Origin of the sequence: Micromonospora sp. NPDC005174 (assembly GCF_040608495.1) — a bacterium.
GTDB lineage: Bacteria > Actinomycetota > Actinomycetes > Mycobacteriales > Micromonosporaceae > Micromonospora.
In genome coordinates, this window is sequence record NZ_JBEXIJ010000016.1 from 1 (window position 1) to 113251 (window position 113251).

The window sequence follows — 113251 nt, forward strand, 5'->3', positions numbered from 1 at the left end:
CCCACCAAAAGCAGGCTGCCAGTCCGGGGTATAAATCATAATTGGCACTGGCTTTACAAGCACCCTGTTGAGTTCTCAAAGAACAACCACACACCGATCAGAAGCTCCACATCCGTGGAACCCCGTTTCGGGGCAACCGCTCAAACCTACTTGGTTGAACCTTCGTTGTCAACCTCGTATTTGAGGCGATCAACTTGGTTCGTCCGGACCCACGACGACGCACGCCGTATCCGGCGGTCGTTACTGTCGTGGGAAGCCGCAGACCGGCCGATCGCCGCTTCGCGGCTCTCCGCCCGGCTCCTGCCGGCCTCAAAACTCTACCCGGTCGGCTTCGCGTCCGCAACCCCGTCTCCGAGGTGTTTCGCACCGCCCGCTCCCGGCCTCGCTCGGCGTTGCCGCCACGAGCCCGGAGCCCGTTCTCAGCCGGTTTGTCCGGCCTCCCCCGTGCAGAGAGAAAGTTACGCGGACGGCCGGGAGAAGGCAAATCAGGGTTCATCACTGGTTTGACCGAGCCGATCGGCGCGGTCTCCATCGTGGTCGGCGACGCGGCGCGCGTCGGCGTGCCAGAGTGTCAGTCATGGATGAGTCCGGGCTGGATACCGCGGTGTTCGCCGAGGAAGCACTGCTCGGCGTTCTCCTGCCGTTCTGGCAGCTGGTGATCGGCGCGGTCGTACTGGTGGTCCTGGTCTTCTCGGTGGGACGGCTGGCCCGCCGCGGCAGGTCCCGGATGACCACCGCCCTGCTGGTCACCGCCGCAGTCATCGCCGGCCTTGCCACGATCGGCGTGCTCCTGGAGGGCTGAGCTCAGAGCCGACGGTTGGCGAGGCTCGGCAGCTCGGCCCGGACGACGGCGAGCCGGTCGAGGTCCAGGTCGGCCACCGCCACCCCTGGTCCGTCGGGCAGTTGGGTCAGGACCGTGCCCCACGGGTCGACCACCATGCTGCGCCCGAAGCAGGTGCGGCCCGGCTCGTGGTCACCGGTCTGACCGGCCGCCGCCACGAAGCACTGGTTCTCGATGGCCCGGGCCCGCAGGAGAACCTCCCAGTGGTCCCGCCCGGTGTGCATCATGAACGCCGCCGGCACCACCAGGAGTTGGGCGCCGCCCTCGGTGGCGAGGCGACGGTACAACTCGGGAAAGCGCAGGTCGTAGCAGATCGACAACCCGACCCGGAGACCCTCCACGCTCACCACGACGGGTTGGACACCGGGCGCGACCGTCTCGGACTCCCGGTAGGACACGCGGCCGGGGATCTCCACGTCGTACAGGTGGATTTTGCGATAGCTCGCGGCCAGGTTGCCGGCGCGGTCGAAGACCAGCGACGTGTTCCAGGTGTGCGCCGGGTCCGGGCCGGCCTCGTGGAACGACCCCGCCAGCACCCACATGCCCAGCCGCTGTGCGACGCCCGCGAAGAAGCTGCCCACCTCGCCGTCGACCGGCTCCGGGTCGGGCAGACCGTCCGCAGGGCCGAGATAGTCGACGTACTCGGGAAGGATGGCAAGGTCCGCGCCGCCGTCGGCGGCGCGTTCCAGCAGCACCTCCGCGGCGGCCAGGTTGGCCTTGCGGTCGTCTCGGGCGTTCAGCTGGCAGACGGCGACGCGCATGAGCCCAGAGTACGACCGGACGGGCCGGTGTGGACAGCGTCAGATGCTGGCCAGTACGAGAGCACCCGCCGCGAACCCGAGGCCGGCGACCTGGACCGGGCGCAGTCGTTCGCGGTCGACGGCCAGGGCGAGCAGTACCGTACTGGCGGGGTAGAGCGCGGCGATCGCCGCGACGATGCTGAGGTGGCCCCGGGCAGCGGCGGCCATGAAGAGGGCGTTGGCGGTGCTGTCGAGCAGCCCGGCGGCGGCCGCCCAGCCCAGCACCCGCCGTCCGAGCCGCAGTCGCACACCGGTGCGGGCGGCGAGGAGCAGGCCGAAGGCGATCGAGCTGGCCCGTACCGCCGCCACGGGCCACATGCCCGCGCCCTCGCTGGCCTGACCGAGCAGTGTGAAGAACACGCCGAAGAGCGCGCCGGCCGCGAGAGCGAGCCCCACCGTCCGAGCGGGAACCGTGGGTCGGCCGCCCCCCTCGCCGAGGCTGACCAGAGCGATCGCGACCACCGCGAGACCGGCGCCGGTGAGCGCCAGAGCGCCGGGGAACGTGGAGGTGAACAGGCCCGCGACGATCGGAACCACCGCTGCGGTGATCGCGGTGACCGGTGCCACCACTGCCATCATCCCGCCGGCGAGCGCCCGGTAGAGCAGGACGATCCCGCCCGCTCCCGCCACCCCCGCGAGCAACCCCCAGGCGATGTCGGTACCCGTCGGTGACCCGGGCACCACCAGCACGAGTACGACCAGCAGCGGGACGCTCAACAGTTGGGAGACCACGGTCACCGCGATCGGGTCGGCGCGCCGGGACGCCTTGCCGCCGGAGAAGTCGGCCGTGCCGAACGCGACTGCGGACAGCGCTGCGAGGAGAATGGAGAACATCCAACTGTCGTATCACAATAGTGACCGTGAAGGATAGTCTGATGACCGACGCAGGTGGCCGGGTGGGCGCGGTGACGGCCGCGGTGGCCCGGCAGGTACGCGAGCTACGCGCCGCCCGGGGCTGGTCCTTCGAGGAGTTGGCCGGTCGTTCCGGGGTGAGCAAGGGGATGCTCGTGCAGATCGAGGGCGCACGCACCAACCCCAGCGTCGGCACACTGTGCCGGGTCGCCGACGCGTTCGGTGTCAACATCGCCCGGCTGGTCGAGCCCGACGAGGAGCAGACGGTCAGGATCAGCCCCACGGCCGAGGCGCCCGTGCTGTGGCAGGGCGAGCACGGCGGCCGTGCCCGCCTACTCAGCGGGCTGGGCGAACCCGACCTCGTCGAGCTGTGGGACTGGCGGATGGAACCCGGAGACGGACACCGCTCCTCCGACCACCCCCGCGGCACCCGCGAGGTCCTGCACGTCCTCAGCGGGACCGTGATCGTCCGGGTCGACGGGCAGGACCACACCGTAAGGGCCGGTGACACGATCGAGTTCCACGCCGACCGGGAACACGGCTACCGCAACGACGCCGAGGAACCAGCTCGACTGATGATGATGACGGTCACCCCGTCGGGCGAGTGGGACCGCCGAACACGGTCACGCCGGCCGCGTCAGTGACGAACGGCCGGCGTGACGCGGGGAGGATCAGGCCGACTTCTCCTCGCGGTCCCGCCGGGCCCGACGCCCGGTGAACTCGCGCGGAACGATTGTCGGGTTGACGTTCTCCAGGACGACCTCGCGGGTGATCAGCACCCGAGCGGCGTCGGGGTTGCTCGGCACCTCGTACATCGCGGAGAGCAGGACCTCCTCGATGATGGCGCGCAGGCCTCGGGCACCCGTGCCCCGCAGCATCGCCTGGTCGGCGATGGCCTCCAGTGCCGGCTCGTCGAACTCCAGCTCGACACCGTCCAACTCGAACAGACGCTGGTACTGCCGGACCAGGGCGTTGCGCGGCTCGGTGAGGATGCGCACCAGGGCGCTGCGGTCCAGGCTGCGCACGTTGGTGATGACCGGCAGCCGGCCGACGAACTCGGGGATGAGCCCGAACTTGAGCATGTCCTCCGGCATGACCTGACTGAAGATGTCGTCGGTCGACCGCTCGGAGACCGACCGCAGCCGGGCGCCGAAGCCCGTGCCGCCCTGCCCGGTGCGGGACTCGATGATCTGGTCGAGGCCGGCGAACGCGCCACCGCAGATGAACAGCACGTTCGTGGTGTCGATCTGGATGAACTCCTGGTGCGGGTGCTTGCGACCGCCCTGGGGCGGCACGTTGGCGACCGTGCCCTCGAGCATCTTGAGCAGAGCCTGCTGCACACCCTCGCCGGAGACGTCGCGGGTGATCGACGGGTTCTCCGACTTACGGGCGATCTTGTCGACCTCGTCGATGTAGATGATGCCGGTCTCGGCGCGCTTGATGTCGTAGTCGGCGGCCTGGATCAGCTTGAGGAGGATGTTCTCCACGTCCTCGCCCACGTAGCCCGCCTCGGTCAGCGCCGTGGCGTCGGCGATGGCGAACGGGACGTTCAACATCCGGGCGAGCGTCTGCGCCAGGTGGGTCTTGCCGCACCCTGTCGGGCCGAGCAGCAGGATGTTGGACTTCGCCAGCTCGACGGCATCACTGCCGGAGCCGGGCGCGTTGGCCGCTTCGGCCTGGATCCGCTTGTAGTGGTTGTAGACCGCTACGGCGAGCGCCTTCTTGGCCTGATCCTGGCCGACGACGTAGTTGTCGAGGAACTGGCAGATCTCCATCGGCTTGGGAAGCTCTTCCCACTTCACCTCGCCGGACTCGGCCAACTCCTCTTCGATGATCTCGTTACAGAGATCGATGCACTCGTCGCAGATGTAGACCCCAGGGCCCGCGATGAGCTTTTTCACCTGCTTCTGCGACTTACCGCAGAAGGAGCATTTCAGTAGGTCGCCGCCGTCACCGATCCGTGCCACCTACGTTCTCCCTGCACTCGTCGGCCGGAGACCCGGCCCTGACCTGCGGACGCTGCGCGCCGCCCGGTTTGGTTCGCCCCACCGGCCCGACCGGCGAAGCGGTACGGACCCGACGTTACCCGCTGGCGGGGCATTCTCCGACCCCCAAAACGGGTGTGTCAGAGGTCGGCCGGGAACCAAGGCCCCGGCCAACCTCTGACCCGGTACTGACTCAGCTGGCCGCGTTGGCAGCCAGCAGACCCTTCTTGCGGCTGGTCAGAATGGTGTCCACCAGCCCGTACTCCTTGGACTCCGCGGCCGTCATGATCTTGTCGCGGTCGATGTCCTTGCGAACCTGATCGATCGGGCGGTTGCAGTGGCGGGACAGCATGTCCTCCAACTGCGTACGCATCCGCAGGATCTCCCGGGCCTGGATCTCGATGTCCGAGCCCTGCCCGTAGCCGCCCTCGGTGGCCGGCTGGTGGATGATGATCCGCGAGTTCGGCAGGGCCATCCGCTTACCCGGAGTACCCGCCGACAGCAGCACCGCCGCCGCGCTGGCGGCCTGCCCGAGGCAGACCGTCGAGATGTCCGGACGGACGTACTGCATCGTGTCGTAGATCGCCGTCATGGCCGTGAACGAGCCACCAGGCGAGTTGATGTACATGATGATGTCGCGGTCCGGGTCGGTGCCCTCCAGCGTGAGCAGCTGGGCCATCACGTCGTTGGCCGACGCGTCGTCCACCTGCACACCGAGGAAGATGATCCGGTCCTCGAAGAGCTTGTTGTACGGGTTCGACTCCTTGACCCCGTACGACGTGCGCTCGACGAACGACGGCAGAACGTAGCGGTTGTGCACGGCCGCGAACTGGGGCGGCAGGCTCAGATCGGTCATCGTCAGCTCCTCAGCTCAGGGTCCCGGCGCCATCCGGAACCTGAGCGGCCCCGATGATCACCTTGTCGATGAAGCCGTAGTCCATGGCCTCCTGGGCGGTGAACCAACGGTCCCGGTCCGAGTCGGCCTCGATCTGCGACTGGCTCTGGCCGGTGTGGTGCGCGACCCGCTCCTGGAACATCCGCTTCGTGTAGAGCATCTGCTCCGCCTGGATGGCGATGTCGGACGCCGTGCCGCCCAGACCACCGGACGGCTGGTGCATCATGATCCGGGCGTGCGGCAGCGCGTAACGCTTGCCCTTCGTGCCCGCGCAGAGCAGCAGCTGACCCATCGAGGCAGCCATGCCCATCGCCACGGTCGACACGTCGTTGTCGATGAACTGCATGGTGTCGTAGATCGCCATGCCCGAGTAGACCGAGCCACCCGGCGAGTTGATCCACAGGTTGATGTCGCGGTCCGGGTCCTCCGCGGCGAGCAGCAGCAGCTGCGCGCAGATGCGGTTGGCGACCTGGTCGGTCACCTCACTGCCCAGGAAGATGATGCGTTCCTTGAGCAACCGGTTGTAGACCGAGTCGTCGAGGTTGCCAATGGAGTCACCACCGCGCGCGTCAATCGCCCGGAGCGACTTCTTGGGGATGTGCATGTCGGTCATGGCAGCCCTTCGCTCTCCGTACCGTCTTTCCCGACACTAACCGCTGTGCGGGGCGGCAGAGTCCCGGTCGGGGCACTGTTCGCTCTCAGCGCAGTCGCGTCGGGCGCACCCGCGGCGCGGGCTTCCGGGCGTACCCGGGAACGGGTGTGGCCGCCGTGCACCGCGCAGCGGCGGACGGCGGCCGCACCCGACGATCAGTGCTCGTGGTTGTGCTCGGCCTCGTTGGCGGCGCGCAACGCGTCCAGGGTGACCGGGTTACCGGCCGCGTCCTTGATCGAGATGCGCTCCATGACTGCCGCGAGCGCCTTACCGCGCCGCACGTCACCGAAGACCGCGGCGGCGGCGCCGGAGCGCACCAGCTGGTCGTAGTACTGCTGCGGGGCCATCCCGGCGCGCTGCGCCCGGTGCACGATCTCGTGCCCGAACTCGTCGTCGGAGACCTGCACGTCCTCCGCGTCGGCCAGCGTGTCGAGCAGGAGCTGGACCTTGACGCCCTCGGTGGCCGCCTCGGTCAGCTCGGCGTCGATCTGCTCCTCGGTCTTCTCCTCGGCCGCGAGGTATTCCTCCAGGGAGGCGCCGATCCGCTCGAGCTGGTCGACCATGGCCTGCTTGCGGCTGGCGACCTCCTCGCGCACGACACCCTCCGGCGCGGGCACCTCGGCGGTCTCGACCAGCTGCGCGAGCGCCTTGTCCCGGGCGGCGTAGATCTGCTCGACCTGCTTGCCCTGGGTGACCCGGCCGCGCAGGTCGTCGCGCAGCTCGTCGATCGTGTCGAACTCGCTGGCCATCTGGGCGAACTCGTCGTTCAGCTCCGGCAGCTCCTTCTCCTTGACCGTGCGCACGGTCACCGCCACCTCGGCGTCCTGGCCGGCGAAGTCGCCGCCCACGAGCTGGGTGGTGAAGGTGGTGCTGTCGCCGGCGGCGAGACCGACGACGGCCTCGTCCAGACCCGGCAGGAGCTGCTTGCTGCCCACCTCGTGGGAGATGTTGCTCGCCTGGCCGCCCGGCACGTCCACGCCGTCGACGGTGGCGTTGAGGTCGATCTGCACGTAGTCGCCCTCGGCGGCGGCGCGCTCGACGGTCTTGAGGGTGGCGAACCGCTCGCGCAGGTTCTTGACCTGCTCGTCGATCTCGCTCTCGTCGATCTGCAGCTCGTCGACGGTCACCTCGATGGTGCTGGCGTCGGGCAGCGTGATCTCCGGGCGGACGTCGACCTCGGCGGTGAAGTTCAGCGAGTCACCGTCGTTGAACTCGGTGATCTCGACCTCGGGACGCCCCAGCGTCTTCAGGTCGTGCTCGCGTACCGCGGCCATGATGTTCTCCGGGATGGCCTCCTGGACCGCCTCGTTGAGGACGGTGCCCCGGCCCACCCGCTGGTCGATCACCGCGGTCGGCACCTTGCCCCGGCGGAAGCCCGGGACCTGGACCTGCGAACCGATCTCCCGGTACGCCTTCTTGAGGCTCGGCTCGAGCTCGACGAACGGCACCTCGATGGCGAGCCGCACGCGCGTCGGGCTCAGAGTCTCGACGGTGCTCTTCACAGGCGTACTCCTTGACGGATCTGGGTTTTGATTCTGGGCCTTCGATTGGCCCATCGAGTGTAGGCGAGCCGGCGGGTCCGGCTCGCAGCGCCCGGGGCGACCCGGACGCGAACGACAGTCGGGGTGGCGGGATTTGAACCCACGGCCCCTCGCTCCCAAAGCGAGTGCGCTACCAAGCTGCGCCACACCCCGTGGCGACGTGCAGTCTATGCCGTCGCCGCGCCCCAGGCAGTGCCGGGGCGTCCCCCACCCGGACAGATTTCCCCCAAAGCACCCATCTCCCCCACCTTTCGCGGCCCGCCGCCCGCTGGCCTTTGACCTTGGCCGTTGGCCGTTGGCCGCAAGATCCGCGCAACATCGGGGAAATTGCGGCTTCCCGGCGCGCGGATGCCACAACTTCGGTGTTGTTGTGCGGATCTTGAGGGTGCCGCGCGGCGACACGACGCCGCGGGGGCGGTGGCGCGGTCGCGCGCCCACCACCGCCATTGGGTACGCTGTCGGCGCGCCCCGTTTCGGCGGGGCCGAGCGCGGGCGTAGCTCAATGGCAGAGCTTCAGTCTTCCAAACTGACGGTGCGGGTTCGATTCCCGTCGCCCGCTCTTTCAGACCGGCGGTGCGGTTCGATCCCGCCGGCCGGCCACGAGGCGTCGTCGTTCAGTCTTCGACGCGTTCCAGGACGACCACGGGAATCTCCCGGGTGATCCGCTGCTGGTAGGCGGCGTACTCCGACCTGGCCGACACCATCAGACGCCACAGGCGCGGACGTTCCTGCACCGTGGCGGTGCGCGCCCGGGCGGTGAAGGTCTCCGTACCGACCTGCACGGTGACGTACGGGTCGGCGAGCAGGTTGAGATACCACGCGGGGTGGTGCTCCGCGCCGCGGTTCGAGGCGGCCAGCACGTAGCGGTCGCCATCGCGTTCGTACACGAGCGCGGTGCGGCGCAGTTCGCCGGTTCTTCGGCCTCGGGTCGTGAGGAGCAGGTCGTGCACGCCTGGCCGTGGTCTGCCTCCGGTCTCCTCGAAACGGCGGATGTGCGCGGCGACCCAGGTGTTCGGGCTGTCGTGGACCTCGGGCATCACACCTCCCGAACGCTCAGGGCGGACCGGTGGTGGCGGGGCGCCTGGATTTCGTCGACCAGCGCGATCGCGAAGTCCGCGTAGCTGATCCGGCTGGTCGGGTCGCCGTGCTCGGCGAGCCGGTAGTGGCCGGTCCGCGTGCCGTCGTGGTCGAAGTCGCCGGCTGGGGCCACGTACGCCCAGTCGAGATCGCAGGTCCGAAGCTCGTCGAGGCCCGCTGCGTGGCCCAGGTAGAAGGAGCGGTACCCGTCGGGGTAGCCGGGCTCGTCCATCAGGGCCCTGCCGGACGCTCCGGGCATGATCGACGCGAGGCCCACCACCACCAGGCGACGTACGCCCGCCTCGGCCAGGCCGGCGGCCAGGGCGCGGGACGACGTCGTGAAGAAGTCGCGCGGTGGCTGGGACAGGTCCACGGCGGCGCTGAGTGCGGCGTCCTGCCCGGCGGCGGCGCGCGCGACGCTCGCGGCGTCCGTCACGTCGCCCGCTGTCACGTGCGCGTCGCCCAGGTCGCCGTGGGCCGCCGGGTCACGCACCACGGCGGTGACCCGATGGCCGCGTCGACGCGCCTCGGCGGCGGCCTGCCGCCCGGCACGGCCACCCGCACCGAAGATCACGATGTTCATGGCGGACGCCTCTCACCAGGGGCCGGAGCCGGTGCGCCCGGCCGGTTCGCCGACGCTATCGCCGGGCCTGGTTACCGCTGGGATACCAGCTATCGTCAGGCCATGAGGCAACCCCTGCCCGCCGACATGTTCGACGAGCTGTGCCCCTCCTCGCTCAATCCGATCCGGTTCGGTGACAAGTGGGCGGCGCTCGTCATCCGCTGCCTGGAAGACGGGCCTCGCCGGTTCTCCGAGCTGCGCGTGCCGCTGCGCCGGGTCACACCCAAGGTCCTCACCCAGTCGCTGCGCTCCCTCGAACGGGACGGGCTGGTCGCCCGCACCGTCCACGCCGGAGCGAGCGCGCACGTCGAGTACGAGCTGACGCCGGTGGGCCGCAGCATGCTCGAACCGATCGCGGTCGCCTGCGCCTGGGTGGCGCAGCACTGGGACGAGCTGCTCGACGCCCGCGAGTCGTACGACAACGGGACAGCGACGCGGTGACCGGCGCCCGTCCCGCACGGGCACGACAGGCGCCGGTCGCCCCTGTCGCGGGTCAGCTCGTCGGCACCAGCAGGTAGGCCCGACGGGCCCGGTCGCCGCCTTCGGCACAGTCGATCGGGCAGGCGAGGCCCACGATGACGCCGTCGTCGTTGACGTCCTCGGCGGAGCGCAGCGTCACCGTCGGTGGCAGGTTCCGGACCCGCGTGTTCAGGTCGACCATCCGGCCGCCCTGCCAGAGGAACGCCCGCTCGTTGTAGAAGTCGGGGCTGCTGGTCCGGGCGATGCCGACCACCCGGCCGGCCTCGTTCACGGCGCGCGCCTCGGAGTAGTTGCCGCCGAGGGACCCGAGGTCGCGGATGGTGCCGTTGCGCCAGAGCGTCGCGTGCATCTGGCCGGCGGTGTTCTGCGAGACACCGACGACGTGGCCCCGGTCGTTGATGTCCCGGGCGTACGTGGACTCCGTGACGCCGCCCAGCGTGCCGAGATCCCTCAGTGCGCCACCGCTGTAGACGAAGGCGTGCAGGCCACCACTCGGCACGGCGGCGCCGCCCACGACCTGCCCGGACGAGTTCACGCCGTAGGCGATGCCGTCGGTGCCCCAGGGACCCGCCTGTCCGCCGAGCGTGCCCAGGTCGACGACCCTGCCGTCCCGCCAGACGACCGCCCGGGTCGGCGCGCCCTGCTTCTCGAACCGGCTGCCGACCACCACGCCGTCGGAGTTGACGTCGTTCGCCGCGCTTCCGCTGCCCGCGCCGTACCCGGTGCCGAGGTCGGTCATGACGCCGCCGTCGTACCGGAAGGCGTGCGGAGGGTCGGTGGCGTTGACGTGGGTGGCCCCGACGACGACCCCTCGCTCGTTGATGCCCGCCGCGGAACTCGCGCTGTACGTGTCGACGTAGAGGGTGCCCAGGTCGCTCATCGTCCCGTTCGTCCAGGCGAACCCGTGGAAGTTGTAGATGCCGTCGATCGTGGAGACGCCCACCACGGTACGGGCGTTGTTCAGGGCGTAACCGTCGCTGCTGGGCGGCTCACCCGTACTCGGCACGCCGAGCGTGCCGAGGTCGACGAAGGCGTACGTGGGCAGCGCCGCGGCTGCCGTGGCGACACCCGGCGCGGTCGTCAGACCGGTGGTCAGCACGATCAGGAAGGCGAGACTTCTCCGTAGTCGACTCATCGACGGTCCCCTCGTTGGCTACGCGATGGGGGAATGATGTCGGTCGACGTCGCCAGACGACCTTACGCCGCCCTTACCGATCAGTTTCCTTGACACACGTCGATCCGTGCACTGGTGTAAGGACCACACGCATCGACGTCCGTCACAGGAGGGCACATGATCGTCCGACGACGGTGGACGGCAGCCGCCACCACAGCGATCCTGATCAGCGCGGCGCTGTCCCATCCCGGCCCCGTCACGGCGGCACCCGCCGCAGTGGCCACACCGATCACCCTGGCCGCCACCGAGACCGCTCTGGTCCGCGTGCAGTTGCGCGATCAGGCCCAGCTCGACAGGTTGGTCGCCGTCGGCGCCGACCTGGCCAACCGCCCCCGGGCGCGGGACGGTCGGCTCCTCGCCGACATGGTGCTGACCGGCGCGCAGCTCGCCGACCTCACCGCTCAGGGCGCCACCGCCACCCAGATCGTGCAGCGGGCCGGCGATGGCAGCCGGCACTTCGCCGACAGCGTCCGCGCGGCGCGGGCGCGCACCGCCGCCGGACTGGGCGCCCCGGCCACCGGGCACCGGACCAGCGCGGCAGCGGCCGTCGACACCCTCCAGGTGCAGCAGGCGTACTGGTGGACCACCGGGGGCCAGACGTTCCTGCAGGCGCAGGTGGCCACCACCGCCACCGACGACCCGGACGTGGAGATCACCGTCAGCTGGCGGACCGCGGGCGGCGCGACAGGATCGTTCCCGCTCTACCGGTTCGAGGACTCGGGCGAGTATCAGTACCACTACGCGCTCCCCCAGCCGGTGCCGAGCCGGCCGGTCCAGCTGACCGCCACCTCCAGCCTCGGCGGGGTCAGTCGGGCGGTCACGCCGGCGCTCTGGCCCAACGCCGCCCCGCCGCCGCTGCCGGCCGGCTACCAGAAGGACTTCATCGACGCGTACCTGACGCCTGTCGACATCCAGGCGCGGATCAAGCGGCTCGCCCGCCAGTACCGCGACCTGGTCGACGTCATCGACCTGCCGAACAGGACCCAGGGGTACCGCCGGAACGCCGTCGCCTACCTGGGTGACCCGGCGGTCTCCGCCGTGGTGGTGGAGTCGGTCCGCTTCGGCGACCAGGGCATGAACGGCGTGCAGGTGCGCACGGTCGACCCGGGCCGGGCCAACCGACCGCTGACCGTCGGCTACCGCGACCGCGTCCTCACGGTCACGCTCGCCACCGACGCCGCCGGCACGACGGTGAGCACCACCGACGAGGTCGCGGCGGCCATCAACGCCCGGCAGGCGAACCGGTTCCGGGCCACCGTCGAGGACGGCTCGACGGGTCTGCCGATGCCGGTCGCCGGACCGTCCCGCCTCGACGACGGGCTCCAGGGCACCGAGGTGCCGGCCAAGCCGTGGACGGTGCAGGCGCTGCGCCTCGGCGTGCACCGCGACGGCTCCCGGGTCGGCGTGCTGGCGTACTCCCAGGAACACGCCCGGGAGTGGGCAACGCCGCTGGTGACGCTGGAGTTCGCCGAGCGGATGCTGGCGAATGCCCGCACCGACCCGGCCACCCGTGAGCTGCTGGAACAGGTCGACGTGTTCGTCATCCCGACGGTCAACCCGGACGGGGCGAACTACTCGTTCAACGACTACAACTTCCAGCGCAAGAACCTGGTCAACCACTGCGCCGGGCCGGCCCGGGACCCGAAGTACCGCACCTCGTGGGGCGTCGACGTCAACCGCAACTACACCGTCGGGTCGTACTTCGACGGCTATGTCGGGGCCAGCGCGAACTGCCTCTCGGGCAACTACGCGGGTACGGCCGAGCTGTCCGAGTCCGAGAGTGGCAACGTCATCGCACTGGCCAAGGCCCACCCGAACATCAGGTTCGCGATGAACGTGCACTCCTACGGCGGGTACTTCATGTGGCCGCCGGGGGCGTACCGGGCCGACGGGCGGATCACGCTGCCTCGGCCGTCGATCGACGAGTCGACGATGTTCCTCGACAGCGCCCGGCGGATCGTCGGCGCCATCGCCCAGGAGCGCGGCACGGTCACCTGGCCGTCGCAGACCGGCCCGGTCGCCGACGTGCTCTACTCCGCGGCCGGCAACTCGGCCGACCAGCTCTACTACGAGCTGGGCATCTTCGCCTGGGACTTCGAAGTCGGCAACGACCGCTGGAACCCGACCACCGGCGAGTGGGAGGGCGTCGGCTTCCAGCCGCCGTTCGACGAGGCGCACGGCGAGGCCCAGGAGTACGCGGGCGGGCTTGTGGAACTGGTACGGGTGGCCCGGGACCACGCCGCCGCCGAGGCGGCCACCGGCTGACCCACCCAAGACCACCAAGCAGCATGACGACGGTGGCCCGCTCGACAACTACGACGGGATGGTCGCCCCGGACGGCGGCGAGCCCGGCGTCGAGGACCCGGCGGCCCGCGTCACGTCTCCCCGGGCCGACGCCGAGGGGCCACGGCGGCAGCCACTGACACCCCGGAACCTTCCCGTACGCACCCGCAACGGCCGGCGACGGATGAACCGTGGCCGGCCGGGTAAGCAGCGACACTGCCTGGTGGGGAGACGACCGGGTGCACGGGCGGGCGGCGTCAGGCCGACCCGCCCGTGCACGCCTTCAGGACACGTTCGAGGTGATCCAGTTCCAGGCCGAGACGACCCACTCGGTCTGCTGGAGCCAGGCCACGCCGAGACCGACGAGGAAGACCGCGGTGGCCAGGTGGGCGCCCCGCGCGCCGCGCCGGACGCGCCCGAGCTGCCGCTCCAGCACCAGGCGGCCGACTGCCCGGGCCAGCGCGAACAGGCCGACCGCCACCAGCAGGCTCAACACGAGCACCAGCAACGGGCCGGACAGGTTGCCACCCCCGGAGAGCGCCCAGATCCCCCAGCACACGAAGGCGAACAGGCCGGCTGCCGCACTCCACTCGCCGCCGCGACGCAACTGCGCCAGGCGCCAGCTCAGCGGACGGCGCGGCGCGGGCTCGCCCGGCCAACCCGTACCGGTCGGCTCCTCGATCACGGGAAACGGTTCGGTCCGCGGAGTACGCGGTTGACCCACCGGCGCCACACCGCGGCGGAAGCCGTCCCGCTGCGCCGGCACATCGACGCCTGCCTGCGGTGGGACCTCCACGGTGCGCTCCGCCCACGGCTGCGTCTGGTCTGCCATCTCGTCCTCCCCCTGACGGGCGGCGCCACCACCGCCCGGGTCCGAGGGTAGCCAGCCGGCACATCGTCGGTCCGCCTGCGGTCGGGCGGTCAAGATCCGCACAACTACCCAGATATTGCTGCCTCCGACGCTCGGGAGGCAGCAGCATCCCTGATCTTGCGCGGATCTTGATGGTGTGGGGAGGTACGGTCGGCGGATGGGCGACCCGGACCGACGCAGGCGACGGCTGCGCCACCACTCCGACTCCGACGCGACGGCGCGAAGTGCCGACGGCTCGGCGGTCAGCACCGCCGACGTCCACGACGGCGGGGATTCGCCGCCGCCGCCGCGACGTCGAGGGGCCGGCGGCGACGACCGCGACGGCGAGCGAGGCCTACGCGGACTGGTCGGCTCCGGCTCGTCCCAGGTGGGGCTGAGCGCGGCGCTGCGGGCCCGTGACGCCGCCCGGCCGAGCGACGACGACCTCGCCGAGGCCGAGGCAAGGGTGGTGGTCGTCCGTCGCAACTGGGTACCCCGCGAGGACCTGCCCCGCCCGCCGCGCTGACGGCGAGCGGACCAAGGATGAGCGGACCAGCAGCGAGCGGGCCGCCGGCACGGTCAGGGCAGGTCGGGCAGCTCCCGGGTCAGCTCGTACTCGGCGACCTGGATGATCCGGCGGGCATGCCGCTCGTTTCCGGAGAACGGCGTGTTCAGGAACGCCTCGACGATGCCCGTGGCTTCGTCTAACGTGTGCTGACGGGCGCCCACCGCCACGACGTTCGCGTCGTTGTGCTGGCGCGCGAGCTGAGCCGTCTCGACGCTCCAGGCCAGAGCAGCACGGACCCCGGCGACCTTGTTCGCGGCGATCTGCTCGCCGTTGCCGGACCCGCCGATGACCACCCCGAGCGAGGTCTCGTCGGCGACCACCCGGTCACCGGTGTGCAGGCAGAACGTCGGGTAGTCGTCGTCCGGGTCGTAGCTGTGCGGGCCGACGTCGACCACGTCGTACCCCTGCTTGGCCAGGTGGTTGGCCAGGTGCACCTTCAACTCGAAACCGGCGTGGTCGGATCCCAGGTAGACGCGCATACCGCGCAGTCTGTCAGGCCGCGCTCTCCGATGCCGCAGGGGCGGCATCGGAGAGGCGGGTTCGTCACACGGTCGGGCGGGTGCGCGGTCAGCGCGGCAGCTCGGCGACCACCAGGCCGCCGCGCGCCTTCGGGGTGAACCAGGTGCTCTTGCGGGGCATCTTCTCCCGTGCCAGGTTCACCGCGACGAAGTCCGCCACGGTCACCGGCGCGATGAGGATGGCCAGCTCGGCACGCCCGGCGTCGACCTCGGCGGTCAGCCAGCTCGCCGGGTAGTCCCCACCCACGTACGTGATCCGCTTGTCGCCCGGGTCCAGACCCAGGGCGTCGCGCAACAGCAGCCGCTCGACCAGGGCGTGGTCCAGGTTCTCCAGGCGGGCGTCGGCGGTGGCGGGCAGGCGCACCGCGTACCCCTGGTCGGCCAACCGCAGGTGGACGGTGCCGCCGGCCGTCGGGACCTCGACCGGGCCGTCGATCGGCTCGACCTCGGCCCCCGCCGCGCGCAACCGGTCGAGCAGCTCGGCCGGCGTGGTGGTCAGCTCGCTGACCAGCCGGTTGTACGGCTGGATGGCCACCGACGCGGGGGTCGTCACCACGGCCAGGAAGCGCGACAACCCGCCGGTCTGGGCGGCCAGGCTGCGGTGGTTGCCGTCGGCGACGACCAGCTCGCCGCCACCCGCCAGCGCGGTCAGCGCGTCCTGCTCGGCGCCCGGACCGAGCAGCCAGATGGCGTGGGTGCGGCCCGCCTGGTCGGTGTCGGTCGCGGCGGGCGCCCCGGCCGCGTCGGTCGCCGCCGCGAGCGCGGCGTGCAGCTCGTCGCCACTTCCGGTCTGCAACAGGAGTACGGGGGAGAGCAGGTGGCCCAGCGCCTCGGCCAGTGCGACGCGCTCACGCACCTTGGCGATGAACACGTCCTCGTTGCGGATGACGAGGCCCGGCTCGTCGGCGCTGGTGGAGATCTGGTCGGTGTCCACCAGCGCGAACAGTCCGTACGCCGTCTCCTCGCCCGGGGCGCTGATCCGGTACAGCACGACCACCTGCTCGGCGGGGGTGTAGCTGCCGTCGGCCTTGGCCTCGGCGAGTCGGGCCACCGAGGCCGGCAGCGCGTCGAGGAACGACGTCCCCAGGCTGTCCGGTGCACGATGCGGCATCTCGATGCCGAGGGCACTGTGCGGGTTCGCCTCGATGATCGCGGTGATCTCCGCGTCGTCGGCGAACTCGTCGTAGTTCTGCGCGCCGGTGCCGCCAGTGGTGATCCAGGCCCGGGCGATCGGATGTACGACCGTCATGCCCAGTGACGCTACCGGCGGCGACGTCACGGACGACGGGGACCCGCGCGGCGTCCACCAGATGAAAGTGCCGGGACGTCGACGTGTGGTCAGCCGGCGCGGCCGGACGCGCCGTTGTGCCGGCGGTGTCGACCGGCGACGACCGGTCCGGCGTTGCCGCGCCGGCCGTTCCCGACGGGACCGGCGATCGTGTTGCGGCGGGGTGTGGCGGGCGGCCCCGGCACGGGACGCTCCGGCGGCGGCGCCGGGACGGGCCGCGGGTTCAGCGGCGGGGTCGGCACGGGACGCGGCGCGGTCGGCGCCGGCGGGGGCGGGGCGGGCTCGGCCGGCGCGGCGGCCGACACCCCGACCAGCTCCGGAGCCGCCGCGACAGGAGCGGGCGTCACCGGCGCGGGTGCGGGTGTCACCGGCGTGACCCGCGCGGGTGTCAGGCGCGAGGTCACCGGCACCCGGGCCACGCCGACCACGATGGGCGGCGCGAGCAGATCCGCCACGTCGGCCGGAAGGTCGGGTCGGATTGTCGGCCAGCGGGAGCCGTCGACCGACCAGTACGCCGCGCCGGGAGTCTCGATCACCCCCTGTCGGGTCAACTGATCGTCACCGGACGCACGGTGCTTGGCCATCGGGACTGCCTCCACGAGCTGCGGTGTGCGGCCCTGCGGGTCGCTGCGGCGGACACCGAGGGAAACGACGCCGCCCGCCCACCGGTGACGCCACGACCGCGAGGCGTACCCGCCACCGGCGCGCCGCGCCCCCGCCCGGTCCCACGAACGAGTGGCCGGACGGGGGCGCGTGTGCCGGGACTCAGTCGAAGATCGGGTCCTGCTCACGGGTGCGCTTGAGCTCGTAGAACCCGGGGATGCCGGCGACCAGCAGCACCCCGTCCCACAGGCGGCCGGCCGCCTCGCCCTTGGGTGCGGGCGTGATCACCGGGCCGAAGAAGGCGACAGGCGCGCCGTCCGGACCGGGCGCGTGGATCACCGGAGTGCCCACGTCCTGGCCGACCGGCCGCATGCCGGCCTCGTGGCTGGCGCGCAGCGCCTCGTCGTACTCGGTGCTGTCGGCGGCGGCGGCCAGCGCCGGGTCGAGACCGGCCTCGGTCAACGCGGCCACGTACAGCTCCGGGCCACGCTCCTGCTTGGCGAGGTGGATCCGGGTGCCGAGCGCCGTGTAGAGCTTGCGCAGGACCTCGTTGCCGTACCGCTGCTCGGCGGCGATGCAGATCCGCACCGGGCCCCAGGCGGTGCTCAGGAATTTCTTGTAGTCCTCGGACAGGTGGTCCCGGCCGTCGTTGAGCACGGCCAGGCTCATCACGTGGAAGCGGATGTCCACGTCCCGGATCTGCTCGACCTCGAGCAGCCAACGGGACGTGATCCACGCCCACGGACAGGCCGGGTCGAACCACATGTCTGCGGTGACACGTTCGGACACGGTGCGGTCCCTTCGCGACAGGAGCGGCGCCGGAGATCCGGCGTCTCACGAGAATCCTCTCTCCGTGCCTCGCCGACCGGCACCCGAAGGAGAGCGTGACCTCGACCACCGATGGCTGGCCTTACGTGGAAGACTCGGACCGGGCCGGACGTCACGAGCGGTCGGCAGACGGGCGCCGCCGGGCGTACGGCGAGACGTGGGATGGAGACGAACAGTGCCGGGAGTGCGTAACCTGACGCAGGTCGAGGCGACGGAGCGGGCACGCCTGCTCGAGGTGACCGGGTACGACATCAGTCTGGATCTGTCGACCGCCGTGCTGGCGGCCGACGGCCGCACCTTCCGGTCGACGACCGAGGTCCGGTTCCGCTGCGGCGAAGCGGGGGCGAGCACGTTCATCGAGGTGGCCGCCGAGTCGGTGCGGTCCGCCACGTTGAACGGCGACTCGGTGGACCTGTCCGACTGGTCGGCCGAGAAGGGCCTGACCCTGTCCGGGCTGGCCAGCGAGAACACCCTGGTCGTCGACGCGGACTTCGCCTTCTCCAACAGCGGGCAGGGTTTGCACCGCACTGTCGACCCGGTCGACGGCGAGACGTACCTCTACAGCCAGTTCGAGACGGCCGACGCGCAGCGGGTGTTCGCCTGCTTCGACCAGCCCGACCTCAAGAGCGTCTACACCTGGCACGCGACGGTGCCCGCGCACTGGCGGGTCGTGTCCAACATGCCGGTGGAGCGCGAGGAGCCGGCCGGCGAGGACCTCAAGACGATCCACTTCACCGAGTCGCCCCGGATGAGCACGTACATCACCGCGCTGTGCGCCGGCCCGTACCACGAGGTGCGCGACACCCACGACGGCATCGACCTGGGCGTGTTCTGCCGGGCGTCCATGTCGCGCTACCTGGACTCCGACGACCTGTTCCTGATCACCAAGCAGGGCTTCGACTTCTTCCACGAGAAGTTCGGGGTGCGGTACCCGCTGCCGAAGTACGACCAGCTCTGGGTGCCCGACTTCAACGCCGGCGCGATGGAGAACTTCGGCTGCGTGACGCACGCCGAGTCGCACTACCTGTACCGCTCGCAGGTCACCGACTACGAGTACGAGCAGCGGGCCAACACGATCCTGCACGAGCTGGCGCACATGTGGTTCGGTGACCTGGTCACCATGCGCTGGTGGAACGACCTGTGGCTGAACGAGTCGTTCGCCGAGTGGGCCAGCCACTGGTGCAACACCAACGCCACCCGGTTCACCGAGGCGTGGACGACGTTCCTGTCGATCCGCAAGAACTGGGGCTACCGGCAGGACCAGCTCTCCTCCACCCACCCGGTCTACACCGAGATGCCGGACATGGAGGCCGTCGAGGTCAACTTCGACGGCATCACCTACGCCAAGGGCGCGAGCGTGCTCAAGCAGCTCGTCGCGTACGTGGGTGAGGAGCCGTTCGTGGCCGGGCTGCGGGCGTACTTCGGCAAGCACGCGTGGGGCAACGCCACCTTCGACGACCTGCTCACCGAGCTGGAGGCCGCTTCGGGCCGGGAGCTGCGCAAGTTCGCGGCACAGTGGCTGGAGACCGCGCAGGTCAACACGCTGCGTCCGGAGGTGACGATCGCCGCCGACGGCACGTACGAGCAGGTGATCGTCCGGCAGGAGGCGCCGACGGCGTACCCGACGCTGCGCACGCACCGGATCGGCGTGGGCCTGTACGACCTGGCCGACGGCCAGTTGGTCCGCCGCGAGCGGTACGAGGTGGACGTGACCGGCGAGCGGACCGACCTCGCCGAGCTGCGTGGCGTCCGGGCGGCGGACGTGTTGCTGCTCAACGACGACGACCTGAGCTACACCAAGCTGCGCCTCGACGACCGGTCGATGGCGACCGTGGTGCAGCACATCGGCGGCTTCGACTCGTCGCTGGCCCGCGCGCTGTGCTGGACGGCCGCGTGGGACATGACCCGCGACGCCGAGCTGGCGACGCGCGACTACGTGGCGCTGGTGCTGGCCGGGCTGCCCGCCGAGACCGACATCAACCTGGTCACCGCCACCCTGCGCCAGGCCACCACCGCGCTCACTCTCTACGCCGACCCGGCGTGGGCGGCCACCGGCTGGGCGGGGCTGGCCCGTGCGGCGAAGGACGCGCTCGCCGCCGCCGAGCCGGGCAGCGGCTTCCAGCTCGCCTGGGCCCGGGCGTTCACCTCGGCCGCCCGTTCCGACGAGGACCTGGCCACGTTGCGCGGCTGGCTGGACGGCACCGGCGCTCCGGAGGGGCTGACCGTGGACACCGAGCTGCGCTGGACGGTGCTCGGCGCGCTGGTGGCCAACGGCGCGGCCGGCGCGGCAGAGGTCGAGGCGGAGCTGGCCGGCGACCGGACGGCCAGCGGCGAGCGGGAGGCCGCGTACGCGCACGCGCTGGTGCCGACGGCGGAGAACAAGGCCGCCGTGTGGGCGCTGCTGACCGGCCCGGACGCGCTGCCGAACTGGCGGCACCGGGCGCTGTTGCAGGGCCTGGCCCACCCGGCGCAGGTGGAGCTGGTCGCCCCGTACCGGGAGCGGTACTTCGCGGCGGTCGGCCAGGTGTGGGCCACCCGGGACAGCGAGCCGGCGCAGGAGTTCGCCCAGCTGGCGTACCCGACGTACCTGGTGGACGACGACACGGTGGCGGCCACCGACGCGTGGCTGGCCGAGGACGGCAACCCGAGTCCGCTGCGTCGCCTGGTCGCCGAGGGCCGCGACGGCGTGGCGCGGGCGATCAAGGCCCGCGCCAAGGACGCCCAGCAGAGCTGACACCAGGAGTACGCGGCCCGGGCCGGCGTGGGTGGGAACCGACGCTGGCCGCGCTGAGACAGAAAGGCCCTGACACGTCGAAGCCCGACCTGCCGTGCGGCGGGTCGGGCTTCTTCGACGTACGAGGAGGGGCTCAGCCCTTGCCGGCGTGGCTGGCGAGCTGGTCGAGGCCGTTGATGATGCCGCCGGCCAGGTCGCCACCGCTGAACGCGCCGACCATGGAGAGCGCGGCCAGCTTGGCGTACGTGTCGGGGATGCGCTTGCGGGCGTGCCGCCCGGTGACGATCTCCAACTGGCGCTGGTTGGGCGACACGGCGATCAGCACCGACTTGTCCGGGTCGGCGAGCTGGCGGTGCAGCCGCTGGGCGTGCTCACGGATCGGCTCGTCGAGGCCGCCGACGAACACCGAGAAGACCAGCCCGGTGCCCTGGTCGGCCAGGCGCAGGGCCTCGTCGATGCGCAGCAGTTGGCGGGTCGAGAACGGCCCGTCCAGCACCTCGGGCGGATTTTCCGTCCCGGCCTGCTTCTCACCAACGGTCACTTGCGCCTCCGGTTCCACCGGCCGGCGCCTCGACGCTGGCCTGCTCTAGCTTGTGGCTGGTCAGCGCGGGCGCCTGAGCGCCCGCCGTCAGCGCGGTGCCGGCCGAGTCGGCCAGCTGCTCCGGGCGGCCCAGGAACCAGACCGGAGTGAACTCGAAGGGTCGGCCCGGCCGGTAGCGCTTGGTGCCACCACCACCGCCGTTGGCACCCCCACGGCTGCCGGCGTACGTCAGGCCGGCGATCACCAGCACTGCCGCCAACGGGATGCCGACGAAGACCAGCACCGTCTCGGTAACAGACAATCCCAACGCCCCCAGGCGGAAGAAGGACCTCGAACAAGCGGGTCGGATGGACGATCATGATGGCGACCGGCCAACTCCGTCGCCATTCACGTTAGCGGAGTCGACGGCTCGCCAGATTGCGGGGTGCCGATCCCATCCGTCACTGGCGTGCTCCAGTTGCGCAGCGGTAGCGATGAGCCGCGCGTCGTCGCCGTACCGGGCGCTGAGCAGCACCCCGACGGGCAGCCCGTCGGTGGTCGTGGTGGCCAGCGGCAGGGAGACCGAGGGGTCGCCCGTGACGTTGAAGATGGCGCTGTAGGGCGAGAATCGGCGCTGCCGGTCGAAATCGGCCGCCGGGTCGCCGTCGGCGGTGAACCAGCCGACGGGCGCCTGTGGCGCGGCCAGGGTGGGGCAGAGCAGGAGATCGCAGCCGGCGGTGCGGGCCGCGCCGAGACGTACCTGCGCCTGAAGCTCGCCGAGGGTCGCGGACAGCGCCCCGGCGGACACCTCGGCGCCCCGGGCGCGCAGCAGTCGGGTCAGCGGCAACAGCTCCGGCTCGCGGTGCGCCGGCACCGGGGCGAGCGCCAGGACGTACCAGATGATCTCGAACAGCGGCCACGCCGCCGGCGTGAGTGGCGGCGGTACCTCGACCACCTCGTGGCCGAGGGCGGTGAGCAGTGCGGCGGCGGTGTCGACGGCGGCCACACAGTCGGGGTGCACCGGCTCGTCGGCGAGCATCGGCGTGGTGAACCGGCCGATCCGCACGCGGCCCGGATCGGCCCGGCGCGCGGCGGCCAGGTATCCCCCGGGCGGCGCGGGCGGGGGCAGGTAGGGCTCGCCGGGCACCGGGACGGCCATGACGTCGAGCAGCGCGGCGACGTCAGCCATCGTCCGCCCGAGCGGCCCGCTGGTGGGCAGGCCGAACGCACCGGAGCCGAGCGGCCCGCCGGAGACCAGGCCGCGACTGGGCTTGTAGCCGATCAGGCCGCAGAGCGACGCCGGGATGCGCAGCGAGCCGCCGCCGTCGGACCCCTGGGCGACCGGGACCAGGCCGGCCGCGACCGCAGCCGCCGCGCCGCCGCTGGAACCACCGGCGGTGTACGCCAACTGCCACGGATTGCGGGCCGGCGGCGCGACGCGGCCCTCCGAGTAGAGCGAGCAGCCCAGCTCCGAGGTGGTCGTCTTGCCGAGGCTGACGAGGCCGGCGGCCTTGATGAACCGGACCACGTCGGCGTCGACGGGCGGGACGAAGTCGGCGAAGGCGGCCGAGCCGAAGGTGGTGCGTACCCCGGCGGTGAGGGTGAGGTCCTTGATGGCGGTCGGTACGCCGTGCAGCGGGCCGCGCCCCTGCGCCGGCGCGGCGTCGGCGGCGCGGGCGGCGGCATGGGCCAACTCGGGTGTGACGGTGACGAACGCGCCCACGGTGTCGCCGAGCGCCGCGACCCGGCGCAGGTGATGCTCGACCAGCTCGACGCTGGACACCTCGCCGCGGGCGATCGCGGCGGCCTGCTCCAACGCGGTCAGGTCGTGCGGCTCGGCCATGTCCTCATCCTGCCCGCTGGGAGCGGCCGTCAGCGGGCCGACACGGCGTGGGCCTCGGCGGCAGCTCCGGAATCCGATCGACATCCCGCCCGGTCCGCCCGCTGGGTCGGGCCCGCCGGGTCGGGCCCGCTGGGTCGGGCTGCGCCGCCGACCGCCGCACCCTTCCTGTCGGTCCTTTGCTCTGCTTCAACAGAGGCAACAGCAGATGTCCGATTACCGGACACGCGGTGTTGCGTGGGGTGAAGCAGAGCAAAGGAAGCAGAACAGGTGCACGCCCCGCCGCCGACCGAACGCAGGGACGCCGCCCCGGCGACCACCCGCCAGGACGCCGCGCCGCCGACCGCCCGCCGGGACGCTGCGCCGGCGACCGAACGCAGGGACGCCACCCCGGCGACCGCCCGCAGGGACAGGCCCGAGTCGCGTCAGCGCCGCCCGTGCAGGAAGCGCAGGGCGTTGGTGGATCGCAGCTTGACGCGCTGGGCGTCGGTGAGGAAGTCGGCCGCGTCGACCACCGCGCCGACGGGCCGCTCCCCCAGCGGGTACGGGTAGTCGCTGCCGACCAGCACCCGATCCTCCCCCAGCGTGTCGACAAGGAGCCGCAGCGCCGGCGGCGTGAAGACCACGGAGTCGACGCTGAACCGGTCGACGTAACTGCTGGGCGGCGCGACGGACGCCCCACGGACCAGGTCACCCCGGCGGTGCCAGGCGTTGTCGGCGCGACCGAGCCAGAACGGAAAGCTGCCCCCTCCGTGCGCGAAGCAGATCCGCAGCGTGTCGGGCACGCGGTCGAAGACACCGCCCAGGATCATCGCCAGCACCGACAGGTGCGTCTCGGCGGGCATGCCGGTGAGCCAGCGGGCCATCCAGCGGTCCAGGCGTGGGCCGCCCGGCATGTCCCACGGGTGGACGAAGACAGGTGCGCCCACCTCGGCACAGTGCTGGAGGAAGGTCACCACGCCGGCGTCGTCCAGGTCCCGGTCGCCGACGTGGTTGCCGATCTCCACGCCTACGTGCCCGGCGGCGAGACTGCGATCCAGTTCGGCGCAAGCGGCGTCCGGGTCCTGCAGGGGCACCTGACAGAACGGCACCAGCCGGTCGCCACCGGCCGCGGTGACCTCCAGGGTCAGGTCGTTGAAGATCCGGGCGACCTTGACCGCCTGCTCGGCCGGGCGGTCGTAGCTGAAGAAGACCGGCGTCGGCGACACCACCTGCACGGCCACGCCGTCGGCGTCCATGTCGGCCAGGCGGCGGGACGCGTCCCAACACTCCGCGCCGACCGGGCGGAACTCCGTCTCCCCCACCATGATCATGGCGGCGCGCTCGGAGTCCATCCGCAACCACGGCCAACCGGACCCACCGCACGCCGCGCCGAGGTCCGGCCACCCCTTCGGTACGACGTGTGTGTGCACGTCGACCACACCAGCGGGCATCAGCCCTTGCCCGGGTGCAGGGTGCCGCAGTTGGCGCAGGTACGGGCCGACTCGTCGGCGTAGAACGCCTGGAACACCGGTGGCAGGTCGGCCGCGATGTCGCGGACCTGCAACTCCACCTCGTGCACCTTGTGGCCGCACTCCGGGCAGTACCACTGGAACGTCTCCAGCGTGCCCTCCTCGCGGACCCGCTCGACGACCACACCGATCGAGCCGGCCTCGGGCCGCTGCGGCGAGTGCGGGGTGTTGCGCGGCAGCATCCACATCTGACCCTCGCGCACGTGCACCGTAAGCGGCCCCTCCGGGGTCATCAGGTTGATGTGCATGTTGCCCTTGACCTGGTAGAAGAACTCCTCGTACGGGTCCACGTGGAAGTCGGTGCGCTGGTTGGGGCCACCCACCACCATGACGATGAAGTCGTCCCCGCCCGGGAACATCTCCTTGTTGCCCACGGGTGGCTTCAGCAGGTGCTGGTTGTCGGCGATCCAGCCCGGAAAGCTGAACGGCTCGGCGATCTCACTCACGACTGACCTCCCGAGGGAAGAAGGGCCACGGCCTGAATCTCGATGAGCAGGTGCGGGTGCGGCAACTGGTGCACCGCCACCGTCGTGCGGGTCGGCCCGGAGGCGTCGAAGAACTCCGCCCACACCTCGTTGTAACCGCCGAAGTCGTTCATGTTGACCAGGTACGACGTCACCTGGACGAGGTCGGTGAGGTCCGCGCCGACCGAGCGCAGCAGATCCCGCACGTTCTGGATGACCGCCCGCGTCTGCGCCCGGATGTCCAGGTTGGTGGTGCCGAACTCGTCGACCTCGACACCGGCGAAGCTGTTGTCCGGGCGCCGGGACGACGTACCGGAGACGAAGACGAACCCGCCCGCCACCTTGACGTGCGGGAAGGCCCCGCGCGGCGTGGCCTTGCCGGCGACCACCCGGGCGGTCACGACGAGGCCCGCAGCGACGCCGTGCCGAGCTTCTCGACGACCGCGCGGACATGCGCGCCGGGGCGCAGCGGGACGGCAGCGGTGGCCGCGCCGGCCAGGAACACCCAACCGGACTCCAGGCGCACTCCGTGCCGGCCGGCCAGCCGGATGCCCTCGTCGAGCGCGCGGCGCGGATCACCGAGGATCGCCGCCGTCGAGCCGACCTGCGCCACCCGACCGTCGACCTCCAGCAGCACGCCCAGGTTGTCAAGCCCCGCCGGCACCGGCGACCACGGGCCGATCACGAACGCGGCGGCCGAGGTGTTGTCGGCGATCACGTCCGGCAGCGAGAAGCGGAAGTCCGCGTACCGGGAGTCGATCAACTCGATGGCCGGTGCGACCGCACGGACCGCCGTGGCGAAGTCGCCGACCGGTTCGCCCGGCTCGGGCAGCCGGTCCAGCAGGAACGCCACTTCCGGTTCGACCCGGGGATGGATGTACGCGGACCTGTCGACCACGCCACCGTCGGGCACCCGCATCGCGTCGGTGAGCCGCCCCCAGATCACCTCGTCCACACCGACCTGGGCCATCTTCGCCTTGCTGGTCAGCCCCATCTTCAGCCCGACCAGCCGCGCACCGGCGTCGACCCGGCGCTGCACCAGCGCCGCCTGGACGGCGTACGCGGCGTCCACGTCGAGACCGGTCTCGGCGGCGAGCTGCGGGATCGGGGTGGCCGTGTCGGCCGCCGCGCCCAGCTTCTCGGCGATCCCGGCGACGTCCGGTCCGATCATGACTGCTCCTTCTGCCCGGCGAGGTCGAGTGCCACGTCCACGATCATGTCCTCCTGACCGCCGACCATCCGGCGGCGGCCCAGCTCGACGAGGATCGACCGGACGTCCACCCCGTACTTCGCCGAGGCCCGCTCGGCGTGCCGCAGGAAGCTGGAGTAGACCCCGGCGTACCCCAGCGAGAGCGTCTCCCGGTCGACCTGGACCGGCCGGTCCTGCAACGGGCGGACGAGGTCGTCGGCGGCGTCCATCAGCGCGAACACGTCGCAGCCGTGCTTCCAACCGTGCAGCTCGGCGACCGCCACGAAGACCTCCAGCGGCGCGTTTCCGGCGCCCGCGCCCATGCCGGCGAGGGAGGCGTCGACGCGGACGGTCCGGCCCGACGGCGACCCGACCGGACCGTCACCGAGGACCCGGCCGTGCTCGACGGCGAGCACACTGTTGGCCACCCCGAGCGACAGGTTGTGGTGCGCGTGGATGCCGATCTGCGTCTGGGGTTCGAGGACCTGCCGGTACGCGTCGACCCGCTGCGCCACGTCGGACATCAGCAGCCGGCCACCGGAGTCGGTGACGTAGACGCAGTGCGCCCCGTACGACTCCATGAGCTTGGCCTGAGCGGCCAACCCGGCCGGATCGTTCATGTGCGACATCATCAGGAACCCGGCGACGTCCATGCCGTTGTCCCGGGCCCAGGAGATGTGCTGGGCGGAGATGTCCGCCTCGGTGCAGTGGGTGGCGATCCGGACGCTCGTCACGCCGAGCGCCTTCGCCGCCTTCAGGTCGGCGATGGTGCCGATGCCGGGCAACAGCAGGGTGGTCAGCTTCGCGTTCGTCAGCACCTCGGCGGCGGCGGAGATCCACTCGGCGTCGCTGGCCGCGCCGTGGCCGTAGTTGACGCTGGAACCGGCGAGCCCGTCGCCGTGCGCGACCTCGATGGCGGCCACTCCGGCGGCGTCCAGCGCGGCGGCGATCGTCCGCACCTGGTCGACGGTGTACCGGTGGGCGATGGCGTGCATGCCGTCGCGCAGCGTCACGTCCTGGATGTACAGGTCCGTCATGCCACCGCTCCCGTCGCGCGCAGGGCCACCAGCCGCTCGGCGGTGCGCAGCGCGGCCGACGTCATGATGTCCAGGTTGCCGGCGTACGCCGGGAGGTAGTGGCCGGCGCCGGAGACCTCCAGGAAGACCGACACCTGGAGGGCGGTGAGCTGACGCCCGAGCGATGGCAGGTACGCCTGCACCCGGTCGAACTGCACGTCCTGCTTGAGCCGGTAGCCGGGCACGTACTCCTGGACCCTCGTCACCATGTCGCCGATCGAGGCGGCGATGGCGGCGGTGTCGGCGTCGGCGTCCGGGCAGAGGCAGTAGACGGTGTCGCGCATGAGCAGCGGCGGGTCCGCCGGGTTCAGCACGATGATCGCCTTGCCCCGTTCGGCCCCACCGACCACCTCGATGGCCCGGGCCGTGGTCTCGGTGAACTCGTCGATGTTGGCCCGGGTGCCCGGACCGGCCGACTTCGACGCGATCGAGGCGACGATCTCGCCGTACGCCACCGGAGTGACCCGACCGACCGCGGCGACGATCGGCACGGTGGCCTGTCCGCCGCAGGTCACCATGTTGACGTTCGGCTCGTGCAGGTGCTCGTCGAGGTTGACCGGCGGCACCACGTACGGGCCGATCGCGGCCGGGGTCAGGTCGACCACGGTGCGGCCGTGCGCCCGCAGCACCTCGTGGTGTCGGCGGTGCGCGCCGGCCGAGGTGGCGTCGAAGACCAGCTCGACGTCGGCGAACTCGGGCAGCGCGACGAGGCCGTCCACGCCGTCGGCGGTGGTGACGACGCCCAGGCGGCGAGCCCGCGCCAGGCCGTCCGAGGCCGGGTCGATACCGGCCATCGCCACCATCCGCAGGCTGTCACTCAGGCGGAGAACCTTGATCATCAGGTCGGTGCCGATGTTTCCCGATCCCAGCACCGCCACGCCGACGCTCATGCCGAACCCTCCTTGCCGAAACAGGTCCGCACCGAGCCGAGCCCGGAGATCCGCGCCTCGTACGCAGCCCCGGGGGTGACCGGCACCATCGGGCCGAGTGCCCCGGAGAGCACCACGTCCCCGGCGCGCAGCGGATCACCGGCGCGGGCGAGGGTACTGGCCAACCAGTGCAGGGCGTGCAGTGGGTTGCCCAGGCAGGCGGCGCCCGCGCCCACCGAGACCGGCTCGCCGGCGTGCTCCAGCACCATCCCGCACAGCCGCAGGTCGACGTCGGCGAGCCGACGCGGCGTGGTGCCCAGCACGAAAAGCCCACTGGACGCGTTGTCGGCGACCGTGTCCACGATGGAGATGTCCCAGCCGGCGACCCGCGAATCGACGATCTCGATGGCGGGCAGCACGTGGTCGACCGCGCGGATCAGGTCGACGGTGGTCATCCGCTCCTCGGTGAGGTCGCCGCCCAGCACGAACGCGATCTCCGCCTCGACCCGAGGCTGGAGCAGCCGGTCGATCGGCACCTCGACCCCGTCGCCGACGGCCATCTCGTCGGTCAGCATCCCGAAGTCCGGTTGGAAGACCCCGAAGGTTTCCTGCACCGCCCGGGACGTCAGGCCGATCTTCGCGCCGACGCGGCGTTCGCCCCGGCCCTGCCAGGCCCGCGTCTGCAACTGCTGCACGCGGTACGCGGACTCGACGTCCCCCTCCGGCAGCAGCCGACCACGCAGTGGCGGGCACGGCTTGCCGGTGCTGCGGGCCTCGGCCAGCTCCCGGTTGGCGGCCTCGATGTCGGCTTCCATGCCCGCTCCCTCGCTTCGGCTCACGACAGGTCCACGCAGACGTTTGTGAGTTCGGAGTAGAAGTCCAGCGAGTGCAGGCCGCCCTCGCGGCCGATGCCGGACGCCTTCACCCCACCGAACGGGGTCCGCAGGTCACGCAGGAACCAGGTGTTGACCCAGACGATGCCCGCGTCCAGCCGCATCCCGGCCCGGTGCGCGACACCCACGTCCCGGGTCCACACCGTCGCCGCGAGGCCGTACTCGGTGCCGTTGGCCAGGGCGTACGCCTCGTCCTCGGTGTCGAACGGCGCGACGTGCACGACCGGGCCGAAGATCTCCTCCCGGTTGGTGCGGGCGCCCGCGCCGAGGCCGGCGAGCACCGTCGGCTGCACGTACGAGCCGCCGTCGCGGGCGTCGCCGAAGGTGGGCGTACCGCCGCCGGTCAGCACCTCGGCGCCCTCGGCGCGGGCCAGCTCGTACGCGCCGAGCACCTTCGACCGGTGCTGCGGCGAGATCAGCGGCATGGTGGCGGTGGCCTCGTCGGTGGGCCAGCCGTACGCCAGCTCGCCGGCCCGCTTCGCCAGCCGGGCGGTGAACTCCTCGAAGACCGGGCGCTGCACGTAGATGCGCTCGGTGCACAGGCACACCTGACCGCCGTTGGTGAAGCTGGACCGCACCGAACCGGCGACCGCGGTGTCCAGGTCGGCGTCGGCGAAGACCAGTCCGGCGTTCTTGCCGCCCAGCTCGAAGCTGACCGCCTTCACCCCGTCGGCGGCGGCCCGCATGATCGCGCCGCCGGTGGCCGACTCGCCCGTGAAGGTGATCGCGTCCACGCCCGGGTGGCGGGTCAGGAACTCGCCCGCCGAATCCGGACCGAAGCCGTGCACGAGGTTGAAGACACCCTCGGGTACGCCGGCCGCCGCCATCACCTCGGCGAGCAGCGTCGCCGACGCGGGAGTCTCCTCGCTGGGCTTGACCACCACGGCGTTGCCGCAGGCCAGGGCCGGGGCGACCTTCCAGGTGAGCAGCAGCAGCGGAAGGTTCCACGGCACGATGACCGCGACCACGCCGACCGGTTTGCGGACCGCGTAGTTGAGGGCACGGCCGCCGGTCGGGGTGACCGTGGTGAACGACTCGGTGGGCGCGGTCGCCGCGATCTCGGCGAACGCCCGGAAGTTCGCCGCGCCGCGCGGGATGTCCAGCGTGCGGGCCTGGGCGATGGACTTGCCCGTGTCGGCGACCTCGGCGGTCACCAGGTCGTCGAAGCGGCGTTCCAGCTCGTCGGCCACCCGACGCAGCACCTCGGCGCGCTCACGCTCCCCCATCCGGCCCCACGGCCCGCGCAGCGCCGCGCGGGCGGCGGCCACCGCGTCGTCCACGGTGGACCGCGACGCCTCGACCACCTCGAAGACCGGCTCGCCGGTCACCGGGCTGACCTTGGTGAACGTCGGGCCGCCGTCGACGAACTCGCCGCCCACGAAGTTACGCAGGCGTGGCGGCCCGGCCGGCGCGTGACCGGTCATCAGTGTGGGGTCCCAGAGTGTCGTCACGCGCGCCTCCCTCGGCTGAGCGCCGCCGCGAGCGCGCCGGCCAGCAGCAGCGCCGCCCCACCGACGACCGCGCCGAGCACGCGGTGCTGCCGGCGGACCCGGCGGCGCACCTCGGCGTACGGGGTGGTGGAGAAGGACACCAGCTCGTATTGCGAAATGTACCGGCCGGGCAGGGCCCGTTCCAGTGCGTGCTCCACCCGCCTGCGGGTCTGGAAGACCGGCGAGGCGACCCTGTCGCGCATCTCCACGAAGTTGGTCAACGCCATCTGGGCGATGGCCTCGGCGTTCTCCTGCCGCCGACGTTGGAACAGCGGCAGCGCCGCGGACCACTCGTCGGCGCACTCGTCCAGGCAGCGGTCCAACTCGACGACGTCCTCGAAGGCGCAGTTCGCGCCCTGACCGTAGAACGGCACGATGGCGTGGGCGGCGTCGCCGAGCAGGCCGACGGTGCCGTTGACCTGCCAGGGCGTACTGCGGACCGTGCCGAGCACCCCCACCGGGTTGTGCTGGTAGTCGTCGACGAGGGTCGGAGCCAGCGGGATCACGTCCGGGTACTGCTCGGCGAAGTACGTCCTGATGGCGGCCGGGTTGTCCAGGGCGGCGAAGCTGCCGACGCCCTCGTTGGGCCAGAAGAGCGTGCAGGTGAAGGAGCGGTCCGGGTTCGGCAGCGCGATCATCATCGAGGTGCCGCGCGGCCAGATGTGCAGCGCGTCCTCTTCGAGCGCGAAGTCCCCGCCCAGCGGCGGGATCGTCAGCTCCTTGTAGCCGTAGTCGAGGAAGTCCACGCTCTCACGCAGCAACCCGTACGCCAGGAGTTGCCCACGCACGGCGGAGCCCGCGCCGTCGGCGCCCAGCACGACCGACGCCTTGGCGGCGACCGTGCCGTGCGGGGTGTCGAAGCTGAGCGAGCCGTCGGTCGCGTCGAGGCCGACCAGGCGATGGTCGAAGACGACACGTACCCCGGGTAGCGCGGCTGCGGCGTCGAGCAGAGCGTTGTTCAACGCGCCCCGGCTGATCGAGTTGATGGCCCGGTCGCCGGCCGCGCTGTACGACTGGAACTGCGGCTCGCCCTCCACCGGGTGGATCATCCGGCCGCGCATCGGCAGCGCGTCGGCCATCACCTGCTCGGCCAGGCCGATCCGCCGCAACGCGTCCAGCCCGCGCTCGGAGAGCGCCAGGTTGATCGAACGTCCCCGCTCGGCCGTGCCGGTACGCGGGTCCGACCTCCGCTCGTAGAGGGCCACCGGGTAGCCCCGCCGGGCCAGGAAGCAGGCGGCGAGGCAACCGGCCAGCCCGGCGCCGATGATCGCGACCTCGTCGCGCCGGGCCGTCACGGGTTGACCCGTCCCACCGTGGCCTCCAGCGCGGCGGCGGCACGCCAACAGTCGAGGTACGTCGAGTACAGCGGCACCGGGGCGAAGCGGACGACATCCGGCTCCCGGGCATCGGCGATGACGCCGTGTTCGTACCGTAGGCGTTTGGTCAGCTCGGCGGCGTTGCCGGCGCCGACGCGGACCGATAGCTGGCAGCCCCGGCGGGCCTCCTCGCGCGGGGTGACCACCCGCAGCGGCCGGTCGGCGGTGACCTCGTCGAGCAGCGACTCCAGCCAGCCGGTGAGGCGCAGGCTGCGGGCGCGCAACGACTCCATGCCGACCGCGTCGAACAGTTCCAGCGAGGTACGCACCGGACCCATCGCGAAGATCGGCGGGTTGGAGATCTGCCACGCCTCCACGGTGGCCGGTGGCCGGGACACCGGCGTCATCTCGAACCGGGTCGCCGCCGCGGTGCTCCACCAGCCCTCGAAGCGCGGCAGGTCGGGATCGCCGAGGTGCCGCTCGTGCACGAAGACGCCGGCCAGGGCGCCCGGCCCCGAGTTCAGGTACTTGTAGGAGCACCAGGCCGCGAAGTCGACATCCCAGTCGTGCAGGGACAGCGGCACGTTGCCGACCGCGTGGGCGAGGTCCCAGCCGACCACCGCGCCGGCCGCCCGACCGGCGGCCGTGATCGCCGGGATGTCCAGCAGCTCGCCGGTGAGGTAGTTGACGCCGCCGAGCAGCACCAGCGCCACCCGGTCGCCCTCGGCGGCCAGGTAGTCGGTGACGTCCTCGGTGCGCAGCGCGTCCTCGCCGGGGCGGGGGCGCAACCGGACCACCGTGTCGTCCGGGTCCAGGCCGTGGAACCGGGCCTGGCTGCGTACCGCGTAGCTGTCCGAGGGGAAGGCCGCGTCCTCGATGACGATGCGGGTGCGGGCGCCGGCCGGGCGGTAGAAGCTGACCATCAGCAGGTGCAGGTTGACGGTGAGGGAGTTCATCACCACGGCCTCCGCGGGCCGGGCGCCGACCAGTCGGGCGGCCGGCCCGGTCAACAGCTCGTGGTACGGCAGCCAGGCGCGCTCGGCCTCCAGGTGCCCCTCGACGCCGAGGCGCCCCCAGGCGTCCAGGTCGGCGAGGAGCTCGTCGCGGGTAGCCCGGGGTTGCAGGCCGAGCGAGTTGCCGGCGAGGTACGCCGACTCGGCGTGGTCGCCGCCGTCGGCGGGCGGCACGTGGAAGAGGTGCCGGTGACCCGGGTCGGCCTCGTCCCGCCGACGTGCTTCGTTTTCAGGGGTGTCCACAGGGGTGTCTCGCTCTCCGGTCACATCGCGGTGCGGGCCGACCACAGCTCCGGGAAGACCACCCGGGCCATGCTGCGCTGCAACCACGCCAGCCCGGCGGAGCCGCCACTGCCGACCTTGGCGCCCATTGTGCGCTGGACCGCCTTGACGTGGTTCCACCGCCAGTCGCCGAACTCCTCCGCGACGCCGCTGAGCGCCTCGGCGAGCAGCAGCAGGTGGTTGTCCGGGCCGCCGTCGGCGTAGACCCGCACCCAAGCGGCCTCGACCTCCGGCTGCGGTTCGTGCTCGACCGCCACATCCCGGTTCAGCAGGTCGGCGGGAATGTCGAAGCCACGGCGAGCCAGCAGCGCGACCACGTCGTCCCAGAGGCTCGGGACGGCCAGCGCGGCGCTGAGGGCGGCGTGCACCTCGGTCTGCCGGCGGAACGGGCGGATCAGCGCCGGGTCGCGCAGCCCGAGCAGGAACTCGAGATGCCGGTACATGGCCGACTGGAAACCACTTCCCTCACCGAGCAGGTTGCGGAACCGGTTGAAGTCGGCCGGGGTCATCCAGCGCAGGCCCTGCCAGGCGGCGTTCAGCCCTTCCAGGTGCAGCTTCGCGCGGCGCAACGGGGCCAGCGCGTCCCAGATCCGGTCGGCGCGCAGGAGGCGCTGGGTCTCGCGCAGTTCGTGGCAGGTCAGCCCGAAGTACAGCTCCATGATCTGGCTGACCATGAGGAACGACATCTCGCCCGGATCGTCGCTCAGCGGTTGCTGCAACTGGTGCAGGGCGCTGGCCCGCACGTACGCGTCGTACGGCACCAGGTCGGCGAACTCCAGGGTCGGCTCACCACCGTTGCGGGCGGCGCGGGCCGCCCGTTGTCGCGGGGTCACCGGTCGTACCGTGGCGACACGGTTCGACGCCCGCCGCTCCGTCGATTCCACCAGTCGTCTCCCTCTGCCCGAAGCTACCGACGTCATGATCTCGCGGTGGGATCGGCCTGCGGAATGCCGGATCAACGGGACTTGCTGGTCTGACCTGACGAACAAAAGGCAGCTAGGCGAATTCGGTTCACGAAAGTAAGGTTCGAGCGTGGACGACATGGACTGGGCGCTGCTGCGCGAGTTGCAGGCCGACGCCCGGCTCTCCTTCAGCGAGTTGTCCCGCCGCGTACACCTGTCCCCACCAGCGGTCGCCGAGCGGGTCCGCCGGCTCGAGGAGACCGGAGTGATCACCGGCTACCACGCCCACGTCGACCTGACCCGGGCCGGTCGCACGGTGGTCGCCCTGATCCGGATGTCCTGTTACGGGGCGCGCTGCATCCTGCACAACCCCGAGGTGTCCGGCTGGCCCGAGATCCTGGAGATCCACCGGATCACCGGTGACGCGTGCAGCATGCTCAAGGTGGCCGCCGGCTCGATCGGAGACTTCGAGGCGGTCATCGACCGTCTCGCCCCGTACGGCCAGCCCTCGAGCACGATGGTCCTGTCCTCCCCCCTGGCCTGGCACCCCATAACCCCCCACCCCTAGCCCACCCCCACCCCTCCCCCACACCCCCGCGCCCCGCCCCCTCCTGCGCCGATCTTGCACTTTCTGTTGCCGAAAAGCCCCTTACGCCCTGGTTTGTCGCCGCAGAAAGTGCAAGATCGCGGGAGCCCGGGCTGGGCGGGGGTGGGGCGCGGGGGTGTGGGGCGGGGGGGCGGGGGGGGCGGGGGTTTGCCGTTGGGGTGGGGGGAAAGCAGCGCGCGTGCCCAGGGGAGGGTTCCGGCGGTCGTCGCCGGTTGGGGGGAAATCATGCAGGGTCTTCGCACGATCAACCGCGCGCTCTCGTCCGTTCTGACACTGGTGGGGCTCATCGGGGCGTTCGTCCTGCTGTCGGTCGCGCCAGCCCGGGCCGGTGAGAACACCTTCGTCGAGGTGACACCGAACAGCGTCCCGGCCGGCAGCCGGGTCACGATCCGCGCGAGCTGCGACAACAACAACAATCGGCAGGCCAACGTGCGCTCCGACGCGTTCGGGCACGTCATGCTCAGGCCGGACAACGGCTTCCTCAAGGGGGAGGTCACCGTTCCGGGCAACAAGGAACCCGGTGACTACCAGGTCGACCTGCGCTGCCAGAACAACCAGACGGCCCAGACGATGCTGACCGTGCTCAACATGGCCTCGCCCAGCAAGGGACCGGCGACCGGAGGCGGCGGCACCGCGGGCGGTCGGGGTACCGGCTCGGTCCTCGTCCTCGGCGGCGTGGCCCTGGTGGCAGCCGTGATCGCGCTCGGCATGGCGGGCGGTCGGCGTCGGCCCGGAGCCGGCGCCTGACCCGGACCTGCCATGACTCGCAGATCCGCGCGTACGCGGCTGGACCGCCCTGCCCGCTCCGCGTGGCTGGACCGACCTGCCCGCTCCGCGTGGCTGGACCGTCGTGCCCGCTCCGCGCGGCCGGATCGTCCTGCCCGCGTCCCGGCCGGGGCCGCTCTGCGCGCCTCCGGACGGCTGGTGGCCCGCGTCTCGGGCCGGCTCGGACGAGTTGCCGGACAGGCGGTGTCCGCCAGCGTGGCCACCACCGACCCGGACGCCCGCCCGCTGCCGCCGCGCCGTCCCGGCGGGCCACCCCTGGCCCGGCGTCGGCTCGGTGACCGGCCGGGGCTGCCGGTCCTGATCATCGCCACGCTGATGGTGCTGATCGTGGCGATGCTCGGCGTCGAACAGGTGACCGGGGTGAGCCTGCTGCCGGAGCGGATCAGCGCGGGCCTGCGGCCGCCGCCGAAGAAGTTCCCGGTACTGCCGGCCAGCCGCCCGACCGCCCTCGCCATCGACACGATCGACCTGCGGGCTCCGCTGCACGACGTGGGCATCGCCCCGGACGGGACCATCGCCGTGCCCGACGTGGGCCGCGCCCAGGAGGCCGGCTGGTACGACCAGGGCCCCACCCCGGGGCAGTACGGACCGGCGGTGATCGTGGGACACGTGGACACCACCACCGGGCCGGCCGTCTTCCACCGACTACGGGAACTGCGCTCCGGTGACCAGGTCGACATCACCCGCGCCGACGGCCAGGTGGCGGTCTTCGAGGTGGACTCGGTGCAGAAGTTCGACAAGGAACGGCTGCCGGTGGACGAGGTGTACGGCGACTTCAGCCGCCCCAGCCTGCGGCTGATCACCTGCGGCGGCCGGTGGGTGGGTGGTGAGACCGGCTACTCGGACAACCTGGTGGTCTTCGCCTCGCTGGTCAAGGCCCGGGGCGGTTGACCTCCCCCGTCGGCGTCGAGGTACTCGGCGAGCCGGGCCGCCCCGGTGAGCATGGCCCGGCCGCGCTCGGTGAGCCGCACGCGCCACTGGGCGAGCGACGCGGCGAGCGGCTCGGCGCCGCCGGCGTCCCGTACCCGACGCAGCACGTCGGCGATGTGGCTCAGCCGGTATCCGCCCCGGCGCAGCAGGTGGGCGAGTTGGGCGTCCCGGACGTCGTCGGGTGAGTAGACGCGGTGACGGGTGACCCGGTCGCGCTCCGGCCGCAGGATCCCGGCCGACTCCCACTTGCGCAGGGTCGCGGGTCGTACGCCGAGCCGGTGCGCGAGCACGCTGATCGGCACGGCCCGCCGACTCTGCGGCGCGGGTCTTTCGGTGGTGAGCGTGGTGACCGCCGCCTCGACGGCATCCAGCGTCTCCCGGTCGCGTCGCAGCAGGTCATGACCGTGGTCGATCGCCCGCAGCGCCGTGTCGACCTCGCCGCGGTTGACGGCGCGCATGATGTCGCCGCTGGCCGCGTGACCGTGGCCCGCGATGAGCGCGAGGTAGGCGCTCAACGCCCGAGCGTGCACCTCGGTGAACCGGCGGTACCCGGTCGCGGCGCGCTCGGCCGGTGGCAGCACGCCGTCGCGTTCGTAGTTGCGGACGGCCTGCGCCGACAGCCCGTGCCGCCGCGCGAGGTCGATCGGTCGGCGTACCCCTGGGTTTGAAGGTTTTGTGGTTGCCACCGCACTCCGTTGCTCCGAAGTCTCAACCGCCGGTTCAACGATACGGTCGATGCAATGACCACTCTTCTCGACCTGCTCGCCGGCTCGCCGGACCTGCTCGCGCTCGGCGAGCCGACGCATGGTGAGTCCGCCTTCCTCCAGGTCCGCAACGACACCCTTCTGACGCTCGCCGAGCACGGCTACCGCTCCGTCGCCCTGGAGAGCGACCGGGCCGCCGGACTGCTCGCCGACGAGTTCGTGCAGGGCGCGGCCGTGCCGCTCGACCGCGCGCTCGCCGAGGGGTTCAGTCACGACTTCGGCAGCGCGCCGGCCAACCGCGACCTGTTGCTGCGCATGCGCGAGTGGAACACCGGACGCCCCGCCGACCAACGACTGCGGTTCCACGGTTTCGACGCCCCGCTGGAGATCGAGGGGGCACCGAGCCCGCGCCGGCACCTGACGCGGGTGTGTGACTTCCTCGACCTCGACCGGTCGGCCGAGATCGACGAACTGGTCGGGGACGAGGCCCGGTGGAGCGACTCCGCCGCCGTCTGGGAGCCGGGCCGCTCGGTCGGACGCTCGGCGGACGCCCAGCGGCTGCGGGTCCTCGCCGACGACCTGCTGACCGAGCTGTACCTCCAGGCGCACCGGCGGCCCGCGGGCTGGCAGGCGGCACACGTCCACGCCACGTCGGCGGTCGCCCTGCTGCGCTACCACGCCGCGGCCGCGGCCCCGCTGGAAGACCAGGAACGGTTCGCGCGCCTGGCCGGCGTCCGGGACGCGCTGATGGCCGAGAACCTGCTCGCGATCCGGGCGGTCGAGGCACACCGTGGACCGACGCTGGTCTTCGCGCACAACACGCACCTCCAGCGGCATCCGAGCACCATGACGATGGGCACGACGACGGTGTCGTGGGCGGGCGCCGGCGCGATCGTCGGGGCGCTGCTGGGCGAGCGGTACGCGGTGGTCGCCGGCAGCCTCGGCGTGAGCCCGGCGCTCGGCATCGGCGCGCCCGCCCCGTCGACGTACGAGGGCCGGCTCCAGCGCAAGGGCGACCTCCCCGGGTACGTCCCGGCGGCCGACATCGCACCGGCCGAGCGCCGTACGCATGACTACCGCTACTTCCCGCTGGACCAGGCCACCATCGACAACGCCGACGCGGTGCTGCACATCCCCAGCGGCGTCCACGCGACAGTGCTCGCCGACCGGATCGCCGCGCTGCCCGACGTCGAGCAGGTGGTGGCGAGCGCGGAGGACGGATCACCCGAGGGCGCGTGGGGTGACCGCTTCTTCTACGTCGGCGCGGACCGCCGCCAACCGTTCGCCACCATCGTCGAGCACGACGTGCCGGGCTTCGACGAGGCCGGGCAGCTCGACCGCCCCGGCGTCTTCCGCCTCAACCTGGACCTGGGCCGGGCCGAGTTCGAGAAGGTGTTCGGCTTCGCGCCGAAGGCGTTCGAGAAGCACCGGGACGCCTTCGACTTCGCGCGGCTGGACACGCTCACACCGCACCCGGGCTACGCGCTGTACGGCTTCGCCAGCATCGTGATGCCGGGTCCACAGCTGCTGCCCGAGGTCGATCGGCTGCTCGCGGTCGCGCACGGACGGGCGGTCGACCGCCACGAGCGCGCGACGCGTCGGGCGTCCGACGAGCGGAGCTGAACCCGGGCGGCCCTGCCGCGGACCGGGCTCGCGCAGGTCGTGGGGACCGGTCCGGCGCGGGCCCGGGTCAGGCGACAGCTTCGGGCTCGCGCAGGTCGAGCCAGTCGGCCCAGCGCGGGTCCGGAGCGCGGTGCCCGAGGACCCGCCACGCGGTGCCCTTCGGCGCGGTCGGCAGGGCGTGCAGCCGCCAGCCCAGCTCGGCAGGGGTCTTGTCACCCTTGGTGTGGTTGCACCGTGCGCACGCGGCGACCACGTTCTCCCAGGCGTGCCGGCCACCCCGGCTGCGCGGGAAGACGTGGTCGATGGTCTCGGCCGGCCCCCGGCAGTAGGCGCACCGCCAGCCGTCCCGGGCGAAGATCGCGCGGCGGGACAGCCCGACGTGGGTGCGGTAGGGCACCCGGACGAAGCGGGTCAGCCGCACGACCGACGGCACCGGCAGGGCGTCCCTGGCGCTGTGCAGGATGCCGTCGCCGTCGGCGACACAGACAGCCTTGGCGGAGAGGACGAGGATCGCGGCGCGACGCACGGACACGACGCACAGGGGCTCGTAGGTGGCGTTGAGAACCAGCGCGCCGGAGCCCACCGTGGGTCGTATGTCAGGCATCGCGTCACCCTCCCGGTTCAGCGGCTGCTGCGAACCTGCCGCCGACCGGAGTTGGGCACGAGGGCCCGCACCGTCGACGCCCGTTCGATCACCGACGTCCGTTGCGCCAATAGTCCCTGATCGGACCCCGGATTGCACGTACTAATCCGGGGTCGGATATGAAGCTCTTTCCCGCACCTGTCACGATGGCCGGTTCGCCCCGGTCCGACCCGGCGCTCGGACGCATCTCACCCGGCTGGTGGGTCGGCGGCGGCCGGTCCGAGGTCTTGCGGTACGAAGGCAGGGTGAGTGCCGCCAGCGTGACGCCCCTTGCCCTGTCCGACGCCGTATCGGTGAACTGTCAGGGAAGTACCTCCTGCGAGTTCCTCTACCGCATGACCAGGTCCGAATGGTTCGCCGAGGGCAGCTACTGGATCCTGCTCAAGCCACTGCGGGTGCTGCTGATCCTGGCGCTGGCGATGGTGGCCCGCTGGGCGCTGCACCGGACGATCGACCGGCTGGTCCGGACGACCACCGACGGCGCGGTGCCGACGATGCTGCGACCGCTGCGCGAGCGGGTGCCCACCTCCGCGGTCAACCCGGCCGAGTTCGTGCCGGAGCGGCGACGACAGCGGGCCGAGGCGATCGGTTCGGTGCTGCGCAGCCTGACCACGGCGTTCGTCTTCGGCATCGCGCTGTTGATGATCCTGCGCGAGTTCAGCTTCGACCTGGCACCGCTGCTGGCCAGCGCCGGCATCGCCGGTGTCGCGTTGGGCTTCGGCGCGCAGAGTCTGGTCAAGGACCTGATCGCCGGGCTCTTCATGCTCATCGAGGACCAGTACGGCGTGGGCGACAACGTCGACCTGGGCGAGGCGACGGGCGTCGTGGAGTCGGTCGGACTCCGGGTCACCACGGTCCGGGACGGACGCGGCGTGCTCTGGTACATCCGCAACGGCGAGATCATCCGGGTGGGCAACAAGAGCCAGGGTTGGGCCCTGGTGGTGGTGGACCTGCCGATCGGCTTCAGCGGTACGGAGGAGGCCAACGCGGTGCTGCGGACGGCCGCCGCGTCGGTGGCGGTGGACCCGGAACTGTCGCCGGAGATCGTGGAGGCGCCGGAGGTGCTGGGAGTCGAGCAGATGACGGTGGACGGCGCCGTGATCCGCACGGTGGTCAAGACGACCGCCGACGGCCAGTTCGCGGTGGGCCGGGAACTGCGTCGCAGGCTGGCGGAGGCGCTGGAGAACTCGGGCATCACCGCGCAGATCGCCGCTGCCCGCATCTATCCCGGTGTCCCGAGCCGGCCCCTGCCCGACGGCGAGACCGGTCAGGGTGGAGCCACCTGACCTGGCACCCTGGCCGGCAGGACACGGGCCACGGTCCGCGCGGACCCTGGAGTATCGTCCGTTCGTTCGGTCGGGGATGCGACGAACGATCCGTTCGCCCTAGCCAGTTGTCCGACGATCGGGCAGAATCCCGAAGCACGCGTTCCCGCTGGAGCGCGGTCACATCCTCGCTGATCCGCAGATCTGACGAGCGTTCCCGGCCCGGCGGCCACAAGCAGCCGCACCCGGGGGCCGATGGAGGCGACGGTGCCCGACGAGCGACCTTCCACGGAAGGTCCGGCCACTTTTCGCGAAGTACTTGCCCAACGTGAATTTCGGGCTGTCTTCACGGCCGGGTCCTTGTCCTGGGTCGGTGACTACGTCGCCAAGGCCGCCGTGACGCTCCTCGTCTACCAGCAGACCAGGTCCGTCGCGCTCTCCGCCGCCGCGTTCGCGGTGAGCTACCTGCCGTGGCTGCTCGGTGGTCCGCTGCTCGCCACGCTTGCCGAGCGGTACCCGTTCCGGCGGGTGATGGTGGCGTGTGACGTCATCCGGATGGCGCTGATGGTGCTCATCGCCCTCCCGGGGCTGCCGATCCCGGTGGTGCTGGTGCTCCTCTTCACCACCACGCTTGCCAACCCGCCGAGCCAGGCGGCGAAGTCCGCGCTGATGCCGCAGATCCTCGCCGGAGACCGGCTGGTGGTCGGCCTGTCGTTGAACAGCAGTATCGCGCAGGCCGCGCAGGTCCTCGGCTACCTGTTCGGCGCCGCCGTCGCCTCGATCGACCCGACCGTCGCGCTGCTGTTCAACGCCGCGACCTTCGGCTTCTCGGCGCTGCTGCTGCGCTTCGGCGTCCGGGATCACGCGGTCGCGATGACCACCGCCCACCGCAGCCACCTGCTGCGGGAGACCGCCCAGGGCTTCGGCGTCGTCTTCCGTACGCCGGTGCTGCGGGCCATCGCGGTGCTGGTGTTCAGCGCGATGCTCTTCTCGATCGTCCCGGAGGGGCTGGCCGCCGCCTGGGCCAACGAGGGTGCCCAGAGCCACATGGCCGCCGGTACGGCACAGGCGGTGATCATGATGGCCAGTCCGGTGGGCTTCATCCTCGGCGGACTGCTGGTGAGCCGGCTGTGCGGCCCGGCCCGCCGGCTGTCCCTGATGCGACCGCTCGCGGTGTGCGCCCCGCTGGTGCTGGTGCCGGCGGTGCTCGATCCGCCCCCAGCGGTGGTGGCGCTCCTGGCCGCCCTGTGCGGGTTCGCGGTCGCCGGCATGCTCCCGATGGCCAACGGGCTGTTCGTCCAGGCATTGCCGAACGGGTTCCGGGCTCGTGGGTTCGGCGTGATGGCCACCGGGGTGCAGGTCATCCAGGGGCTCGCGGTGCTGATCACCGGACTGCTCGCCGAACGGTTTCCCCTTCCGCTGGTGGTCGGCCTCTGGAGCGCGGCCGGAGTGCTGCTGATGACCGTCGCCGCCCTGCGTTGGCCGGACAATCAGACGGTGGACGCGGCGGTAGCGGCCGCCTCGGCGGCCAACCTCGCGCCGACCCGTGCGGCGGGTGGCATCGCCGTCAGCGACAAGGGCGCCGAGCCGCGACCCGCCGAGGGCCGCCACCGGCACGCGGTGACCTGATCCGCGGCGTGAGCCGGCGCACGGCCTCCGGGTCGGGTCGACGGCCGACGCGCCTGGCAGGATGGAACGGTGAACCCCGCAGGTGAATCCGGCCGTGCCGATGCGTCGATGACCCTCTTCGAAGCGGTCGGCGGCGAACCCACCTTCCGCAGGCTGGTGGACGAGTTCTACGTCGGCGTCGCCAGCGATCCCCTGTTGCGACCGATGTATCCGGAGGAAGACCTGGGACCGGCGGCCGACCGGTTGACCCTGTTCCTCATGCAGTACTGGGGTGGGCCCAACACGTACTCCGCGCAGCGCGGGCACCCGCGGCTGCGGATGAGGCACGCCCCGTTCCGGATCGGCGGGGCCGAGCGCGACGCCTGGCTGCGGCACATGCGCCAGGCGGTGGACCGGCTCGACCTGGAACCGCAGCTCGCCGTCGCCCTCTGGGACTACCTGGAGCGGGCCGCGTACTTCATGGTCAACGCCATGGAGGACCCGGCCGAGCGCGCCTGACCGCGCGCGCCCGACGCTTCGGCCATGGCCTCAGAGCAGCGCGCCCTCGTCGTGCAGCCAGTCCACGAAGCTGGTGGCCACCGCCGCGCCGCAGTCGAGCATCTCGACCAACAGAGCGTCGTGGGTGCCGGCACCCAGGGGCACCTGCAACTCGGCGTAGATCGGCAGCTGCCCGCGTTCGGTCGGGTCGCCGATGTACGCCTTGCAGAAGCGGCGGGTGTGGTTCCACTCGTTGACCACCCGGTAGGCCCGGTCGGCCCAGTCCGGCGGGACGGTGGCGTGCGGGCGGGCCCGCATCACCAGGATCTCGTCCTCCGGACCCTCAAGGGTCACCAGCACGGCGTGCCGCTCCCACATGGCCAGCAGGTTGCCGTCGCCGTCGGCCAGGTAACGCACGTCGAGCAGGTCGAGTGCGTCACAGACCCGGCGCAGGCTCACCGGCTCGATGGTGGCCGCCATCTCGGTCAATGTAGGTCTGTCGCTGCCCGGGCAGTCGTCTCCCGGCTGGCGAGGACTCGGCGGCCCGACCCGGACCGCGCTCTCCACTGTGATCCCGCTTCGGGTTTCCGGATCACCGCCGTCGGCGGGACCGGGGCGCCATGACCACCACGGCATCGCTCGTCGCACCTCACTCCCCAGCGGATCCAGCCGCCTACGGTGCGTTGGATCCGAGGATGGACGGTACCCGGACAGCCGGGTTGAAGCACCCCCCCAACGGGCCCACCGGCCCAGAAGAATGAGTGGGGGTCATCCGTTCGGACGAGTAGTGAGGGGAGTCACGGCGAGGTCCGTGGCCTTCTGCAACCAGGCCGCTCCGTATGATCCCACCAGGCCCACCCAGCGACCGGCGACACGTACCCGCACTCCCGCATGCCCAGAAGGGCCGGCTGGGTCGTCGACGGCGCCGAGGAAGCCCATCCGGACCAGACCCTGCACCAGCCGCTGCGGCACCTCGACCGCCGGGCCCGGCGGATCGTCCGGTGTGACGACAACGGCCACGTGGTCGAGAAGCGCGTCGCGCAGGGCCCGCTGACCCACCGCGCGGCCCGCCACCCCCTGGGCGCTCGCCGTGCGCAGGGTGCCGGCCGCCGCGTCGGCGATCCGGCGCACCTCGACGCTGGGCAGCACCTCGACGGGCTGGCTGCGCGACGGCGGCAGCGGCCAACGCCACTGCGCGTCCCGGCGCTCCGGCAGCGCCGCACCGCCGCGTCCCAGCTCGGCCAGCAGGTCGGCCGCGCCCACGGTGACGTCTCCGGCGGCGTCGCCGGCCACCGTCGAGGCGACCAGCACCTGCCACGGCAGCCGGGCCCACAGGACGACCCGGCCGGGGGCGCCGGCCGGCCGCAGCCGTACCGGCGCCCCCGCGTCCAGCCGCACCAACCGGGCCAGGAAGGCGCCCGCGTCGGCCACGCCGGTCAGACCGTGGCCGGACGGCGACGCCGCCACCCGGTCCGCGCCCGGCCGCGTCACGCCCCACCACCCTCCGGCGCGTACGTGAGCAGGAAGTCCCGCTCCTCGACGGTGATCCGCCGGGGCACCTGACGGGTCAGGTCGAACGGCACCAGCACCGAGCGGGCGCGACTGGCCAGCACATCACCGTCGTACAGCTCGTAGGCGACGGTGAACCGGGACGCCTTGATCTCCTCCACCCACAGCTCGATGCGGACCGTGGGAGCGGACTCCGCGGTGGCCCGGCCCAGCGCGTAGTCGACCGGGCGCAGGTAGTCGACCTCGTGTCGGCGGATCACCACCCCGTCGGCGAACGAGCCCACTCCCCAGGCCCGGCCGCCGGCGAACATCAAGGCCACCCGCGCCTCCTCGTACAGCGTGAGGAAGCGCGAGTTGTTGACGTGGCCGTACGCGTCCAGGTCGGACCAGCGCAGCGTGCAGTGGTAGATGAAGCGGTCAGTCACGGGTCAGCTTGCGGTAGGTCACCCGGTGCGGTCGGGCGGCCTCCGCGCCGAGGCGGTCGATCTTGTTCTTCTCGTACGCCTCGAAGTTGCCCTCGAACCAGAACCACTTGGACGGGTCCTGGTCGTCGCCCTCCCAGGCCAGGATGTGCGTGGCGACCCGGTCCAGGAACATCCGGTCGTGGGAGATCACCACGGCGCAGCCGGGGAACTCCAGCAGCGCGTTCTCCAGGCTGGACAGGGTCTCGACGTCCAGGTCGTTCGTCGGCTCGTCGAGCAGGATGACGTTGCCGCCGATCTTCAGGGTCAGCGCCAGGTTGAGCCGGTTGCGCTCCCCGCCGGAGAGCACCTTGGTCGGCTTCTGCTGGTCCGGGCCCTTGAAGCCGAATGCGGCGATGTACGCCCGCGACGGCATCTCGACCTTGCCCACCATCAGGTAGTCCAGCCCGTCGGAGACGACCTCCCAGACGGTCTTGTCGCCGTTGAGGCCCTCGCGGTTCTGGTCGACGTACGACAACGAGACCGTCTCGCCGACCCGGACCGACCCACTGGTCGGCTCCTCCAGCCCGACGATGGTCTTGAACAGCGTGGTCTTGCCGACGCCGTTGGGGCCGATGATGCCGACGATGCCGTTACGCGGCAGCGAGAACGACAGGTCGTCGATGAGCACCCGGTCGCCGAAGCCCTTGGTGAGGTGGTTGGCCTCGATCACCGTACTGCCCAGGCGGGGGCCCGGCGGGATCTGGATCTCCTCGAAGTCCAGCTTGCGGGTCTTCTCCGCCTCGGTGGCCATCTCGTCGTACCGGTCGAGGCGTGCCTTCGACTTGGTCTGCCGGGCCTTGGCGTTGGAGCGGACCCACTCCAGTTCCTCGGTGAGGCGCTTCTTCATCTTGGCGTCGCGGCGGCCCTCGACGGCCAGCCGGGCGGCCTTCTTCTCCAGGTAGGTGGAGTAGTTGCCCTCGTACGGGTACGTCCGGCCACGGTCCAGCTCGAGGATCCAGTTGGCCACGTTGTCGAGGAAGTACCGGTCGTGGGTGATCGCCATGACGGTGCCGGCGTACTTGGCCAGGTGCTGCTCCAACCAGGAGACGCTCTCCGCGTCCAGGTGGTTGGTGGGCTCGTCGAGCAGCAGCAGGTCGGGTGCCTCCAGGAGCAGCTTGCAGAGCGCGACCCGGCGACGCTCACCACCGGAGAGCTGGGTCACGTCGGCGTCCGGCGGCGGGCAGCGCAGCGCGTCCATGGCCAGTTCGAGCTTGGAGTCGACGTCCCAGGCGTCGAGGTGGTCGAGCTCCTCCTGGAGCTTGCCCATCTCCTCCATCAGCTCGTCGGAGTAGTCGGTGGCCATCTGCTCGGCGATCTTGTTGAACCGCTCCAGCTTGGCCTTGGTCTCGGCGACCGCCTCCTCGACGTTGCCGAGCACGGTCTTGGCCTCGTTGAGCGGGGGCTCCTGGGCGAGCATGCCGACGGTGTAGCCGGGCATGAGCCGGGCCTCGCCGTTGCTCGGCTTGTCCAGCCCTGCCATGATCTTGAGAAGGCTGGACTTACCGGCGCCGTTCGGGCCGAGCACACCGATCTTGGCCCCCGGCAGGAAGCTCAACGTGACGTTGTCGAGCACGACCTTGTCGCCGTGCGCCTTGCGCGCCTTTTCCAGAACGTAGATGTACTGGGCCACGGTGCGGGCTACCTCCGTCGGTTTGCTGTCGCCTGAGTGGGCGGCGCGGCGCGGGCTGAGACTCCGCCCGCCGCCGCCGGCGGGGAGCCGGCCACGCGCACGCCATCGTCAATCCTGACAGGTACGGCGCGCTTCGCCCACATCACCCCGCCCGAGGAGTACGCGGCGAGCCGCCCACCCCTCCGACCGTCGGGCTGTCGACAAGATCACCCTGAGGATTCGCCGACTGCGGGGCGGGTAGGAGACTCCGGCACGGGGGCCCAGACACCGCAGCTACGCTCAGTACGCTCATCGCGGTGGACCCGTCAGTACCCGGAGGTGCCCGATCGTGACCGTCCGTAGCTCCTTTGTCGTAGTGGCGAACCGTCTGCCGGTCGACGAGGTGAGCACACCCGAGGGACGGCAGTGGCGACGCAGCCCCGGCGGGCTCGTCACCGCGCTGCATCCCGTACTCGCCGAGCACCAGGGCACCTGGGTCGGCTGGGCCGGTGGCACCGGCGCGGCGCCCGAGCCGTTCGACCTGGAGGGCATCCGGCTGCACCCGGTCCCACTGAGCGCCGAGGAGTTGGAGCGCTACTACGAGGGCCAGTCCAACGCGACGATCTGGCCCCTCTACCACGACGCGGTGGAGACACCTGCGTACAAGCGTCGCTGGCGCGAGGCGTACCGCCTGGTCAACGCCCGGTTCGCGGAGGCCGCGGCCGACGTGGCGGCCGAGGGCGCGACGGTCTGGGTGCAGGACTACCAGCTCCAGTTGGTACCGGCGATGCTCCGCGAGCTGCGCCCGGACCTGCGGATCGGGTTCTTCTTGCACATCCCGTTCCCGCCGATCGAGCTGTTCATGCAGATGCCGTTCCGCACCGAGCTGCTGCGCGGTCTGCTCGGGGCGGACCTGGTGGGCTTCCAGCAGCGGCTGGCCGCGCAGAACTTCGTCCGGCTGGCCCGGCACCTGCTCGGGCTGCGCTACGAGGGTCAGATGATCCAGGTCGACGGTCGGCAGGTGAAGGCGGGCGCCTTCCCCATCTCCATCGACACGCAGGAGATGGAGCGGATGGCCGCCGACCCGGCGATCCAGGCCCGGGCCAAGCAGATCCGCGCCGAACTGGGCGACCCGAAGACGATCATCCTGGGCGTGGACCGGCTCGACTACACCAAGGGCATCGAATTGCGCCTGAAGGCGTTCCGCGAGTTGCTCGCTGACGGAAAGTTGACAGTTCCGGACGCCGTTATGGTGCAGGTCGCCACGCCGAGCCGCGAGCGCGTCGAGCACTACCAGGCACTTCGCGTCAAGGTCGAGCGCGAGGTTGGTCGGATTAATGGCGAATTCGGCCGAGTCGGCGTGCCTGCCGTGCATTACCTCCATCAGTCGTACAGTCGCAGTGAACTGGCCGCGATGTACGTTGCTGCGGACGTGATGATGGTGACCCCGCTGCGAGACGGCATGAATCTCGTGGCCAAGGAGTACGTCGCATCCCGTGCCGACCAGGGCGGTGCGCTCGTGCTGAGCGAGTTCGCTGGCGCCGCAACGGAGCTGCGCCAGGCATTCCTGTGTAACCCGCACGACCCGGACGCGGTCAAGGACGCCCTGCTCCGGGCCGTGCACGTGGAAAAAAGCGAGGCGCGCCGCCGGATGCGGACAATGCAACGTCACCTACGTACCCACGACGTGGGGCACTGGGCCAAGTCTTTCCTCTCCGAACTGGGAGTTTCCGAGGCGGAGGCCGCGTGAACACGTCCGTCAACGACGGAACGGCGATCGCCACCGGGGTCATGGACCCGGAGCTGCGATCCGCCATCGGCCGGATCGCCCGGGTGCCACAGCTCCTGATCGCCTGCGACTACGACGGCACACTCGCGCCGATCGTGGAGGACCCCAGCACCGCCGTACCGCTGCCCGAGTCGGTGGCCGCGATCCGCGCGCTCGCCGCCCTACCGCAGACGAGCGTGGCCGTGGTCTCCGGTCGCGCTCTGCGGGACCTGGCCGCGCTCTCGCGGCTGCCCAGCGAGGTACACCTCGTCGGCAGCCACGGCTCCGAGTTCGACATCGGCTTCGTCGAGCGCCTCTCCCCCGAGCTGGTCGCCGTACGCACCCAGGTGCGCAACGCGCTGCGCGAGATCGCCGCCGAGCACCCGGGCATCCGGCTCGAACGCAAGCCGGCCAGCGTCGCGGTACACACCCGGGGCGTCGACCCGCAGGTCGCCGCCTCGGCCATCGAGGCCGTCCGTAACGGCCCGGCCAGCTTCGACGGCGTGACGGTGACCCAGGGCAAGGAGGTCATCGAGCTGTCCGTGGTGGCCACCCACAAGGGCACGGCCGTCGACCAGCTACGGACCCAGCTCTCGGCCAGCGCGGTGCTCTTCATCGGCGACGACGTCACCGACGAGAACGCCTTCGGCAACCTGCACGGGCCGGACCTCGGCATCAAGATCGGCCCCGGCGAGACCCAGGCCAGCTTCCGGGTGGCCGAGCCCATCGAGGCCGCCCGCGCGCTCGGGCTGCTGCTGGAAACCCGCCGGCACTGGCTGTTCGGCGAGCGGGCGGTGCCCATCGAGCGGCACTCCATGCTGGCCAACGGTCGTACCGTCGCGCTTCTCACTCCCGACGCGAAGGTCAGCTGGCTCTGCCACCCCAAGCCGGACTCGGCGGCGATCTTCGCCGACCTGGTCGGCGGCAGCCCGGCCGGGCACTTCAGCATCACCCCGGAGCGGGGGGGCATTCCGCTGGGCCAGCGCTACCGCTCCGGCACCATGACCGTCGAGACCCGGTGGTCCGGGCTCACCGTCACCGACTGGCTGGACAAGCCGGCGCGCGAGACGACGCCGGACGGCCCGGCGGTGGTGACCGGCGACTCGACCCTGGTCCGGGTACTCAGCGGCAACGGCCGGGTCCGGGTGGAGTTCGCTCCGCGCCCCGAGTTCGGCCAGGTGGCCGTGCAGTTGCAGCCGGTCGGCGACGGCCTGCTGGTGCTCGGCTCCAACGAACCGATCGCTCTCTACTCCCCCGGGGTGGAGTGGCAGGTCAACAACGACGGCGGGTACGAGACCGCCAAGGCGGTCGTCGACCTCTCCGCCGCGGGTGGGCAGGTCGTGCTGGAGCTGCGCTTCGGTACGCACAGCCTGGAGCACCACCGGGTGCCGATCCACGAGCGGCAGGCCGCGGCCGAGCAGCCGTGGAAGGACTGGGTGGCCTCGCTGCGGCTGCCGTCCACCTCCCGTGAGCTGGTCGCGCGCAGCGCCCTCACCCTGCGCGGGCTCTGCCACGAGACCACCGGCTCGATCCTCGCCGCGGCCACCACCTCCCTGCCGGAGGAGCTGGGCGGCGTCCGCAACTGGGACTACCGCTACTGCTGGCTGCGCGACGCGGCGCTGACCGCCCGCTCGCTCGTCGACCTCGGTTCCATCGAGGAGGCCGAGGCGTTCCTTCGCTGGGTGGACGGCTGCATCGAGCGCACCGGCGGCCACCCGGAGCGGCTGCACCCGCTCTACACCATCGACGGGTACGAGCTGGGCGCCGAGGCGGTCATCGACACGCTGCCCGGGTACGCCGGCTCCCGGCCGGTCCGGGTCGGCAACCTGGCCAACCACCAGCTCCAGCTCGACGTGTTCGGCCCCATCGCGGATCTGATCGCGGCGGTCGCCGACGCGCGCGGCTCGGTCCGCGACGACGAGTGGCGGGTCCTGGAGAACATGGTCGAGGCGGTCCGCCGCCGTTGGCACGAGCCCGACCACGGCATCTGGGAGGCGCGGCTGCCTCCCCGGCACCACGTCTTCTCCAAGGTGATGTGCTGGATGACCGTCGACCGGGCGCTGCACGTGGTGCGTCAGCACGGTGGCGAGGACCGGCCCGAGTGGAAGGACCTGCGCGACCGCATCGGCGCCAACGTGCTGGAGCACGGCTGGCACGACGACGTCGAGGCGTACAGCGTCGCGTACGGGGACGAGGACATGGACGCCTCGTCGCTCTGGATCGGCCTCTCCGGCCTGCTCCCGGGTGACGACCCGCGCTTCCTGTCGACGGTCCTGAAGATCGAGGCGGACCTGCGCAGCGGCCCGGTCGTCTACCGGTACCACTGGGACGACGGCCTGCCGGGCCGCGAGGGCGGTTTCCACATCTGCACGGCGTGGCTGATCGAGGCGTACCTGCGCACCGGTCGCCGCACCGACGCCGAGGAGCTGTTCGCGCAGATGGTGCTGACCGCCGGCCCGACCGGGCTGCTCCCGGAGCAGTACGACCCGCTGGCCGAGCGCGGCCTGGGCAACCACCCGCAGGCGTACAGCCACCTCGGTCTGATCCGCTGTGCCCTGCTGCTGGACAACATGCTCAAGCAGTAGGTCGACTCGCACGACGATCGGGGCCGGAGGCGCGTACACCTCCGGCCCCGATTCCGTTGTGGTTGCCCGGCCTCAGGTCGCTCAGCGTGACACCGGCCGGGTGGCAGGGGTGTGGTGGTGGTCCTTTGCTCTGCTTCAACCCAGGAAACATGCGCCGTCCGATATCCGGACACCGGGTGTTGCCTCCGTTGAAGCAGAGCAAAGGACGGACACGCAGTCATCGGGCCCCGGACCGATGAGGGGAATTGTCGCAATCCGGCCCAGCGCGCACCGCAGCGCCGCGCACCCGCACCGCACCGCACCGCACCGCACCGAAGCGCACCGCGATGCAGCGCCGCGCCACGGCAGCCAGGCTGTCGTCACCCGTCGAGCGCGCCCACCACGTCACCCAGCACGACTACGGCGGGCGGGCGCAGGTCGGCGGCGAGCACCTCCGCGGCCACCGCGTCGAGCGTGGACCGCAGCGTCCGTTGGGCGCCCGTGGTGCCCTCCTGAACGACTGCGGCCGGCGTCTGCGGCGGTCGACCGTGCGCGATCAGGGTGGCCGTGATGGCGGCGAGGTTCTTGAGCCCCATCAGGATCACCAGGGTGCCACGCAGGCCCGCCAGGGCGTCCCAGCGCACCAGCGAGGCCGGCGAGTCGGGCGCCACGTGCCCCGAAACCACGGTGAACTCGTGCGCCACCCCCCGGTGCGTCACCGGGATGCCGGCCGCCGCGGGCGCGGCGATCGAGCTGGTCACCCCGGGCACGACGGTCACCGGCACACCGGCTGCCGCGCACGCCAGCAACTCCTCGCCACCCCGCCCGAAGACATACGGGTCGCCGCCCTTGAGCCGCACGACGCGAGCACCGGCCAGCGCTCGGTCGACAAGGATCTGGTTGATCTCCTCCTGTGCCCGGGACGGGCCGTAGGGGATCTTCGAGGCGTCCACCAGCTCGACGTCGGGGCGCAGCTCGTCCAGGAGCAGACCGGGTACCAGCCGGTCGGCGACCACCACGTCCGCCTCGGTGAGCAGTCGCCAACCTCGCACGGTGATCAGCTCCGGGTCGCCCGGTCCCGCCCCGACGAGAGCCACCCGCCCGCCGGTCGCCCCCGTGTCGGGGTGCGCCTCGGTCGGCCCGGCGTCGCGCACGGCGAGCAGGTCGCGGATGGCGTCGCGGACGGTCATCGCCCGGCGGGGGTCGCCGCCGCCCAGCACCGCCACGGTGACCGGGCCCTGCCGGGTCACCGCCGGCGTCCAGGCCGTGGCAGCGGTCCGGTCGTCGGCCCGGACGCAGAAGATCCGTCGTTCGGCGGCGACGGCGCTCACCGACGCCGCCGCGAGCGGGTCGTCGATCGCCACCTGGACCAGCCACGCCCCGTCCAGGTCCTCGGGCAGGAACCGACGCGCCACCCACCGCAGCCGACCCGCGTCGACCCGGGCCTGCAACGCCGGGGTCAGCTCCGGTGCCACCAGCAGGACGTCCGCGCCGGCGTCCAGCAGCGCCGGCACCCGCCGGGTGGCGACCGCTCCGCCGCCCACCACGACCACGCGCCGTCCGTCGAGCCGCAGACCAAGGGGGTACGGGCTGGCGCTCACCCTGCACCACCGGACCGTTCGCCAGGCGCGGTCACTTCTCGGCCACGCCTGCGGAGTCGAAGGTGGCCACCTCGTGCAGCACCCGGACGGCGCCGGTGACCACGGGCAGCGCCAGCAGGGCGCCGGTGCCCTCGCCGAGGCGCAACCCCAGGTCGATCAGCGGGTCGAGGCCGAGGTGTCGCAGCGCCACCGTCGCGCCGGGCTCGGCCGAGCGGTGCCCGGCGATCATGGCAGCGACCGCGTCCGGCGCGAAAGCGGCGGCGGCGAGCGCGGCGGACACGGCGATCACGCCGTCCAGCAGGACCGGCGTACGGCGGGCGGCGGCACCGAGGATCAGGCCGGCCAGCGCGGCGTGCTCCAGGCCGCCGACGGCGGCGAGGACACCCAGCGGGTCGGCCGGGTCGGGCGTGTGCCGGGCGAGCGCGGCCCGCACCACGGCCACCTTGTGGGCGTACGTCGCATCGTCCACCCCGGTGCCCCGGCCGGTGCTGTCGAGCGGGTCGACGCCGGTGAACGCGGCGATCAGCGCCGCCGCCGGAGTGGTGTTGCCGATGCCCATGTCCCCGGTGAGCAGGATGCCGGCCCCGGCGTCGATCAGCTCGTCGGCGATCCGGATGCCGGTCCGCACTGCCGCCAGCGCCTCGTCCCGGGTGAGCGCGGCGGTCACCGCGAGGTCCCGGGTGCCCCGGCGCACGGAGGCGTTGACCAGCCGGGGCGCGGACGGGTCGCTCGGGGCGGCGGGCTCGGGGACGGGCAGCGGGTGGGCCACCCCGACGTCGACGACGGTGACCGACGCGCCGGCCTGCCGGGCGAACGCGTTGACGACCGCGCCGCCGGCCAGGAAGTTGCCGATCATCTGCGCGGTGACCTCCTGCGGCCACGGGGTGACCCGCTGGGCGTGCACACCGTGGTCGCCCGCGAAGATCGCCACGGCGGCGGGCTCGGGCACCGGCGGCGGGCAGACCCCGGCCAGCCCGGCGAGGCGTACCGACAGGTCCTCCAGCAGGCCCAGCGAGCCCGCCGGCTTGGTCAGTCGGCCGTGCAGCTCGCGGGCAGCGGCCATCGCCGCCTCGTCCGGTGGCCGGATCGCGGACGTCGTGGTCTCCAGCATCATGCCTCCATGATCTCGCGTAGCACCGCGATGAACGCATCGGTGGTGTTTCGGTCGCGTACCGCCACCCGCAGCCAGTCCGGGCCGAGCCCGGGGAAGGTGTCGCCCCGGCGGACGGCCCAGCCCCGGTCACGCAGGGCCTGCCGCACCCGCGTCGCGTCGGGCAGACACAGCAGGACGAACGCGCTGGCGGGACGGCCCGCGACGCGTACACCGGGCAGTTCGGCGAGGCGGGCGACCAGGTGGTCGCGGTCGGCGGCGAGTTCGGCGGCGATCGCGCGTTCGGCCTCGACCGCGACTCCGGTGGCGCAGGCCGCGGCGGCGGCCAGCGCGGGCGTGGAGACCACCCAGAGCGGTTGGACGGCGGCCAGGCGGGACAGCAGGGCCTCAGCACCGAGCAGGTAGCCGATCCGCAGCCCGGCAAGGCCCCAGGTCTTGGTGAGGCTGCGCAGGACGAGCAGGCCGGGCAGATCCCGCCGTTCGGCGAGCGACTCGGGTTCGCCGGTGTACGCGCCGCCGGTGGTGTCGGCGAACGCCTCGTCGACCACCAGCACCCGGCCGGGACGGGCGAGCGCGGCGATGGTCCGGGCGGGGTGCAGCACCGACGTGGGGTTCGTCGGGTTGCCGATCATCACGAGGTCCGCGTCGGCGGGCACCAGGGACCCGTCGAGGCGGAAGCCGTCGGCCGGGTCGAGCAGCACCCGCTCGACCGTGTGCCCGGCGGCCCGCAACGCCGCCTCCGGCTCGGTGAACTGCGGGTGCACCACCACGGGCCGGTGGATGCCGCGCAGCGCCTGGGCGATGAGCACGAATCCCTCGGCGGCGCCGGCGGTGAGCAGTACCTCGTCCGGGTGACGCCGGTGCCGGGCGGCGACGGCGGCGCGGGCCCGCGTCGGGTCCGGATAGCGGGCCAGATCGGTGAGCGTGGCGGCGATCGGATCGGCCAGCCAGGCCGGCAGTGGTGCCCGGCGGACGTTGACGGCGAGGTCGACCAACCCCGTGCCGACCTCGGCGTCGCCGTGGTGTGCCAGGTCCGGCTCCGCCCCGGCGTACGACGGCACCCCGCACGGCTGATCACGCATGTCCGCGATCCTGCCGGGAAGGTGGCCGGCGGGACAGTCGATGTCGGCGTAAGCCATGTCACCACCTCGCGGGTTTATGAGTTCTTCTCATGTACGAATCGGAAATGTCATAACTTGGCGACGTGAGCAACCGACCCCTTGCTGCCGCTGGTCGACTCGTCCCTCTTCTCCGCGCCGGGCTCATCGCCGGCATCGTGATCGCCGCCGCCGCGTACCCGCTGGTCGCCTTCACCGGGCTCGGCGCGAAGGCGACCGCCCACGCCACGGAGCAGAAGACCAGGCTGCTGACCAAAGCTCTGCCCGCCGAGACCTCCTACCTGTACGCCCCGGACGGCAAGACCGTGCTGACCATGTTCTACGAGGAGTACCGGCAGTACACGAAGCTGTCGGACATGTCGCCGAACATCCAGCAGGCGATCGTCGCCGCCGAGGACAACCGCTTCTACCAGCACCACGGCGTCGACCCGAAGGGCGTGGCCCGCGCCTTCGTGTCCAACGCCCGCTCTGGCGGCTCCCAGGGTGCCTCGACGTTGACCATGCAGTACGTCCGGATGGCCCTACGGGACAGCGCCACCACCCCCAAGGAGGTCCAGGAGGCCACCCAGCAGACCAGCCTGCGCAAGGTCAAGGAGATGCGCATGGCGCTGGACCTGGAGAAGGAGATGAGCAAGGAAGACATCATGGAGCGCTACCTGAACTCGGCGTACTTCGGTCACCGGGCGTACGGCATCTACGCCGCCAGCGAGATCTTCTTCTCCAAGACCCCGAAGGACCTCACCCCGGTCGAGGCAGCCACCCTCGCCGGGCTGGTCAAGTCCCCCTCCGAGTACGACCCGGCCGACACCGACCAGAAGGACGCCACCGGGCGGCGCAACTACGTGCTGGACCGGATGAGTCAGCTCGGCTACCTCTCCCCCGACTCGGCCGCCGCCGCCAAGACCGAGCCGATCCGGCTGAAGCTCACCACCCCGCCGAGCGACTGCGCCTCGCTCATCGAGAAGTACCGGAGCTGGGGCTTCGCCTGCGACTACCTGAAGAACTGGTGGAGTTCGCAGCCCGCGTTCGGGGCCAACCGGCTGGAGCGGATGGACAAGCTGCGTCGGGGCGGCTACCGCATCGTGCTCAGCCTCGACCCCAAGATCCAGGAGGCGGCGGAGAAGAACGTCGGCGCCAAGGAGGGCACCGGCAGCCCGTTCGCCAACGGGATCGTGGTCTCCGAGCCGGGCACCGGGCGCGTGAAGGCGATGGCGGTGAACCGGAACTACTCCCTGGACCTGGCCGACAACCCACCCAGCTCCAATCCCGAGGCCGGGCCGAAGGTGAAGGCCAACTATCCGAACACGGTGGCGCCGCTGCTCGGCGGCGGCGACCTGCCGGGCTACCAGGCCGGATCGACGTTCAAGATGTTCCCGATGCTGGCCGCCCTGGACTCCGGGATGACGCTGTCCACCTCGTTCAACGCCCCGTACCGCTACAAGTCGTCCGTCTACGACGGCTGGGCGCCCTCCAACGCCAGCGGCGCGATGACCGGCCAGCAGACCATGTGGTCCGGCTTCGGCAAGTCCGTCAACACGTACTTCGTGTGGCTGGAGGAGAAGGTGGGCGCGGAACGGGCGGTCCGGCTCGCCGAACAGCTCGGCCTGCGCTGGCGCACCGACGTCGACCGGGAGCAGGCGTCGCCCGGCAAGGCCAACAAGTGGGGCGCGTTCACGCTCGGCGTCTCCGACGCGACCCCGCTGGAGATGGCGAACGCCTACGCGGCCATCGCGGCCGACGGCCGCTACTGCGAGGCCATCCCCGTGCAGGCGATCATGAACCGGGACGGCACCCCGGCCACGTACACCACCCCCGGCGGCATCCAGCGCGAGGTGGCGAAGCCACGCTGCCGCCAGGTGGTCAGCGCCGACGCCGCCCGCGCGGCGACCGACGCCGCCCGCTGCCCGACCGGGGACACCCCGGCACGCGGGGGCTGCGGCGGCTGGTCGACCGCCGACAGCGTCCGGGGGACGGTCGGCCGCCCGGTCGCCGGCAAGACGGGCACCACCGACAGCACCCGGTCGGCATGGTTCGTCGGGTACACACCGGAACTGGCCGCGGCGAGCTTCATCTCCGACCCGGACAATCCGTTCAACGCGGTCGGCGACGGGCAGTCCCAGATCCCCATCGCGGCGGTGGCGCAGACACTGCGCGACGGCCTGAAGGGCACGCCGACCCGCCAGTTCACGCCACCGTCGGACGCCATCGTCGAGTGACGGCGACAGCAGCGCAGGGCCGTCCGGCGGCGTGGATCAGCGCAGGTCCGCCGCCACGAACGACCACACTTCGAGGTCGACCCGGCCGCCGCCGACATAGCCGGCGTTGCGGAGCAGCCCCTCGTAGGTGAAGCCGGCCTTCTCGGCGACCCGCCGGGACGCCAGGTTGCCGGGCGCGACACGCAGCTCGACCCGCTGGAAGCCGTGCTCCAGGATCAGCGCGATGGCCACCGCGTCCACCGCCTCGGCGGCCAGGCCGAAGCCCCGGGCGTGGGGAGCCATCGCGTAGGAGACCTCGGTGAGGCGGGCGCCCCAGTCGGTACGCCGGGTCCAGAGGGAGCCGACCACCTCGTGGTCCTCCCGGCGGACCACCGCGTAGTGGTCGCCCTCGCCGCTGTCGCGTCGCTGCCGGGCCAGGTCGGTGCACCAGGCGTGCCCGTCGATCGGGCCGGAGTCGCCGGGCAGCGGCAGCCAGCGCCGGGTCAGCTTGTCGGCGAAGATCTCACCGGCCGCCGACGCGTCGGCCGCGGTGAGCCGGCGCACCTCCGTACGCGGAGTGGAGACGGTCAACGCCGGAAACCGGCGGACCGCCACCTGACCGATCACGCGGGCACCACCGGCGGTGACACCACCTCGGCTGCCGGCTCACTCACGGCCGCGGCCACCACCCGGGCGGCCGTCGCCGGATGCCCGGCCCAGTGCAGGGCGAGCTGCGAGGCGTGCACGTTGCGCCAGACGAAGCCCTCCGGGGTGCCGCCGTCCCAGCTCCACGCCGGCCGCTGACCGGCGCGCGGGGTGAGCACCGCCCGGTGCTCCTTGTGCCCGACGATCACCGTGCCGTCCGCGGCGACCACGCTGTCGGTCTGGGCGGTCGCCTCCCGGTAGCCCACCACGAGACCGTCGCGGCTCGCCCCGACCGCGTCCAACACACCGCACATCGGCAGCCCGTCCAGCTCCCGGGCAAGCCAGAGCAGGCCGGCACCCTCCGCGACCACGGGCCGGCCGGTGCGGGCCAGTTCGGCCACCGCGATGCAGAGCCGGCGGTTGGCCGACAACTGCTCGGCGTACGTCTCCGGCAGCGCACCGCCGACGACCAGCGCACGGGTGCCGACGGGCAGCGCCTCGTCGCGCAGCGGATCGACAGTGACCACCTCGGCGCCGGCCGCCGACAGCAACTCCGCGGTCTCCGGGTGGCTGAAGCTGCCACCCGGCCCGCCCGCCACCGCGACCAGCGGACGCTGAGCCGGCACGACCAGCTCGCCGAGCACGTCCCGTGGCGACCAGGCCGCCGCCGGCAGGGGCGGAGCGGAACGGGCCAGCCCGAGCAGGCGTTCCAGGTCGACGGTGGCGGCGACGGCCTCGCCGAGGCGGCGCACGGCACGGACCGCGTCGGCCGAGGAGTCGACCACCGGCGCCACCCCGTGCCGGCGGGACGGCAGCACCGCCGGCAGGTCCTGGCGGCGCAGCGCGCCGTAGACGGGCACGCCCACGTCGTCCAGCGCCTCGCGCAGCATCCCCTCGTGCCGCGACGACGCCACCCGGTTGAGGATCACCCCGCCCAGCCACAACTGCTCGTCGTACGAGCGGAAACCGTGCACCAGGGCGGCGACCGACTGGCCCATCGCGGCCACGTCGACCACCAGCACCACCGGACTGCGCAGCGCGGCGGCCGCGGCGGCCGTGGACTCCTGCTCGGGACGGCCACCGACCGAGTCGTACAGGCCCATGCTGCCCTGCACGACGGCGAGCCCGGCGCCGGCGGCGCCGTGCGCGACCAGCGGGGCGAGCCGGTCGACGCCGACCAGCCGGGGGTCGATCACCCGGCCGGGCCGACCGGCGGCGAGACCGAGGTACGCGGCGTCGACGTGGTCCGGGCCGAGCTTGAACCCGGCGACGTCGACACCTCGCTCGGCCAGGGCGGCGAGCAGCCCGATCGCCAGCGCGTTCTTCCCGTGCCCGGAGGACGGCGCGCTGAGCACCAGGCGCGGCACGACGGTCATCATCGACTCCTCGCGGGCGGTGGCGGGTACACGACGGACAACCGAGGGGGTCGATCCGTCGGCGTGACGATACCCGTCCGATCCGACGGGCGAGCACCGCCAACCGGGGGTCGGCGGACCGTCCCGGCCCGGTCGCGGTGAGTGGTCCCGGTCATACGGGTAGCCTCGGTCCCGTGTACCGGTTCCTGCTGAGCCCACGCTGGTTGGGCGCCCTCGCGCTGACCCTGGTCGCCGCCGCCGTGATGGTGTGGCTCGGCAACTGGCAGCTGGACCGCTACCGAGGTCGTACCGAGATCAACGAGCGGATCGACGCGGGCGAGCGGATGTCTGCGGCGCCCCTGGCCGAGGCGTTCCGCCCGCCGACCGGCGGCCCCGGCACCGCCGGTCCGGCCCCCGCGAAGGACCGGGTCTGGACCCGGATCACCGCCACCGGCCGGTACGACACGTCGAACACCGTCCTCGTCCGTGGCCGGACGGTCGACAGCCGGGTCGGCTTCGAGGTGCTCACCCCCCTCGTGCTCGCCGACGGCACCGCGCTGCTGGTGGACCGCGGCTGGATTCCGCCCGCCCCGGGGGGCGCGACCGCCCAGCCGTCGGTGCCCACCCCGCCGGGTGGCGACGTCACGGTCAACGGCCGGGTGCACGAGACCGAGAGCGGCGCCGGCGCGGTGGACCGCCGCGACGGGCGGCTGGAGACGCGGCGGATCGCCGTACCGCGTCTGGCCCGCGAGCTGCCCTACCCGGTCTACGGCGGCTATCTGCTGCTGGACGAGCAGACCCCGGCCGCCGACCCGGTCTTCAAGGCCGTTCCGGTGGGGCACACCAACAACTGGCAGAACTTCGGCTACGTGGTGCAGTGGTGGCTCTTCGCCGCGATGGCGATCTTCGGCTACGGCTGGGTGGCCCGCCGTGAGGCACGCCGGGCCGCAGGCCTGGATGGCACGACCGCCCCGCTGGACCGGGCGGCCGACCCCACGCCGAGCACGTCCGCCTGAACCGTCCGGCCTGCGCCCCGGCGTCAGCCGGTGGGCCGTCCGGCGTGGATCGCGCGGACAGCGTCGATGGTGTCCGCTTCGGCGGCGGACTTGTCCTCCCGGTAGCGCACCACCCGGGCGAACCGCAGCGCCATCCCACCCGGGTAGCGGGTGCTCGTCTGCACGCCGTCGAACGCGATCTCCACGACCTGCTCGGGGCGGACCCGGACCACCCAGTCACCACGCTCGACGGCGAGGCCGAGGAAGCGGTCGGTCTGCCAGCGCAGCAGCTCGTCGGTGAGCCCCTTGAACGTCTTGCCGAGCATGACGAAGTCGCCGGTGCGCGGATCACGGGCACCGAGGTGCAGGTTGGAGAGCCAGCCCTTGCGCCGGCCGCTGCCCCACTCGACGGCGAGCACCACCAGGTCGAGGGTGTGGCGCGGTTTGACCTTGACCCAGGCCGCGCCTCGACGGCCGGCGTCGTAGGGTGCGTCCGGCGCCTTGACCACCACACCCTCCTGCCCCGCGTCGAGGGCGGCGGCGAATGCCGCAGCGGCCTGCTCCGGACCGTCGACCTCCATGCGCCCGACCAGCAGCGAGGCGTCCACCGCGCCGGCCAGAGCTGCCCACCGCTCGCGGCCGGGCAGGTCGATCAGATCCTCACCGTCGAGGTGCAGCAGGTCGAAGAAGTACGGCGTGAGCACTGTCGTGCCGGTGGTGGCGGCAGCCGCGAGCACCGCCGGGGCGACCGGCGTACGGCCGGTGGTGCTCGGCGTGGTGCGCCGGGCGGCCCGACTGGAGGTCTGCTGGAACGGCAGCGGGCGGCCCGTCTCGTCCAGGCCGATCGCCTCGCCGTCGAGCACCAACTCCCGGCCAGGCAGGGCGCGAACCGCCGCGACGACCTCGGGCACCCGGCTGGTGATCTCGTCGAGGCTGCGGGTGAACACGGCGATGTCGGCGCCGGAGCGGTGCACCTGGATGCGGATGCCGTCGAGCTTGACGTCGACCACGGCGGGCGTGCCGGTCGCGGCCAGCGCCTCGTCGACCGAGGGGGCGCTCTGCGCGAGCATCGGCGCCAACGGCCGGCCGACCCGCAGGCCGAACCCGGCCAGCTCGGCCTCGCCCCCGGCCAGCGCGGCCACCGCCACGGCGCGCAGGTCACCGGCGAGCAGCAGAGCCCGACGGACGGTGGCGACCGGCACCTCGGCGGCCCGCGCCACGGCGTCGGCGAGCAGCCCGGCCTGGGCACCCTGGCGCAGCTCGCCGCCGAACAGGCCGGTGAGCAGCCGTTGCTCGTCGGTGGTGGCCGCCGCGTAGAGGGCGCCGAGCAGAGCCCGGCGGCGAGCCTGCGAACCGGTGCCCTGCACGGCGGCGATCTGCTCGATGGCCGCGTCGACGGCGGCCACGGTCAGCGTCGGCTCGGCGGCCGGCGGTGGCAGGTCACGCAGGCTCGCGTAGCCCACGCCGGTCTGGCGTTGCCGCAGCTCACCGGCGAGATAGCCGGCGCCGGGCTCCACCTCGGGCGGGTCGAGCCGGCGCAGCGCGTCGGCGAGCAGCTGCACCTTGGCCCGCCGGCCACTGGTGGCGCCCACGGCGGCGGAGGTGGCCGCCAGGTCGATGAACCGCACGATGCCCATCCTGCCAGTCACCTCCGACACCGCCCGGGCATTGCCGTGCCCGGGCGGTGTCGGCGCGGTGCCGCAGCCCGCCGGACCCTGGTCCACGGAGGCGGGCTGCCCCTGTGGAACAGGCACTGACGGACGGCAGGAATCAGGCGGAGACGGGCTCCTCGATGCGCAACCCTCGGGCGCGGACCTCGCCGGCCACCCGGGAGAGCACCGAGTCGAGGGCGACCAGGGCGGCGGAAAGCTCACCGAGCTGCTCATTGAGCGTGTCCTCGGACCACGCGGAGACGTCGACGTCCCCCAGTGCGCTGACGGCGGCCCCCAGGCGGGCCATCACCTCGTTCGTACTCATGTTCGAAAGCCTATAGCAATCCCATCCGCGACACGCCGTAAACGCGCAGATCAGACGCAAACTTGCCGTTATCACTCAGCCGCTGCGGCCACCTTGCCCAGCAGCAGCGCCTCGGCGAGGCAGACCTTGGCGAACTCGCCGAGGTGCAGGCTCTCGTTCGGACCGTGCGCGCGGGCGTGCGGGTCCTCCACGCCGGTCACCAGGATCGCCGCCTGCGGGAACATCTCCTGGAACGTGGCGATGAACGGGATCGAGCCGCCGACGCCGATGTCCACCGGGTCGGTGCCGTCCCAGGCGGTGCGGAACGCCGAGCGGGCGGCGTCGAACATCGGCCCGGACGCGTCGATCACGCACGGGTCGCCGTCGTGCTCGAAGGTGACCGTCACCTGAGCGCCCCACGGCGCGTGCTTCTCCAGGTGGGCGCGCACCGCCGCGTACGCCCGCTTGGGGTCGTCGCCCGGTGCGAGACGGACGCTGAGCTTCGCCTTCGCGGCCGGCACCAGGGCGTTCGGGGCCTCACCGGTGGCCGGCGCGTCGATGCCGAGCACGGCCAGCGCCGGCTTGGTCCAGAGCCGGTCGGTGAGCCGGCCAGTGCCGATGAACTGCACACCCTCGGCCAGCCCGGCCTCGACGCGTACCCGGTCCTCCGGGTAGTCGACGGCGGCGCCCACCCGGCCGACCAGCCCGTCCACCGCCACGTCGCCGGCGTCGTCGTGCAGGCTCGCCAGCAGCCGGACCAGCGCGGTCAGCGCGTCCGGCACGGCACCGCCGAACATGCCGCTGTGCACGGCGTGGTCCAGCGTGCGCACCTCGACGAAGCAGTTGACGATGCCGCGCAGCGAGGTGGTCAGCGCCGGTACGCCGATGTCCCAGTTGCCCGAGTCGGCGATCACGATGACGTCCGAGGCGATCTCGTCGCGGTGCTCGTCGAGCAGCCGCTCCAACGAGTCGGAGCCGAACTCCTCCTCGCCCTCGATGAACAGCACCACACCGACCGGCAGCGCGTCCCCGTACGCCCGCAGGGCCGCCACGTGCGCCATGATGCCGGCCTTGTCGTCGGCCGCACCCCGGCCGTACAGGCGGCCGTCGCGCTCCACCGGCTCGAACGGGTCGGACTCCCACAGCGACCGGTCACCGATCGGCTGCACGTCGTGGTGGGCGTAGAGCAGCACGGTTGGCGCGCCGGGCGGGGCCGCGCGACGGCCGATCACGGCGGGCTGGCCGCCGGAACGCACGATGTCGACGTCCAGGCCGCAGCCGCGCAGCAGCTCGGCGACCGCCTCGGCGGAACGCTCGACGTGCGAGTGGTCGAAGCCGTCGAAGGCGATGCCGGGGATGCGGACGAGGCGTTCCAGGTCGGCCCGTACCCCGGGCATCTCCCGCTCGACGGCGGCCCGTACCTCGGACTCGGACATGATCGGTGAGGTCATGACCGGCATCGTATGCCGGCCTTACCCCGGCGTGCCGGCGGAGCCCGTGCCCACCCCGCCGACCCGCACCAGGTAGCGGGAGGTGTCGAGCGGCAGCGCCGGCGCGCCGTCGACCACCAGGTCGGCGTGGGCTGCGGTGTCGTCGGCGGCGAAGTGCGCGCGCTCCCCCGCATGCCAGCGGCGCAGCTCGGGCAGGACTTCCGGCCCGTCCCGCTCGATGGCACGGGCGAGCCGCAGCGGCGCCGGCGCGGTCACGAAGACGGCGAGCGTCAGCTCCGGCCGGATCACCGCACGGGCGGCGCTGACCCCCTCCACGATCAGCACCGGCGTCGCCGGCACCGCCATCGGGCGCGGCAGGAAGGACCGCCGCACCCAGCTGTACCGCCGGTACGCGCCCGGCTCCCCCCGCCGCAGCGGGACCAGCACCTCGTCGTCGAACCGGGGCCAGAAGGTCAACTGGTCGTCCCAGCCGTCGAGCAGGTCGTCGGTGTGCACCACCGGTGGTCGCCCGCCGGGCAGCGCCGCCAGGGCATCCGCGAGGTGCGCGGCGAACCGGCTCTTGCCCGCGCCGCTCGGCCCGTCGACGGCGACCAGCCGGGTCCGCCCCAACCGCGCCGGGCCCGCGAGCACCCGCCGCGCCACCTCGGCGTACGCCTCGACGACCACCACCCGTGCCACCTGCCCGACGGCACGCCCCGTCGGCCCGCCGGCGTGGCCGCCCTCGCCCTGGTGCGGACCCGGGTCGCGCCGCCGCGGACCGCCGCGGTCGAGCGGTTCCCTGCCGACGACTCCACGCACGACCGCAGTATGCCCCCCCGGTCCGAGCCCGCCGGACGGGGTGATCGACTCGGGTTCACGGATGTCGGGGTGTCCCGCCGGCCAGGACGGCCCGACATCACGGAAACCGAGTCGATCATGCTGGTCCCGACGGCTGTGACACGTCCGGCTGAGCCGGCTCGGGCGGCCACTCTCACGTCCGGGGGAATTGGCGTGGCGACGGGTGACGGGCGGACCGTTCGGCGCGCGGGCCGGTACCCGAGTCGGCATGATCGGGTGGTGCTCCGAGACGTGATGAGCCCCGGCATCGACGCCCTGCTCGAACAGGCCCGCGCCGGGCTGCACCGACTTACTCCACAGCAGACCGTCGAGGCGGTCCGCGGTGGCGCTCTGCTTGTCGACACCCGTACCGACACACAGCGCCGCGAACAGGGTGATCTTCCCGGGGCGGTCGTCATCGACCGCACGGTGCTGGAGTGGCGGCTCGACCCGGCCAGCGCCTGGCGCATTCCGGAGGCCACCGCGTACGACCGGGAGATCATCGTGGTGTGCCGCCAGGGTTACAGCTCCAGCCTGGCCGCCGCCAGCCTCCAGACCCTCGGCCTGCGCCGGGCCACCGACATGATCGGTGGCGTCGACGCGTGGCTGGCCGCCGGACTGCCCACCACGGACCGCCCCGCCGACATCCGCCTCTGACCCGCCCGCTACCCCAGACCGCTCTACGAGCCACCGGAGAGCCCGCCTACCTGGCCGATCATGCGCTGTCGGCGGGCGGCCCGTCGCGGGGGTGGACGCTCGGGCGGTCCCTTGCAGGGGTGGCGCGCTCAGGTGGGCGGGGCGCCGGGCGGGATGAAGGGGAGGTCCGTGGGCGCGCCGGTCTCGATGAGACGCCAGAGGGCGTCGGTGTCGAGGTGCTCCTCGACGAGGTCGCCGAGCAGGTCGAGCGAGCGTTCCCGGGCGGCGGCGAAGCTGGTGGTCGGCGCGACCCGGAATCCCCTGCGTCCGGCCAGCCGGGCCGCCTCGGTGAGGAACCAGCGGCGGAATCCGTCGGACTCGAACGCCCCGTGCCAGTGCGTGCCGTGCACAGCGCCGAGCACCGCCCCCTCGCCCGCGCCGTCGGCCCCGGTCAGCAGCGGGGTCAGTGCCGGGTCGGCCTGCGAGACGTACCCGTGGTGGATCTCGTAGCCGCGGACCGTCACGTCGCCGGGGCCGGCGCCCACCGACTGCCGGACGGTCTTGCGGGGATCGAAGGTGATCTCGATGGGCAGCAGCCCGAGCCCGGGCACACTGCCCCGCCGGCTCTCGACCGGGTCGTGGATGGCCCGGCCGAGCATCTGGAAGCCACCGCAGAGGCCGAGCAACGGCTTACCGGCTGCCGCGTGGGCGGCGACCGCGTCGGCGAGGCCCGTCTCGCGGAGCCAGGCGAGGTCCGCGACCGTCGACTTCGAGCCGGGCAGGACGATCAAATCGGCAGAGGCCAGTTCGGCAGGCTCGACGGTGAGGCGTACGCGGACACCCGGCTCGGTGGCGAGCGCCTCCACGTCGGTGGCGTTGCTGATGCGGGGCAGTCGGACGACGGCCACGTCCAGCCACTCGGTGCCGTGCGGGGCGGCGGGCCGACCGAGCACCCGCCCGTAGGCGAGCGAGTCCTCCGCGTCCAGCCACAGGTCGAGCGACCAGGGCAGCACCCCGTACGTGGGCCGGCCGGTCACGTGCCGCAGCATCTCCAGCCCGGGCTGGAGCAGACCGAGGTCCCCCCGGAACTTGTTGATCACGAAGCCCGCGACGAGCGCCTGGTCGGCCGGATCGAGCAGGGCCACCGTGCCGAACATCGACGCGAAGACGCCGCCCCGATCGATGTCGCCGACCACGATGGCGGGCAGGTTGGCGTGCCGGGCGAGCCCCATGTTGACGTAGTCCCCGGCCCGCAGGTTGATCTCCGCCGGGCTGCCCGCGCCCTCACAGATCACCACGTCGTACGCGGCGCGCAGCTCGGCCAACGCCGCGTACGCGGTCTCGGCGAGCCGGGGCCGCAACTGCCGGAAGGTGCCGGCGGTGATCGTGTCGACCGCCTCGCCGAGGAGGACGACCTGGCTGGCGAGGTCACTGCCCGGTTTGAGCAGCACCGGATTGAAGCGCAGGTCCGGTGCGAGCCCGCACGCGGCGGCCTGCATGGCCTGGGCGCGGCCGATCTCCCCACCACGCCCCTCCGGCCCGACGACGACGGCCGAGTTGTTCGACATGTTCTGCGCCTTGAACGGCGCCACCTTCACGCCACGCCGGTGCAGCCAGCGGCAGATGCCGGCGGTGAGCACGCTCTTGCCGGCGTCCGAGGTGGTGCCGGCGACCAACAGCCCACCGCTCATCGCCCGCTCCCCCGCCCCACGACGCCCCCGACCCGGCCATGCTCCGGCCCGACGGGCAGCAGGCCGCCCGCCGACCAGCCACGTCGAAACGCCTCCCGGGTCGCTGGACGACCGGTGCGCCGTTCCGTCACGGCTCGCAAGCTGCGGCGCGCCACTGCGTCGGTCAGGCGGCCGACGGTCACCGGGTAGGCAGCGGCCACTCCGAGGGCGGCCAGGCCGACAGCGCCGGAGATGCGCGCGGCCCGCTTGAGGTGTCGCGCCTCGGGACGGGGGCCGTCGCCCAGGAACGGGCGGACCTCGGAGCGCCCGAAGTACATGTTGCGGCCACCGAGGCGGACGCCGAGCGCCCCGGCCATCGCCGCTTCGCACTGGCCGGCGTTGGGGCTGGGGTGGTCGTTGCGGTCCCGCCGCCACACCCGCCAGGCCCGGTCCCGGTCGCCGTTGGCAACCGGTGCGACGGCGATGGTGAGGAGCCCGGTCAGCCGGGACGGCACGAGGTTGAGCAGGTCGTCCAGCCGAGCGGCCGGGGTGCCGAACCGCGCGTAGCGCTCCGATCGGTGCCCGACCATCGCGTCGAGGGTGTTGGCGGCGCGGTAGCCCAGCAGCCCGGGCAGGCCGGCGACCGCACCCCAGAGCAGCGGGGCGACCACCGCGTCGGAGGTGTTCTCCGCGACCGATTCGACGGTGGCGCGGGCCAACTCCGACTCGTCCAGGGTCGACGGGTCCCGCCCGCAGAGGTTGCCGAGGCGCTTCCGGGCGGCGGGCAGGTCGCCGTCGCGGAGCGTACGACCCATGATCGCGGCCTCGCGCCGCAGCGTACGACCGCCCAACACGGTCCAGGTGCCGACGGCGACGAGGACCGCGCGGCTCACCGGCCGGTGCCGGGTGGCCACCGCGGCGACCGCCCCGAGCGCCACGGGCCCGCCGACCGCCAGCGCCGTGAACACCGCGCCGGCTGTCCGGTCCGGCCGGTGCAGGCGACGCTCCAGAGCGCCGGCCACCTGGCCGAAACCGGCTACCGGGTGCCACCGACGGGGGTCGCCGAGCAGCCTGTCCAGCGCGTAACCGGCCACCAGGCCCACCGCGTTCGCCACCGGCGCTGTCTGCCGCACGCGTACCACCCCCCGGCCGGCCAGCCTAGACGAGCGCCGCATGAGCCAGCCGCGCCTGCCGTACTCCATCGGAACCTCCTCTGGCCGTTCCGCTCACGCGGGGTGACGACGCCGACCACGCCGCCACCCCGCCCCCGTCGTGCCGTCGGTGCGAACGTCGCCGGCACCGACCTCAGGCAGCGGTGCTGCTGTCGCCCCGGGACCGGACGGTCACGCCGGCTGCGGAACCCGACCTCGGCCCCGCCGGCCCCGACCGGACGGCGGACCATCCGGCCGACCCTCGTCGGGAACCGGTCCCAACTCGTCGTCGGGGTCGTCCTCCGGGTCGACGTCGTCCGCCGCCGCACGGGTCAGCTCGTCGTCGTCCAGGGCCGCGGGAACGCCACCGATGTCACCGAGGGAGACCTCGTCGAGCGGGCCGTGGCCGAGGGGACTGGTGCGCGGCGAGGCGTACTCGGGCAGTTCGAAGTCGTCGTCGAGCGGCCCGTCGTCGGGCAGCGCCGGCGCCTCCTCGGCGGGTACCGGCTCGGTGGGCTCGCCGTGCACGCGACCCTCGGTGGCCGCGTCCTCGACGGCGCTGGTGCTCATGGTGGGTCGGTTGCGAAGGAAACGGGCCCGCCCTCGGGACAGGTCGTGGCCGACGGCGACCGCCTCCAGCTCGTAGAGGGTGCGGTGGTTGCCGGCCTCGTCGGTCCAGTCGCGGGTGTAGAGACGCCCGCAGACCACCACCGGGTCGCCGACCATCACCGACGCGGCGACGCCCTCGGCGAGCTTGCGCCAGCAGTTGACGCGGACGCGCAGCGAGTTGCCGTCGACCCAGCGGCCGCTGTCGCGGTCGAGTCGGCGGGCGGTGGAGGCGACCTTGAAGTTGGCCACCAGGGTGTTGCTCTCCTTCGTCCGCCGCCACTCGGGCGCCGTCAGAATGTTGCCGACGATCGTGACGTACGTGTCGAACATCGTCCCTCCAGGGGATCGGGGTCTGCCAGCGCGAGTCGACTCGGCATCGAGCCTGTGCGATGTCGACGGCCACCGCCAGCGCCGCCACCCGAACCTGTGGACAACGGGCCACCTGTGGACAACGCCCTGATCAAGCCCCTGTTGTGGTACGGCCGACCCACCCGAGCGGCCGATGGCGGTTCCGGAACCGCCCGAACTGGGTATGGATTTGATCAACGCACCACCGACAAGCTCCACGTCGACGAGAGGTCAGCACCATGATGATCACTACTTTCGGCTCCGCGACCACTTCCGAGGTGCGGCGATGAGCGCCGTGGCGAACCCGGCAACCGTGGGCGAGTGCCTGCGGGTGGGCGCGGGCTTCTCCCAGGGCGACCGCAACTGGATCGCCGAGCAGTTCGCCACCCTCGACGCCCGGCTGGCCGGTTTCCACGCCGACGCCACCGAGCTGGAGGTGTCGGTGAAGGACCGGGAGGCCCGGGGTCAGAAGGTCACCCTGGAGTGCTGGATCGCCGGCCGGCAGAAGATCGTCACCACCTCCACCGAGGAGGACCTGCACGCCGCCCTCAACGACGTTCGCGACGACCTGCGTCGGAAGCTCAACGACGCCAAGACCAAGCAGGAGCCGCGCAACAACAAGCACCTGCGGGACATCCCGCAGCCGCAGGGCGAGCCCGACCCGATCGACCAGGACCCGGCCCGCGTCGACGCGGAAACGGCCTGACCCACCCACGACCGACCCGCGATCTTGCACTTTCGGATGCCGATATGAGTATTCCCAAGGCTTATGTCGCAACAGAAAGTGCAAGATCGCGGGGGCGGGAGCGGGCGCGCGGGGGCGCGGGAGCGCGGGGGCGGGGGGCGGGGCTACCGCTCGGTAGTGGTGCGGGCGTAGCGTCGTCGTTGTGGAACCGGACGTGTTGGGGTTGCCGTACGAGCGGCAGACGATCGACCTGGGCACCGACGACGAAGGCCCCGTTGTCGCGACACTGGTCCGGCGGCGGGCCGAGCGCCCCACCGGGCGGGCGGTGCTCTACGTGCACGGCTTCGTCGACTACTTCTTCCAGACCCACCTGGCCGACTTCTTCGCCGAGCGCGGTTGGGACTTCTACGCGCTCGACCTGCGCAAGTACGGTCGCAGCCTGCTCGGGCACCAGACGCCGAACTTCTGCCGCGACCTCAGCGACTACTTCCCCGAGCTGGACGCCGCCGCCGAGATCATCCGCACCGAGGACGGGCACGACACCCTGCTGGTGATGGGCCACTCCACCGGCGGCCTCATCATCTCGCTCTGGGCGGACGCCCGCCGCGACGCCGGCATCGTCGACGGACTGGTCCTCAACAGCCCCTTCTTCGACCTGAACGCCCCCTGGGCGGTCCGTCGACCCCTCGCGGCCGCCGTCGCGCGGCTGGGCCGCAGGGCGCCGCACCGCGTCCTGCCCTTCAGCCTCGGCACGGTGTACGGCGAGAGCCTGCACGCCGACCACCGCGGCGAGTGGGCCTATGACCTGGCGTGGAAGCCGTTGGCCGGGTTCCCGGTGCGGGCCGGCTGGCTGAATGCGATCCGCACCGGTCAGCGTCGGCTGCGCGCCGGCCTGGACATCCCGGTGCCGGTGCTGCTGGCCTGCTCGACCCGTTCCTTTCGGGGCACGAAGTGGCACGACAACGCCACCCTTGCCGACGCGGTGCTGGACGTCGAGCACATGGTCCGGTACGCGCCCCGCCTCGGCCAGCACGTCACGCTGGCCCGCTTCGACGGCGGGTTGCACGACCTCACGCTCTCCGGACCGACCGTACGCGCGAAGGTCCTGGACGAGGTCGGCCGCTGGGCCGAGGCGTTCCTGGCCGCCGGCCCCACCGCTCCGGCCGACGACGATGCCGACACCGACGCGCCCACGCTGCCGCAGAGCCGCCGCCCGTCGACCGACGCCGCCGAGGCAACAGCGGTCGGCGACTGATCAGCCGCGCCAGACGAGCGGGACGCTCCGGGGCGACGGCGTCGGGACTGATCAGCCCCGAAAGCGACGGCGCGCTGATGCGACTGATCCGTCACCATCGGTCGACCGGCAGCGTAGTAGCGGCGGCGGTCAGCGGCTGAGCGGTCGAGCCGGGTTCAGGCGTCGCCGTGCGCGGCCGACAGGACGGCGCCGATCCGGTCGAAGGTCGCCACCGGGTGCCCGTCGACGCCGGGCAGCACCAGGCCGAGGCAGTACAGCGACACGTCGCCGGCCGCGTCAGCCTGGACGACGAAGACGGGCGCGCCGACGTACCCCGGGGGTAGTTCCGTGGTGATCCGCACGTCGTCCCCGTCGCGGACGACGCGCTCGATCGCCACCTCCAGGGGGCGGGAGCCGTCGTCGCGTACTCCGTGGGCCAGCACGAAAGCGGAACTGCCGTCGGCGCCGAGGTCGGCGACGGCCTCGGGCCCGGCGGCGATCCCCGCCGGTACCGGCTGCACGCGCCACCGCCAGCCACCGTCGCCGGCGTAGCGGTGCAGGCCGGCGGTCGGCAGCACCGCGACCCCGTCGCCCGGAAAGCGGGCCCAACCGGGCACGATCTCGGCCGCCGCGACGGCGTCCGGCGCGACACCGGCCGGCTCGGTGACGCTCGCCCGCAGGCCCAGCTCACCGCCCGCCGCGCCGACGAGGTCGGCCGCCGTCAGCAACGCCTCCCCCACCGGGTCGTCGCCACCCTGGAAGAAGAAGGCGGTGCCGTGGGCGTCGGCCGTCCGGTAGGGCAGGATCGCCCGACCGACGACCTGGCACAGCTCGTAGGCGACGCTGCTCTCGGCGTCGGGGTCCAGCAACACCAGCCGAGGGTACGGGCCGACGGCCGGCCTCCTCGCGGGAACCCGAATGCCGACCGGAGCCGCCTCGTGAGACTCTGCTCGCCAACGTGGACGCGGCACCCATCGACCCGACGCGCCGTGGGTCGGCGGTACCCTTCTGGCGCGACTTCCACGCCGCGCGCCCGTAGCTCAGCGGATAGAGCAGGGGACTTCTAATCCCAAGGCCGCAGGTTCGAATCCTGCCGGGCGCACTCTCACGCAGTAGGCTTGACCTGCCGCTTCTTGCTCTTCTTGCGATCTTTCTTACTGGCAGCCTTCGATGCCTTGTCCCCATGTGAGCCCGAGGTGAGCCCGGGAGTGCGCTTGGTGCCCCGACCAGAGATCAGGCGGGCCGTCGCTTCGGCGGCTTCCAAGGCCAGTTCGGGCAGGACAGCCGTATACGTGTCCGCAGTGAGTGCGTACGAGGAGTGCCCAAGCATCTCCTGTACCACCTTCAGCTTGGTTCCGGCCTTGAGCGCCATCGTGGCCGCGCCGTGGCGAAGGTCGTGCAGGCGGATCGGCGGAAGGCCCAAGCGCTTAACGAGCCGGTCGAAGTAGTCAGACAGCCACGTCGGCTCTACCCACTCGCCATTGGCCCGCGTGAAGAGACGGCCACTTTCCACCCAAGCCGTACCGGCGTCTTCACGCGCCTGTCGCTGCCGCTTGTTGTGGCGCTTCACCACCTTCACGGTGCCAACGTCGAGCGCCACCATGCGGTTACCAGCGTCACTCTTGGGCGCGTTCTCTTCGATCTCGCCGTTGATGTCTACAAGCTGCGTCGCGACGGTCAACGTCTGACCCTTGAGGTCCAGGTCTTCGGGCCGCAGCCCGCACGCCTCACCACGCCGCAGGCCACGAAGTGCGACGAGGTGGAACAGTGCGTACAGCTCGTCCTCCGCGATGCCGTCAAGGAAGGCGATCGTCTGCTCAGTCGTCCACACCATGACTGGCGACGGCCTTTCGCCGGTAGCCCGCCATCGCGCGACTCGTTCGTCAGTCCACACGAGCCCCTTGGGTCGGTTCACCGGGTCGAGTTCGACGTGGGCGGCCGGGTTGAAGGTGATCAGCTCTTGCGTAATCGCATCGTTCAAGGCAGCGCGGAGCGTCGCTCTGATGTGCCGCCGGGTCGTCGGGCCAACCGAGCGGCGGAAGGGCGGCATTGCGGCGATGGCGGTACGCGCGACCTGGCGGCGCTCACGACCCCGAAGCGTCTTGAGTTCTTCGATGGCGGCACGCCGAAGCGCGTTAGCTTCCTCAATCTCAATGTTGCGTTCAACAATTGCATTGAACATCTCCGACAGGTGCGAAACGCGAAGCCGATCTAGGCGAACTTCGCCGATACGCGGCTTGAGATGAAGGCGGATGTCCCGCCCATAGCGGTTGATCGTGCTGGCGCGGATCTTGCGGCCAGCAAGCCAGGTGTCGAGGAATTCCCCGACTGTGATGCGCGCGGTCAAAGACTGGCCGCTACGGAACTTCCGCCGAGTCTCTTCTAAGTCTGGCAGCGGTTCCCGGTTGGCCGCAACGCGCTCCAACAAGTCGCCCATGCGTTGCCGGCCGTCTTCGTCATCGATCTCGGGCAACGCCAGCAGCGCGCGGACCGCATCCAGGTCCCCCTGAGCTTCCGTGGCCGCTGTGTAGCCAGACCGACGGAAGGTGCGACGCTCGCCCCCAGCATTCGGCGGAAGCTCCTGACGAACGCCCCAGGTGCGGTGACGGCGCTGATTGAGCTTCGGGCAGGATTGCCCGTACTGCTTGCCAGTCTCCGGATCGCGGCAAGCGCAGCGACGGAATACTGATCCTCTCAAGGCTCCTCCTTGGGAGAGGGGAAGTGGTACCTATTATGGTACCACTTCCCCGACGATTGATTGAAGGTGAGTCATGCGACGACGCCGGGTGGTCGAGGCCGCTCAGGGATTGCCGGCGCTCCCCGGCGAGGAGAAGCGCGACCAGCAGGTCAAGATTCGGCTCACGGTGAGCGAAGTGGAAAAGCTGATGAGTTTCCGGCCAGACCTCACCGCCGCCGGCATCGTCGCGCTCCTTGTCGATGACGTGCTGACCGGTCGCGTCGTTCCTCAATGGTCCGTGAGGTCAAGTGACGGCTCGAACGCCGAGTAGTTCCAGGATTTCCGGGACGGGAACGACGTAGCTTCGCCCGACACGGAGCACCCGCACCGGGAATTGCCCACGCTTGGCAAGGGCGTACGCCTTGCTCCGGCCGATGCCGAGAATGGCTCCGGCAGTCTCTACATCCGTTGTCACGCCGAGAGCGCGAACGGCGTCGATGGTCCAGGGGTTGTCAGTCGTGGTGCTCATTGCGTGTCTCCTTGAGGGGTGTGGACGCTCAACCGAGCGTCGTGGGCGGCATCGCGGGCGGCTTGGAGGTCGTCGGCGATGGCGTCGGCGAACATGGCTTGTCCGGCGGTGTGGCCGGTTCCGGCGTAGGTCCAGTGCTTGTCGGTGATGGCGTCGGTGGTGTCGTCGTGAATGTCCTCCTGGTTGTGGTCGCGGCGGTGTTGTTCGCGGGCGGCGCGTAGCGCGGTGTAGGTGGTGGAGTAGGCGCGGCTCTTGCTGACGATGTGGCCTCGGTAGCCGAGTTGGTGCGCCCACCGCCGCAGGTTCAGCGCCTTGTACTCTGCGCGGCTGCCGAGGGTCCAGCAGGTGCGGATGAGGGTGCGAGCGTGCTCGGTGATGGGGAGCACGGAGATCGTGATGGCGTCACGGATAGGCCGATCCACGGTGATGCCGGCGACATCAGGCTTGGTGACGTACTTAGCGATGTACGAGGCCACCGCTCGCTCGGTCAAGTCGTCGTCGCTGCGGCCGGGCAGGATGGGCCGGATATCGAGCTGAGCCCCAAACCGCAAGATCGAATCGAGGCCGGGCACGGCCAGGTGCACCCGCCGCGTCGCCGTACGGACCGTCTGCACCAGGAGCGCCAAAGTGGCCCAGGCCGGAGGCGGGGCATCGGGGGTGGGACCGTCAAAGCGCATGACGGCGTGGAAGTGCACCGAGCCGCGCCGCTGGTACTCGGCAACCTTGGCGTACGCGACGCGGACCGTCTTGCGGGCGGCGGTGCGGGAGATCCCGCGTGCGGTGGCAAGGGCTTCGTAGAGGTTGCGGTGCAGCCGTTGCCACAGGTCGCGGGTGTGGGCGTTCCACAGCACCGCGGCCGGGTAGTCGTAGCACTCCGGGCAGAGCGGGGAGCCGGTGAGCGGGTCGCCGGAGGCGTGCCGGTCGAGGCACCACAACGGCCGGCCGTGGCGGCAGACGAGGCCCCGACGACCGCGTGACGGCCGGCAAGGTTCGTCGGTGGTGTGCCGGTGGACCGGGCCGAAGCTCGGCGCGGTGAAGGTCACGAACACGCGTGGATGCGCTCGCACGGTGTCGGGGATGCCCTTGCCGCCGGCGAGCCCGGACACGACGAGTTGATAGGTGTCGCCCTGGTGCAGCCGGGCGCACGGTTCGCAGCGGGACTGGCGACGATTGCCGCAGGCGATGGTGAGCCGCCCGTGCGGCTGCTCCGCCGAGGTGAACGCCTGCACCAGGCGGCCGGTGGCGGCGTCCACCGTCATCGTGTGGCCGACCAGGTGCACCGGATGTTGGCAGCCGCCGATGTGACGCACGCGGGCCAGCCACGCCCGGAAGTCAGGGTGCGTCGCGGTGGACACGATCTCACGATCGGTGAATGACAGGCCCTCGTCAGGCCCGCCAGGGGCGGGGGTAGGCATGGTGGTCCTCTGCTCCTCGCGTAGGGATGCCCGGCGCTGCGTTGCCGGTCCGGTGGTGGTCCGCCGTCACCGGCCGGTGGTGCGGCGGGGCTGGTTGGTCGTGGTCGCATCCGTTGCCTCCATTCGTGTCGCGTGTCCGCAGGTGGTTAGGCGGCCGGCGGAGTGAGGTCGGGCAGGACCGGCGCCAGGTGTGCCGTAGCGGCGATGACGGCCGTCAACTGCTCCGGCGACAGGTGCACCGAGCGGGCGCGTATCCAGCCCGCTTCGTCGGCGGTGGTGACCGCGATGCCCTTCACCGCCGGGTCGATCTGCTGGGCGGCTTCCACCGCATCGGGGTAGAGGTCACCGAGGGTCATCTTCACGGTTTCCTCGTCGTTGACCCGCAAGCAGATCCGCCCGGCGAGCTGGGCACGCAGCGCGGTCACGCCAGGGCCGAAGTCCGAGCCGACCCGTTGCCCAGCCACGATCACATGCACGCCGAGAGCCGCGCCGAGCTGCGCCAGCCGCAACAGGTGCGTGGTCGCCCGAAGGGCTTCGTCCTTGTCCGCGCGGGAGGCGACCAGGTACAGCTCTGCCAGCTCGTCGACGATCACGACCACCGGCACCGGCCGCACCAGGGGTGGGAGCTGCCAGATGTTGCGTGCCCCGTGGTGGCGGCACAACGCCATGCGCCGCTGTGTCTCCACGACGAGCGCGGCCAGGATGTCCGCCGCTTGCGCCCGGTCGGTGGCCAGGGCGGACAGCCGGGGCGCGTGCGGGGCCAGCTCCATGCCGCCCTTGCAGTCGATCCCCACCAAAGCGACCGGCCGCCCTGCCCACCGCGCTACAGCCGCGTTGATGAGCGTGGACTTCCCGGACTGCGTGGCCCCGGTGATCAGCCAGTGCGGAAAGGTCACCAGGTCGATCAACCAACGGTGCCCGTCTTCCCGATCACCGACATCGGCCACCAGGTCCGCCGGCACCGCTACCGCCGCCTCTGGGACCGATGTCTTACCCACGAAAGCCCGCTGTTGGTTGGCCAACACGACGTCCCCCGCCGCGCCCGAACCCAACAGCGACCCAACAGGCCGCCGCCGTTGGGTTGAACTCGCCACACTGATCCCCGGTTGGGCGACAGCGACGCCCGGCTTCGGTGGCGGATCGGTCGTCCAGGTCGCTTCCCCCGTCCGCTGCGAGGTGAGGGGGTCGGAGGTGAGGATGGTCAACCGGACCCGGCCGCGTAGCCGCGCGTCGACCCGCACCGCGTGCACACCCCAGGCATGCGCCATCGCTTCCGCCGCGTTCACGAACGGCTCCGGAACCTGCCCGGGGTGCAGCAGGATCACCGCCGTTGCCCCGAACGAGCGGGGACGGATACGACGCAGCAGCGGCAGGACCGGCATGATCGGCTGTCCCTTCACCAGCAGCGGCCCGAGTTGCCCCGTGGTCGGCCGGTCAGTGCCGGTCAAACTGGCGTTCAGGCACAGGTGCCGCCAGGAATGACGCATTCGCAGGCGCAGCAGCGGGAAACCGAACAGGTACCAGTGCGCCCGAGGTGCCTTCCAGCGCAGCAGCCGCGACACCACGCCCAGCGCCACGACAACGGCCACCAGGACCACGACGGCGGTAATGATCGCCGGTAGCCACGCCTGAAGCCGGTCGAGGGTGACCCCCGGGAACCTCGGCGCGAAGCCAGGGAACCCGGGGGTCATCGACGGTGACGGCGCAGGCGGCGGCGGCGGGGCCGATGCCGGCGGCATCACTGCAACGGCGGTCATGACGGGTTGGCCTTACCGCCGCGCTCCCGACCGGCGGGACCCGGCACCGGAGCCGACGCAGGCCCGCCGCCGTTACCAGGCTGCTTCGGGTAGATCGACGCCGCCTTGTAGGACAGGCCATGCCGGCCCTCGATCTCCCACAGCGACACGTCAAGCTCGGTCACACCGACCGGGTTGCCCTCCATGACGCCTTCCGGCTGGGCGGAGGTGCTGACGTCGATCACCGACGCTTTGCGCGTGCCTGCGCGTCGCACCGCGATACCAGTCACCCAGACGCGGTTACCGTCACGGTCCTTGCGCTGCTCGCCGTCGAGATCGGTCTTGGGCTCCGGCGCAGCCACGCACAGCAGGCCGGTCAGACGAGAAAGATCAACAGGAATGCTGTTCACAACGAACTCCAAAAGTTGGATGAGTGGTGCTCTGAGGTGGTGCCGTACAGGTGGTGCTGCATACAGTGCGGTAGTCGGAACAGGGGCAGGACGGGAGTCAGGCAGCCGGGGCGGGCCTCGACTCCGAGCCAGCGGGACGCGACATGGCCAAAGCGACCCGGCGGTTGGGCGAAAGACGTAGCAGGACATAGCGGGCCTCCATAAAGACGGACGACGGTGGCAGCGCCGCCCAGGACCAGGACGACGAGCAGGACGGGACCGATCCGGGCCGAGACGACCCAGGGCCGACGAGCCGGGAACCGGACGGACGGACCCAGCTCGACGCGACGCGAGCGGACACACAGACGATTCGCAGCCGGACGCCCACGACAGGACGGCGGCACGGAGAGCGCCGCAGGCACCCGCGCACCGGGCAAACCGGCGAGCACGGCCAGGACGCCAGAAGGTGGGACGAGCGCGGTCAACACCCCGGAGAACCGGGAGTGCGTACGAGTTTCCCTACTTGGTCAAGAAGCGGAATCGGCATGGCCGATCCCGCGAGAGAAGGGAAAGGGGAGAGGAGCGGTGGGCGGGGTCGGGGGCTGCGGCCTGGCGGCCGGTCCCCCGCCCCGCCCCAGAGAGAAACAGAGCGCACACGAACCCGAAGGGCGACCAGCAGTCAACAACCAGGCGTCAGGCCCTCACGTCGAACCCCGACCACGGGCACAGGCCACACCGCACACCGGACGACAGCACGAGCGGATAGCGACCCATCCGTCCGCGAACTGGCCACGGGCCGGACCACGAATCGCCGCCAGGACGCCAGCCGACACGCCCGAACCGTGACCAATTCTCACGGATGTGACCAACGTCGGCCGAAACCGCAGGCCACAACACCGACAGCGCCGCCTACGCCGGCCCGGTCGATTCATGGTCAGGCTTTGAGGTGCTGCCGCGCCGGCAAGCCGGCTTGCCCTCGAACACCGAGGCTGAGCAGCACGAACGTGACTTCAGTAAGCACGACGGCACCGCCGGTCACTCACCGCTCGACACCTCCGATCGCCACGCCCCTTGATGCCGGTGCGCCACGTGCACGTTTCCTTCTACCTATAAAAGGGGACCGCCAATGGCCCGAATGTTCCAAGATCGACAACTTCGTCGGCGCAACTCGAAGAATCTTTCTGGCCCGCGCGTACGCTCGAAGAGATCAAGGTCAGGCCGGAACGGGGACCGGTCCGACTGTCGGTAGTGGAGCCGAGCAACAACGAGCGCTCGCAGCGGGGGCCGCGCAACACCATGGCACCCTGACGCGATCTCTCAGACGCTTGTGCGATTCCCGGCGGTGTCCGCCGCACGCCGGACCGCACCAGGGGTCAGCGTCGACCCGGCTCATCACCGCCGACAGGCGGCCCGGTGTGTCCCCACCCAGCCCGAGGCGACGTTGGGAGGACACGAACCCGTGCCCGAACACCGAGTGCCCACAAGGCACCCCCACGGCATAGCCCTGCCTGGCCAACTCACCTTCTCCGCACCACCCACCGCCGACACAGACGCCTCGTCCGACCCGGTAGCCGCCCTCGTTGAGCAGAAGGCGATGCCCGCCGGCCAAGTCCTGTCCGCCGCCATCACCCTGTGCCGCGTCGGCGTGCCGAAAGGGTGGATCACCGGCGCCGACGACCCCCGCCCCGCCCGCGCCGATGAGGTCGTGCGCCACCTGCTGGCCGACGACGCCACCCGCGAGATCAAAGACCAGGTATGGCGGCACATCGTCGGACAAGTCCGCGACGACACCGAAAACCGCGAAGACTGGAACCTCTACGCCCTCGGCGTCGCCGCCCAAGGACTTCTCTCCCGCGCCGCCCGACTCGCCATGCCCGACGATCCCGCCAAGCGTGCGATCGCCGCTCAGTACACGCTGATACACGCCTTCCTCGAACGGATGCAGGCCACCGTAACCACCGCGGCCGGCACCCGCTGGCGACTGGATATCGACCGGCCCAACGTCTACTCACGGCTACTCGGCGGCGCGTATGACCACGCCAGCGGACGCACTGAACACCGCCGCAAACAGCTCACCCGCCGGCCCGACGAGACCGCTACCGAACACCAAGCCCGCATCGCCAGACTCCGCGAGGAGGAACCCCGAGAGATACCCATGGGCGGCGTCGCCGAACTCAACGCCTACCACGGCAAGCACCACAACGAACCCAACCCCGGCGGCATGGATGCCGCCATCGCCCGCCTACAAGAGTTCGTCGCCCAGTCCGCCCGGATGCCGCCCGCCGACCGCATCGACCCCACCAGCGCCGAACTCCTGCGACGCACCTACCTCAATGGTGAACCCCTCGGCCAGGTCGCCGCCGATCTGAACATGTCGCCCAGCAACGCATCCAAGCGCCGCGCCACCGCCGTACGGCAACTCCGCCGGCTCATCGCCCGACAGATCCCAAACGAGCGACCGCCCAGCTAGATCAAAATCTTCGAGCAGACATAAGACGCTATACCGGGCCAACGCACCGGACGATGGATGGCGTTCAGTTCAATCTACTGGCTTTCCAAAGCCGCGATCCAAGCGTTCTCCGCTATTTGCAGGTCGATAAAACGCTCCGAACAGATGTGCTCATTCAGGAAATCCCACGCACGCAATTTCCGCAGGCGCATCTATTCGCATCTACATTTAGGAGCGCAAGTCATTGACATCTTTTCCGGTGGTCGGCAGGGTAGGAGGGGCCTCGGGGTTTCGCATTCCATCCACCGGAAGGAAGCGCTAGTGATCGCACTTAAGCGAGGCGCAGTAGTGGCCGTGGTCGCAGTCCTCGGACTGTTCATTGGAGCTGCGCCAGCGTACGCCTACGTCAACTACACCTCCAATGGCTGCGTTTTGAGCATGGGCATCACCAGTCCGCAGGCCATCGGCACAATTCGGGCCGCGTCCGGCACCTGCGACGGCGACAACGTCTACCGGGCCACGGTTTACGACGACATCGCCACCAGTGACGGTTACTGCGTCGTCGCGAAGCTGCAAGGGATCACAATGGCGACTTCGTGCAACTCGTCCGGAACGTCGTTCACGTTCACCGACCCGGACGGGAACTCGAACGCAAGCATCCAAGTCTGCTACTCCGGCACTTCAACTTGCGCCGGCCCAGCGGGCGGCAACAAGAATTTCTAGCGCGGCCAGCAACAAGTCGGGCGTGCCCTGAGCTCCTGCCGGTCGACCATCGCGTCGACCGGCAGGAAGCCTACTCTGGACCGCAGTCGTAGCGCGTCGGCTTGGAAGGCATCGCACTGACTAGTGGTCCGGACAGGGCAGCAATCCATTGACCGGAGCCTTCACCCGCCGGGGCGTAGATAGGCGGGATCGTCACAGCAACTGGAACCTTGCGGTCCAACGTCGCCCACGTTGTCGATGCCTCGCCCGCCTCCGCATACCAACAAACACCGGAGATGATCCAGATCTTCGCTGTTGGCTCCGGCTTCGCCTCTTGAGCACCGCACTGGATCATCAAGGCAGGATCTCCGTAGGCCGCATTTTGCTCAGGGCCGTCGCTCACCCGCCTGGCCGGTAGCTCGCGCAACTGAGGGGGCAACTGGGAAATTAAAGCCAGGCAAGCGCGTGCTTGGTCGGCGGAAAGCTGAGGCATGGCCATAGGAACCGGAGTCGTCGCCCCAAGTCGAACATCAGTCCGGCTGGGTCGAGGAGAAGAAACAGGATTTGCGACATCAGGACTCAAGGTGCTGAACGTGGTGATGCCAGCAAGAAGCGCGAACGGTGCCGCGACGACGGACGCGATGATCGTATTTCGTCGACCGGTCTTCGCCACCATAGCTACCAAACCATTTCTTTGCGAGTGCACATCCGTCAATGATTTTATCAGGCGACCGGCGTCACGGGCCGCGCGTACTTGTCCCCGCCCCAACCGTAACGGACCGCCTCCGCAACCACCCGCGTCACCGCTTCTTGAATCAGCCCCCGGGACTCCGTGTCATCCTCCACTCGCCAGCCATAACGAGACGTCGAGTCAAGAAACACCACGATGGCGTTGACGATCGGACTGACCCGGAACACCAGCGACCACGACGGGCCGTGCACGCGCAGCGTCACCCCGCCCTGCCCAGGAACGACGCGCAGCACACCCGGCCCGCCCCGCTCCACCACGGCCGCAGCGTCAACGAACGGTTGCCGCATTGCCGGGTCATCGCCCAACCGAGCCGGCAACACCTGTTCTACGAGCACGTTCCCCCCACTGCGCCACGGGTCGATCGTCGGCTGATCCGCAAGAGCGTTCGCAACCTGATCAGCCAGCGCCCGGCGACGACGCGCTGGCTCCGATAACCCCCGAGGCTCCGCAGCACGCTTGCCCCACGGCACCGCCGGATCACCCACCGGCAGCACCCTCATCGAGGTGTTCCCACCGGCGGCCTGATCGCGCCACACCTGATCGTGCGCGACCTCGGACCGCAAGTTGTACAGATCATCAACCCAGGCCGCCCAAGCCGCCCGCGTACGCGGCTTCGGCAACATCCCCGGCAGTGAACGCAAGCGCCGACGCGTCGACCGCCGAGCACACAAGCTCCGACGACCGGCAGGCGAATTGCGGTACATAAAACACAGCTTGGCATAGTGCCAGTAGCGCTAGCGACAGTTGGCCTTCCGCCAGTTGAGCTTTTGCCAGTAGCTGACGGCGGACAAGCGTCCATGATCCGGCTACAACCCTCGATCCGCTGACCTCACACGGTAGGTTCATCCCGTGCTTGCGATGACTTTGCAGGAGATCACGGCCGTTGTCGGCGGAGCCGTCCACGACGCTGCTCAGGACGTCACCGTAACCGCCCCGGTGATGTTCGACAGCCGGCGCGTCGAGCCCGGCGGGATGTATGTGGCGCTTGCCGGTGAGCGCGTCGACGGGCACGACTACGCCGCCCAGGCGATCGAGGCCGGCGCGGCAGCGGTGCTGGCGTCACGGCCGGTTGGCGTACCGGCGGTGGTCGTCGAGGACGTACCCGCCGCTTACGGCCGCCTCGCTCGCGCGGTCGTGGACCGGCTACCGCAGACGACCGTGATCGGGGTGACCGGCTCAGTCGGCAAGACCTCGACCAAGGACATCCTTGCCCAGGTGCTCCCCAGGTGGGGTGAGACGGTGGCCAACCGCGCGTCGAATAACAACGAGCTTGGGTTGCCGTACACGGTCACCCGCGCCACCGTCGACACCCGCTATCTCGTCTTGGAGATGGGCGCACGTGGGATCGGGCACGTGGCTTACCTGACTGGGATCGCCCCGCCCGCCGTCAGCATCGTTACCCGCGTCGGGCACGCGCACCTGGGCGAGTTCGGATCGGTGGCAAACATCGCTCAGGCCAAGGGCGAGATCGTGGAAGCGCTGCCCGCCGCACAGGACGGCGGTCTAGCGGTGCTCAACGCCGACGATGAGTTGGTGGCCGCGATGGCGAGCCGCACAAACGCCCGCGTGCTGACCTACGGAGTCGAGAACCCGGCGGACGTGCGGGCCGAGAACGTGACATTGGACGAGCTGGGCCGCGCCGGCTTCCGGCTCGTGCACGACGGCCAGGCTGCCGAAGTGCGGTTGCGCCTGTACGGGTTACACCAGGCGTCCAACGCGCTCGCCGCCGCGACCGTCGCTCTCGGGCTGGGCCACCCGATCGAGGCCGTAGCCGAAGCCGTGTCGCAAGCCGAGGCCGTGTCACCGGGCAGGATGCAGGTCACCACCCGCGCGGACGGGGTGACGATCATCAACGACGCCTACAACGCCGCGCCCGATGCCATGCGCGCCGCAATACGTGCCCTTCACACAATGAGCGGAGACAACAAACGCGCGGTCGCGGTGTTGGGCGAGATGGCCGAGTTGGGCGAACACGCCACAGAGGTGCACCGCGAGATCGGCCAGCAGGTAGCCGAGATCGGGGCCGGATGGCTGGTGGCGATCGGCGGGACGAACGCCGACCAGTACGCCGCCGGGGCCGCCGGCAGCGCCACGGCGGTTGATCGGACGGCGGACGTGGCCGAGGCATGGAACATGCTCAGCGACGGCCTACGGCCAGGCGACGTTGTGTTGGTGAAGGCATCGAACAGCGCCGGGCTCCTCGCGCTCGCAGACAAGCTGATCGAGGAACCCGGCACTGTCACCGCCCAGGCGTAGAGATCACGCGGACACCGCGACCTCGGAACGCTGGCTCAGGGCGTCCAGGATCGCCGCACCGTAGCCGGTCACGTCACCGGTGCCCATCGTCAGGACCACGTCACCGCGACCGGCCATCCGGCCGACAAGCCGGGCCACGTGATCCGCGCCAAGCGGCAGGCAGTATTGACCGTCGCGCAACTGCGTCACGATCATTGTTGCGTCGGCCGCCGGCCGCCCCTCAGGCACAGTGCCGTGCACATCGAGCACCAGGACGTGATCGGCCTTGTCCGCCAGGAGCCGGCCGATCCGCCTACCGAAAGCCAGCACCCGGGCATGCCCGGACGGCTGGAACACCACGATGACCCGGCCGCGAGCCAACGTGCGCGCGGCTTCCAGGTCGGCTGCGATCTCCTTCGGGTGATCGGCGTAGGAGTCGACCACCGTTACTCCGGCCCGGGTGTCGATGTGCTCGAAGCGACGGCGTACCCCGGTGAAGGTGCATGCCGCTCCCGCCACGTGGGCGGGGTCCAGGCCCAGGAGCACCGCACACGCCGTGGCCGCGAGCGCGTTCTCCAGGTGGTGCGCTGCCGGGGTCGGCAGAGTCAGCCGCACCCTCGTCCCGTTCGGCATCCGGACGGTCGCCGAAACGTTCCATCCCTCCGCGTACACGTCGAGCAGGCAGATATCGGCCGTGCGGCTCCGGCCGTAGCGCAGCACCGTCAGGTCAGGTCGTTCCTCAGCGATGACCTCGGCGGCGACGTTCGCCCCCACGCAGTCGGCATTCGCGATCAGGTACCCCCGAGGAGCGATCCGAGAGCCGAACTCGACGTAGGCACGCATCAGGGCGGCGTGGTTGACGAAGTTTTCCGGGTGGTCGTCCGTGACGTTGGTGATGATGGCAATCGACGGGGTGAGGAAGTGGAACGACCGGTCCGACTCGTCTGCCTCCGCAACCAGCAGCCGGGACCCGCCGAGACGGGCGCCAGAGCCCGGATCGGTCAGGTCAGCCCCGACGAGGTAGGTCGGATCCTCGCCGAGCGTCCGCAGGATGTGGGCCAGGATGGCGGTCGTGGTGGACTTGCCGTGTGAGCCGGAGACCGCGACGAACCGCCGATTGGCGCTGAGCGCATCGAGGACCTGCGCCCGGTGGACCACCGGGATACCGGCGGCACGAGCCGCGTCGATCTCCGGCGCATTCTGCGCAACCGTGGTGTAGACGACGCAGCTTGCGCCCCGCACGTGGGAGGCGTCATGCCCCAGGTGCACCCGCACGCCCGCGACGCCCAGGGCCGCGAGTGTGGCGGGGTCGTTCAGGTCGCTGCCGCTGACCTGGTGGCCCAGTTCGGCCAGCAACCGGGCCAGGCCGGACATGGCAGACCCACCGACGCCCACGAAGTGCGGGCGGGACAGGTCAATGGGGCCGGTGTGAGCCTCGATCGTCGGGTTACCAGTGATCGTGTCGGTCATGGTGCCGTGTCTCCTTCGGTAGAGCTGACGGGGTTGGTGCCATGAACTGACGTGCCGAGAGTCCGCTCCTTTCAATCGGTGCGACACCTTGCGCGCGGGCGAACTGCCCCCGGGTGACCAGCTCCGCCGCGCGGGTCCAGTCGATCTGCGTCGGCTGCTCTGCCGCCCGACCAACCGCAGCTTGAGGCAGTGCTGTGCCCGGAGGCTTGCGCTGCCGCTTGCGGGCCGTCCGGCACGCCGGACAGGCACACGGCTTCCCGCCGGGAAAGCGCCGCGACCGATGCGACCGATGCCGAGGACGGATCAAATCCGCGTCGTCGTCACCCACGACCAAGCCCGTCGAGCGCATCCTCCGCACTGGCACGCGCCAGCCATCCGGGTACCGGAGACCGAGACGCTTGGCCGAGCGTCAACCTGCCCGCACGCCCCCACACCAAGAACGGCTCGGTGCGCTGCGAGTACCACGACGGAGGGCAGCAGGCTCGCCCCAGCACAACAGCCGTCTCAGGCGCGGGAGTCACGGGCACCTTGGCTTTCCTCTTGATCCGTCGCAGCAGCCGCACGTCGCCCTCCTCGGTCCTTCGGAGGGGGCCGCCCCGCATGGGGGGACGAGACGGCCCCGGTCAAAAACCACCCCGTCCCTCTCTGGATAGGAGCGGCTCCGATGTGTGACAGTCTGCTGGGGACACAGCGGTCTTCGATACGTGCTCACCACTGTTGTGCCAGCTCAGAAGGCGAAGTGAGCAGGGGCGGGCAAGAACGAACGGCTCGCCGACGAAACTGGGCAGAGATTGGGGACTCAATGGGGACCGCCACCGATTACGTACGCGAAGAACTGCGCCTGTTTCGGGCGGCCCAAGAACTCAGCCAGGATGACTTCGGCAGGGTCATCGGATACTCCGGCTCGCACGTCAGCTCGGTGGAAACCGGCGGTCGTCCACCAACACGCGAATACATGAACGCAGTCGACGAGGCGCACAAGACCGGCGGACGGTTCGCCCGCATGTTGCGTGAGCTGTCGAAGCTCGATCACACCCCAGCCTGGCTGCGCGAATGGATCGAGTTCGAGCGTGAGGCAACCTTGCTCCGCTGGTACGAACCTGCGTTCGTGCCGGGCATTCTCCAGACGGAGGCGTACGCACGTGCCACTCTCGCTAGTGGCGGTCTGCTGTTGCCCGACGAGATCGACCAGCGCGTAGCGTCACGGCTCGATCGACAGTCGATCCTCACCCGTGAAGAACCTGTGCCCCTGGTTGCCGTACTCGACGTGATGGTGCTCCGGAGATCACTCAACGACCACCCGGGCGTGATGGCAGAGCAGCTACAACACCTCGCCAAGATGGCCGAGCTGCCGCACGTGCATATACACGTGGTGACTGAAGACGCCGGGGTCTACCCTGGATTGCAAGGAGGCTTCATCCTGGCCACGCTGGGTGACGGCTCGGTGATCGCACATCTCGATCACCAGGTCCGCGCACAGGTCGTGAACGTCACCGATGACCTTGCTAGCCTCCAGCGCGTGTGGGAGACCATCAGAGGTGAAGCCCTCTCGCGCAGGCAGTCACTCAAACTGATCAAGGAAGCGGCGCAGACATGGACATGACCGGTGCCAGGTGGCACAAGTCGACTCGCTCCGGGACCAACGGCGGGTCGTGCGTAGAGGTGGCCGACAACCTGCCCGGCGTCGTGCTCGTGCGCGACACCAAGGACCGGGACGGCGGCACGCTCCAGTTCGACTCGACCGTCTGGCAGTCGTTCGTCAACTTCGCCAAGCAGCACTAACTTAGACCCCCGCCGGAGGCCCTCGCCGAGTCGGCTGGGGGCCTTCGCCATGTCGGTACACCCTCCGCAGGTGAGCCCGGTGTGAGCCCGGACGTCTACGGACCCGGCAGCACGAGCGAACAGCGACCACCATGGGTAGGGGTGTCTACCTGGACAGATAGACACCCCTAGCAACTCACGATGACGCGCTAACCCGTACGGGATTCAACTTCTAATCCCAAGGCCGCAGGTTCGAATCCTGCCGGGCGCACCCTCATCGTCGCAGGCCGATCACTTGCCGCTCCTGGTCGATGATCACCAGGGCCTTCGTGCCGTCACTTGCCGAGCGACCACAACGGACGCTCAGGTGGTGAACCCATCACCTCGCCCGGCCGTTCAAACCCACGCCCGGCTCGCCGTTGACGACCCCTGAGACCGACCTCCCTCGACTGGCTGCCGGCACCGCAGCGCGACTCAACGGAGGACCAGCGAGATGACAGGTGCTGTCGGCACCGACTGCATCGAAGCCGTCAGCACCTGGGTGCCCGCCGGCCAATCGCTCAGCATCAGTGGCGGTCCCGTTCCGGCCGAGGTGTGGGACGCGTTGCCCCTTGCCAACTTCCACCAGGTGTACGTCGAGCCTGCCGCGATAGGCGACGTGCGCGTCAACAACACCCTCCGCCGCCAGCCGCAGACCGTGGCCGCGCAGATGGTGCATGTGCCGTTGGGACTGGAGCCCGGCTTGGAGGCGGCGGCCGTCCGCGCCGAGCAACTCGGCCTGCCGGTCCTCCTCCGCGCTGCTCGAGCACTCGACCTCAGTGGTCCGCAGGTCGTGCCGTTCGAGGCCTACCCGGAAACCGGTGCGGTGCTCGCGTGGCCCGCCGAACACGTCGGGTACACCGCGTCTGCGAACGGTGGCGCGGTTGCCGTGCGTCGTGTGCCGGCCGGCCTGGTGTTCGCCGACCCGTCGGCGCCTCGTTACGCCGCGGTGATGGAGGCGGCGGCGCGAATGCCCGTGAGCCAGACTCACCTGCGGGTATTCATGCACGAGGATGCCGGATTCGCGGCCGAGGACATCGCCCCCATGATCGCGCTTGACCCCCGGTACAGCGCGCCGGTGGATGTCGTCGTCTGCAATGCCGCCGGGGTGGTCGGCGCCGCCGTGGACCGCCTACGCTCGCTCGCGGCGACACTCTCCCGGCAGGACCAGATGCTGGGTATCGAGGTGCGTGCTGCCAGCGGGATCGTGTGGACCTCGCCCCAGGGCCACGTCATCGCATCCGGTTCCCGCGTCCACGATGACGGCAAGATGCGCCCACAATCCCCTGGCGCGGCCGGCGAATCGTTCTACGCGTTCCGCACTCCCCCACCGGTCAGCGAAGAGCAGGTGGGGCCCACCGATACCGAGGTGATCGATCTCCGGGTAGCGGTTCTGCCGGGCACGATGGAGCCGTCCCCGGGGCACCTGCGGCGGAACGATTGGAGTTCCTGGCATGGAGCGCGCCCGTACCAGGTCCGGCCCGTCACAGAGTGGCCGCAGTACCGGGTCGAGGCCGAGAAATTCGATGCCGCCCTAGCCGGCCATCTGGCCCAGTTGCCTCGGGTGATCAACGCCGCCCGGCAGGCGATCGAACGGCTAGAGATGATCATGGGCCAGGCAGCGGCAACAGATGCCGGGTATGGCGCCACGGCCCGCGATCTGGCGACGGCCCGCGAGCTGGACGATGCCGAGGCGCTGATGGCGGCGCTCGCACTGGCGGTCGGCGACGGGGTGGTCGGAGAGGCGCCCACGTTCACCCGGCTGGCGGCCGGACTGTTCGCCGAACCCGAGTACGCCGAACGGATCGGCGTCGACCACGAGGCGATGCGACAGTTCGCAGATTCGTGGCTGCCCCTGCATGGTCCGTTGAAGAATACAGCCGACCTTACTCGCGATCCTTTCGCAACAACAGCTCGCGACCTGGACCACGCCGATTGGTACACCGGGGATGGGAGCGCGGGCGGCGCACTCGACTACGCCGACCGACTTCTGCGCACCTTCGACTGGCTGAACCTCGACCCGGCACTTCGCAATGACTTCGTCCTCGCACTCGTCGCCACGGCCCCGGCCGGCCCGGACCGCCTCTACGAAGTCCTTCGGGTCGCCGAGGAGAGCCGGACGCCGGTGAGCGTATCCGCCGCCCCCTCCCCTGAACTGGTGTACGAAGAACTCGGACAGCTCGGCGTGTCACGGCTCTCTCTCACACTGGCGGGCATGGAGATGCTGCCCCACGAGGCAGCGTATTACGAGCTGAGCAAAGCTAATGTCTTCAAAGGCCTCGGCTCCAATGATTTCCAACGCGCGCAAGCCACCAAAGCACTGCTCGAAGATTATGACGAAAATAGTGCAAGGCCCAAGCCCGAGAGTGAGATATGGCTGACTGATTGGTTCGATGACTCAGACGCCGACCCTCTGCAGATCAAGATTAAGCTCACCATCGCGCACCTGTTGGCGCTCGCGGCCTACACGGGATCGAACCACGCGCTGATCAACGCGGTCGCCCCGCCGGGTGGCCTGCTCCACCGAGCCGCTCGGACGGTCAAGTCAGAACTCGAAGTAGTCGTGCAGATGCGCGTCGCCGAAGTGATCGACTCGGTGGATGGAGTTGAACCAAGCGACTTCCCTGACCTCATCTGGAGGGATGTGGAGTTAGTTAAATTAAGGCAGAATCTCGAATACAAGCAGGGCAACAGAGGTGCGATCGAGAAGCTGATGCATGCCCGGGGGAAGCAGATCGCCGCAGAATTCGAAGCCGAGGCGCGTGCACACTTCGACATGGTGGTTGACGCACTGATGATTCTGCCGGCAGCTCATGGTGAGGTGTTCCGGGGCGACTACAAGTTCAAAACCGGATTCTCCGAGTACGATGGCGCAACCCTAACATTCTCTCGCTTGCGCAGCACGTCGGCCAGCGAAAAAATCGCTGACAGGGAATTCTTGTCACTACATCGAGACAAGCTCCTCACCAGGCCGGTGAAACTCACCCTGCACCTGGCGGAGTTCAGCGGCCGCGACATCACGCCGTTCTCTATGACCAGGAAGGAAAAAGAGCGGCTACTCCTTCCCACTTCTGTCTTCGAGGTCAGCTCACGAAAAATAGAAGACGGCATCGAGAAGATCGAAGCACACGAGGCGGCTCCACGCGGTGTCAGCGGTGACGCTTTCTCCGCCGCGCGCGACAAAGCACTGCGCGAGGTAGCGGCGCTGCGCCAGGGGCTGCACGACTTGAAGGCGAGGTTAACCGATCTTCAGCGCGAGACGAGAAGCGTCGGACAAGTAGTAAAGCCCATGGACGGCCAGTCCAAGGAGCTGATTTCGGAACTCGAGTCTGCCAGGCACATTTCGGTTCTCGCGCAATCCAGGGCCAACAAGGCCGAGTGGGCGGCTGTCGACGCCCATGATGCCGCTCGAAAGGCATTCGAGCAGGCCTCGGGCAGCGACGCACCTTCGTCTGCGCTAACCCGACTCGGACAACTGGTGGACGAGACCGCCGAAGCCAGGTCCGCGGCCGAACAGCACAGAAAGTCTGTCGAGCAGGTTGCCAGCCGAGTGAGCAGGACGGGGTTCCACATCTCGGACCTCGAGACGCGGGTAGTCGCTGCCACAATGGATGTCGCTGGGGCCGATCTGGCAGCGTACGAGGCACTGCGGAATGTCGCAGTTAGCCTGGAGGAGGGGAGCAGGGCCGACGAGCGGTTGGCGAAGACCCTCGCCAAAGCCAACAAGGACCGCGTAGAACATCATAGAGTCGCTGCTAAAGCCGCCAACAGGGCCGAAGTCCAATGGACCGGCCACGTGCTGCGGACCGCCGGCGACGTAAAAGATCTCGAAGGTCAATTGACGTCGGCAGCAGAAGAGGCCCAGCGGATCGTCGACATGTTCGATGTCACGCAACAGGGGTTGCGGGAAGCGGTCGCCGAATTGAACCGAATGGATGCGCGGCAACAAGAGCTGGACCGTCTGATTGAGACGGCAGCTAGCCAACACGAGGTGTCAAGTAACCTCACTGACGAGTTGGCATTGCCGGCACTGACCGGATGGGGCGGCGACGAGATCGCCGACCGCAATTTCGAGCGATACGTCGGGGCACACCTGTACCAACTTCCACGGGTACGCTCCGCCGTTCGAATGGCTGTACGGCGCCTGCGCGCGGTGCTGGTAAATTCCCGGCTCAACGGGCACCTCGACATCGAGCCGCTGCGGGCATTCGTTCACGACGACCCCACCAGCGCTGGACAGGTCGGCGACACACTGAGCGACGAGGAGGTCCGCCACGTACTGACGCAGGGAAACCTGCGGATGATGATGACGGCGTTCTACAACGCGGCATATTACAAGGAGAGCGCGGAGGCGGTCACCTTGAAGACCGTCCTCGGTGACATCGTCAGGAATGAGGCCTGGGGCGAGGCCGACCGACTCAAGCTCAATGTCGAGTTGCTTCAGCGGGCCAGCGCACAGCTCAAGAGTCGGCGGCGTGCCGCCATGAACCTCATCACCACGCCAATGCACAATGCGCAGCCCTACGCCGACGACCTGTTCGCGGTCGGCAACATTCACGCCGTCGTGAGCACCGCCCCGGAGTACGAGACCCTCGTCACCGCGCTGAGCCACTTCGAGAAAATTCCGCGCGTACCGCAGAACACGTACAAGTTCAATCTCGGCCTCTATGGTCAGGCAACCAGGCGAGAACTCGACGACCTCAACGTGGGCCTGCACCCGTTGGAGGAACAGTACCAACGGGAAGCCGGCAACCTTCCGTTCAAGCCGACTCTGGACACCCCTGACGACGAGGCGATCGACGCGCTCGAGTCCCGGCTGGGTGAGGGTGAGTCAGGACCAGAGTTCCCGTTGGCCTGGTTGACCGGCAGTGCGAAGTACATGATGCAATCCTCGTCGGCCGCGCCGTGGACGAATTCCGTGCGTCAGGCCGGCATCCCGACCGTCAGCGCGATTTCGGGCACCACTGTGCGGCTGCTGTGGGCGTACGACATGCTCGGCCTGCCCGCGCAGTCACGCAACGACTTTCTCCTCGGGATCACGGCCTGGATGCTGGTCACCGACGAACACTCGCTGTACGAGGTGCTACGGGGCGCCGAGTCGGTCGGCATGGATCTGCCGGTGTCGCAGGCCAAGAACGAGACCGACATGTACGCGATCCTCGGCCGTCTCGGTGTGCCAGATGAGGCTCTGATGCGCTTCGGCCACGAGCGTCGGCCGGCGCTACGACGGGTTCCCGCAGGGCTCGTGCTGGCCGACCCAGCCGACAGGGATTACGCCGAGAAGCTGCGGTTTGCCCAAGCCTTCCCGGCAGACCCGTCACGGCTGCGTGTCTTCGTCGACAGCGCGTCGAGGGCCTTCTCGGTGCCGGACATCGCCTCGTCCATCCGCCTGCATCCGGATTACGGCAAACCGGTCGACGTCATTTCCTGCGACTTCGTGACCGCGCCCGAGGCGCGATCACCGGCCGCCGAGTTGTCCAAGCACCCCCTGATGCATGGCACCGATGTCGTCGCCGCCAACGGAACGGTATGGACCTCCGCCATCGGCCACGCCTTCGTCGCGCCCAAGGTCGCTGTTGGCAGAGACGGCCGAATGCGACCCGGTACGCCTGGCAACGGGACGTTCCACCGCTTCCGCACGACGCCGACAGCACAGGATGGACCGCTCCTCACCGAGATCAAGGATCTCGACACGCCGCTACTACCCGGCACGCCGTACCCGCGCCTCCATCAATCACCGGCGTGGCACGGCGCGGAGGCCCTCGGGCTGGATATCCATGACAGCACTCCGGACGCCCCCAACGACGTGTACCACCAATTCGGCGATCGGGGCAGGGCACGGGCCGTGACCGCCGCCGAAGAGCCGAGATCTCCGGCTGAGGTGGTCGAACCGGTGGAGGCGATCGCGCAGCCGAGTTGGCCGCTGCGACTGACCGGTGGTCCGCTGGCGACGGGATCGTCATCCAGCCGCTGGCACGTCACGGCACACGGCGACGTGTACGTCGTCTCCGCGAACAGTGCGAGAGTGCCGGACCGCATGATCGGTGAGTTGGCCGCGATGGCTGACGCCGAACACCCGGTGATCCTTTTGGACACTCCGCGCGTCGGCCACGACCTGCTGCCCGCCGATATCGCCACGGTGAACTATCTGCTCGAACAGCTCGCCCAACGCGGCAATCCCCCCGTCGTGATCACCCGCGGGGCGGTCACTCTGGATCTCCTTGCCGTGACAGACAGGTACGGTGTGACGATCCTGCACACGACCACGAAGAAGTCCGACAGTTCCAGAATGGCTCTTGATACCACCTACCGATGGACCGTCACCTCTCCTCGCCAGCACGGGCAGCCCAACACCCCCGCCGAAATTCTGGATGCGATCACGCCCGCCGTGGTGCGCACGGCGGCGAAGAAGGCCCAGAAGAACAACCCCGTGGCGCGCGTCGACGACGCGCTCGGCGAGTTGATCTGGGCGGTGGACCTTGAGGCGAGCAAGGCCGTCTTCCAACGGCTACGGGCGCGCTGGTCGGCTGAGCAGATGAAGGCTAACCTGACCGAGGTCGAGCAGATGATCGGCCGGGTACCCAACCAGCCGGAGTTGAGTGTCTTCGCGCCGGTCCTGAAGTTGGGCGCGATCGGCCACGAAGATGTCGTCTTCGACTACGCGACTGCCGACGAGGCCCAACGACCCAAGGTCCTCCTCGACTCGGTGGGCCGACTGGACACAGCCGGACAGCTCAACACGCCATTCGACGTCGACGGTGGCCTCACCACCGGCCAACTGGCGGACATGGTCACCAAGGTGGGCACCACCGACATCTCCGCCTCGGTACTCACCGTCATCGGCGAGGTCAAGGCCGGCAATTTCGAGAACGCCAATGCCTTCATCGAAGCCAACCGCGGCAAGCTCACCGTCGCTCAGAAACAACAATGGGTGGACGCCATCGCCGACCTGCGCCAGATCATGCGGGACAACGACGCCCAACTCCACATCCTGGCTAACGGCATCCTCAACTGCTGACGTACCCCTGACCTCAGGCGGGGCCTGGGCACGCGGTCAGCGGAGGCGGCATCGCCCGTCGGCGATCACGTAATCCACACGGGATCGTCGTCGACCGGACGGAACAGCTCGGCGAGCGCACGGTGCAGCGCCACGCCCCCAACCTGCGGCACTCGGTAGGTGTTGCGCCGTGCCTGCTGAACCAGGCTGGGATCCGGAGCGAGCCCGTACTCGCGCAGGTAGTACGTCACGGTGTCGGTCCACACGAACGTCCCGTCGGTTCGGTACGACATCGGCACCACGTCACCCCGATGCGGATCGACGACGTCCGCCATGAGGTCGGTGGTTTCGAGCACACCGACACCCTGGTCCAGGTAGCGCAGCAGCTGTCGCCGCTCCGGATCGGACATCCGCCCATGGTCATCGGCGAAACGTGGTCCCCCGACGGCGTCCACGGAGTCGAAGACACGGGCCAACTCGATCGGCGCGACCACCTCGGCGGCCCACAGCAACGCCGATGACGCTCGGGCACGCTGCAGATGTGCGGGTTGTTCCGTACCTGTCGCATAGGACTCCACCAGCGGCAGTTCCACACCGGTAGCGATCAACGCCTGCATCACCGCACCGGTCGCCTCGGCCAGCTCGGTCACCGGGGCATCGAGCTCGAGCACATACACCCGTTCGCCGGGCCCACGCCAGGAACGCCAGAGCGCGACCGCGCCCGAGAGTCGAGCTGCCTCAGCTACTGCGGCGCGGTCGGCCGCGTCCATAGCCGCGTCGCTGGCCGGCTCAGGCCCGCTGGTGAGGTCTAGTACGGGCGGCATCTGTTCGGCTGGCACGGAACCCGGTTCAACGGGCGTGAACGCGATCCCGGTCACCGCGGCCGACACCGGCACGGGTGGCTCCACACCCTCGGGAAGGTACAGGCCGAGTAGCTGGCGATCATTCTGATGCAACTCGGGGTTGGCGTCAGCGACTACTTCCGCCGCTGTTGCTGCGTCGCCCTCGGCCAGGGCGAGGCGGGCTTTCACCAGCGCCTCGTCGGACATGCGCGTCGCCGCCCGCAGGAGCAGTCGGTGCAGCATCGCCTCCGGTGGTGCCGCAATGTACGTACGCATGGTGTCAACCCCCGTGTCGTTCTTGTCTGCCCGCACAGGAGAAACCTCCGGACGAACGTCGAACCAGCGTGGAGAACCGGCCCTGGGACGGACGAGCAGGATCCCGCTGTCAAATTACTGCCGCCTTGCCGCTGACGCCATCCGGACACCTCCGGGCGCCACACCGTCTGTCTGAGGCTCGTGCAGTGCCGTCCAGGTCGGAGCTTGGCCTCCTCGATCTGCTTGCTGAGCAGGTCAGGCCGTCGACGTCTCATCGCGCTCCACGCGGCGACGATTTCGCCACCTGATCACCCATTCGCGTCGATGCGCCGTGTTGGTCTGTACGCCGGCTGCCGATTCACGGCAGGCTGACACGATGCGGAGACTGACCTTCGGCATGAACGTGAGTCTGGACGGCTATGTCGCCGCGCCCGGCGGCGACCTCGGCTGGGGTGTGCCGAGCGACGAGCTGTTCCAATTCTGGTCCGACCGGGTGGGTGCGACCGGCACGGCACTGTACGTACGCAGGCTGCGCTCGGGAGGGATTGCCCCCGGTCCGTCGGCAAAATGACGTAGCGGACGTGTACGTTCTCCCGGCCGCCCCACGGGTGGTGACGTGGCAGCCGATCGGGAGACTTCTGTGGGTGTTCTGTACGACTACTTCCGCGCTTCCGACGACGAGGCCGTCGCGAAGCTGATGGCCGTCACCGACGGCGGCCCGGTGGTGTGCGCGGGAGATTCGCCCGTCGAGGATGCTGTGGACGCCAAGGGGATCGATCCGCCCGTCGTCCTCGGCCGGGTCGTCTCGTTCGCCCTCGACGTGCCGTGGGAGCCCGACCTTGTCGGGGAACGGCTCATCTGGCCGGACGGTGCTGCTGAGGACCGTGAGTACGAAGGACCGTGGGTCGTCGTGTTGGGCGATCACGCCCGCGACGTACTTGCGGACATCCCGGATGACCAGTTGCCGGGCCTGGCTGAGCGGTGGTCACACGTCGAGGAGCTGTCCCACTACAGCGACACGGGACCGGAGCTCATGCTGTCGCGCTTGCGGGAGTTCGTTGGACTGGCCCGCCGAGCGCGCACGAACGGGGAGCACATCTACTGCTGGATCTGCCTCTAGCTAGTCGCCAGCCGTCCGAGATACAGCCCGCAGCCGACCAAGGCGCAAGATGAACCCATGCGGTTGCTGGTGCTTGGCGGAACCTGGTTCGTAGGGCATGCCGTCGTTACGACTGCTATCAGTGCAGGCTGGGAGGTGACGACTTTCAACCGCGGTACCTCAGATCCCTTCCTGGAAGCCGTGCGGCATGTCAGAGGCGACCGGACCCGTCATGCGGACGTCGTTGCTCTGGCGACCGCCGGGCCTTGGGATGCCGTTGTCGACACCTCGGGCTACGTGCCGAGGAACGTCCTCGACGTCGCTCGCGCGCTCGCCCCCGTTACCCATCGCTACGTATTCGTGTCGACGCTCAGCGTCTATCGAGACTGGCCGGTCAAGCCGCTGAGCGAGCAATCTGAGGTGCTTTACTGCCCACCGGACGCCGGCCCCGATTACGGCACGGACACCGAGGACGGACCGACCCGCTACGGCTATCAGAAGGCCGGCTGCGAGACAGCCGCGCTCGCTGCGTTCGGGGCGGACCGAGCCACGATCCTGCGGGCTGGCGTCGTGCTCGGCCCGCGTGAGTACGTCGGCCGCCTGCCCTGGTGGCTAGGCCGTGTGGCCGCTGGCGGCGAGGTGCTAGCGCCAGGCTCGCCGAACCGGACAGTTCAACCGATCGACGTACGCGACCTGGCCGCGTTCGCGCTGCGCAGCATCACCGACGACTTGGTTGGCGCGTTCAACGTCTGCGCACCGGTGGGTGGCGCGACTTTTGGCGGACTACTGGCGGACTGCGCCCACTCGACGAGGGCCGACGCCTCCTTCACCTGGATTCTTGACGACTTTCTGCTCGCTCAGGGCGTCCGGCAGTGGTCCGAACTGCCGCTCTGGCGCACCTTCGACGGCGTGTGGAACGTCGACACCACTGCCGCGCAGGCCGGTGGCCTCCGCACCCGCCCACTCGAATTGACCATCCGGGACACCTGGCGGTGGTTGGTCGAGAGCGGGAGCGTCAGCAACCACGACCGCGCCGCCGGAATCGGGATCAGCTTGGAGAAGGAAGCGCAGGTGTTGGCCGCCTGGCACCGCTCACACAAGCGGTCGAGCTGAGGTCTCCGACAGCCACACCGCTATCTGGTTGGCAAGCAACCGAGCATCGGCATCGCCGTTCCACGGTGCCTCGTCCAACAGACGTTCCATCCGTGCCAACCGACCGGTTAGCGAGACGTTGCGCTTGTACGGTGGCAGGGCCAGCACCCCATGCAGCGTCTCGGCCGCCCCGTCCAGGTCTCGCAGGTAGAGGTGAGCAGCCGCCAGGTCGATATTCGTGCCGATGACCTGCGAGTAGGGCCGCCCCGGTGGTGCGCCTAGAAGACAGCGCGGTGAAACGACTTCACCTCTCGATGCGGCAGACGCGGATCTTGCGTTACCGCCTGGCCCGCCTGCTGGCCCTGGCGACGGCAGGGCGCACGACCGTGGACACGACGAAGGTCGCTGACGCAGCGACAGGAGGTGCCCGGTGGGTGTCTACGGGCGATCCCACCTACGGCGTTAATAAGGCGTGACGTTCGAGGAGTACGCGTTCGCTCGTACACCGGCGCTGGCGCGGCTCGGAGGGCCTGGCGATCTTCGGCGGGTACCGGCCGGCCGGCGACATCGACCGCCCCGACACGTGGTGACGACACCTGACGGTAAGGCCAACCAGAAGGCACCGGAAGCCGGTGCCGGTTCGTCGCGGCCGTGCCATATGCTGCGCGCGTTCGACACGGGGGCACGGGGAGAAACACATGCGACGGTACGGCTGGGCGGCGCTCACGGCTGCGTTCCTCACGGCGGCGCTGGCGGGCTGCGGCACGCCGGCCGGCACGGATGGTGACCTGGCCGACGACTGGCGGCCGATGGCGGCGGCGCAGCAGTTCGTCCCGAAGGCCGACGAGTGTCACCTCATCGACGAGGCCACGTCGTACCTCAGCAGCTACTCCCCCGTCGACTGCGCGAAGACGCACAAGGTGGAGACCTTCCACGTCGGCACCTTCACCGGCGCTCTGGCTACCCGCACCGCGCCGCCCAAGACGGAGTCGGCGACGATGCGGTCGACCTTTGCCGACTGTGACAAGCGCGCGAAGCAGTTCGTGGGCGGCGACTGGCGCGATGCCCGTCTGTCGGTGCAGGTCGCGCCGGCGTCGCCGGCCGCCTGGTCGGGTGGCGCGCGCTGGTACCGGTGCGACATCTTCGAGCTGGACGAGGTCAACGGCCCGAACGGCGAGAGCGATGCGGCGATCCAACGGGGTGGATCGCTGCGTAACGCCCTGGCCAGCCGCTCCCCGCTGCACTACGGGTGCATGAACGAGGACAAGTGGCAGATGCTGCGGCCGGTCGCCTGCACCGCCGGACACCAGTTCGAGTACGCCGGCACCTGGATTGCACCGGATCGCTCCTGGGCTGACGCGACCCGGGACGAGGACTCCATCCACGCGGCCTGCCGGAAGGTCGTCGCCGGTTACGCGAAGGTGCCGGTGGACGGCGATCTGATCTACCGCACCGGCACCTCGTACCGCTTCCCGAACCGCCTGCTGTGGGAGCGCGGCGACCGTGGCGTGCGCTGCTACTACTGGTCCGGCGGCACCAACGTCAAGCGTTCGATCGCCGGCGGCGGCACGAAGGCGCTGCCGATCCGCTGAGCCGGGTCAGCTCGGCCCCAGCAGCGCCGCCAGCGCGGCGTCACCCTGCCCGAGCTGTGACCCGCCGGGCGGTGCCACCACCAGGAAGCGCCGGCAGGCGTCGAGTTCGACGTACCACTCGGGTCCGCTCCCGTCGGCGGGCCGGAGCACCGCGAAGCGGGACGCCGGGGTCGCGCAGTCGGCCGCCGGTCGGGTGCCGGCCAGCGCCCGGAGCACGTCCGCCTGCCGCTCGGGTGGCAGCGGTCGGCCGTACACGAAGTCACCTGCGGGTTTGCCGCCGCCCCGCTCGGACGGCGGCACCTGGTAGACGCAGAGGCGCAGCGGTCCGGCCTTCGGTGCGGCGGCCGGCGCGACGCGGCCGGGACGTCCGACGGTGCCCTCGACCCACACCATGTCCGACCAGCGCTGCGCGCACCCGGCGGCCTCGGCCTCCGAGGATTCGACAACCCCGACGGTACGACTGTCGACGGTGGTCAACCGCAGCCCGTCCAGCGCCGCGCGTACCTCCGGGCGCGGCTTGCCGCAGGCATCCATCGGCAGGTACGGCCGCAGCCACCGACCCTTGTCGTCGAGCAGCGCCAGCCAGGGTGGGACGAGCAGGTCGGCGGTGCAGGCGACCTGCCCTGGGCCCCTCTCCTGGTCGGCCAGGCCCAGCGCGGCCACCAGCGGCCCGATGTCGTCGGCGCGGCGCTCGGTGGCCACCTGCTCCCGGCCGCCACCTGCTCCCGGCACGACGTTACGCCCGCACAGCACGGCGGCGAGCGGGGCGAAATCCGGATCGATCCGCCCGACCCGCGGCTCGACCCCGGCCGGCGTGGCCGACCCACCCGCCTCCGGGGGTACGGGCAGCATGGCGCCCGCCTGCGGTGCGATCTCGGCGCACGAGGTCCACTTCTCGACGATCGCCGCCGGGCCGGGGCCTCCCGGCGTGCTGGCCGGGCCCGCGCAGCCGGCCAGTGCCAGGCCGCACAGCCCCACGCCGAGAAGCGCCGCCACCAGAGTCGTTCCGCCTGAGCGCATCCCGCTCACCACCTCTCTGCCGTGGGATCAGACGGGTGCGGGCCCGACGGGGTTCCCGCGTGATGTCGCCGACCATGGGTGACGCCGCCCGCCGGGGCGGGAGCGTCCGTCGGCAGAATGGCCGGATGGCACATCTGGGACTGGTCGCCCTGCTGGTTGACGAGTACGACGAGGCGATCGACTTCTACGTCGGCGGGCTCGGCTTCGAGTTGGTGGAGGACACTCCCCGCCCGGACGGCTCACGCTGGGTGGTGGTGCGCCCTCCCGGTGCCCGCGAGACGGCGCTGCTGCTGGCCCGCCCGAGCACCGCCGAGCAGCAGGCGCGGGTGGGCGACCAGACCGGCGGACGCGTCGGCCTGTTCCTGTACACCGAGGACTTCGCCGCAGCTCACGCCCGCATGGTCACGGCCGGCGTACGGTTCCTGGAGGCGCCTCGACACGAGTCGTACGGCTCGGTGGCGGTCTTCGCCGACCTGTACGGCAACCGGTGGGACCTGATCCAGCCCCGCAGCGCAGAGTAACGACACGGCGACACAGCGCGTACAGTGGGTGAAGGCTCACCGTACGCCATGCTATTCTCCGATGTCGATCTCCGCCGTGCGGACCCGGACCGGGTCGTTGTCGGAAGGACACCTCCCGATGCCGGCGACTGCCGCCCCGACCATGCCACCGCCCGCCCTGGACAGTCCGGCCGGCGGCGCGTTCAGCTTCATCTTCACCACGCTGCCGGCCCTGCTGCGGCTGACGTGCGGGCTGGTCGGTGCCGCCGTGGCGCTGTCGGTGCGTACCCCACCGGTCGACGAGGCCCTGCTGCTACCTGGCGTGGCCGCGCTGACCGGGTGGTCGGTCTGGTACGCCGTCCGCGCGCTGCGCCACGGGATCGGGCCCGCGCTGGTCGCCGGTGACGTCGCGGTGACAGTGGTGGCCTGCCTGCTCATCCCCCGCCTGGTGGCGCCCGAGGTGCTGCCCGGCGAGGGCAGCTGGATCGCGGTGCTCGCCAGCACCACGGTGATCAACGCCCAGGCCACCGCCAAGGCCCGCTGGTCGGTCCCCGTCGGGCTGCTGGTCACCGCCGCGTACGTGGCGGGCGCGCAGGCGGCCGGTAACGTCACCGAGGCCCAGGCACACGCCGCCACCCTGCTCGTGCAGACCGGCTGTACCGCGATGATGACGGGGGTGATGCGCCGCCGGATCGGGCGGGCCGACCACGCCTTCGCCGAGCACCAGCGGGTCACCCGGGAGGCGTTGGTCGCCCGGACCGCTCGGGAGGCCGAGCGTCAGCAGAATCGGGACCTGCACGACACCGTGCTCGGCACCCTGACCATGGTGGGGCTGGGCGCGGTGTCCGGCCCGTCGGCCTCGTTCCGTGGGCGGTGCGCCACCGACCTCCGTACCCTCGTCGCGGTCACCGACCTCGGCCCAGCGCCCGGTGACGGCCCGGTGCTGCTCGACGAGCGGTTGCGCACGGTGCCCGACCGGCTGCCCGAGCTGCCGGTCCACCTGGAGCTGACCGCCTGCGCGGTGCCCGCCGGGGTGGCCGACGCGATCACCGAGAGCGCCTACGCGGCACTGTCCAACGTGGTCCGGCACGCCCCGGGCGCGCGGACCACGTTGCGGCTGAACCGCGACGCGGTCGCCGTCGTGGTCGAGGTGGTCGACGACGGTCCCGGCTTCGACCCGGAGACGGTCCCCGCCCACCGGTACGGGTTGCGCGAGTCGATCCGCGGGCGGATGGCCGCTGTCGGCGGGCGGGCCGAGGTGCGGTCCGCGCCGGGTGCGGGCACCCGAATCCGGCTGGAGTGGCCCGGTGTCGGCTGACCTCGGCGCGTCGGCGGACCGCGCCGACCTCCGCGTGGCGCCGGTGCCGCGGCCCCGCCCGGCCGACGGGTCCACACCCGAGCCGACCGCGCTCGCCGCGCCGGCCGCCGTCGCCCAGGCCTCCGACCGGGGGGCCCGGATCGTCGCCGTTGCCATCGCGCTTGCCTGGCATGTCGCGATCGGACTGCCGGCGGTGCTGGCGACCCGCACGCAGTTCACCGCGCCCACTGTGGTGCTGGGCGGCTGGGTCCTGGTCGCCGTGACGGGGGCGGTGGCCGGCGTCCGGCTGCTGCGCGGCGCGCCGTTGCCGCCGTGGCCGCTGGCCGGGGTGCTGCTCGCCGTCGACGCGGCGGTCTTCGCCACCGTCGGCGAACGGCAGCTGTTCACCGCCGCCAACTGGGTGTGGGGCACCCTCGGCTGGTTCTTCGTGCTGGCCCTGTGGGGACGACGGGTCAGCGGCCTCGTCGCCCTGCTGGCCACCCACGCGATGATCGCACTCGCCGCCGTCCTCGCGTACGCGCCGGGCACGGCCGACCTGGCCCGCTACACCATGTACGTGTACGGCACCTTCTCCCTGCCGGTGGCGGTCTTCGCCGGCAGCGCGGTGATCGTCGGCCTGGCCCGGGACCGGGCCGCGGCAGCCACGGCGATGCACACGCTCGCCGCCGAACGGGCCGCCGCCGAGCGGGGCCGGCAGGAACGCCGTGACCGGCTCGCCCTGGTGGGCACGGCGGCCGGGCGGGTGCTCGGCGAGTTGGCTGCCGGGGAGGCGGACCCGGACGACCCGGAGGTACAGCGCCGGTGCGTACTGGCCGCGGCCCGGCTGCGCCGCCTGATCGCCGAATCCGACGACGTGCCCGACCCGCTGCTGCACGAGTTGCGGGCCGCCGCCGACCTGGCCGAACGCAACGGGCTGCCGATCGACCTGGTCGCGATCGGCAACCCGCCCCCGCTGCCGGTGGAGATCCGTCGCCGGCTGGCCGACCCGCTCACCAGTTTGCTGGCCGACGCCCGGGGTTGGGCCCGCCTGACCGTGGTGGCCGGCCCCGACGAGGTGGTGGTCAGCCTCGTCACGCCGGACCGGGAGGGACCGGACGCGACCGGCCCTCCAACCGAACACGAGGACGGGCCGGTGCAACAGCTATACGAACGGGACGGGGACATCAGATGGGCGCAGACCCGGTGGTCGGGGTGACCGGTGACCGGCCGGTCGGGGTGGCGATCGTCGACGACCATCCGGTGGTCGTCGAGGGGGTACGCGCCTGGCTCGCCAGCGAACCGCGACTGGCCGTGCTGGCCACCGGGGACGACCCGGACGAGGTGCTGCGCGCGGCGCCGGACGCCGACGTCGTCCTGCTCGACCTGCGCCTGCACGGCCGGATGGCCCTGGACAAGCTGGCCGAGCTGAGCGCCACGGGACGGCGGGTGGTGGTCTACTCGGAGCACACCGACCCGGAGACGATGCTCGCCGCGCTGGACGCCGGAGCGGTGGCGTTCCTGGCCAAGCACGAGGGCCGCGAGCACTGCGTGGCGACCGTGCTGGCCGCGGCGAGTGACCGCCCGTACGTGCCGCCGGCGCTGGCCGGCGCAATGGTCGGCGATCCGAGACCGGACCGGCCGATGCTCTCCGACAAGGAGCGCGAGGCGCTGCTGCTCTGGTTCCAGTCGATGTCCAAGGCGTCAGTCGCCCGTCGCATGCGGATCAGCGAGCACACAGTGAAACAGTACGTCGACCGGGCGCGGATCAAGTACACCCGGGCGGGCCGCCCGGCAGCCACAAAGGCGGCACTGTTGGCCCGTGCGATCGAGGACGGCCTCGTCCGCCCGGAGGAGATCGGCATCTACCGGTCACAGGCGACGCACGACCGGCCGACCCCCTAACGGGCGTCATGACAAGTAGCCGGCCGATCGGCAAAGCTCGACGCATAGCCACTCACCGGGAGGTCGTGACGATGCATGGCGACGCGTCCCCCTTCTTCATAGGCCCACACCGATTCGATGCGGCGGACGACGACGCCGGCCCCACCCTCGACCGGCGGTACGACATGCGTCCGCTGCCCGGCGAGAAGGTGCTCGGTCGACATCGGCTGCTCGTCGCTGGCTATCTGCTCGGGCCGACGGAGACACGGCGCGCCTGGCAGCTCCCCGGTCCCGTCTCGGTGACCGTCACCGACCAGCGGATCTGCTGGGTGGGCACCGGCTCGCAGCTCTCCCTGGTCGCCAACGACACGCCCCGCTCCCGGCGCTCCGGGCGACTGACCGGCCTGATGACCGGCCAGATCCGGTGGCAGTGGCCGTCCCGGCTGGAGCTGCCGCCCACCGACCCGGCACGACTGATGATCGTCTGCGACGCGTTGCGCACCATCCAGCAGCCGGCGCTGGCACTGGGCGGCTCACCGGGCGAGGTCGTAGCCCTGGCTCGGCAGGTACGCCGGGCGGTGGCCACGTTCCGGCTCACCCGTCCGGAACTCGTGGACCTTTCCGCGCAGGAGCGCGACGTGCTGCTGCTGCGGGCCGGCCCTGCGCTGCTCGCCGGGGAAACCCGGATCACGCTGCCCGGCTCGCTGCCGGTCGAGTTCCGCTCCCGCGACGACTACTACCGCTCCGGGCCGGAGCCCAGCTCCTGGGACGGCTTCGCCGACGGCACATCCGGGCTTCGCTGACAGCTTGCGCGGGTGCCGCCGGCGGCTCGCGCCGGGTGTCTCAGACGCTGGGCGCGCGTTCCTCACCGGCGGCGTCCAACACGGCGGCCTCCTCCGGTGTCGGCGCGCTCCCGCCGAGGTGGGCCGGCAGCCACCAGGTGTCCTCCGGGCCGGTCGGCGCGTCCGGATACTCGCGCTGGGCCCGCTCGACGAGCGCGCTAAGCCGGGTGGTCAATTCGGCGGCCAGCACGTTCGGGTCCGGGAAGTCGGCCGGCAGGATCGGCTCGCCGATGAGTATCGTGATCGGCGTGTGACGCCGGGTGAGAGTACGGGGACGGCCCTTCGTCCAGAGTCGCTGGGTGCCCCACAGCGCGACCGGCAGCACCGGCACCTTCGCCGAACGGGCCATCCGCACGGTGCCGCTCTTGAGCTCCTTGACCGTGAACGACCGGCTGATCGTGGCCTCCGGGAAGACGCCCACCACCTCGCCGCGCTTGAGCGCGTCGACGGCCGACCGGAACGACGCCGCGCCGGCCTGCCGGTCCACCGGGATGTGGCGCATGCCGCGCATCAGCGGACCGGAGACCCGGTGCGCGAAGACCGACTGCTTGGCCATGAACCGCACCAGTCGGCCCGAGGCGTTCGCACCCAACCCCGCGAAGACGAAGTCGAGGTAACTGACGTGGTTACTGGCCAACACCGCGCCGCCGGTGCGGGGTACGTGGTGGGCGCCCTCGATGGTGATCTTCAGGTCGAGGACCCGGAACAGCGTCTTGGCAGCGGCGATAACGGGCGGGTACACGAGCTCCGGCATCCGCAGAATCTACCCTGCCCGGCTGGAGATCGCCTGGGTGCCGACCCGGCGGCGACGCGGCGTGTGCGGTGCCGCCGGGTGTCGTTCCAAGCTCAGTCGGCGAGGCTGTGCAGATCGAGCCGGCCGCGGGCGAACGCGTCCACCCGCCCCCACCGGCCCGGGATGTCCAGGACCTCGATGCGGCCCATCCCGACCGGCAGACGCGGCTCGACCGCCAGGTGCCCGTCGTGCGGTTCGAGGCCGAGCATCGTGCGCAACAACAGCAGCGGCGTACCCGTCGACCAGGCCTGCGGGCTGCACGCCGTCGGGTACTCCACCGGGAACTTCGTCAGCTCCCGGGGGTAGCCGCCGAACGCCTCCGGCAGCCGCCCGTCGAAGTAGGTGGCCGCGTCCAGGATGCCGTTGGCGATGGTGGCGGCCTCCTCGGCGAAGCCGTAGCGACGCAGCCCCCACGCGATGAAGGAGTTGTCGAACGGCCAGATCGTGCCGTTGTGGTAGCCGATCGGGTTGTACCGTGTCTCCCCCTCGGCGAGGGTCCGCACCCCCCAACCGGAGAACAGGCGCGGCCCGACCAGGTGCGCCGCGAGCTTCTCGGCCCGCTCGGGATCGACGATGCCGCTCCAGAGCAGGTGGCCGATGTTCGAGCTGAGGATGTCGCACTGGCGGCCGTCCGGGTCCAGGGCCAGCGCGTAGTACTCGCCGTCGTCCACCCACCAGTCCCGGTTGAACCGCTCCTTCAGCTCCGCCGCCTCCCGCTCCAACTGGTCGGCGAACTCCGGGTCGTTCCAGAACTTGCGGGCCATCCGCGCCGCGCGGACCTTCGCGTCGTACGCGTACCCCTGCACCTCGCAGGTCGCGCGCGGGAACGGCGGCAGGGTCCCGTCGGAGTACGAGATCGAGTCCCAGGAGTCCTTCCAGCACTGGTTCTCCAGGCCGGTCTCGGTGTTGCGGCGCTCGTACCAGATGTAGCCGGTGCCGACCAGGTCGGCGTAGCTGTCGATCCACTTGAGCGCGGCCCGGCACTCCTGTTCCAGCTCCTTGACCAGCGCGACGTCCCCGCTCCACCGCTCGTACTCGTCGAGCAGCACCACGAACAGTGGGGTGGCGTCCACCGATCCGTAGTACGGCGAGTGCGGTTGTTCCTCGAAGGCGGCGGTCTCGCCGTAGCGCATCTCGTGCAGGATCCGCCCCGGGTCCTCGTCCCGGAAGTCGTCGAACCGACTGCCCTGTAGGGACGCGAGGATGCGCAGCGTCGTCTTCGACAGCTGCGGCGTGAACGGCAACGTCTGTAGGCAGGTGAGGATGCTGTCCCGGCCGAACATGGTCATGAACCAGGGCAGGCCGGCGGCGGGTAGCGTCGCGCCACCGAGCGACAGCGGCGAGAAACGCAGCGCCGCCAGGTCGATCAGACTGCGTCGGTACGTGCTGGCGACCCGACCGTGTTCACTGTTGACCTTCGGGGCGTCGGCGATCCACCGCTCCAGGTCGTGTTGCAGGGCCAGCCGCTCGGCGCCGTGCACCCGCAGCCCCATCCGCAGGTCCCGGTCCCCGGGCCCGACCGCGCGCGTCTCCACGTGGATCGTCGCCTGCCACCGCTCGTTCGGCTCCAGGTGCACGGTGTACGCGAAACCCCGGTTGTCGTAGCGTGCCGGCACCGACGAGGAGATCTCCGTCTCGCGCCGGAAGTTGCCCCGGCGGTAGCCCAGACGCAGCTTGTCGGCCTCGACCTCGGTGTAGATCTCGCCCTTCTTGTTCAGGATCTCGTCCTTGACCTGGAACAGGTCGGCGAAGTCGGACGCCGCGTCCATCCGAACTTCCAGGTCGACCGCCTTCTCGTCGTGGTTGAGGATGGTGAGTTCCTCGCGGAAGCTGCCGCCGACCGCACGCTCGCGGATGATCGACAACTTCGCGTCCACGTAGTGCGTGGCCATCCCCGGCACCAGGAAGAACCGTGACTCGAAGTACTGCAGGTCGTCGTACGAGAGCGAGTTGAGGCGTTCTCCGTTCACGCTCAGCACCCACGTGGACAGGAACCGGGTGTCGATGGAGAAGAGCCCGGTCGGCTCGCTCGGCGTCGCCTCGATGTCGCCGGTGTCCTGGCAGACGACGAACGTGTTGCCGTCCAGGATCCGGATCGTGTTGCTCTGGCCCATCAGCGCATCTCCCCCGCGAAGCGGCGACGCGGCCCACGGGCGTCCGGCGACCCGGGAAAGATCCGCTCCACCTGTACGACCAACCGGGCGTCCCCCGACACCGTCATGTCCCCGCGCAGCAGGGCGGCCAGGCCGTGCTCACGACCGGACGCGATCTCGTCGAACAGCACCGGACTGGCGCCGATCACCGTGTCGGCCTCCCGGTCCTCCTGGCTCACGTTGAGCCGCCCGTGGTCGATCGTCAGCAGCCAGTGCCGGGTCTGCGCCCCCTCGTGCAGGTCGATCCGCAGTGTCCCGGCGGTCTTCGCCAGCAGAGGCTCGTACCCCCGCCGGTCCAGGTCCTCGAAGAACCTCGTGGTCGCGTCCACCATCGGGTCCACTCCTCCCAGTCGGCCAGGCCCCGGATTCCACCGCCGCCCTCGCGGCCGGGCACCGCACGTCCCCGCACGGGTCCCCGCACCCCGCAAACCCAACCTCGCCCGAAAAGGGTGACCCCACCCCGCCCTGCCGACCTGCCCCCACCCCCTCCCCCGCTCCGCCCCGGTGATCAAGAAGTTTGCGTCACGACACGCCGGAAGCGGTGACGCGAACCTCTTGATCACGGGGGTTCGAGAGGGGGTGGGGTGGGTGTGGGAGCGCCGGTCCTCCCGGGACGGGAGGACCGGCGCTCTGGCGCTCTTCGGTCAGTTGTTCGGGTCGTCGGCGCTGATGTCGGCCAGCACCGACTGCGGCTCCCGCTCGACCGCGAGGTCACCCATCGAAACCAGGCCGATCAGGCGGCCCTCGTCGACCACCGGCAGTCGGCGTACGGCGTAGGTACGCATCAGGTCCGCGGCGGACACCGCGTCGTCGTACTGGCTCACGGTGATCACGTCGCGGCTGGTGATCTCGCTCAGCCGGGTCGAGCCCGGGTCCATGTTCTCCGCGACACCCCGGACCGTGATGTCCCGGTCCGTGACGATACCGACGACACTGTCGCCATCGGTCACCACCACGTCGCCAATGGCGCTGTCGCGCATCTCCTGCGCGGCGGCGATCAGCGTGTCGTTGCCGTCCATCGTCACCAACCGGGTCGTCATGAACTCTCCGACCGTTGTCATGGTGCTCCCCTCTCGGTGTCGGCACGGCTCGTCTACCCGCCGCCCCGCAGGGGGTAACGCCATCGGCCGGGGCGGCTGCGGCCGATGGCCGAACGCGAGCGACGGGTGACCGGACCACACCTGGACGACACCCGCTAGCGTCCACGAGGTGCTGAGTGGCGAGCGTGAGCTGCGGGACCTGATCGGCGGCAACGCCTGGTTGACGCGGGCGTTGACCGTGGTCCGCGACTCCGGCCTGCCGGACGCCTGGATCGGCGCGGGCGCCCTGCGCGACCTGGTCTGGGGCGAGCGTTACGGCGACGGATTCGACCCGACGACCGTCCACGACGTCGACGTGGTCTTCTTCGACCCGGCGAGGCTGTCCCGCGACGACGACCAGCGGGCCACCGCCCGACTGACCGCTGCCTGGCCGGAAGCGCCCTGGCAGGCGCGCAACCAGGCGGCGGTACACACCTGGTACGCCTCGAAGTTCGGCGGAGAGCCGATCGCCCCGTACCGCAGCGTCGCCGAGGCGGTGGCCACCTGGCCGGAGTACGCCACTGCGGTGGCCGTACGCCTACCGGCCACCGGTGAGCTGGAAATCTGCGCCCCGCACGGCCTCGCGGACCTGCTGGGCGGGGTGTGGCGGCACAACCCGGCCCGGGTGGACGTCGCGCTGTCCCGACAGCGGCTGGCCCGTCACCGGCCCGCGCAGCGTTGGCCTCGGGTGACCGTGATCGAGCCGGGCTGACCCGATGGCCGCCATCCCCGGGAGGGCTCGATGTTCCACCAGGCCGTCAGCCGCGGGGCGGCATCCCGTAGATCCGCTCCACGTGCAGGCGTAGCACCAGCCGCCGCTCGGCGACCATGGCACTGCGGTATTCGGCCCAGTCCGGGTGCTCGCCGCGCAACGACCGGTAGAGCCCCACCAACTCCTCGACCGTAGCGTCGTCCACGTCGGCCGCCGGAGAGGTCAGCTCGGCACGCCCCTCCACCACCGCGTACGCCCAGCCGTCCTCGCTGGCGACGTGGAAGCTGGCTCGCGGGTCCCGTCGCAGGTTGGCGGTCTTGGCCCGGCCGTCGGTGACGGACACCCGGATCAGGCCGGCGGCACTGTCGAACGAATAGACCACAGTGGACATCTGTGGTCGTCCGTCCCGCTTGATGGTGGCCAGCACACCCATCGAACGACCGACGATCAGGTCGGTCAACGCCTGCTGGTTGGTGTCTTCCGGCACGGCTTCCTCCAGGTGGCGGGGACGGCTCCGTCCATCCAAACACGAGCCGAGCGCTCCTGCTTCCGACCTGTCGGTCCCGTCACGGACTGCGGGCCCCCACCGTGGACGGTCGGGGCCCGCAGTTCGACGGTGACGGTCAGCGTCGCTCGGCGGCGACCAACTCGGCGAGCTGTACGGCGTTGAGCGCCGCGCCCTTGCGGAGGTTGTCGTTGGAGCAGAACAGGGCCAGCCCGTACTCGACGGTCTCGTCGGCGCGGATGCGACCCACGTAGGTCGGGTCCTGCCCGGCGGCCTGCAACGGCGTCGGCACGGGGGTCAGCGCGACCCCGGGTGCGTCGGCGAGCAGTTCGTGGGCCCGCTGCGGGGTGAGCGGGCGCGCGAACCGGGCGTTGATCTGCAGCGAGTGGCCGGTGAAGACCGGTACGCGGACGCAGGTGCCGGAAACCTTGAGGTCGGGGATTTCCAGGATCTTGCGGCTCTCGTTGCGGAGCTTCTGCTCCTCGTCGGTCTCGAACGAGCCGTCGTCGACGATCGAGCCGGCCAGCGGCAGCACGTTGAAGGCGATCGGCTCGGCGAACGAGCGCGGCGCGGGGAACTCCACGGCCGACCCGTCGAAGGCGAGCCCGGCGGCATGCTCGGCGACCTTGCGGACCTGCTCGTCCAGCTCGGCGACGCCGGCCAGCCCGGCGCCGGAGACGGCCTGGTACGTCGAGACGACCAGCCCGATGAGACCCGCCTCGGCGTGCAGTGGGCGCAGCACCGGCATCGCGGCCATCGTGGTGCAGTTGGGGTTGGCGATGATGCCCTTCGGGCGGTCGGCCGCGGCGTGCGGGTTGACCTCGGCCACCACCAGCGGCACCAGCGGGTCCATCCGGAACGCGGACGAGTTGTCGATCACCACGGCACCGGCCTCGGCGACCTGGGGAGCCAGCTCCTTGGCTGTGCCCTTACCGGCCGAGAAGAGCACGATGTCCAACCCGGAGTAGTCCGCCGTCGCAGCGTCCTCGACGGTGACCTCCTCGTCGCGCCACGGCAGCGTACGCCCGGCGGACCGCGCCGAGGCGAACAACCGCACCTGCTCCGCCGGGAACTCCCGCTCCGCCAGCACCTGCCGCATCACGCCACCGACCTGGCCGGTGGCTCCCACAATGCCGATCCTCATGCCCGGAGGCTACCCACCCCACCCCCACAACCGAGAACCCTTTCCCACCCCCCGGGTCCCACCTCACACCCCGCCCCCGTCCCCCGCCCCCGTCCCCCTCCCGCCCCCCTCCCCCCCGCCCCTCCCGCGTCGATCATGAAGTTGTTGTCACCTGGTGCGGCGTGTCGTGGCAACAACTTCATGATCGACGGGAGGCAGGGCCGGAGGCAGGGCCGGGGGGAGGCCGGGACGAGCGCGGGGGGCGGGGGGAGGGTTAGGGGAGCATGTTTCCTAGGGCTGCGGACTCCAGGTCTTCGCGGATGACCGCTGCGTCGCCTTCGATGACCAGGGTCAGCGCGTCCGCGTGCAGGTGCGTGGCCGCCGCGGCGGAGACCTGGTCCACGTCGGCGTTGAGCAGCTCCTCGCGCAGCCGGGCGTGATAGTCGTCTGGCAGGTCGTGCACCACAAGCGTGGTCAGGGCGGACGCGATCGCCCGGGGGCTCTGCAACTCGACCGAGAGCTGCCCGGCCCGCCAGGAACGGGCCACGGCCAGCTCGTCCTCGGTCACGCCCTCGGCCTGCGTACGGGCGATCTCGCCCACCGCCTCGACCAGGGCCGGCGTGGTGACCGCTGTCTGCACGCCGGAGCTGACCGCGAACCGGCCGAACCGGCGGGACGAGGCGAACTCGCCCCGGATGCCGTACGTGTAGCCGCGCACCTCGCGGATCAGGTGGTTGAGCCGGGACGTGAACGCCCCGCCGAGGACCGTGCCGGCGAGGGTCATCGGTACGTGGTCGGGGTGCGCCCGGTGCGGCGACGGGTGGCCCAGCCGCAGCGTGGACTGCACCGAGCCCGGCCGGTCCACCAGGATGATCCGCCGGCCGGCGTGCACCGGCACCTCGATCGGGCCGCTCTGTTCGGCCGGGCCGCCCCCGGTGCCGGCGAACGCCGCTCGGGCCAGCGCGTCCAGGTCGATCCGGTCGAGGTCACCGGCGACGACGAGGGTGCCCGGCCGCAGGAACCACTCGGAGTGGAAGACCGTGATGTCCTCGGTGTCCAGGGCGGCCACCGAGTCCGGGTCGCCGTACATCGGTCGTCCCCAGCGGGTGTCGGCGCCGAACAGGTCGGCGCGCAGCGCGGCGTCGGCGCGCGGACCGGGGTTGGCCCAGTCCATGCGCAGCGCGTTCGCCTCGTCGTCGCGGACCCGCCGCACGTCGGCAGGGTCGAGTCGGGGCGTCCGGACGGCCTCGGCGAGCAGTTCCACGGCAGCGGTCAGCCGGTCGACCGGAACCTGGACGCTGACCTGGAACGAGTCCCAGTCCAGCCCGGTCACCAGCTCGGTGCCCAGCGCCTCGATGGCCAGCGCGTACGCCGTGCCGTCCCGCTGGGCGGTGCCCTCCTCGAGGGCCTTGGCGAGGACGCCGCCCAACCCCTCCTTGCCGGTCAGCTCGCGGCCGGCGCCGGCGTCGAGGAGCAGCAGCGCGACGGCGAGGTTCTGCCCGGGCAGGTGTGCCGCGACCACCTGGCCACCGGCTACCGCGCGGCGGACCACCGGCGGGAACCGGTACGGGCGAGCGGCACCCGGGCCGGGACGGTCGGTGATCAGCGTCATGCGGTCTCCTCGGGCAGGTAGGTCAGGGTCACCCGGTCTGCGGCGCCGAGCACCTCGGCGGCCGTCTCGGCGATCTGCTCGGCGGTCACCGCGAGCCAGGCGGGCAGCCGGTCGGCGGCCCGGGCCGGGTCACCGAACTGGGTGGCGTACCGCCCGAGCGTGTCCGCGCGGCCGTCCACCGTCGACATCTGCCGCCACCACGCGGTGCTCAGCAGCGCCTTGGCCCGGTCCAGTTCGGCGGCGGTGACCGGCACGGTGGCCAGTTCGTCGACGACCTCGGCGAGCCCGTCGACCAGCCGCTCGGCGCTCACGCCGGGGCGGGCGGTGGCGGTGGCGATCAGTGGCGCCGGGGCGTGCGCGAGGTCCACCCCGTACGCGCCGACCAGGTCGGGTTGGGCGATCCGCTCGCCGTCGGCGAGCCGCTGGTAGAGCCGGCTGCCACGGCCGCTGCCGAGCACGGTGGCGAGCACGGTGAGCACGTCGTAGCCGGGGCTGCCGAACGGGTGACCCCGATGGGCGATGTAGACGCGCGGCGCCGGCACGTCGGCGGTCACCGTCTCCACGGCGGGCTGCCCGGTCGGCGGGACGCTGCGACCGTCGGGCGCGGCCGGGATGTCGTCGCGGGCGTGCAGCGCCCCGAAGTACTTCTCGGCCAGCGCGAACACCTCGGCGGCCGGGGCGTCGCCGACGACGGTGAGCACCGCGTTGTTGGGCGCGTAGTACATCTCGTGGAACGCCTGGAAGGTGGCGAGATCGGCGGCGTTCAGGTCGGCCATCGAGCCGATCGTCGAGTGGTGGTACGGGTGCCCCGGCGGGTAGAGCAGCGGCAGCAGCCGCAGCCACGCGTCCCCGTACGGGACGTTCTCGTAGCGCTGCCGGCGCTCGTTCTTGACCACCTCGCGCTGGTTGTCCAGCGTCTCCTGGGTGAGCGCCGGGACCAGCCCACCCATCCGGTCGGCCTCCAGCCAGAGCGCCAGCTCCAGGTGCTCGGCCGGGACCGTCTCGAAGTAGTTCGTCCGGTCCGGGTTGGTGGTGGCGTTGAGCGATCCGCCGGAGCCCTGAATGAGCTTCATGTGCTCGGTCTTCGCCACGTTCACCGAGCCCTCGAACATGAGGTGCTCGAAGAGGTGGGCGAAGCCGGTCTGCCCGGCCGGCTCGTGCCGGGATCCGACGTCGTACCAGAGGTTGACGGCCACCGCGGGCGCGGTGCGATCCTCGCTCACCACCACACGCAGGCCGTTGTCCAGTCGGGACGTCTCGATGGGCCAGGGGTAACCACTGTCGGGCATGGCACGACGCTATCCGATCTCGCGGGCGGAGAGGTGACGTGCGGTGGGTCGGCGAGCCGACCCGCGCGGCGGCATCGAGTCGTCCGCTCGGGGTACCGCAGGGGGTATGACCCGACCGACCCCCGAGGAGTCCGCCCGTCACGCCGCCGGACCGGCGGCCCGCGCCGTCGAACGCGCGAGCGCCGCCCTCGGCCGCCTGCGCCGCGGCCGGTTGCTGCATCCGGCGGGCGCGTCGTTCGCCGCCCACGTGACGATCTGGGGTACGCCCGGACCGCCCGTCGGGGTCGACCTCCTGGACAACCCCG

At 70.9% G+C, this 113251-nt stretch carries 102 protein-coding genes, 3 tRNA genes and 1 pseudogene (1 of these 106 cut by a window edge); 40 read left to right on the forward strand and 66 right to left on the reverse strand.

Annotated elements, in window-relative coordinates:
* The first annotated feature begins 577 nt into the window (after positions 1-577).
* Entirely contained in the window at positions 578-802 is a 225-nt protein-coding gene (locus ABZU91_RS18535; RefSeq protein ID WP_355241557.1) for a hypothetical protein, read from the forward strand.
* A gap of 2 nt (positions 803-804) precedes the next feature.
* Here the strand turns inward: ABZU91_RS18535 and ABZU91_RS18540 are convergent, their stop codons facing one another.
* Together ABZU91_RS18540 and ABZU91_RS18545 are read right to left on the reverse strand one after the other, a co-directional pair.
* Positions 805-1602, reverse strand: a complete 798-nt coding sequence (locus ABZU91_RS18540; protein ID WP_355241560.1) for a carbon-nitrogen hydrolase family protein — start codon at positions 1600-1602, stop codon at positions 805-807.
* 39 nt (positions 1603-1641) lie between these two features.
* Positions 1642-2475: a DMT family transporter gene (locus ABZU91_RS18545; protein WP_355241563.1), complete on the reverse strand. Its 834-nt coding sequence runs from the start codon at positions 2473-2475 to the stop codon at positions 1642-1644.
* Between the two features lie 41 nt (positions 2476-2516).
* Here ABZU91_RS18545 and ABZU91_RS18550 point away from each other — a divergent pair, with 41 nt between their 5' ends.
* Positions 2517-3137, forward strand: a complete 621-nt coding sequence (locus tag ABZU91_RS18550) for an XRE family transcriptional regulator (protein ID WP_355241566.1) — start codon at positions 2517-2519, stop codon at positions 3135-3137.
* A gap of 27 nt (positions 3138-3164) precedes the next feature.
* On the opposite strand, the gene clpX is transcribed toward ABZU91_RS18550, so the two are convergent.
* From clpX to ABZU91_RS18575, 5 genes are all read right to left on the reverse strand, one after another.
* Positions 3165-4460: an ATP-dependent Clp protease ATP-binding subunit ClpX gene (gene clpX, locus ABZU91_RS18555; protein ID WP_145779357.1), complete on the reverse strand. Its 1296-nt coding sequence runs from the start codon at positions 4458-4460 to the stop codon at positions 3165-3167.
* 211 nt (positions 4461-4671) lie between these two features.
* On the reverse strand, positions 4672-5334 hold the full coding sequence (locus ABZU91_RS18560; protein WP_355241569.1) for an ATP-dependent Clp protease proteolytic subunit: 663 nt from the start codon (positions 5332-5334) through the stop codon (positions 4672-4674).
* A 10-nt stretch (positions 5335-5344) separates the two neighbouring features.
* Complete coding sequence (locus ABZU91_RS18565) at positions 5345-5986, reverse strand: ATP-dependent Clp protease proteolytic subunit (protein ID WP_007464111.1); 642 nt, start codon at positions 5984-5986, stop codon at positions 5345-5347.
* Between the two features lie 194 nt (positions 5987-6180).
* Positions 6181-7527 carry a trigger factor gene (gene tig, locus ABZU91_RS18570; RefSeq protein ID WP_355241572.1) on the reverse strand — a complete coding sequence of 449 codons (1347 nt, stop codon included), beginning with the start codon at positions 7525-7527 and terminating at the stop codon, positions 6181-6183.
* A gap of 118 nt (positions 7528-7645) precedes the next feature.
* A tRNA-Pro gene (locus ABZU91_RS18575) sits at positions 7646-7719 on the reverse strand.
* Positions 7720-8054: 335 nt separating this feature from the next.
* Here ABZU91_RS18575 and ABZU91_RS18580 point away from each other — a divergent pair.
* A tRNA-Gly gene (locus ABZU91_RS18580) sits at positions 8055-8125 on the forward strand.
* A gap of 55 nt (positions 8126-8180) precedes the next feature.
* Here the strand turns inward: ABZU91_RS18580 and ABZU91_RS18585 are convergent.
* Both ABZU91_RS18585 and ABZU91_RS18590 read right to left on the reverse strand, forming a co-directional pair.
* A complete protein-coding gene (locus tag ABZU91_RS18585) occupies positions 8181-8606 on the reverse strand; it encodes a nitroreductase family deazaflavin-dependent oxidoreductase (protein ID WP_355241575.1) in 426 nt (141 codons plus the stop codon).
* Entirely contained in the window at positions 8603-9226 is a 624-nt protein-coding gene (locus ABZU91_RS18590; protein WP_355241578.1) for an NAD(P)H-binding protein, read from the reverse strand. The genes ABZU91_RS18585 and ABZU91_RS18590 overlap by 4 nt, the downstream gene beginning before the upstream one ends.
* Positions 9227-9328: 102 nt before the next feature.
* On the opposite strand from ABZU91_RS18590, the gene ABZU91_RS18595 reads away from it, so the two are divergent.
* Entirely contained in the window at positions 9329-9706 is a 378-nt protein-coding gene (locus ABZU91_RS18595) for a helix-turn-helix domain-containing protein (RefSeq protein WP_355241581.1), read from the forward strand.
* Positions 9707-9758: 52 nt separating this feature from the next.
* Here ABZU91_RS18595 and ABZU91_RS18600 read toward each other — a convergent pair whose 3' ends face one another.
* Positions 9759-10880: a hypothetical protein gene (locus ABZU91_RS18600; protein ID WP_355241584.1), complete on the reverse strand. Its 1122-nt coding sequence runs from the start codon at positions 10878-10880 to the stop codon at positions 9759-9761.
* 156 nt (positions 10881-11036) lie between these two features.
* Here ABZU91_RS18600 and ABZU91_RS18605 point away from each other — a divergent pair, with 156 nt between their 5' ends.
* Positions 11037-13184: a M14 family zinc carboxypeptidase gene (locus ABZU91_RS18605; RefSeq protein WP_355241587.1), complete on the forward strand. Its 2148-nt coding sequence runs from the start codon at positions 11037-11039 to the stop codon at positions 13182-13184.
* A gap of 301 nt (positions 13185-13485) precedes the next feature.
* On the opposite strand, the gene ABZU91_RS18610 is transcribed toward ABZU91_RS18605, so the two are convergent.
* Positions 13486-14034: a hypothetical protein gene (locus ABZU91_RS18610; RefSeq protein WP_355241590.1), complete on the reverse strand. Its 549-nt coding sequence runs from the start codon at positions 14032-14034 to the stop codon at positions 13486-13488.
* 196 nt (positions 14035-14230) lie between these two features.
* Here ABZU91_RS18610 and ABZU91_RS18615 point away from each other — a divergent pair, with 196 nt between their 5' ends.
* Positions 14231-14578: a hypothetical protein gene (locus ABZU91_RS18615; RefSeq protein WP_355241592.1), complete on the forward strand. Its 348-nt coding sequence runs from the start codon at positions 14231-14233 to the stop codon at positions 14576-14578.
* 53 nt (positions 14579-14631) lie between these two features.
* On the opposite strand, the gene ABZU91_RS18620 is transcribed toward ABZU91_RS18615, so the two are convergent.
* The 4 genes from ABZU91_RS18620 to ABZU91_RS18635 all read right to left on the reverse strand — a co-directional run bounded on the left by ABZU91_RS18620 (position 14632) and on the right by ABZU91_RS18635 (position 17818).
* Positions 14632-15099: a ribose-5-phosphate isomerase gene (locus tag ABZU91_RS18620; protein WP_355241595.1), complete on the reverse strand. Its 468-nt coding sequence runs from the start codon at positions 15097-15099 to the stop codon at positions 14632-14634.
* Positions 15100-15187: 88 nt separating this feature from the next.
* Positions 15188-16387 (reverse strand): DUF1015 family protein, encoded by a 1200-nt coding sequence (locus ABZU91_RS18625; protein ID WP_355241597.1) that lies wholly within the window; start codon positions 16385-16387, stop codon positions 15188-15190.
* An 89-nt stretch (positions 16388-16476) separates the two neighbouring features.
* Entirely contained in the window at positions 16477-17010 is a 534-nt protein-coding gene (locus ABZU91_RS18630) for a hypothetical protein (RefSeq protein WP_355241600.1), read from the reverse strand.
* Between the two features lie 181 nt (positions 17011-17191).
* The gene (locus tag ABZU91_RS18635) at positions 17192-17818 is read right to left on the reverse strand and encodes a disulfide bond formation protein DsbA (RefSeq protein ID WP_355241603.1); all 627 of its coding nucleotides are present in this window, start codon (positions 17816-17818) and stop codon (positions 17192-17194) included.
* A 223-nt stretch (positions 17819-18041) separates the two neighbouring features.
* Here ABZU91_RS18635 and pepN point away from each other — a divergent pair, with 223 nt between their 5' ends.
* Positions 18042-20591 carry an aminopeptidase N gene (pepN, locus tag ABZU91_RS18640; RefSeq protein WP_355241605.1) on the forward strand — a complete coding sequence of 850 codons (2550 nt, stop codon included), beginning with the start codon at positions 18042-18044 and terminating at the stop codon, positions 20589-20591.
* Between the two features lie 133 nt (positions 20592-20724).
* Here the strand turns inward: pepN and ABZU91_RS18645 are convergent, their stop codons facing one another.
* The 14 genes from ABZU91_RS18645 to ABZU91_RS18710 form a co-directional block, all read right to left on the reverse strand.
* Entirely contained in the window at positions 20725-21132 is a 408-nt protein-coding gene (locus tag ABZU91_RS18645) for a DUF5130 family protein (RefSeq protein ID WP_355241608.1), read from the reverse strand.
* On the reverse strand, positions 21119-21415 hold the full coding sequence (locus tag ABZU91_RS18650; RefSeq protein ID WP_355241935.1) for a hypothetical protein: 297 nt from the start codon (positions 21413-21415) through the stop codon (positions 21119-21121). Before ABZU91_RS18650 ends, ABZU91_RS18645 begins: the two co-directional genes overlap by 14 nt.
* 72 nt (positions 21416-21487) lie before the next feature.
* The gene (locus tag ABZU91_RS18655; protein WP_355241610.1) at positions 21488-22954 is read right to left on the reverse strand and encodes an amidase; all 1467 of its coding nucleotides are present in this window, start codon (positions 22952-22954) and stop codon (positions 21488-21490) included.
* 422 nt (positions 22955-23376) lie between these two features.
* Positions 23377-24384, reverse strand: a complete 1008-nt coding sequence (locus ABZU91_RS18660; protein ID WP_355241613.1) for an amidohydrolase family protein — start codon at positions 24382-24384, stop codon at positions 23377-23379.
* Positions 24384-24908: a 3-hydroxyanthranilate 3,4-dioxygenase gene (locus ABZU91_RS18665; protein WP_355241616.1), complete on the reverse strand. Its 525-nt coding sequence runs from the start codon at positions 24906-24908 to the stop codon at positions 24384-24386. Before ABZU91_RS18665 ends, ABZU91_RS18660 begins: the two co-directional genes overlap by 1 nt.
* Positions 24905-25327, reverse strand: a complete 423-nt coding sequence (locus ABZU91_RS18670; RefSeq protein ID WP_355241619.1) for a RidA family protein — start codon at positions 25325-25327, stop codon at positions 24905-24907. Before ABZU91_RS18670 ends, ABZU91_RS18665 begins: the two co-directional genes overlap by 4 nt.
* Positions 25324-26097, reverse strand: a complete 774-nt coding sequence (locus ABZU91_RS18675) for a fumarylacetoacetate hydrolase family protein (protein WP_355241622.1) — start codon at positions 26095-26097, stop codon at positions 25324-25326. The genes ABZU91_RS18670 and ABZU91_RS18675 overlap by 4 nt, the downstream gene beginning before the upstream one ends.
* Positions 26094-27152 (reverse strand): 4-hydroxy-2-oxovalerate aldolase, encoded by a 1059-nt coding sequence (gene dmpG / locus ABZU91_RS18680; protein WP_355241625.1) that lies wholly within the window; start codon positions 27150-27152, stop codon positions 26094-26096. The genes ABZU91_RS18675 and dmpG overlap by 4 nt, the downstream gene beginning before the upstream one ends.
* Entirely contained in the window at positions 27149-28081 is a 933-nt protein-coding gene (locus tag ABZU91_RS18685; protein WP_355241628.1) for an acetaldehyde dehydrogenase (acetylating), read from the reverse strand. Before ABZU91_RS18685 ends, dmpG begins: the two co-directional genes overlap by 4 nt.
* A complete protein-coding gene (locus ABZU91_RS18690) occupies positions 28078-28875 on the reverse strand; it encodes a fumarylacetoacetate hydrolase family protein (RefSeq protein WP_355241631.1) in 798 nt (265 codons plus the stop codon). Before ABZU91_RS18690 ends, ABZU91_RS18685 begins: the two co-directional genes overlap by 4 nt.
* 20 nt (positions 28876-28895) lie before the next feature.
* The gene (locus ABZU91_RS18695) at positions 28896-30377 is read right to left on the reverse strand and encodes a 2-hydroxymuconic semialdehyde dehydrogenase (protein ID WP_355241938.1); all 1482 of its coding nucleotides are present in this window, start codon (positions 30375-30377) and stop codon (positions 28896-28898) included.
* Between the two features lie 23 nt (positions 30378-30400).
* Positions 30401-31738, reverse strand: a complete 1338-nt coding sequence (locus ABZU91_RS18700; protein ID WP_355241634.1) for an NAD(P)/FAD-dependent oxidoreductase — start codon at positions 31736-31738, stop codon at positions 30401-30403.
* Positions 31735-33015 (reverse strand): kynureninase, encoded by a 1281-nt coding sequence (kynU, locus tag ABZU91_RS18705; RefSeq protein ID WP_355241637.1) that lies wholly within the window; start codon positions 33013-33015, stop codon positions 31735-31737. The genes ABZU91_RS18700 and kynU overlap by 4 nt, the downstream gene beginning before the upstream one ends.
* Positions 33016-33035: 20 nt before the next feature.
* Positions 33036-33938 carry a tryptophan 2,3-dioxygenase family protein gene (locus tag ABZU91_RS18710; protein ID WP_355241640.1) on the reverse strand — a complete coding sequence of 301 codons (903 nt, stop codon included), beginning with the start codon at positions 33936-33938 and terminating at the stop codon, positions 33036-33038.
* A gap of 148 nt (positions 33939-34086) precedes the next feature.
* Between ABZU91_RS18710 and ABZU91_RS18715 the strand changes: the two genes are divergently transcribed.
* From ABZU91_RS18715 to ABZU91_RS18725, 3 genes are all read left to right on the forward strand, one after another.
* A complete protein-coding gene (locus ABZU91_RS18715) occupies positions 34087-34524 on the forward strand; it encodes an Lrp/AsnC family transcriptional regulator (RefSeq protein ID WP_355241643.1) in 438 nt (145 codons plus the stop codon).
* Positions 34525-34788: 264 nt separating this feature from the next.
* Positions 34789-35310 carry a hypothetical protein gene (locus ABZU91_RS18720; RefSeq protein ID WP_355241645.1) on the forward strand — a complete coding sequence of 174 codons (522 nt, stop codon included), beginning with the start codon at positions 34789-34791 and terminating at the stop codon, positions 35308-35310.
* Between the two features lie 156 nt (positions 35311-35466).
* Positions 35467-36240, forward strand: coding sequence for a class F sortase (locus ABZU91_RS18725; RefSeq protein ID WP_355241940.1), 774 nt, complete (start codon positions 35467-35469; stop codon positions 36238-36240).
* Here ABZU91_RS18725 and ABZU91_RS18730 read toward each other — a convergent pair.
* Complete coding sequence (locus ABZU91_RS18730; RefSeq protein WP_355241647.1) at positions 36186-36965, reverse strand: TioE family transcriptional regulator; 780 nt, start codon at positions 36963-36965, stop codon at positions 36186-36188. The genes ABZU91_RS18725 and ABZU91_RS18730 overlap by 55 nt on opposite strands.
* A 54-nt stretch (positions 36966-37019) precedes the next feature.
* Here ABZU91_RS18730 and ABZU91_RS18735 point away from each other — a divergent pair, with 54 nt between their 5' ends.
* On the forward strand, positions 37020-38606 hold the full coding sequence (locus ABZU91_RS18735; protein WP_355241649.1) for a DUF6194 family protein: 1587 nt from the start codon (positions 37020-37022) through the stop codon (positions 38604-38606).
* Positions 38607-38673: 67 nt separating this feature from the next.
* On the opposite strand, the gene ABZU91_RS18740 is transcribed toward ABZU91_RS18735, so the two are convergent.
* Positions 38674-39210, reverse strand: a complete 537-nt coding sequence (locus tag ABZU91_RS18740; protein WP_355241651.1) for an HNH endonuclease — start codon at positions 39208-39210, stop codon at positions 38674-38676.
* A 266-nt stretch (positions 39211-39476) separates the two neighbouring features.
* On the opposite strand from ABZU91_RS18740, the gene ABZU91_RS18745 reads away from it, so the two are divergent.
* From ABZU91_RS18745 to ABZU91_RS18755, 3 genes are all read left to right on the forward strand, one after another.
* Positions 39477-40535 carry a mechanosensitive ion channel family protein gene (locus tag ABZU91_RS18745; protein ID WP_355241943.1) on the forward strand — a complete coding sequence of 353 codons (1059 nt, stop codon included), beginning with the start codon at positions 39477-39479 and terminating at the stop codon, positions 40533-40535.
* 234 nt (positions 40536-40769) lie between these two features.
* Complete coding sequence (locus ABZU91_RS18750; RefSeq protein WP_355241654.1) at positions 40770-42143, forward strand: MFS transporter; 1374 nt, start codon at positions 40770-40772, stop codon at positions 42141-42143.
* 69 nt (positions 42144-42212) lie between these two features.
* A complete protein-coding gene (locus tag ABZU91_RS18755; protein WP_355241657.1) occupies positions 42213-42641 on the forward strand; it encodes a globin in 429 nt (142 codons plus the stop codon).
* A 30-nt stretch (positions 42642-42671) separates the two neighbouring features.
* On the opposite strand, the gene ABZU91_RS18760 is transcribed toward ABZU91_RS18755, so the two are convergent.
* The 4 genes from ABZU91_RS18760 to ettA all read right to left on the reverse strand — a co-directional run bounded on the left by ABZU91_RS18760 (position 42672) and on the right by ettA (position 46223).
* Positions 42672-43256, reverse strand: coding sequence for a YbjN domain-containing protein (locus tag ABZU91_RS18760; protein WP_355241660.1), 585 nt, complete (start codon positions 43254-43256; stop codon positions 42672-42674).
* 132 nt (positions 43257-43388) lie between these two features.
* A complete protein-coding gene (locus ABZU91_RS18765; protein WP_355241663.1) occupies positions 43389-44111 on the reverse strand; it encodes a hypothetical protein in 723 nt (240 codons plus the stop codon).
* Positions 44108-44554: a thioesterase family protein gene (locus tag ABZU91_RS18770; RefSeq protein WP_355241666.1), complete on the reverse strand. Its 447-nt coding sequence runs from the start codon at positions 44552-44554 to the stop codon at positions 44108-44110. Before ABZU91_RS18770 ends, ABZU91_RS18765 begins: the two co-directional genes overlap by 4 nt.
* Positions 44547-46223 (reverse strand): energy-dependent translational throttle protein EttA, encoded by a 1677-nt coding sequence (gene ettA, locus ABZU91_RS18775; protein ID WP_355241669.1) that lies wholly within the window; start codon positions 46221-46223, stop codon positions 44547-44549. The genes ABZU91_RS18770 and ettA overlap by 8 nt, the downstream gene beginning before the upstream one ends.
* Positions 46224-46551: 328 nt before the next feature.
* Between ettA and ABZU91_RS18780 the strand changes: the two genes are divergently transcribed.
* Both ABZU91_RS18780 and otsB read left to right on the forward strand, forming a co-directional pair.
* Positions 46552-47952, forward strand: a complete 1401-nt coding sequence (locus tag ABZU91_RS18780; protein WP_355241672.1) for a trehalose-6-phosphate synthase — start codon at positions 46552-46554, stop codon at positions 47950-47952.
* A 41-nt stretch (positions 47953-47993) separates the two neighbouring features.
* Positions 47994-50555, forward strand: a complete 2562-nt coding sequence (gene otsB / locus ABZU91_RS18785; RefSeq protein ID WP_355241946.1) for a trehalose-phosphatase — start codon at positions 47994-47996, stop codon at positions 50553-50555.
* A gap of 359 nt (positions 50556-50914) precedes the next feature.
* Here the strand turns inward: otsB and cobA are convergent, their stop codons facing one another.
* Genes cobA through cobC form a run of 3 tightly spaced genes read right to left on the reverse strand, consistent with a single transcriptional unit; the run spans position 50915 to position 54328 of the window.
* Positions 50915-52135 carry a uroporphyrinogen-III C-methyltransferase gene (cobA, locus tag ABZU91_RS18790; RefSeq protein WP_355241675.1) on the reverse strand — a complete coding sequence of 407 codons (1221 nt, stop codon included), beginning with the start codon at positions 52133-52135 and terminating at the stop codon, positions 50915-50917.
* Positions 52136-52166: 31 nt separating this feature from the next.
* A complete protein-coding gene (gene cobT / locus ABZU91_RS18795; RefSeq protein WP_355241949.1) occupies positions 52167-53246 on the reverse strand; it encodes a nicotinate-nucleotide--dimethylbenzimidazole phosphoribosyltransferase in 1080 nt (359 codons plus the stop codon).
* A complete protein-coding gene (cobC, locus tag ABZU91_RS18800) occupies positions 53246-54328 on the reverse strand; it encodes an Rv2231c family pyridoxal phosphate-dependent protein CobC (RefSeq protein WP_355241952.1) in 1083 nt (360 codons plus the stop codon). Before cobC ends, cobT begins: the two co-directional genes overlap by 1 nt.
* Positions 54329-54450: 122 nt before the next feature.
* Between cobC and ABZU91_RS18805 the strand changes: the two genes are divergently transcribed.
* Positions 54451-56580: a transglycosylase domain-containing protein gene (locus tag ABZU91_RS18805; protein WP_355241678.1), complete on the forward strand. Its 2130-nt coding sequence runs from the start codon at positions 54451-54453 to the stop codon at positions 56578-56580.
* 36 nt (positions 56581-56616) lie between these two features.
* Here ABZU91_RS18805 and ABZU91_RS18810 read toward each other — a convergent pair whose 3' ends face one another.
* Both ABZU91_RS18810 and ABZU91_RS18815 read right to left on the reverse strand, forming a co-directional pair.
* Positions 56617-57186: a GNAT family protein gene (locus ABZU91_RS18810; protein ID WP_355241681.1), complete on the reverse strand. Its 570-nt coding sequence runs from the start codon at positions 57184-57186 to the stop codon at positions 56617-56619.
* Positions 57183-58580: a cobyrinate a,c-diamide synthase gene (locus ABZU91_RS18815; RefSeq protein WP_355241684.1), complete on the reverse strand. Its 1398-nt coding sequence runs from the start codon at positions 58578-58580 to the stop codon at positions 57183-57185. Before ABZU91_RS18815 ends, ABZU91_RS18810 begins: the two co-directional genes overlap by 4 nt.
* A gap of 173 nt (positions 58581-58753) precedes the next feature.
* Between ABZU91_RS18815 and ABZU91_RS18820 the strand changes: the two genes are divergently transcribed.
* On the forward strand, positions 58754-59575 hold the full coding sequence (locus ABZU91_RS18820; RefSeq protein WP_355241687.1) for an SURF1 family protein: 822 nt from the start codon (positions 58754-58756) through the stop codon (positions 59573-59575).
* 23 nt (positions 59576-59598) lie between these two features.
* Here the strand turns inward: ABZU91_RS18820 and ABZU91_RS18825 are convergent, their stop codons facing one another.
* From ABZU91_RS18825 to ABZU91_RS18840, 4 genes and pseudogenes are all read right to left on the reverse strand, one after another.
* On the reverse strand, positions 59599-61191 hold the full coding sequence (locus tag ABZU91_RS18825) for an ATP-dependent DNA ligase (protein WP_355241955.1): 1593 nt from the start codon (positions 61189-61191) through the stop codon (positions 59599-59601).
* A 133-nt stretch (positions 61192-61324) separates the two neighbouring features.
* A complete protein-coding gene (locus tag ABZU91_RS18830) occupies positions 61325-61531 on the reverse strand; it encodes a hypothetical protein (protein ID WP_030333429.1) in 207 nt (68 codons plus the stop codon).
* A 71-nt stretch (positions 61532-61602) separates the two neighbouring features.
* A complete protein-coding gene (locus ABZU91_RS18835) occupies positions 61603-62946 on the reverse strand; it encodes a dipeptidase (RefSeq protein WP_355241958.1) in 1344 nt (447 codons plus the stop codon).
* Positions 62939-63639 (reverse strand): annotated as a pseudogene (locus ABZU91_RS18840) (hypothetical protein); the annotation flags it as partial. The pseudogene ABZU91_RS18840 and the gene ABZU91_RS18835, both read right to left, overlap by 8 nt.
* A 393-nt stretch (positions 63640-64032) precedes the next feature.
* On the opposite strand from ABZU91_RS18840, the gene ABZU91_RS18845 reads away from it, so the two are divergent.
* Positions 64033-64434, forward strand: coding sequence for a rhodanese-like domain-containing protein (locus ABZU91_RS18845; protein WP_355052319.1), 402 nt, complete (start codon positions 64033-64035; stop codon positions 64432-64434).
* Between the two features lie 128 nt (positions 64435-64562).
* Here the strand turns inward: ABZU91_RS18845 and ABZU91_RS18850 are convergent, their stop codons facing one another.
* The 3 genes from ABZU91_RS18850 to ABZU91_RS18860 all read right to left on the reverse strand — a co-directional run bounded on the left by ABZU91_RS18850 (position 64563) and on the right by ABZU91_RS18860 (position 68173).
* Positions 64563-66104 (reverse strand): cobyric acid synthase, encoded by a 1542-nt coding sequence (locus tag ABZU91_RS18850; protein WP_355241690.1) that lies wholly within the window; start codon positions 66102-66104, stop codon positions 64563-64565.
* Positions 66101-67216, reverse strand: coding sequence for a cobalamin biosynthesis protein (locus ABZU91_RS18855; RefSeq protein ID WP_355241961.1), 1116 nt, complete (start codon positions 67214-67216; stop codon positions 66101-66103). Before ABZU91_RS18855 ends, ABZU91_RS18850 begins: the two co-directional genes overlap by 4 nt.
* Positions 67217-67426: 210 nt before the next feature.
* A complete protein-coding gene (locus tag ABZU91_RS18860; RefSeq protein WP_355241693.1) occupies positions 67427-68173 on the reverse strand; it encodes a single-stranded DNA-binding protein in 747 nt (248 codons plus the stop codon).
* Between the two features lie 304 nt (positions 68174-68477).
* Between ABZU91_RS18860 and ABZU91_RS18865 the strand changes: the two genes are divergently transcribed.
* Entirely contained in the window at positions 68478-68897 is a 420-nt protein-coding gene (locus tag ABZU91_RS18865) for an HPF/RaiA family ribosome-associated protein (protein WP_355241696.1), read from the forward strand.
* 181 nt (positions 68898-69078) lie between these two features.
* Entirely contained in the window at positions 69079-70131 is a 1053-nt protein-coding gene (locus ABZU91_RS18870; RefSeq protein WP_355241699.1) for an alpha/beta hydrolase, read from the forward strand.
* Between the two features lie 155 nt (positions 70132-70286).
* Here ABZU91_RS18870 and ABZU91_RS18875 read toward each other — a convergent pair whose 3' ends face one another.
* Positions 70287-70982 (reverse strand): hypothetical protein, encoded by a 696-nt coding sequence (locus tag ABZU91_RS18875; RefSeq protein WP_355241702.1) that lies wholly within the window; start codon positions 70980-70982, stop codon positions 70287-70289.
* 157 nt (positions 70983-71139) lie between these two features.
* On the opposite strand from ABZU91_RS18875, the gene ABZU91_RS18880 reads away from it, so the two are divergent.
* Positions 71140-71212: transfer RNA gene (locus tag ABZU91_RS18880), tRNA-Arg, on the forward strand.
* Between the two features lie 3 nt (positions 71213-71215).
* Here the strand turns inward: ABZU91_RS18880 and ABZU91_RS18885 are convergent.
* The gene (locus ABZU91_RS18885; RefSeq protein ID WP_355241705.1) at positions 71216-72808 is read right to left on the reverse strand and encodes a tyrosine-type recombinase/integrase; all 1593 of its coding nucleotides are present in this window, start codon (positions 72806-72808) and stop codon (positions 71216-71218) included.
* Between the two features lie 73 nt (positions 72809-72881).
* Between ABZU91_RS18885 and ABZU91_RS18890 the strand changes: the two genes are divergently transcribed.
* Positions 72882-73118 carry a hypothetical protein gene (locus ABZU91_RS18890; protein ID WP_355241708.1) on the forward strand — a complete coding sequence of 79 codons (237 nt, stop codon included), beginning with the start codon at positions 72882-72884 and terminating at the stop codon, positions 73116-73118.
* Here ABZU91_RS18890 and ABZU91_RS18895 read toward each other — a convergent pair.
* The 4 genes from ABZU91_RS18895 to ABZU91_RS18910 form a co-directional block, all read right to left on the reverse strand.
* Positions 73092-73316, reverse strand: coding sequence for a helix-turn-helix domain-containing protein (locus ABZU91_RS18895; protein ID WP_073836639.1), 225 nt, complete (start codon positions 73314-73316; stop codon positions 73092-73094). The two genes, ABZU91_RS18890 and ABZU91_RS18895, sit on opposite strands and share 27 nt — an antisense overlap.
* Entirely contained in the window at positions 73313-74671 is a 1359-nt protein-coding gene (locus tag ABZU91_RS18900; protein WP_355241711.1) for a replication initiator, read from the reverse strand. Before ABZU91_RS18900 ends, ABZU91_RS18895 begins: the two co-directional genes overlap by 4 nt.
* Positions 74672-74877: 206 nt before the next feature.
* Entirely contained in the window at positions 74878-76422 is a 1545-nt protein-coding gene (locus tag ABZU91_RS18905) for an FtsK/SpoIIIE domain-containing protein (protein ID WP_355241714.1), read from the reverse strand.
* Positions 76423-76484: 62 nt separating this feature from the next.
* Positions 76485-76877 (reverse strand): hypothetical protein, encoded by a 393-nt coding sequence (locus ABZU91_RS18910; RefSeq protein WP_355241717.1) that lies wholly within the window; start codon positions 76875-76877, stop codon positions 76485-76487.
* 1573 nt (positions 76878-78450) lie between these two features.
* On the opposite strand from ABZU91_RS18910, the gene ABZU91_RS18915 reads away from it, so the two are divergent.
* A complete protein-coding gene (locus tag ABZU91_RS18915; protein WP_355241719.1) occupies positions 78451-79326 on the forward strand; it encodes a hypothetical protein in 876 nt (291 codons plus the stop codon).
* 300 nt (positions 79327-79626) lie between these two features.
* Positions 79627-80028 carry a hypothetical protein gene (locus ABZU91_RS18920; protein WP_355241721.1) on the forward strand — a complete coding sequence of 134 codons (402 nt, stop codon included), beginning with the start codon at positions 79627-79629 and terminating at the stop codon, positions 80026-80028.
* Positions 80029-80098: 70 nt separating this feature from the next.
* On the opposite strand, the gene ABZU91_RS18925 is transcribed toward ABZU91_RS18920, so the two are convergent.
* Together ABZU91_RS18925 and ABZU91_RS18930 are read right to left on the reverse strand one after the other, a co-directional pair.
* Positions 80099-80683, reverse strand: coding sequence for a DUF3515 family protein (locus ABZU91_RS18925; RefSeq protein WP_355241724.1), 585 nt, complete (start codon positions 80681-80683; stop codon positions 80099-80101).
* Between the two features lie 47 nt (positions 80684-80730).
* The gene (locus ABZU91_RS18930; RefSeq protein ID WP_355241727.1) at positions 80731-81381 is read right to left on the reverse strand and encodes a hypothetical protein; all 651 of its coding nucleotides are present in this window, start codon (positions 81379-81381) and stop codon (positions 80731-80733) included.
* Positions 81382-81616: 235 nt separating this feature from the next.
* On the opposite strand from ABZU91_RS18930, the gene murF reads away from it, so the two are divergent.
* Entirely contained in the window at positions 81617-83014 is a 1398-nt protein-coding gene (gene murF / locus ABZU91_RS18935; protein WP_355241730.1) for a UDP-N-acetylmuramoyl-tripeptide--D-alanyl-D-alanine ligase, read from the forward strand.
* Between the two features lie 3 nt (positions 83015-83017).
* Here murF and murC read toward each other — a convergent pair whose 3' ends face one another.
* Entirely contained in the window at positions 83018-84463 is a 1446-nt protein-coding gene (murC, locus tag ABZU91_RS18940) for a UDP-N-acetylmuramate--L-alanine ligase (RefSeq protein ID WP_355241733.1), read from the reverse strand.
* Positions 84464-85265: 802 nt separating this feature from the next.
* On the opposite strand from murC, the gene ABZU91_RS18945 reads away from it, so the two are divergent.
* The 3 genes from ABZU91_RS18945 to ABZU91_RS18955 all read left to right on the forward strand — a co-directional run bounded on the left by ABZU91_RS18945 (position 85266) and on the right by ABZU91_RS18955 (position 93281).
* Positions 85266-86066: a helix-turn-helix transcriptional regulator gene (locus tag ABZU91_RS18945; RefSeq protein WP_355241736.1), complete on the forward strand. Its 801-nt coding sequence runs from the start codon at positions 85266-85268 to the stop codon at positions 86064-86066.
* Positions 86063-86245 (forward strand): DUF397 domain-containing protein, encoded by a 183-nt coding sequence (locus ABZU91_RS18950; RefSeq protein WP_355241964.1) that lies wholly within the window; start codon positions 86063-86065, stop codon positions 86243-86245. Before ABZU91_RS18945 ends, ABZU91_RS18950 begins: the two co-directional genes overlap by 4 nt.
* A gap of 472 nt (positions 86246-86717) precedes the next feature.
* Entirely contained in the window at positions 86718-93281 is a 6564-nt protein-coding gene (locus ABZU91_RS18955; protein ID WP_355241739.1) for a hypothetical protein, read from the forward strand.
* A gap of 65 nt (positions 93282-93346) precedes the next feature.
* Here ABZU91_RS18955 and ABZU91_RS18960 read toward each other — a convergent pair whose 3' ends face one another.
* Positions 93347-94378 (reverse strand): hypothetical protein, encoded by a 1032-nt coding sequence (locus tag ABZU91_RS18960; RefSeq protein WP_355241742.1) that lies wholly within the window; start codon positions 94376-94378, stop codon positions 93347-93349.
* Positions 94379-94733: 355 nt separating this feature from the next.
* On the opposite strand from ABZU91_RS18960, the gene ABZU91_RS18965 reads away from it, so the two are divergent.
* The 4 genes from ABZU91_RS18965 (at position 94734) to ABZU91_RS18980 (ending at position 98140) form a co-directional block, all read left to right on the forward strand.
* On the forward strand, positions 94734-94928 hold the full coding sequence (locus ABZU91_RS18965; protein WP_355241745.1) for a hypothetical protein: 195 nt from the start codon (positions 94734-94736) through the stop codon (positions 94926-94928).
* A 69-nt stretch (positions 94929-94997) separates the two neighbouring features.
* Entirely contained in the window at positions 94998-95477 is a 480-nt protein-coding gene (locus ABZU91_RS18970; protein ID WP_355241748.1) for a hypothetical protein, read from the forward strand.
* A 57-nt stretch (positions 95478-95534) separates the two neighbouring features.
* Positions 95535-96569, forward strand: a complete 1035-nt coding sequence (locus ABZU91_RS18975) for an NAD-dependent epimerase/dehydratase family protein (RefSeq protein WP_355241751.1) — start codon at positions 95535-95537, stop codon at positions 96567-96569.
* A gap of 677 nt (positions 96570-97246) precedes the next feature.
* The gene (locus ABZU91_RS18980) at positions 97247-98140 is read left to right on the forward strand and encodes a septum formation family protein (protein ID WP_355241754.1); all 894 of its coding nucleotides are present in this window, start codon (positions 97247-97249) and stop codon (positions 98138-98140) included.
* Positions 98141-98146: 6 nt separating this feature from the next.
* On the opposite strand, the gene ABZU91_RS18985 is transcribed toward ABZU91_RS18980, so the two are convergent.
* Entirely contained in the window at positions 98147-99160 is a 1014-nt protein-coding gene (locus ABZU91_RS18985) for a hypothetical protein (protein WP_355241757.1), read from the reverse strand.
* 125 nt (positions 99161-99285) lie between these two features.
* Here ABZU91_RS18985 and ABZU91_RS18990 point away from each other — a divergent pair, with 125 nt between their 5' ends.
* From ABZU91_RS18990 to ABZU91_RS19010, 5 genes are all read left to right on the forward strand, one after another.
* Entirely contained in the window at positions 99286-99681 is a 396-nt protein-coding gene (locus ABZU91_RS18990) for a VOC family protein (RefSeq protein ID WP_355241760.1), read from the forward strand.
* Positions 99682-99799: 118 nt separating this feature from the next.
* Positions 99800-100978 carry an ATP-binding protein gene (locus tag ABZU91_RS18995; protein ID WP_355241762.1) on the forward strand — a complete coding sequence of 393 codons (1179 nt, stop codon included), beginning with the start codon at positions 99800-99802 and terminating at the stop codon, positions 100976-100978.
* A gap of 43 nt (positions 100979-101021) precedes the next feature.
* Positions 101022-102173 carry a hypothetical protein gene (locus ABZU91_RS19000; RefSeq protein WP_355241967.1) on the forward strand — a complete coding sequence of 384 codons (1152 nt, stop codon included), beginning with the start codon at positions 101022-101024 and terminating at the stop codon, positions 102171-102173.
* On the forward strand, positions 102146-102859 hold the full coding sequence (locus ABZU91_RS19005) for a response regulator transcription factor (RefSeq protein WP_355241765.1): 714 nt from the start codon (positions 102146-102148) through the stop codon (positions 102857-102859). Before ABZU91_RS19000 ends, ABZU91_RS19005 begins: the two co-directional genes overlap by 28 nt.
* A gap of 71 nt (positions 102860-102930) precedes the next feature.
* Positions 102931-103641 (forward strand): hypothetical protein, encoded by a 711-nt coding sequence (locus tag ABZU91_RS19010; RefSeq protein WP_355241768.1) that lies wholly within the window; start codon positions 102931-102933, stop codon positions 103639-103641.
* A 40-nt stretch (positions 103642-103681) separates the two neighbouring features.
* Here ABZU91_RS19010 and ABZU91_RS19015 read toward each other — a convergent pair whose 3' ends face one another.
* The 4 genes from ABZU91_RS19015 to ABZU91_RS19030 all read right to left on the reverse strand — a co-directional run bounded on the left by ABZU91_RS19015 (position 103682) and on the right by ABZU91_RS19030 (position 107687).
* Entirely contained in the window at positions 103682-104434 is a 753-nt protein-coding gene (locus ABZU91_RS19015) for a lysophospholipid acyltransferase family protein (protein ID WP_355241771.1), read from the reverse strand.
* Positions 104435-104526: 92 nt separating this feature from the next.
* Positions 104527-106587, reverse strand: a complete 2061-nt coding sequence (locus tag ABZU91_RS19020) for a glycogen debranching N-terminal domain-containing protein (protein ID WP_355241774.1) — start codon at positions 106585-106587, stop codon at positions 104527-104529.
* Positions 106587-106958, reverse strand: a complete 372-nt coding sequence (locus tag ABZU91_RS19025; RefSeq protein ID WP_355241777.1) for an SCP2 sterol-binding domain-containing protein — start codon at positions 106956-106958, stop codon at positions 106587-106589. The genes ABZU91_RS19020 and ABZU91_RS19025 overlap by 1 nt, the downstream gene beginning before the upstream one ends.
* 312 nt (positions 106959-107270) lie before the next feature.
* The gene (locus tag ABZU91_RS19030; protein WP_355241780.1) at positions 107271-107687 is read right to left on the reverse strand and encodes a CBS domain-containing protein; all 417 of its coding nucleotides are present in this window, start codon (positions 107685-107687) and stop codon (positions 107271-107273) included.
* 148 nt (positions 107688-107835) lie between these two features.
* On the opposite strand from ABZU91_RS19030, the gene ABZU91_RS19035 reads away from it, so the two are divergent.
* Positions 107836-108417, forward strand: coding sequence for a nucleotidyltransferase family protein (locus ABZU91_RS19035; protein ID WP_355241783.1), 582 nt, complete (start codon positions 107836-107838; stop codon positions 108415-108417).
* A 46-nt stretch (positions 108418-108463) separates the two neighbouring features.
* Here the strand turns inward: ABZU91_RS19035 and ABZU91_RS19040 are convergent, their stop codons facing one another.
* The 4 genes from ABZU91_RS19040 to ABZU91_RS19055 all read right to left on the reverse strand — a co-directional run bounded on the left by ABZU91_RS19040 (position 108464) and on the right by ABZU91_RS19055 (position 112946).
* On the reverse strand, positions 108464-108904 hold the full coding sequence (locus tag ABZU91_RS19040) for a PPOX class F420-dependent oxidoreductase (RefSeq protein WP_355241785.1): 441 nt from the start codon (positions 108902-108904) through the stop codon (positions 108464-108466).
* 136 nt (positions 108905-109040) lie between these two features.
* Positions 109041-110066 carry an aspartate-semialdehyde dehydrogenase gene (locus ABZU91_RS19045; RefSeq protein WP_355241788.1) on the reverse strand — a complete coding sequence of 342 codons (1026 nt, stop codon included), beginning with the start codon at positions 110064-110066 and terminating at the stop codon, positions 109041-109043.
* A 253-nt stretch (positions 110067-110319) separates the two neighbouring features.
* Positions 110320-111657: a pitrilysin family protein gene (locus ABZU91_RS19050; protein ID WP_355241791.1), complete on the reverse strand. Its 1338-nt coding sequence runs from the start codon at positions 111655-111657 to the stop codon at positions 110320-110322.
* Positions 111654-112946 carry a pitrilysin family protein gene (locus ABZU91_RS19055; RefSeq protein WP_355241794.1) on the reverse strand — a complete coding sequence of 431 codons (1293 nt, stop codon included), beginning with the start codon at positions 112944-112946 and terminating at the stop codon, positions 111654-111656. The genes ABZU91_RS19050 and ABZU91_RS19055 overlap by 4 nt, the downstream gene beginning before the upstream one ends.
* A gap of 106 nt (positions 112947-113052) precedes the next feature.
* Between ABZU91_RS19055 and ABZU91_RS19060 the strand changes: the two genes are divergently transcribed.
* On the forward strand, positions 113053-113251 hold the 5' end (the start) of the coding sequence (locus ABZU91_RS19060; protein ID WP_355241797.1) for a phosphodiesterase. It continues 560 nt past the right edge of the window; the window shows 199 of its 759 coding nt (coding positions 1-199); it begins with the start codon at positions 113053-113055; its stop codon lies off the right edge, out of view.

What these genes read in the sequence shown, in the direction of transcription:
- ABZU91_RS18535 (WP_355241557.1), top strand. Translation starts at nt 578, where the DNA reads ATGGATGAGTCCGGGCTGGATACCGCGGTGTTCGCCGAGGAAGCACTG.
- ABZU91_RS18540 (WP_355241560.1), bottom strand. Translation starts at nt 1,602, where the DNA reads ATGCGCGTCGCCGTCTGCCAGCTGAACGCCCGAGACGACCGCAAGGCC.
- ABZU91_RS18545 (WP_355241563.1), bottom strand. Translation starts at nt 2,475, where the DNA reads ATGTTCTCCATTCTCCTCGCAGCGCTGTCCGCAGTCGCGTTCGGCACG.
- ABZU91_RS18550 (WP_355241566.1), top strand. Translation starts at nt 2,517, where the DNA reads ATGACCGACGCAGGTGGCCGGGTGGGCGCGGTGACGGCCGCGGTGGCC.
- ABZU91_RS18560 (WP_355241569.1), bottom strand. Translation starts at nt 5,334, where the DNA reads ATGACCGATCTGAGCCTGCCGCCCCAGTTCGCGGCCGTGCACAACCGC.
- ABZU91_RS18565 (WP_007464111.1), bottom strand. Translation starts at nt 5,986, where the DNA reads ATGACCGACATGCACATCCCCAAGAAGTCGCTCCGGGCGATTGACGCG.
- ABZU91_RS18590 (WP_355241578.1), bottom strand. Translation starts at nt 9,226, where the DNA reads ATGAACATCGTGATCTTCGGTGCGGGTGGCCGTGCCGGGCGGCAGGCC.
- ABZU91_RS18595 (WP_355241581.1), top strand. Translation starts at nt 9,329, where the DNA reads ATGAGGCAACCCCTGCCCGCCGACATGTTCGACGAGCTGTGCCCCTCC.
- ABZU91_RS18600 (WP_355241584.1), bottom strand. Translation starts at nt 10,880, where the DNA reads ATGAGTCGACTACGGAGAAGTCTCGCCTTCCTGATCGTGCTGACCACC.
- ABZU91_RS18605 (WP_355241587.1), top strand. Translation starts at nt 11,037, where the DNA reads ATGATCGTCCGACGACGGTGGACGGCAGCCGCCACCACAGCGATCCTG.
- ABZU91_RS18610 (WP_355241590.1), bottom strand. Translation starts at nt 14,034, where the DNA reads ATGGCAGACCAGACGCAGCCGTGGGCGGAGCGCACCGTGGAGGTCCCA.
- ABZU91_RS18615 (WP_355241592.1), top strand. Translation starts at nt 14,231, where the DNA reads ATGGGCGACCCGGACCGACGCAGGCGACGGCTGCGCCACCACTCCGAC.
- ABZU91_RS18620 (WP_355241595.1), bottom strand. Translation starts at nt 15,099, where the DNA reads ATGCGCGTCTACCTGGGATCCGACCACGCCGGTTTCGAGTTGAAGGTG.
- ABZU91_RS18625 (WP_355241597.1), bottom strand. Translation starts at nt 16,387, where the DNA reads ATGACGGTCGTACATCCGATCGCCCGGGCCTGGATCACCACTGGCGGC.
- ABZU91_RS18630 (WP_355241600.1), bottom strand. Translation starts at nt 17,010, where the DNA reads ATGGCCAAGCACCGTGCGTCCGGTGACGATCAGTTGACCCGACAGGGG.
- ABZU91_RS18655 (WP_355241610.1), bottom strand. Translation starts at nt 22,954, where the DNA reads ATGGCCGAGCCGCACGACCTGACCGCGTTGGAGCAGGCCGCCGCGATC.
- ABZU91_RS18660 (WP_355241613.1), bottom strand. Translation starts at nt 24,384, where the DNA reads ATGCCCGCTGGTGTGGTCGACGTGCACACACACGTCGTACCGAAGGGG.
- ABZU91_RS18675 (WP_355241622.1), bottom strand. Translation starts at nt 26,097, where the DNA reads ATGATCGGACCGGACGTCGCCGGGATCGCCGAGAAGCTGGGCGCGGCG.
- dmpG (WP_355241625.1), bottom strand. Translation starts at nt 27,152, where the DNA reads ATGACGGACCTGTACATCCAGGACGTGACGCTGCGCGACGGCATGCAC.
- ABZU91_RS18685 (WP_355241628.1), bottom strand. Translation starts at nt 28,081, where the DNA reads ATGAGCGTCGGCGTGGCGGTGCTGGGATCGGGAAACATCGGCACCGAC.
- ABZU91_RS18690 (WP_355241631.1), bottom strand. Translation starts at nt 28,875, where the DNA reads ATGGAAGCCGACATCGAGGCCGCCAACCGGGAGCTGGCCGAGGCCCGC.
- ABZU91_RS18695 (WP_355241938.1), bottom strand. Translation starts at nt 30,377, where the DNA reads ATGACCGGTCACGCGCCGGCCGGGCCGCCACGCCTGCGTAACTTCGTG.
- ABZU91_RS18720 (WP_355241645.1), top strand. Translation starts at nt 34,789, where the DNA reads ATGCAGGGTCTTCGCACGATCAACCGCGCGCTCTCGTCCGTTCTGACA.
- ABZU91_RS18735 (WP_355241649.1), top strand. Translation starts at nt 37,020, where the DNA reads ATGACCACTCTTCTCGACCTGCTCGCCGGCTCGCCGGACCTGCTCGCG.
- ABZU91_RS18740 (WP_355241651.1), bottom strand. Translation starts at nt 39,210, where the DNA reads ATGCCTGACATACGACCCACGGTGGGCTCCGGCGCGCTGGTTCTCAAC.
- ABZU91_RS18750 (WP_355241654.1), top strand. Translation starts at nt 40,770, where the DNA reads ATGGAGGCGACGGTGCCCGACGAGCGACCTTCCACGGAAGGTCCGGCC.
- ABZU91_RS18760 (WP_355241660.1), bottom strand. Translation starts at nt 43,256, where the DNA reads ATGCCGTGGTGGTCATGGCGCCCCGGTCCCGCCGACGGCGGTGATCCG.
- otsB (WP_355241946.1), top strand. Translation starts at nt 47,994, where the DNA reads ATGGACCCGGAGCTGCGATCCGCCATCGGCCGGATCGCCCGGGTGCCA.
- cobT (WP_355241949.1), bottom strand. Translation starts at nt 53,246, where the DNA reads ATGCTGGAGACCACGACGTCCGCGATCCGGCCACCGGACGAGGCGGCG.
- cobC (WP_355241952.1), bottom strand. Translation starts at nt 54,328, where the DNA reads ATGCGTGATCAGCCGTGCGGGGTGCCGTCGTACGCCGGGGCGGAGCCG.
- ABZU91_RS18815 (WP_355241684.1), bottom strand. Translation starts at nt 58,580, where the DNA reads ATGACCGTCGTGCCGCGCCTGGTGCTCAGCGCGCCGTCCTCCGGGCAC.
- ABZU91_RS18825 (WP_355241955.1), bottom strand. Translation starts at nt 61,191, where the DNA reads ATGGGCATCGTGCGGTTCATCGACCTGGCGGCCACCTCCGCCGCCGTG.
- ABZU91_RS18830 (WP_030333429.1), bottom strand. Translation starts at nt 61,531, where the DNA reads ATGAGTACGAACGAGGTGATGGCCCGCCTGGGGGCCGCCGTCAGCGCA.
- ABZU91_RS18835 (WP_355241958.1), bottom strand. Translation starts at nt 62,946, where the DNA reads ATGTCCGAGTCCGAGGTACGGGCCGCCGTCGAGCGGGAGATGCCCGGG.
- ABZU91_RS18845 (WP_355052319.1), top strand. Translation starts at nt 64,033, where the DNA reads ATGAGCCCCGGCATCGACGCCCTGCTCGAACAGGCCCGCGCCGGGCTG.
- ABZU91_RS18850 (WP_355241690.1), bottom strand. Translation starts at nt 66,104, where the DNA reads ATGAGCGGTGGGCTGTTGGTCGCCGGCACCACCTCGGACGCCGGCAAG.
- ABZU91_RS18860 (WP_355241693.1), bottom strand. Translation starts at nt 68,173, where the DNA reads ATGTTCGACACGTACGTCACGATCGTCGGCAACATTCTGACGGCGCCC.
- ABZU91_RS18865 (WP_355241696.1), top strand. Translation starts at nt 68,478, where the DNA reads ATGAGCGCCGTGGCGAACCCGGCAACCGTGGGCGAGTGCCTGCGGGTG.
- ABZU91_RS18890 (WP_355241708.1), top strand. Translation starts at nt 72,882, where the DNA reads ATGCGACGACGCCGGGTGGTCGAGGCCGCTCAGGGATTGCCGGCGCTC.
- ABZU91_RS18895 (WP_073836639.1), bottom strand. Translation starts at nt 73,316, where the DNA reads ATGAGCACCACGACTGACAACCCCTGGACCATCGACGCCGTTCGCGCT.
- ABZU91_RS18905 (WP_355241714.1), bottom strand. Translation starts at nt 76,422, where the DNA reads ATGACCCCCGGGTTCCCTGGCTTCGCGCCGAGGTTCCCGGGGGTCACC.
- ABZU91_RS18915 (WP_355241719.1), top strand. Translation starts at nt 78,451, where the DNA reads ATGCCCGCCGGCCAAGTCCTGTCCGCCGCCATCACCCTGTGCCGCGTC.
- ABZU91_RS18925 (WP_355241724.1), bottom strand. Translation starts at nt 80,683, where the DNA reads ATGGTGGCGAAGACCGGTCGACGAAATACGATCATCGCGTCCGTCGTC.
- ABZU91_RS18930 (WP_355241727.1), bottom strand. Translation starts at nt 81,381, where the DNA reads ATGTTGCCGAAGCCGCGTACGCGGGCGGCTTGGGCGGCCTGGGTTGAT.
- murF (WP_355241730.1), top strand. Translation starts at nt 81,617, where the DNA reads ATGACTTTGCAGGAGATCACGGCCGTTGTCGGCGGAGCCGTCCACGAC.
- murC (WP_355241733.1), bottom strand. Translation starts at nt 84,463, where the DNA reads ATGACCGACACGATCACTGGTAACCCGACGATCGAGGCTCACACCGGC.
- ABZU91_RS18945 (WP_355241736.1), top strand. Translation starts at nt 85,266, where the DNA reads ATGGGGACCGCCACCGATTACGTACGCGAAGAACTGCGCCTGTTTCGG.
- ABZU91_RS18950 (WP_355241964.1), top strand. Translation starts at nt 86,063, where the DNA reads ATGACCGGTGCCAGGTGGCACAAGTCGACTCGCTCCGGGACCAACGGC.
- ABZU91_RS18955 (WP_355241739.1), top strand. Translation starts at nt 86,718, where the DNA reads ATGACAGGTGCTGTCGGCACCGACTGCATCGAAGCCGTCAGCACCTGG.
- ABZU91_RS18960 (WP_355241742.1), bottom strand. Translation starts at nt 94,378, where the DNA reads ATGCGTACGTACATTGCGGCACCACCGGAGGCGATGCTGCACCGACTG.
- ABZU91_RS18965 (WP_355241745.1), top strand. Translation starts at nt 94,734, where the DNA reads ATGCGGAGACTGACCTTCGGCATGAACGTGAGTCTGGACGGCTATGTC.
- ABZU91_RS18975 (WP_355241751.1), top strand. Translation starts at nt 95,535, where the DNA reads ATGCGGTTGCTGGTGCTTGGCGGAACCTGGTTCGTAGGGCATGCCGTC.
- ABZU91_RS18980 (WP_355241754.1), top strand. Translation starts at nt 97,247, where the DNA reads ATGCGACGGTACGGCTGGGCGGCGCTCACGGCTGCGTTCCTCACGGCG.
- ABZU91_RS18985 (WP_355241757.1), bottom strand. Translation starts at nt 99,160, where the DNA reads ATGCGCTCAGGCGGAACGACTCTGGTGGCGGCGCTTCTCGGCGTGGGG.
- ABZU91_RS18990 (WP_355241760.1), top strand. Translation starts at nt 99,286, where the DNA reads ATGGCACATCTGGGACTGGTCGCCCTGCTGGTTGACGAGTACGACGAG.
- ABZU91_RS18995 (WP_355241762.1), top strand. Translation starts at nt 99,800, where the DNA reads ATGCCGGCGACTGCCGCCCCGACCATGCCACCGCCCGCCCTGGACAGT.
- ABZU91_RS19005 (WP_355241765.1), top strand. Translation starts at nt 102,146, where the DNA reads ATGGGCGCAGACCCGGTGGTCGGGGTGACCGGTGACCGGCCGGTCGGG.
- ABZU91_RS19010 (WP_355241768.1), top strand. Translation starts at nt 102,931, where the DNA reads ATGCATGGCGACGCGTCCCCCTTCTTCATAGGCCCACACCGATTCGAT.
- ABZU91_RS19015 (WP_355241771.1), bottom strand. Translation starts at nt 104,434, where the DNA reads ATGCCGGAGCTCGTGTACCCGCCCGTTATCGCCGCTGCCAAGACGCTG.
- ABZU91_RS19020 (WP_355241774.1), bottom strand. Translation starts at nt 106,587, where the DNA reads ATGGGCCAGAGCAACACGATCCGGATCCTGGACGGCAACACGTTCGTC.
- ABZU91_RS19025 (WP_355241777.1), bottom strand. Translation starts at nt 106,958, where the DNA reads ATGGTGGACGCGACCACGAGGTTCTTCGAGGACCTGGACCGGCGGGGG.
- ABZU91_RS19030 (WP_355241780.1), bottom strand. Translation starts at nt 107,687, where the DNA reads ATGACAACGGTCGGAGAGTTCATGACGACCCGGTTGGTGACGATGGAC.
- ABZU91_RS19045 (WP_355241788.1), bottom strand. Translation starts at nt 110,066, where the DNA reads ATGAGGATCGGCATTGTGGGAGCCACCGGCCAGGTCGGTGGCGTGATG.
- ABZU91_RS19050 (WP_355241791.1), bottom strand. Translation starts at nt 111,657, where the DNA reads ATGACGCTGATCACCGACCGTCCCGGCCCGGGTGCCGCTCGCCCGTAC.
- ABZU91_RS19055 (WP_355241794.1), bottom strand. Translation starts at nt 112,946, where the DNA reads ATGCCCGACAGTGGTTACCCCTGGCCCATCGAGACGTCCCGACTGGAC.